The sequence below is a fragment of the Duganella sp. Dugasp56 genome, from assembly GCF_047304105.1.
GTDB lineage: Bacteria > Pseudomonadota > Gammaproteobacteria > Burkholderiales > Burkholderiaceae_D > Rugamonas > Rugamonas hordei.
The window spans coordinates 1-115,343 of sequence record NZ_JBGLYQ010000003.1; the positions used below are offsets into that span (position 1 = coordinate 1).

Genomic DNA, 115,343 nt, shown 5'->3' on the forward strand with positions numbered 1-115,343 from the left:
AATTAAAAAAAAAAAACAATCCCCAACCTAAACTACCATAAAAAAAAAAACCCCCCCGAAATCCCCCCAACCGGGGTAACCCATGCGGCCTTGGCATCCCCGCTTTCGCGGTAATGACGGGAGTATTTGATATTATGGCAATATCACCACCTTGCCCGTCACCTTCCTGGCCGCCATGTCGTTGAGCGCCTGCGCGGTCTGTTCCAGCGTGTAGCGTCCCGAAATGCGCGGCGTGATCTTGCCCTCCTGCAACCATCCCATCAGCTGCCGCATGCCCGCCAGGTTGGCCTTCGGCTCCCGTTTGACGAACTCGCCCCAGAACACGCCGACCAGCGAAGCACCCTTCAACAGCGTCAGATTGAGCGGCAGTTTCGGAATCTCGCCGTTGGCGAACCCGACCACCAGATACCGTCCGCGCCAGCCGATCGAGCGGAACGCCGGCTCCGAATATTCGCCGCCGACCGGGTCGTAAATCACGTCCGGACCCTTGCCGCCGGTCGCCGCGTTGATCGCCTCGCGCAAATCTTCCTTGCTGTAGTTGATCAGCACGTCCGCGCCATGCGCTTTGCACACTTCCAGCTTCTCGTCGGTCGAAGCGCAAGCAATAATGCGGGCTCCAAGGGCTTTGCCGATCTCCACCGCAGCCAGCCCCACACCCCCGGCCGCGCCAAGTACTAGCATGGTCTCGCCAGCTTTTAGCGCGGCCCGGTCCACCAGCGCATGGTGCGAGGTGCCGTAGGTGAGGGTGATGGCCGCCGCCGTCTCGAAATCCATGCCCGGCGGCATAGGTGCCAGGGCTTGCACAGGCGCTACTAATTGTTGCCCGAAACCACCGGTCGACGTGAACGCGATGACCTTGTCGCCGACCTTGAAAGTTGTCACATCGTCAGCAATCGAGCGGATCACGCCGGCCACTTCGTTGCCTGGAACGAAGGGCAGTTCCGGCTTGAACTGATACTTGCCCTGAACAATCAGCACGTCCGGAAAGTTAACGCCGGCCGCTTTGACATCGATCACAACCTGACCCGGACCGGCTTGCGGATCGGGCAATTCCTGGACGGTGAGGGTGTCGGGCAATCCCCAGGCCTGGCATACGACAGCTTTCATTGTGGTCTCCTTGGTTTGAAAATAGAACGATCGTTAGATTTTTATGATACCTGAAATCGCCACCGGTTTGCGCAAAGATCGGCCTGCCGTCCCTTTGCGTTCGCGCAAAGTGCCTGCTGAGCTGATTGTTAGAGTTGGTTAATCGCTGCACCTTTGGGGTGCAGCAACGGAGGATGTCATGACTATCCGTCACGGCTGTTTTTTCAGTTATGCACACGGCCAACACGCGTATATGAACAAGTTCAAAAACGATTTGGTCGATGCGCTTAAATGTTATCTGGAACCTCACTTCGACAACGAGAACGAACTCTTTGTTGATAGTGAGCAACTCGGTGGCGGGGACGACCTGGATCAGAAGATCGCGCGGGCCTTGTGTGAGAGCGCTTGCATGATTGTTATTTATACACCGAAATACGAGGCCCACGCTTACACCCGTCGTGAGTTTGCAGCAATGCAACTTATCGAAAACGAACGCAAGCTGTGGTACCAGCTGCCCAGCCACCTGATCATCCCCGTCATCATGACCCGCCACCCCGACGGTTTGCCGCCGCAGATTTCCGGGCCGGGCATGTACGTCGACTTTTCCCGCTACACGCTCGCCAGTGGCGACTTGAAGACCAACCCCGAGTTCATTCCGGATATAGAAAAAATAGTCCTTCGTATTGTTTCGCACTATCACTACGTAAAACGATGCACGCCGCCGGGGCATGACTGTGGTCGCTTTGTCATGCCGGATATCCCGCCGGAATGGCGTGCCATTCCTCCTCCACACTTCCCACGCTAAAAGGTATGTCATGGAACCCATTTCCTTGTCCCTGCCGCCGTTGACCGACCACGGCGAAGTTGTCACTTTCTATTCTTACAAGGGTGGGACAGGGCGTACGATGGCTCTGTCCAATATAGCGGTGCTGCTGGCGCGCCAGCAAAACGCCACCGCCCCGGTATTGATGATCGATTGGGACCTGGAAGCGCCCGGCCTGCACCATTATTTCGACCACCACGAGGAGCGGCCGGGGGTGCTGGAACTGTTTGAAGCGTGCCGGGAGCAACTGATGCGCCGCCGCGGCGCCGGGACGCTGGACAAGGAGACGCTGGCGCAGCAGGTGCTGGCCGACGTCGGTTGGGAGCAATACGTCAGCCGGGTGGATCAGGGCAGCCAGCTGTACCTGATGCGGGCCGGCCGCTTCGACGACAGCTACGGCGAGCGCCTCGCGGCCATGCGCTGGGACGAACTGTTCGACAGTTGCCCGGCGCTGTTTCGCTGCTTTGCCGACAATCTGGCCCGTCATTTCCGCTATGTGCTGGTCGATTCCCGCACCGGCCGCACGGACAGCGCCGGCATCTGCACAACCTTGCTGCCGCGCAAGCTGGTGGTGGTGTTCACGCCGAACAGGCAAAGCCTGGAGGGCGTGCAGGCGCTAGTCACCCGCGCGACCGCCTACCGGCGCAGCCATGAAGACGAACAGCGGCCATTATTAGTCTATCCTCTGCCATCGCGCATCGAAATGAGCGATAGCACGCAGCGCGCGCAATGGCGGCGCGGAGCCCCGTCGCAGCGCATCCTCGGCTACCAGCCCATCTTCGAGCGGCTGCTGGGCGAGTGCTACGGCATGCAGCAATTGTCGCTGGACAGCTATTTCGACGAAGTCCAGTTGCAGCAGACCCGCACCTTTGCCTACGGCGAGCAGCTGGCGGTGCGCCTGGATCAGGGCGGCGACCGGTTTTCGCTGACCCGCACCTTCGAAGCCTTCCTGGACTGGCTGGCCGACGGCTATTTCCCATGGCAATCGCGGCGCGAAATCCAGCTGCAGGCCACCATCGGCGAGGCGCGCCATGCGCTGGACGAGGGCGGAGCGCGCGCGCTGGCGCAGCCGCTGGCGCGCGATCTGAACCTGCTGGGCGAACTCTACCGCCGCGAAGGCAAGCTGCGGCAGGCGCTGGACTGTTTCGAGGAAAGCATGTCGTTGCGCCAGCGCGGTCTGGGCGAAGACCATGCCGACACGCTGGCCAGCAAGGCCAACCTGGCGGTGGCGCTGCGCATGCAGGGCCGGCTGGACGAAGCGCAATTCCTCGAAGAATGCGTGGTCGAGGCGCGCCAGCGTCTGCTGGGGCCGGAGCACCTGGATACGCTGGCGGCGCGCGCCAATCTGGCCGCCACGCTGGCGCAACAGGGACGCATCGCCGAGGCGCTGGCGATTCAGGATCTGGTGCTGGAATCCTATCTGCGCCTGCTCGGCCCCGAGCACCTGCTGACCCTGACCTGCCGGGCCGGCCGCGCCGACATGCTGTTCCAGCGCGGCGACACCGAACACGCGCGCATCGCGCAGGAACAGGTGCTGGCCGGCCGCAAGCGCCTGCTGGGCGCCGAACATAGCGATACGCTGCGCAGCAAGACGGCGCTGGCCTGCACCTTGCTCCGCATGCAGGAGCTGGACGCCGCCCGCAGCCTGTTCGATGCCGTGCTGCAGGCGCAGCTCCACCGCCACGGCCCCGACCATCCGGAAACGCGCAAGGCGCGCGAACAGCTGATCGACGTCCAGATCCAGCTGGGCGGCGAACCGGCGGACAAGCTGGGGGAGCCGCTGATGGTGCCGGAGGAGCTGCATCAGGACGCGGCCATGGACGACTACAGCGATGCGTTAGCCCGGCCGCTGCGCGCCCCCGGCGCGGTCTCGCCCGGCGATCTGTGGTCGCGCACCACCGATGAACTGCTGGCGCTGGAAGGCCATATGGCCGCCGCGCGGGCGGCGCCACGCTAGCGCAAATTTATCTGGCCCGGAGCGCCCCGGCGCGCGCAGTCCGGCCATTGCTTCAGGTAAAATCTCCGGTATGAGAATCCTGATCAGTAATGACGACGGCTACCTGGCGCCGGGCATCAACGCGCTGGCCGAGGCCCTGGCGGCCATCGCCGACATCGTGGTGGTGGCGCCGGACAGCAACCGCTCCGGCGCGTCCAACTCCCTGTCGCTGGACCGGCCGCTGTCGGTGCAGCAGGCCGCCAATGGTTTCTATTTTGTCAACGGCACGCCGACCGACTGCGTCCACGTGGCGCTGACCGGCATGCTGGACTACCGGCCCGACCTGGTCGTCTCCGGCATCAACAACGGTCCCAACATGGGCGACGATACGCTGTACTCCGGCACCGTCGCCGCCGCCACCGAGGGCTATCTGTTCGGCATACCGGCCATCGCGTTCTCGCAGGGCGCCCACGGCTGGGAACATATCGAGGACGCCGCCCGTCATGCGCGCGACATCGTCGAGCGCTACTATGCATTGCTGCCGGCGCCGTATCTGCTGAACGTCAACATTCCGAACCGGCCCTACGAGCGGCTGTCGACTCCGGTCGCCACGCGGCTGGGGCGCCGCCACCAGGCCGAACCGGTGATCCGTTCGCAAGACCCGCGCGGCAAGGAAATCTTCTGGATCGGGCCGCCGGGCGCGACCAAGGACGCGGGTGTAGGCACCGATTTTTATGCCTGCGCCCAGGGGCAGACCTCGATCACGCCGTTGCAGATCGACCTGACCCATAAAACCCAACTCGATGCATTGGCAAAGGCCCTGGCATGACCGACAAGAACCGTAGCTTTCCCCTCCCGCTATCCTCGGTAGTCGACAAGGGGGCCAAGAAGGCCACGGTGTTCGCGCCGGTGGCCACGCCGCAGACGGCGACCCAGAACGCGGCGCGCCACGTGGCGCCGCAGCACGGTTATTCGAACCCGCGCCCGGTGGCGGCGCCGTCCAAGTCGCACAGCTACGCGATGGAGCGGGCGCAGCCGCTGCCGGCGCCGGTGCCGCGCCAGAATCCGCTGGTGTCCGAGGCGGTGCGCCGCGCCATGGTCCAGCGCGTGGCCCGGCAGGGCGTCAAGGATGCCGTGGTGCTGGGCGCGATGGAAAGCGTGCCGCGCCATATGTTCATGGACGAGGGGCTCGCTTCCCAGGCCTATATCGACGCCTCGCTGCCGATCGGCCATCACCAGACCATCTCGCAGCCCTACATCGTGGCGCGCATGATCGAGGTGATGCGCAACGGCGGCCAACTGAAGAACGTGCTGGAGATCGGCACCGGCTGCGGCTACCAGGCGGCGGTGCTGGCCTGCGTGGCGCAGCAGGTGTATTCGATCGAGCGCATCAAGCCGCTGCACGAGCTGGCCAAGGCCAATCTGCGTCCGCTGCGCGTGCCGAACCTGCGTTTGCACTACGGAGATGGTATGCTTGGCCTGCCGCAAGCGGCGCCGTTCGACGGCATCATCCTGGCCGCGGCCGGGCTGGAAGTGCCGCAGGCGCTGCTGGAGCAGCTGACCATCGGCGGCCGGCTGGTAGCGCCGGTCGGCGCCCGCGCCCAGCATCTGGAACTGATTACCCGCATCGGCAAGGCGGAATGGACCAGCGTTACGCTGGAAGACTGCCATTTCGTGCCGCTGCGGCCGGGCACGGTTTGATTGTGCGGTCGCGTCCGAACCACTAGAACATTAAGATGAGAATGACTAATAAAAGTAACTTGCTCGTTTTGAGCTTTGCGCTCGCCTTGCTGAGCGCCTGTACCACCACCCCGAATCAAGCGCCGGTTGTCGACCGCACCCAGCCGCCGCCGGTCAAGCCGGCCACCCCGAGCGAGTCGGCGCAGGTCACCCGCGACGAGCGCGGCCTGTACACGGTCAAGAAGGGCGACACGCTGATCCGCATCGCGCTTGAATATGGCCAGAATTACCGCGACCTGGTGACCTGGAACAACCTGTCCAACCCGAACGACATCAAGGTCGACCAGGTGCTGCGCGTGCTGCCGCCGGAAAGCACGGCGGCCACCGGCAACGGCGTGCAGACCGGCGCCATCGTCATGCCGCCGCCGGACAAGACGCCGCCGCCTCCGCCGGTGATCAAGAAGACCGAGCCCAAGGGCGAGAAGAAGCCTTATTCCGACAGCGCGCTGGCCGAGCTGCAGCGTCCGGAAAACGGCAAGAGCGAAGGCAATGGCGCGGCCAAGCCGGCGTCCGTGCCTGCTCCCGCGCCTGCGCCGTCCCCGGCCGTGGTCGCCGCGCCGCCGGTGGTGGCGCCCGGCGCCGCAGCCGACGAGGAAAAACTGAGCTGGATGTGGCCGTCCGAGGGCAAGGTCGTCGCCACTTTCGACGAAGGCAAGAACAAGGGCGTCGATATCGCCGGCAAGGCGGGCCAGCAGGTCGTGGCTGCCGGGGCCGGAAAAGTGATGTATGCAGGCAGCGGCATCCGCGGTTATGGTAATCTCGTTATTGTGAAGCACAGTAATAGCTTGTTGTCGGCCTACGCGCACAATCGTACGATTGTGGTCAAGGAAGGCCAGAGCGTGACCAAGGGACAAATGATTGCGGAAATGGGCGATTCCGATGCCGACTCCGTCAAGCTGCACTTTGAAATCAGGCAGCAGGGCAAGCCGGTGGACCCGTCCAAATTCCTGCCTAACCGCTAGCTGAGCCATGACACATACGCCGCACGACCCGATGGATGACGACTCAGCCCCGGAAGATTTCCAGGATGAGGCGAGCGATGATGTCGCCATCGATAGTGCGGACGGCGAGACGGTCCCCGAAGCGGGCGCGGTCCTCGAAAGTGTCGACGAACTGAAAAAGGTGCTGGCGGCCGAGCTGTCGACCGACACCACCCAGCACTACCTGAACCAGATCGGCACCCGGCCGCTGTTGACGGCGCAGCAGGAGGTGCACTACGCCACGCTGGCCAAGGCCGGCGACTTCAGCGCCCGCCAGACCATGATCGAGCACAACCTGCGGCTCGTAGTCTCCATCGCCAAGCACTACATCAACCGCGGCGTGGTGCTGCTCGATATGATCGAAGAGGGCAACATCGGCCTGATGCGCGCGATCGACAAGTTCGAGCCGGAGCGCGGCTTCCGCTTCTCGACCTACGCCACCTGGTGGATACGCCAGTCGATCGAGCGCGCCATCATGAACCAGGCCCGCACGGTGCGCCTGCCGGTGCACATGGTGCGCGAGCTGAACCAGATCCTGCGCGGCAAATATCATCTCGAAGCCCAGCACCACAACGGCAAGGACGCCACCGCCGAGGACATCGCCGAGCTGGTCGGCCGCCCGGTGGAGGAGGTGCAGGACATCCTGGCGCTGTCCGAGCACGCGACCTCGCTGGACGCGCCGCTGGACAACGATCCGCAATCGTCGCTGATGGACATGCTGCCCGGCGACAGCGACGACAGCCCCGACGCCCGCGCCGAACACCACGAAATGACGGTGCTGGTGCGCGACTGGCTGACCAAGCTGCCGGACAAGCAGCGCATCGTCATCATGCGCCGCTTCGGCCTCGACAACGACGATCCGGCCACGCTGGAAACGCTGGCCGAGGAAATGGGCGTGACCCGCGAGCGGGTGCGCCAGATCCAGCAGGAAGCGCTGGTCAAGCTGAAACGGGCCATGGCCGCGCGCGGCGTGGTGCGCGATTCCCTGCTTTAAGCCCTTCTCATTCTGCTATCATTACGGCCCTGCGCGGCCCGGTGCACGAGCGCCTGCGCCAGCCATTCCCAATTCAACATTGAACGTTATGCAAGAAAATAAACTCTTCATCAAATCGCTCGACATGGACGCCCGCGGCGTCGGCCATATGGAAAATGAAGACGGCTCGCAAGGCAAGGTCGTGTTTGTCGAAGGCGCGTTGCCGGGCGAGACAGTCAGCTTCACCTCGTTCAAGAAGAAGAAAAACTGGGAAATGGCGCGCATGGATGCGCTGCACCACGAATCGCCGATGCGCGTGCAGCCGAAGTGCGTGCATTTCGAGATGTGCGGCGGCTGCTCGATGCAGCATCTGGAGCCGACCGCGCAGGTGGCGATCAAGCAGCGCGTGCTGGAAGATAACCTGCAGCACATCGGCAAGGTCCGTCCGCAGACGGTGATGCGCCCGATGTACGGCCCGACCTGGGGCTACCGCTACCGTGCGCGCCTGTCGGTGCGTCACGTGGCCAAGAAGGACGCGGTGCTGGTCGGTTTCAAGGAAAAGAAATCGATCTTCGTGGCCGACATCCAGAGCTGCCAGATCCTGCCGAAACACGTGTCGGACCTGCTGCTGCCGCTGCGCGCGCTGATTGGTTCGCTGACCCTGTTCAACCAGATTCCGCAGATCGAAGTGGCCATCGGCGAGGGCGTCACCGCGCTGGTGCTGCGCATCATGGCGCCGCTGGCCGGCGACGACGACGTCAAGCTGAAAGCCTTCGCCGACCAGCACAAGATCCAGTTCTGGCTGCAGACCAAGGGTCCGGAAACGGCGGCGCCTTACTATCCGCTGGACCAGGAGCTGCACTACCTGCTGCCGGAATTCGGCATCAAGATGCCGTTCAAGCCGGTCGACTTCACGCAGGTCAACCACTACATCAACCGCGTGCTGGTGGTGAAGGCGCTGCGCCTGCTGGAAGTGCAGCCGGAAGACCGCGTGGCCGACCTGTTCTGCGGCCTGGGCAACTTCACGCTGCCGCTGGCGACGCAGGCGCGCGAGGTGGTCGGCATCGAAGGCGCGACCTCGCTGACCGAGCGCGCGCTGGACAACGCCAGGGCCAACGGCCTGTCGGACAAGACCACCTTCTACACCCGCAACCTGTTCGAGGTGACGGCCGAGCACCTGATCGAGCTGGGCAAGTTCGACCGCATGCTGGTCGATCCGCCACGCGACGGCGCCATGGCGCTGAGCGAAGCGCTGGTGGAACTGAGCCAGACCCGTGCCGACCTGCTGCCGAAGCGCATCGTCTACGTGTCGTGCAGCCCGTCGACGCTGGCGCGCGACGCCGGCATCCTGGTCAACGCCGGCTATGTGCTGAACAAGGCCGGCGTGGTCAACATGTTCCCGCACACTTCGCACGTGGAATCGATGGCGGTATTTGATCTGGCCTGATGTTTTTTTTGTAATGTTATTGACTTTGCCGGAGGCGTACGCAACACTGGGCTGATTCCATAATCAGCGTCCGGAGTTGGCATGCGCCTCCTGTTTCGCCTCATCGGCATGGCTGCTTTTTGCAGCTTGCCACTGGCCGTCCTGGCCCAGACTTCCGTTATCTCGTTTTCTCCGTCCGGCGTCGTCAAAGGGGTGCGGCAGGCGACCGCGCGCTTCAGCGGCCAGATGGTCCCGCTGGGCGACATGCGCCTCGGCGATCCGTTCAAGGTGGATTGTCCCGAGCAGGGCAAGGGCCGCTGGATAGACGGCAAAAACTGGAGCTACGATTTCGAACGCGACCTGCCGGCCGGCGTGGCCTGCCGCTTCACGCTGAAGGACGATCTCAAGGACCTGGCGGGCAAGCCGCTGGAAGGCGAGCGCCGGTTCTCCTTCAACACCGGCGGCCCGGCCATCGTCAGCTCGCTGCCGCGCGAAGGCGCCGGCAATATCGACGAGCAACAGATCTTCATCCTCGGCCTCGACGCGCCGGCCACCGATGAAAGCGTGGCAGCCCACGCCTGGTGCCGCGCCGAAGGCATCAATGAAAAGATCGGCGTGCGCATACTCGGCGGCGCCGAGCGCCAGCGCATACTCGACCAGCGCAAGGAGTTCACCGACCGCTACCTGTCGCTGTACTTCAAGGCGCGCGGCGTGGTGTGGCGAGCCACGGCGACGGTGCGTGACAAGCGCATGGAAAAGCTGCCGCTGGTGGTTTTGCAGTGCAAGCGCAACCTGCCGGCGGAGGCCGAGGTGTCGCTGGTCTGGGGCGCCGGCATCGCCGCCGACAGCGGTATCGTCACCGACAAGGACCAGACCTGGACCTACAAGACGCGGCCGGAGTTCACCGCCCGCTTCAGTTGCGACAGATTGAAGCAGGACGGCGGCTGCATTCCCTTCCTGCCCGCGCGCGTGGACTTCTCGGCGCCGGTGCGCATGGCCGATGCGCTGGCCGTCAGGCTGACCGGCCCTGGCGGCAAGGTCTTCAAGGCCGCCGTCGACAAGGAAGAGCTCAAGGCGGAATACGTCAGCTGGGTCACCATCAACGGGCCGTTCCCGGAGAAAGCCAAACTGACGCTGTCCATGCCGGCCGGCCTCAAGGACGACGCCAACCGGCCCTTGCTGAATCAGGCGCGCTTCCCGATGTCGGTGCAGACGGACGTGCAGCCGCCGCTGGTCAAGTTCCCGGCCCGCTTCGGCATCATTGAAGCGAAGGGCGACCGTTTGCTGCCGGTCACGGTGCGCAATGTGGAGGCCAGCCTGGCCGGCCGCACGGCGCGCGTCGATGGCGCCGCGCTGCGCGTCAACGACGCCGCTGCCCTGCCGGAGCAGCAGGACAAGCAGATCTTCGACTGGCTGCAGCGCATGTCCGGCTACGGCTGGGGACCGGTGGAGTTGTCTGGCGACGCGCTGTACAAGCCGCTGCTGGGCGACAGCAAGAAGGCGCCATCCGGCGCCATTGAACGCTTCACCATGCCCAAGCCGGGCGGGCGGCAGGCGTTCGAAGTGGTCGGCATCCCGCTGCGCAAGCCGGGCTTCTACGTGGTCGAACTGGCCAGCCCCAAACTGGGCGCGGCGCTGAACGACAAGCAGTCCACCGCCTACGTCAGCACGGCGGCGCTGGTGACGAACATGGTGGCGCACTTCAAGCAGGGCGCGCAATCGTCGCTGGTGTGGGTCACGTCGCTGGACAAGGGCAAGCCTGTGCCGCAAGCGCAGGTATCGGTGCGCGACTGCCACGGCAAGCAGCTGTGGCAGGGCACCACCAACGCCATCGGCGTGGCCGACATCAAGCAGGAGCTGGCGGAGTCCCGTTGCGAACGAAGCAGCGGCTATTTCATCAGCGCGCGCAGCGGCGCCGACATGACCTTCACATTGTCCTATTGGACGCGCGGCATCGAAAGCTGGCGCTACAACCTGCCGACCGAAGACAGCAGCGCCGACAACGTCATCGCCGCCACGGTGTTCGACCGCACCTTGCTGCGCGCCGGCGAGACGGTGCACATGAAGCACTTCCTGCGCCGCCATGTGGAGCAGGGCATCGCGCTGGTCGGCGCCGCCGACGCGCCGCGCAAGGACCAGCGCAACTGGCGCGCCAAACAGTTGACAGCGGAAGAGCGCAAGGCGCAGCCGGGCAGCATCTTCGTCATGCATGAGGGCAGCGAGCAGAAATACGAACTGCCGATCAGCTGGAGCGCGAACGGCAGCGCGGAAAACCAGTGGATCATTCCGGCGGACGCCAAACAGGGCTGGTACACCGTCATGCTGGGAGGCCGCACTGCGGGCCGCTTCCGTGTCGAGCAGTTCCGCGTGCCGACCATGAAGGCCGTGCTGCAAGGGCCGAAGACGCCGGCCATCCAGACGCCGGCGCTGGACCTGGACGTGCAGCTCAGCTACCTGTCAGGTGGCGGGGCCGGCGGCGCGCCGGTGCAATTGCGCACGGTGGTGCAGGACAAGGCGGTCAGCTTCGAAGACTACGCGGACTTCAGCTTCAGCACCGGCGACGTCAAGGTCGGTGTCGAGCGCAGCAATGGCGCCTTCGATGAAGACGAAGGCGTATTCGAGGGAGGAGAAGCGGATGGCGGCGCGGCAAGCGGTCCGGCCGCCGTCAAGACCCGCAATCTCACGCTGGACAAGGCCGGCGGCGCGCGTGTCGCACTGGACCAGCTGCCGGCCGTGCAAACGCCGCATGATTTGACGGCCGAGATGTCCTATCAGGATGCCAACGGCGAAACGTTGTCCGTCTCCACCCGCATTCCGCTGTGGCCGTCGAGCTATGTGATCGGCATCCAGCCGGACGGCTGGGTGCTGAGCAAGGACGCGCTCAAGTTCCAGGTCGTGGTACTGGACCTGCAAGGCAAGCCGGTGGCCGACGCGCCGGTGTCGGTCGACTTCTTCCAGCGGCAGTCTTACTCGCACCGGCGCCGTCTGATCGGCGGCTTTTACGCCTACGAAAACAACAGCGAAGTCAAGGCGCTGGGTGCGGCCTGCGAAGGCAAGACAGACAACAAGGGCCTGCTGATCTGCCAGGTCAAGGCGCCGGCGTCGGGCAACCTGATCCTGCGCGCGAAAACGCAGGATGAACAGCAGCGTGTGACGATGACCAATCGCGAGACCTGGGTGGCCGACGGCGCCGACTGGTGGTTCAGCGCCACCGACAACGACCGTATCGACCTGCTGCCGGAGAAAAAACGCTACGAACCTGGCGAGACCGCCAGCTTCCAGGTGCGCATGCCGTTCCGCGAGGCGACCGCGCTGATCACCGTGGAGCGCGAAGGCATCATCGACACCTACGTGCGGCCGCTGTCGGGCAGCGCGCCGGTGTTCACGATTCCGGTCAAGGGCGGTTACGCGCCCAATGTGTATGTGTCGGCGCTGGTGGTGCGCGGCCGCGTGGCCAGCGTGAAGCCGACGGCGCTGGTCGATCTGGGCAAGCCTGCGTACAAGCTGGGTATCGCGGCGCTGCGCGTGGGCTGGTCGGCCAATGAATTGAAGGTGCAGGTCAAGGCGGACAAACCGGTCTACAACGTGCGCGACAAGGCCACCGTGGCGGTCAAGGTCACGCGCGCGGACGGCTCTGCGCCACCCGCCGGTGCCGAGGTGGCGCTGGCCGCGGTCGATGTCGGTCTGCTGGAGCTGATGCCGAACGACAGCTGGAACCTGCTCGAAGCGATGATGCAGCAGCGCAGCCTGCAGGTGCAGACGTCGACCGCGCAGATGCAGGTGGTCGGCAAGCGCCACTTCGGCCGCAAGGCGGTGCCGCACGGCGGTGGCGGGGGCAAGGGTGGAGGACGGGAGCTGTTCGATACTTTGCTGTTCTGGAAGGCGCGCGTGACGCTGGACGCCAACGGCGAGGCGACGGTGCAGGTGCCCATCAACGACTCGCTGACGGCGTTCCGCATCGTCGCTATCGCCAGTGCGGAGGCGGATTTGTTCGGCACCGGCCGCGCGGAGGTGCGCAGCTCGCAGGACCTGATGCTGCTCTCCGGCCTGCCGTCGTTGGTGCGCGAGGGCGACCGCTTCCGCGCCGGCTTCACGCTGCGGAATACGACCGCAGGCGCCGTCAAGGTGGCGCTGACCGCTACCGTCGGCGGCAAGACATTGGCTCCACAGCAGGTCGCGCTGGAGGCGGGGCAGGCGCAGGATATCGGCTGGGACTATCAGGTGCCGGTCGGTGCGGCCACGCTGGCGTGGGACGTCGGCGCGGCGATCGTCGGCGATGGCGCGGCGGCCGGGCCGGCGTCGCGCGACCGTTTGAAGGTCAAGCAGAAAGTGGTGGCCGCCGTGCCGGTGCGCATCACGCAGGCGACGCTGCTGCAGCTGGACCGCAAGCAGACCATGCAGGTCCGCCTGCCGGACGACGCGTTGCCGGGACGCGGCGGCGTGCAGGTGCAGTTCAGCCCCAAACTCGGCAGCGACCTGCCCGGTGTGCGCGACTACATGAGCGCCTATCCGTACCGCTGCTTCGAACAGGTCAGCTCGCACGCCATCGCGCTGCACGACCCGGCGTTGTGGCAGTCTGCGGTGGACAGCCTGCCGGCGCATCTGGACGCCGATGGCCTGGTCAAATACTTCGCCACCATGCAGCAGGGCGACGACACTCTGACGGCTTATGTGCTGTCCGCCTCACAGGAGGCCGGCTACAGCATACCGGCTGAACTGAAGGGGCGTATGGAATCCGGACTGCTGGCTTTCGTGCAGGGCAAGGTCACGCGCTACTCGGCACTGCCGACCGCGGACCTGGCCATCCGCAAGATCGCCGCGCTGGAGGCGCTGTCGCGCACCCACGGCATCCAGCCGGAAGAGCTGCAATCGTTCAGCGTCGAACCCAATCTGTGGCCAACGTCGGCCGTCATCGACTGGTACCTGATCCTTAAGCGCTCGCCGAAGCTGTTGATGCACGCGCAGCGTATGGCGCAGGCGGAGCAGATCCTGCGTTCGCGCCTGAATCTGCAAGGAACGACGCTGGGCTTTTCGACCGAGCGTACCGACGACTGGTGGTGGCTGATGGCATCCGCCGACAGCAACGCCAACAAGCTGCTGCTGGCGATGCTGGACAATCCGGCGTGGCAGGAAGACATGGGCCGGCTGGCGCGCGGCGCCTTGGGACGCCAGCGCAAGGGCCGCTGGGGCACCACGGTCGCCAATGTCTGGGGCACGCTGGCCATCGATAAATTCTCGCGCAAATTCGAAAACGAGAAGGTCACCGGCACCGGCAGCGCGACCTTGGCGAATGCCAGCAAGAGCGTCGCGTTCGGCGGCGACACCAACGGCGGCAGCGTCATGCTGCCCTGGCCGCGCGGCGGTGCCGGGCTGGAACTCGATCACGCCGGCACCGGCAAGCCGTGGGTGACGGTGCAGACGCAGGCCGCGCTGCCGCTGAAGGCGCCCATATCGAGCGGCTACAAGATCGTCAGGACCGTCACGCCGGTGGAGCAGAAGGTGGCGGGCGTATGGTCGCGTGGCGACGTCTATCGCGTGCGCCTGGACCTGGAAGCGCAGGCCGACATGACCTGGGTGGTGGTCGACGATCCGATCCCGGCCAGCGCCACGGTGCTGGGTTCCGGCCTGGGACGCGACTCGCAGCTGCTCAGCAGCGGAGAAAAGCGTAGCGGCTGGGCGTGGCCGGTGTTCGAAGAGCGCACGTTCGAGGGCTTCCATGCGTTCTACCAGTTCGTCCCGAAAGGGAAATGGAGCGTGGAATACACTGTGCGGTTGAACAACGCCGGACAGTTCAATTTGCCCGCCACGCGCGTCGAAGCGATGTATAGTCCGGAGATGTTCGGCGAATCCCCGAACGCACCGTTCAACGTCAAATGAAACCGATCCTGGCAACCCTGCTGGCGCTGGCCGGCGCCGTGCATGCAGCCGGCGCCGCCAACGCCGCCACAATCGTCGTGCCGACAGCCGAGCAGGTGCGCGCCGCCTGGCGCTCGTCGGAGGCGGAGCTGCTGGACCGTCACGGGGAGCCGATCCAGTCGCTGCGCATCGACATGAAGGTGCGCCGCCTGCCGTGGGTGGTGCTGGCCGACATCTCGCCCAGCCTGCCGGCCGCCGTGCTGCAGGCCGAGGACCAGCGCTTCTACCAGCATGACGGCGTGGACTGGAGCGCCGCCGGCAAGGCGGCCTGGGATAACTTGTTCCGCAGCCGTCCGCGCGGCGCCTCGACCATCACCATGCAGCTGGCCGCTCAGCTCGATCCGCGCTTGCAGCCGTCGGCCAAGGGCCGCAGCTGGGGACAGAAGTGGGACCAGATCCAGGCCGCGCGCCAGCTCGATGCGACATGGACCAAGCCGCAGATCATGGAAGCGTATCTGAACCTGGTGTCGTTCCGCGGCGAGCTGCAAGGCGTCGGCGCGGCGGCGCGCGGCTTGTTCGGCAAGGCGCCGTCCGGATTGAACCTGAGCGAATCGATGATCCTGGCCAGCCTGCTGCGCGGGCCGGGCGCCGCGCCCAAGGTGGTGTCGCAGCGGGCGTGCGCGCTGGCCAGGGAGTTGCGGGCGCCTTCCACCTGCAGCGATATCGAACTGCGGACCATCATCGCGATGGGGCGCCCGCTGCTGGCGGCCGAGACGCCGCCTGCGCCGCAAGTGGCGCAGCAGCTGCTGACCAGCGCCGGCAAGGCGGTGCGCAGCACGCTCGACGGCGATCTGCAGCGCTTTACGCAGACCGCCTTGCGCCAGCAGCTGATGTCGCTGCGGGCGCGCAATGTCAACGACGGCGCGGTGGTGGTGCTGGATAACGCCAGCGGCGAGGTCCTGGCCTATGTCGGCAACGCCGGCGGCGGCGAGGTAGACGGTGTGGCCGCGCTGCGCCAGGCCGGGTCGACGCTCAAGCCCTTCCTCTACGAGCTGGCGCTGGAGCGCAAGCTGATCACGGCGGCCTCGGTGATGGACGACACGGCGATCGATATTTCCACGCCGTCCGGCCTGTACATCCCGCAGAACTACGACAAGGACTTCAAGGGCCACGTCAGCGTGCGCACCAGCCTGGCCAGTTCGCTCAACGTGCCGGCGGTGCGCACGCTGGTAATGACGGGCATGGACCGCTTCTACGAGCGGCTGCATGACGTGGGCTTGAGCAGCCTGACGGAATCGGCCGACTACTACGGCTACTCGCTGGCCCTGGGTTCGGCGGAAGTGTCGCTGCTGGAGTTGAGCAACGCCTACCGGACCCTGGCCAACGGCGGCATGTACGGCCCGGTGAGCCTGGCGCCGCAGGCTGCCGCGGCGCCGCGCCGCGTGCTCGACGCCAGGGCCAGTTTCATCGTCGGCGACATCCTGTCCGACCGCGCCGCGCGCAGCCTGACGTTCGGCCTGAAAAACGAACTGGCCACGACGTTCTGGAGCGCCGTCAAGACCGGCACCAGCAAGGACATGCGCGACAACTGGTGCCTCGGCTATTCGGAGCGCTACACGGTTGGCGTCTGGGTCGGCAATTTCGACGGCCAGTCGATGTGGGACGTTTCCGGCGTCAGCGGCGCCGCGCCGGTGTGGCGCGACGTGATGGACTATCTGCACCGCCAGCAGCCCAGCCGCGCGCCGAAGGCGCCGGCGGGCGTGGTGCGCCAGCAGATCGTCTACCAGCCGATGCTGGAGGCCGCGCGCGGCGAGTGGTTCATCGCCGGCACCGAAAGCCCGCTCATCGCCGTGGTGCAGGACACGCAGCGCGCGCCGAAGATACTGTATCCAGGAGACGCCAGCATCATCGCCATCGATCCCGACATCCCGGACGCCATCCAGCGCGTCTTCTTCCAGGCGCAGGCGGGCAGGGGACTCCACTGGCGCCTGGATGGCGCCGATCTCGGCCAGGCCGGCGCCGACTACGCCTGGCGCCCGGTCGCGGGCCAGCACCAGCTGGCCCTGATCGACGCCAACGCCCAAGTCGTCGCCACCACCCGTTTCCACGTCCGCTAGATCCGGGGTCAGATCCGACAATTGGACACGAGCTCTGCCGTAGCGACCGCTACGGCAGAGCTCGTGTCCAAATGTCGGATCTGACCCCGGATTGAAATAAAAAAAGCCGGCGCTGGGCCGGCTTCGAGGGGGTAACTGTTTTCGCTTAGTCGCGGTTGCCGCCGAAGATGCCCAGCAGCGACAGCAGGTTGACGAAGATGTTGTACACGTCCAGGTAGATGTTCAGCGTGGCGCGGATGTAGTTGGTCTCGCCGCCGTTGATGATCTGCTGCACGTCATACAGGATGTAGGCCGAGAAGATCGCGATCGCCACCACCGAAATCACGATCGCCAGCGCCGGGATGCCCAGGAAGATGTTGGCGATCGACGCCAGCAGGATCACCACCACGCCCGCGAACAGCCAGTTGGCCATGCCGGAGAAGTCGCGCTTGGACACCGTGGCGATCGTCGCCAGCACCGCGAACACCGACGCCGTGCCGCCAAACGCGGTCATGATCAGGAATCCGCCGTTGGAATAACCGAGAATGCGCGACAGCATAGGCGTCAGCATCAGGCCCATGAAGAAGGTGAAGCCCAGCAGCAGGGCCACGCCCAGGCCGGAATCCTTGTTCTTTTCGATGCCCCAGATGAAGCCGAAGGCAATGCCCAGGAACAGCAGCGCCATCAGCCCGCCGCCCAGCGGCAGGTGCAGCGACACGCCCAGCACCGCGCCGAATACGGTCGGCACCATGGACAGGGCCAGCAGCCAGTAGGTATTGCGCAGCACGTTGTGCTGGACCGACCGGCGGCTTCCCGCCAGGTCGTAGGTGTTTTGCATGTTGTTCATATAGAACCTCCTTCATAGTGATTCGAATACCGCTTGCCAAAAGCATAGCACGGCGGGGTAAAAATGCGCAAAAATGCCCCGAAAATGCACTTAATACTGGCTTAAAACCGTCCCGGGCCATATTTTCGCCCGAAAAAGGGGCAAATATGGCCGCTCTTGCAAGCTTATCTACTCCCGTTTCTCGGTATATGGGGTGTTCTATGGTAAAATCAAAGGTTGATTGAGTTATCAATTTTGTTTTAAACCTTTCTTTTTATTGGAGTTTTTTAAATGGCAATCGAACGCACCCTGTCGATCATCAAACCAGACGCAGTTGCAAAAAACGTTATCGGCCAAATCTACAGCCGCTTCGAAGGCGCTGGCCTGAAGATCGTTGCTGCTCAAATGAAGCAGCTGTCGCGTGAAGAGGCTGAAGGTTTCTACGCTGCGCACAAAGAGCGCGGTTTCTTCAAGGACCTGGTGGACTTCATGGTCTCCGGCCCAGTCATGATCCAGGCTCTGGAAGGCGAAAACGCAGTTCTGAAAAACCGCGAACTGATGGGCGCCACCGATCCTAAGAAGGCAGAAAAAGGCACCATCCGTGCTGACTTCGCCGATTCGATCGACGCCAACGCTGTCCACGGTTCCGACGCTGTCGAAGCCGCCGCAGTTGAAATCGCTTACTTCTTCGGTAAGTAATTTTTAGTAAGATCCGTTTCCGCGCCGCGGTGCGGAAACGGAAAAATGATTAGTACTGTTTTGAATACCACTATGAACGCACCTCTGACCAACTTGCTGGACTTCGATCCCGCGCAACTTATCGCTTACTGCGCCGAGTTGGGAGAGAAGCCGTTCCGCGCCAAGCAACTGCAACGCTGGATCCACCAATTCGGTGCGTCGGACTTCGACAGCATGACCGATCTGGCCAAGTCGCTGCGCGACAAACTGAAAACCCGCGCCCACGTCACGGCGCCGGCCATCATCAGCGACCACACGTCCACCGACGGCACGCGCAAATGGCTGGTCGACGTCGGCAACGGCAACGCGGTGGAAACCGTGTTCATCCCGGAAGAGAACCGCGGCACGCTGTGCATCTCGACCCAGGCCGGCTGCGCCGTCAACTGCCGCTTCTGCTCGACCGGCAAGCAAGGCTTCTCGCGCAACCTGACCGTCGGCGAGATCATCGGCCAGCTATGGATGGCGGAGTTCGAACTGCGCCGCACCAAGGGCATCGAGCCGGGCCCGAAGGGCGAGCGCCAGATCACCAACGTGGTCATGATGGGCATGGGCGAGCCGCTGCTGAACTTCGAGCCGACCGCCACCGCCCTGAAGCTGATGCTCGACGATAACGCCTACGGCCTGTCGCGCCGCCGCGTCACCTTGTCGACTTCCGGCGTGGTGCCGATGATGGACAAGCTGTCGCAGGAAGTGCCGGTGGCGCTGGCCGTCTCGCTGCACGCGTCGAACGACAAGCTGCGCGACAGCCTGATCCCGCTGAACAAGAAGTATCCGCTCAAGGAGCTGATGGCCGCCTGCAAGCGCTACCTGGAATTTGCGCCGCGCGACTTCATCACCTTCGAGTACTGCATGCTCGACGGCGTCAACGATTCCGACGAGAACGCCCGCGAACTGCTGGCCCTGGTGCAGGACCGCGAGTTCGGCGTCAACTGCAAGTTCAACCTGATTCCGTTCAACCCGTTCCCGGAGTCGGGCTTGCTGCGCTCCAAGAATCCCCGCATCAAGGCCTTCGCCCAGATCCTGGTCGACGGCGGCCTGGTCACCACCATCCGCAAGACGCGCGGCGACGATATCGACGCCGCCTGCGGCCAGCTGGCCGGCGAAGTGCAGGACCGCACCAAGGTGGCCAAGCGGATGGAGAAAATGGCCGAGTACCAGCAGAAGTTCGGCGCCAATTTCGGCAAGATCGTGGAGATCCGTTCCTGATGACCCTCCTGGCGCAGCGTAGCCGGCTCACTCTCGCCACGATCCTGACGATCGCGGCCGGGACGCTGGCCGGCTGCGCCTCGTCGGGCCCGGAGCGCGGCAAGAGTGGCCAGGCCGAGCTGACCACGGTGTCGGACCAGACCAGCGCCCAGCGCAAGGTCGAGATCCGCATGCAGCTGGCGATCGGCTACTTCGAGCAGCGCCAGTATGCGTTCGCGCTGGACGAGGTCAAGCTGGCGCTGGCGGCCGATCCGAACTACGCCGACGCCTACGGCATGCGCGGCCTGATTTACCAGCAGATGGGCGAGAACGGGCTGGCCGAGGACAACTTCGTGCGCGCCCGCAAGCTGGTGCCGGGGAATCCCGACCTGGCCAACAATTACGGCTCGTTCCTGTGCCAGCTCGGCCGGGTGGCCGAGGCGCTGCCGCTGTTTGATGCGGCCCTGAGCAACCGCAGCTATCGTTCGCCGGCCAGCGCCGCGAACAACGCCGGTTCCTGCGCATTGAAGATCAAGGATTACGCCAGCGCGGAGCGTTATCTGCTGCAAGCCTTGCAGTTGACGCCCGACCTGCCGGCCACCAACGCCAATCTGGCGCGGGTCTATTTTGAAAAGCGCGATTATGTGCGCGCCAATTTCTTCGTGACCCGCCTGAACAAGGTGGCAAAGATGGAGAGCCTGACGGCCGACGTGCTGTGGCTCGCGATTAAGGTGCAGCATAAGCTTGGCGACACGAGCGCGGAAGCTGGTTGGGCGACGCAGTTGCGCCGCCACCACCCCGGCTCGGCCGAGTATGCTGCTTATCAACGTGGGGCGTTTGATGAGTGAAACAGGGATACCAATGAATTCAGAGTGGGCAGATTCGCCAAAAGACCAGGGCAGCAGCAGCCTGGCCACGCCCGGAGCACAACTGGCGGCCCAGCGCGAAGCGATGGGTTGGACGGTGGAACAGATTGCCGATCAACTGAAACTGGCGCCGCGCCAGGTCAAGGCACTGGAAGCGGGCGACTACGCCGCGCTGCCGAATATGGCCGTGGTGCGCGGCTTCGTGCGCGCCTACGCCAAGGTCGTCAAGATAGACGCCACCCCGCTGGTGGCGATGATCGAAGTGGTGTCGCCGACCAGCCATGAGGCCGCGCCGCCGCGCAAGGAAATCGCCGCGACGTTCTCCGAATCGCGCTTCCCGTCGATGACGCAGCGTTCGTCCGGTCCGGCCGGCTGGCTGATCGGTGTGGCCGTGGTGGTGGCCGTGGCCGCCGCCGGCGTGTATGCCTACCAGAGCGGCATGATCCCGGCGACGCTGTTCCAGCGCTCGGAAGCGCCGGCCAGCGCCACGACCGAGGCGGTCAAGCCTGCCGAGCCGGCGATCGCGCCGATCGAAACGACCACCGCCGCGCCGGGCGCGGCAACCGCGCCGCTGCAATCGCCTAGCGTGCCGCTGATTTCGGTGCCGCCGCCAGGCGGCAACGCGCCGGCCGATGCGGCGGCGGCGGGCGCCGCTGCAACGCCGGCCGCCACGACGCCTGCAACCGCGGCGCCGGTCGCGCAAGTGGCGCCACCGGCGGCAGCGCCGGCCGCCGCAGGCAGCCAGCTGGTGCTGGAAGTAACGGAAGATTCGTGGGTGGAGATCCGCCGCCCGGGCACGACGCCGCTGATTTCGCGGCTGGTGAAAGCCGGCAACACCGAGACCTTCGACATCAAGGATCCGGCGCTGCTGATCGTCGGCAAGCCTGGCGGCGTAAAAGCCACGCTGGGCGGCGCGCCGCTGGCGTTGCCACCGGTCGCCGGCGGTACGATTTCGCGCGTGAACATTAAATAAGTTAAGCACAAGCCGAGTAAAAGATCATGTCTTCACAAACAGCTATTCCTTCGGGACCGTCGAATCGCCGCGCCAGCCGCAGCGTGCTGGTTTCGCACGGCCAGCGCAAGATCTGGGTCGGCGGCGACGCGCCCGTGGTGGTGCAGTCGATGACCAATACCGACACCGCCAACGTGATCGAAACCGCGATCCAGATCAAGGAGCTGGCGCGCGCCGGTTCGGAGCTGGTGCGCCTGACGGTGGACCGTCCGGAAGCGGCTGAAGCGGTGCCCTACATCCGCGAGCAGCTGGACAAGATGGACATCGACGTGCCGCTGGTCGGCGATTTTCACTACAACGGCCATACGCTGCTCAACGATTATCCGGAGTGCGCGAAGGCGCTGTCGAAGTACCGCATCAACCCGGGCAACGTCGGCAAGGGCGCCAAGCGCGACACGCAGTTTGCGCAGATGATCGAAGTGGCCGCGCGCTACGACAAGCCGGTGCGCATCGGCGTCAACTGGGGCAGCCTGGACCAGGCGCTGCTGGCGCGCATCATGGACGAAAACGCCGGCCGCGCCGAGCCGTGGTCGGCGCAGGCGGTGATGTACGAGGCGCTGATCACCTCGGCCATCGAGAACGCCGTGCGCGCCGAGGAACTGGGCCTGGGCCGCGACAAGATCATTCTGTCGTGCAAGGTCTCGGGCGTGCAGGATTTGATCGCCGTGTACCGCGAACTGGCCAAGCGCTGCGACTATCCGCTGCACCTGGGCCTGACCGAGGCGGGCATGGGCAGCAAGGGCATCGTCGCCTCGACGGCCGCGCTGTCGGTGCTGCTGCAAGAGGGCATCGGCGACACCATCCGCATCTCGCTGACGCCGGAGCCGGGCGGCGACCGCACCAAGGAAGTCGTGGTCGGCCAGGAGATCCTGCAGACCATGGGCCTGCGCAAATTCACCCCGATGGTGATCGCGTGCCCTGGCTGCGGCCGCACCACCTCGACCACCTTCCAGGAACTGGCCGACAACATCCAGACCTATCTGCGCGACCAGATGCCGGAGTGGAAAAAGACCTATCCGGGCGTGGAGGCGATGAACGTGGCCGTGATGGGCTGCATCGTCAACGGCCCGGGCGAATCGAAGCACGCCAACATCGGCATCAGCCTGCCGGGCACCGGCGAATCGCCGGCCGCGCCGGTGTTCGTCGATGGCGCCAAGTTCGCCACCTTGCGCGGTGAGCGCATCGTTGAAGAGTTCCAGGAAATCGTACTGAATTACGTGAAGAAGAATTACAGCCAAGAATATGTCCAAAACTGAAAAAATCACCGCCGTCAAAGGCATGAACGACATCCTGCCGCAGGATGCGCACCTGTGGGAACTGTTCCAGAACACCGCGCAATCTGTGGTGCAGAGCTACGGCTTCCAGCACATCCGCACGCCCATCGTGGAAAACACCGCGCTGTTCGCGCGCGCCATCGGCGCCGTCACCGACATCGTGGAAAAGGAGATGTACTCGTTCACCGATTCGATGAACGGCGACCAGCTGACCTTGCGCCCTGAAGGCACGGCCGGCGTGGTGCGCGCGGTGATCGAGCATAATCTGGTCTACGAAGGCCCGAAGCGCCTGTGGTACACGGGCCCGATGTTCCGCCACGAGCGTCCGCAGCGCGGCCGCTATCGCCAGTTCTTCCAGTTCGGTTGCGAGGCCGTCGGCTTCAACGGCCCGGACGTGGACGCGGAAATGATCATGATGTGCCGCCGCCTGTGGGATGACCTGGGCCTGGAAAACATCCGCCTCGAACTGAACTCGATCGGCGACGCCGAAGAGCGCGCGCGCCACCGCGTCGACCTGATCGCCTACCTGGAAAAGCACGAGGAGCTGCTGGACGCCGAAGCCAAGCGCCGCCTGCACAGCAATCCGCTGCGCATCCTGGACACCAAGAACCCTGCCATGCAGGAGATGGTCAACAACGCGCCCAAGCTGCTGGACTACCTGGGCGAGGAATCGCTGGCCCACTTCAACGGCGTGCGCAAGATCCTCGACCACAACAACATCCCGTACACCATCAACACCCGCCTGGTGCGCGGCCTGGACTACTACAACCGCACCGTGTTCGAGTGGGTCACCGACCTGCTGGGGGCCCAGGGCACCGTGTGCGCCGGCGGCCGTTACGATCCGCTGATCCAGACCTTCGGCGGCAAGCCGACGCCGGCCGTCGGTTTCGCCATGGGCATCGAGCGTTTGATCGAATTGATGAAGGAAGCCGGCGAGCCTGAGCAGCCGGGCCAGTGCGACGTCTACCTGGTGCACCAGGGCGAGGCGGCGCAGCTGCAGGCCTTCGTGCTGGGCGAGCGCATCCGCGACGCCGGCCTGGACGTCATCATGCACGCCTCGACCGCCAACGGTCCCGGCAGTTTCAAGACGCAGATGAAGAAGGCCGACGGCAGCGGCGCCGCCTTCGCCGTCATCATCGGCGACGACGAGGTGGCCAACCACACCGCCAGCGTCAAGGCGATGCGCGCGGAAGAGGGCGACCAGCAGCAATCGACGGTGCCGTTCGACGACGTGGTCGACTTCCTGGTCGACCAGATCACCAGCGGCGACGATCACCACTACCACGTGCACGACGAGCACTGCAATCACTAAGCTAAGTCACCAAACTAAGCCGTACTTTTTTAAACCTATAACTAGCAGACGAACATGGCATACGATCTCGAAGAACAAGAACAAATTGCGTCCCTCAAAGCGTGGTGGGACAAGTACGGCAATCTGACCTCGTGGGTGCTGATCGCCGGCCTCGCGGCGTATTCCGGCTTCACCGGCTGGAACTACTACCAGCGCACCCAGGCCGCGCAAGCGTCCGCGCTGTACGACGAAGTGCAGAACGCGGCCGAGGCCAAGGACAACGTCAAGGTGCTGCGCGCCGCCGGCGACATGGAATCCAAATTCGGCAGCACCGCCTACGCCTCGATGAGCGCGCTGGTGGCGGCCAAGACCAGCTTCGACGCCAACGACATCAAGTCCGCCAAGGCGCAGCTGCAGTGGGCCGTCGAGCATGGCGGCGACGAGTTCAAGGCCGTCGCCAAGGTGCGCCTGGCCGGCCTGCTGCTGGACGAGAAAGCCTACGACGAAGCGCTGAAAGTGCTGTCGGGCGACGTGGCGCCGCAGTTTGCCGGCGCCGTGGCCGACCGCAAGGGCGACGTGCTGGTCGCTCAGAACAAGCTGGCCGAAGCCCGCACCGCCTACCAGGCCGCGCTGGAGGCCACCGACAAGAAGAACCCTGGCCGTCAGCTGATCCAGCTGAAACTTGAAGCCATCGGCGGCACCGTGCCGGCCGACAAGGACGCAGCGTAATTTTTCCGGCGCCGGCAATCACCGGCGCCTCCCCAGATCAAGGTTAAAAAATGCGTATTACCGAAAAAGTTATTGCTGCAAGCCTGTTTGCGATGTTGGCCGGTTGTTCCTTGTTCTCGTCCAAAGATACCAAGACCCAGCCGGCGGCGCTGGTCGAGCTGAAGGGCGGCATGACGCCCAAGACCGTCTGGAAGTATTCGATGGGTAAAGCCGGCGTGGCCGTCTTCACCCCGGCGCTGGCCGGCGACAGCATCTACGTGGCCGACGCCGACGGCGCCCTGGCGCGCCTGAACGCGGCCACCGGCAAGGAGCAATGGCGCGTCAAGACCGGCACCGACCTGACCGCGGGCGTGGGCAGCGACGGCGAGGTGGTCGTGGTCGGCGGCGCCAAGGGCGTGATCTTCGCCTACGACGCCAACGGCAAGCAGCTGTGGAAAGGCCAGGCGACCAGCGAAGTGCTGTCGTCGCCGGTGGTCGGCGGCGGCGTCGTCGTGGTGCGCAGCGTCGACAACCTGATCACCGCGTATGACGCCAAGACCGGCGCCAAGCGCTGGAACGTCACCCGCACCACGCCGGCCCTGACCCTGCGCAACGCGCCGGGCATGGTCATCAACGGCCCCAACGTGTACGTGGCCCAGCCGGGCGGCAAGCTGCTGGCGCTGGTGCTGGCGACCGGCCTGCCGCGCTTTGAAGTGGTGGTCGGCGAGCCGCGCGGCGCCACGGAGCTGGAGCGCGTGACCGACATCGCCGGCACCCCGGTGATCTTCGAGAAAGATGTCTGCGCCGTGTCGTACCAGGGCCGCGTGGCCTGCTTCGACGCCACCACCGGCGCGCCGCACTGGAGCAAGCCGACCTCGTCCGACGTCGGCGTGGCGGTGGACCAGCGTTTTGTATTCGTCTCCGACGACAAAGGCGAAGTTGCAGCCTACAGCCGTGAAAACGGCAGCAACGCCTGGAAGAACGACAAGCTGGCCTACCGCCGCCTGTCGACTCCGGTTTCCTACGGCCGCGTCGTGGCCGTCGGCGACTTCCAGGGATATGTCCACCTCCTGTCGCGGGAAGATGGCGCATTTATAGGTCGCGCCGCGACCGACGGCAGCCCGATCCAATCGGACCCCGTCATCGCCGGCACGAATTTGATTTTCCAAACCCAATCAGGGACAGTGACCGCTCTCGCGGTCGAGTAATAAAATGAAGCCGGTAATCGCACTAGTGGGTCGACCCAATGTAGGGAAATCGACCTTGTTCAATCGTCTGACCCGCTCGCGCGATGCGCTGGTGGCGGACTTGCCTGGGTTGACGCGAGATCGTCACTATGGCGAGGGCCGTGTCGGCGAACGTCCCTTCCTCGTCATCGACACGGGCGGCTTCGAGCCGGTCGCCAAGGAAGGCATCATGCACCAGATGGCGCTGCAGACCAAGCAGGCCGTGGCCGAGGCTGACATCGTCATCTTCCTGGTCGACGGCCGCCAGGGCCTGACTCCGCATGATAAAACCATTACCGACTTCCTGCGCAAAAGCGGCCGTCCGGTCATGCTGGTCGTCAACAAGTCGGAAGGCATGCGCTACACCGCCGTCGTCGCCGACTTCTACGAACTGGGACTGGGCGAGCCTTACTCGATCTCGTCGGCGCACGGCGACGGCGTCGCCGACCTAGTGGAGGAGGCGCTGGACCTGGCCTTCGCCCAGCGTCCGGAAGATCCGGAAGAGCTGGAAAAGACCGAACACGGCATCAAGATCGCGCTGGTCGGCCGTCCCAATGTCGGCAAGTCCACGCTGATCAACACCCTGGTGGGCGAAGAGCGCGTGATCGCCTTCGACATGCCGGGCACCACCCGCGACTCGATCGAGATTCCGTTCGAGCGCGAGGGCAAGCAATACACGCTGATCGACACGGCCGGCATCCGCCGCCGCGGCAAGGTGTTCGAGGCGATCGAGAAGTTCTCGGTGGTGAAAACCCTGCAGTCGATCTCGGAAGCCAACGTCGTCGTGCTGATGCTCGACGCGCAGCAAGACATCTCCGAGCAGGACGCCCACATCGCCGGCTTCGTGCTGGAGACGGGCCGCGCGCTGGTGATCGCCGTCAACAAGTGGGACGGCCTGCGCACCGACGAGCGCGACGAGATCAAGATCGACATCGACCGCAAGCTCGATTTCCTGTCCTTCGCCAAGATGCACTTCATCTCGGCGCTGAAGGCGCAGGGCATCGGTCCACTGATGAAGTCGCTTGACGCGGCCTACGCCGCCGCCATGTGCAACCTGTCGACGCCCAAGCTGACGCGCGCGCTGATCGAGGCGGTGGAGAAGCAGGAGCCACGGCGCAAGGGGTCGATCCGTCCGAAGCTGCGCTACGCGCACCAGGGCGGCATGAATCCGCCGGTGATCGTGATTCACGGCAATGCGTTGGACGCCGTCGGCGAACCGTACAAACGCTACCTGGAAAAGCATTTCCGCGACACGTTCCAGCTGGTCGGCACGCCGTTGCGCATCGAACTGCGCACCGGTAAGAATCCGTTCGCAAAAACTCAGTCGAAATAAGCGGTTTTTTTGCTGGTGCGCCCTGCAAAAAAAGCAAAAACAGGTTACAGTGGCTTAGAAGCACCATTCCCGGCGTGGCGAACGGTGTTTCAGCGAAAATCATTTGACTTTCGCTGGGCCACGTACTTGAAATCAAGCGTTTCGCCTCCAATTCCAACACAACAACATAAAATGGAGCTGTTATGAGCAACAAAGGGCAACTGTTACAAGACCCATTCCTCAATGCCTTGCGCAAAGAGCATGTTCCTGTCTCGATCTATCTGGTCAACGGCATCAAGCTGCAAGGCCATATCGAATCGTTCGATCAATACGTCGTATTGCTGCGTAACACAGTGACCCAGATGGTGTACAAGCACGCCATCTCCACCGTGGTACCGGCACGCGCCGTCAACCTCAACATTGAATCCGAAGCGGAATAAGCGCTTGCACCACCGCTTCTTTTTCTCAAATCGCCTGACCGTCGTATGCGCGCAGCTCTAGTCGGTATCGATTTCGGTCAGGGCGACTTTGCCGCCAGCGTCGAGGAACTGCAACTGCTGGCCCGTTCAGCAGGTGCGGAACCGATCACGACAATTACGGCCAAGCGCTCGTCCCCGGACGCGGCATATTTCGTCGGCAGCGGCAAGGCCGACGAGATCGGCCTTGCCGTGCTCGATCACAAAATCGAAATCGTCATCTTCAACCACGCGCTGTCGCCGGCCCAGCAGCGCAACCTGGAAAAGCGCCTGCAGATCCGGGTGCTGGACCGCACCAGCCTGATCCTCGACATTTTCGCCCAGCGCGCCGCCTCTCACGAGGGCAAGCTGCAGGTGGAACTGGCTCAGCTGCAGCATCTGGCCACGCGCCTGATACGCGGCTGGACCCACCTGGAACGGCAAAAGGGTGGTATCGGCCTGCGCGGCCCCGGCGAGACGCAGCTCGAGACCGACCGCCGATTGATCGGCGAGCGGGTCAAGGCCCTGCGCGCGCGCCTGGACAAGCTGCGCAAGCAGCACGAGACGCAGCGCCGTTCGCGCGGCCGCAGCCAGACCTTCTCGGTGTCGCTGGTCGGCTATACCAATGCCGGCAAGTCGACCTTGTTCAACGCCGTCACCAAGGCCGGCGTGTATGTCGCGGATCAATTGTTCGCCACCCTGGACACCACCTCGCGCCGTGTTTACATGGGGCAGGAAGTGGGCAACGTGGTGATCTCGGACACGGTCGGTTTCGTGCGCGAACTGCCGCACCAGCTGGTGGCGGCCTTCCGCGCCACGCTGGAGGAGACCATCCATGCCGATCTGCTGCTGCACGTGGTCGACGCCTCGTCGCCGGTGCGCATGGAGCAGATCGAGCAGGTCAACCTGGTGCTCAAGGAAATCGGCGCCGATCACATTCCGCAGATACTGGTGTGGAACAAGATCGATGCCGCTGAGCTGGAGCCGTCGGTCGAGCGGGATGAATATGATAAGATTTCCCGCGTTTTCCTCAGCGCGCGCACCGGTCAAGGACTGGACCTGTTGCGCGGCGCCATGATCGAATGGGCCAAGAACGCGCCGGGTGCCCGGCTCAACCAGGCTTATCATGTCGACGACGAAGTAGCAGAACCGGATAGCAGTCCCACCCTTACTCATGTCGGATCACACTAATGCGTGTCTCGTCACTTATGAAACGTCTCGGCTTGAAGCTGTCGCTGAACGATCCCCGCTGGGGCTCGGACAAGAAAGATAGCAAGCCGCAAGCCAATGAAGGCAAGAAGCCCGGCGAAGGCCCTCCCGACATGGAGCAGCTGTGGCGCGACTTCAACCAGCGCCTGAACAGCTTCTTCGGCCAGAAGAACCGTCCCGATAACAACGGCGGCGGCAATGGCGGCCGTTCCGACCTGTCCGGCATGCGCGCCACGGCCGGCGCGGTCGGCGCCGTCATCGCGCTGATCTGGCTCGCCAGCGGCTCCTTCATCGTGCAGGAAGGCCAGACCGGCGTGGTCTACACCTTCGGCAAAGTCAGCCACACCACCGGCTCCGGTTTCAACTGGCGCTGGCCGTACCCGTTCCAGAGCGACGAGACGGTCAAGGTGTCGCAGATGCGCATGGTCGAAATCGGCTATCGCGGCAACGTCAAGAACAAGCAGCTGCGCGAGGCGCTGATGCTGACCGACGATGAAAACATCATCGACATGCAGTTCGCCGTCCAGTTCAAGCTGAAGGATCCCGTGGCCTGGCTGATGAACAACCGCGACGAGGAGGAAACCGTACGCCAGGTGGCCGAGACCTCGATCCGCGAAATCGTCGGCAAGAACAAGATGGACTTCGTGCTGTACGAGGGCCGCGACAAGGTCGGCTTTGAAACCCAGCAGCTGATGCAGCAGATCCTCGACCGCTACGCGTCGGGCGTGCTGATCTCGGCCGTCACGCTGCAGAACGTGCAGCCGCCGGAGCAGGTGCAGGGCGCCTTCGACGACGCGGTCAAGGCAGGGCAGGACCGCGAGCGCCAGAAGAACGAAGGCCAGGCCTACGCCAACGACGTGATCCCCAAAGCCCACGGCTACGCCTCGCGCCTGATGCAGGAGGCCGAAGCCTACCGCTCGATGGTGACCGAGAACGCCACCGGCAACGCCTCGCGCTTCAAGCAGGTGCTGACCGAGTACCAGAAGGCCCCGGGCGTCACGCGCGACCGCATGTACCTGGAAACCATGCAGCAGATCTTCTCCAGCGCCAGCAAGGTCATGGTCGACGCCAAGACCGGCAGCAACCTGCTGTATCTGCCATTGGACAAGCTGATCGCGCAAGCGGCGGCCACCGATGCGCAGGCCGCGGCCGCCAAGGCTGCCGCGCAAGCGGCCGCATCGCCGCCGCCGGTGGCCACGCTGCCGTCGGATGTGATGCCGACGGTGGAAGTGAATCGCCAGCGTGATCCGCGTTCGCGCGAAGCCTTACGTGACCGGGAGAGCCGTTAATGAACCGCATAGCCAGTACCCTTATCGCGGCGTTCGTCGCGCTGCTCGTGTTGTCGTCGATGGTGTTCGTGGTCGACCAGCGCAAGTACGCGATCGTGTTCGCGCTGGGCCAGATCAAGGAAGTGATACGCGAGCCGGGCCTGCATTTCAAGCTGCCGCCGCCGTTCCAGAACGTGGTCTATCTCGACAACCGCATCCTCACCATTGAAACGCCGGACGCCGAGCGCTTCATCACGGCCGAGAAGATGAACATCCTGATCGACAGCTTCGTCAAGTGGCGCATCGGCCGCAACGAAGGCCAGGCCAAGCTGTACTACGTCACCTTCGGCGGCGACGAGAGCCGCGCGCGCGACCGCATGTCGGTCATCGTCAAGGCGGCGCTGAACGAGGAAATCACCAAGCACACGGTGAGCGAAGTGATTTCCGGCCAGCGCGGCCAGGTGATGGAGGCGATCCGCACCAAAGTCGTGCAGGAAGCGGCGCAGATCGGCGTCGAGATCATCGACGTGCGCCTCAAGCGCGTCGAATACGTCGAGCAGATCAACAACTCGGTGTACGACCGCATGAAGGCCGAGCGCCTGCGCGTGGCCAACGAGCTGCGTTCGACCGGCTCGGCCGAGTCGGAAAAGATCCGCGCCGACGCCGACCGCCAGCGCGCCGTGATCCTGGCCGAAGCCTACCGCGACGCCGAGCAGATACGCGGCGAGGGCGACGCCAAGGCCTCGGGCATCTACGCCGAAGCGTTCGGCAAGAACCCCGAGTTCTACAAGTTCTACCGCAGCCTGGAAGCCTACCGCGCCACCTTCAAGAATCACGGCGACGTGATGGTGATGGATTCGAGCTCGGACTTCTTCAAGTACTTCAAAGGCTCCGGCGCCGCCGGTTCGGCCGCACCGGCTCCCGCCAAGAAGTAAAGTCAGACCCGCGCCGGGGTGCCTTATGGCTCCCCGGCGTATCTTTTTCTCCTCCCGCAACGTATTTTCGCGTAAAATATCAGGTTCGGCTTTCTGCTTGATGGCTGCGGCGCGTGCGTCACATTGTTCATTTTTCAATTACCTTTGTCACCAGTTTCCCATGCCGAATTGGCTTTTGCCCGAAAATATCGCCGACGTCCTGCCGTCGGAAGCCCGCAAGATTGAAGAACTGCGTCGTCTGATGCTGGATAATTTCCGTCTGTACGGATATGAACTGGTCATGCCGCCGCTGCTCGAGTACCTGGAGTCGCTGCTGACCGGCGCCGGCGAGGACACCGATCTGCGCACCTTCAAGCTGGTCGACCAGATCTCCGGCCGCATGCTGGGCCTGCGCGCCGACATGACGATCCAGGTGGCGCGCATCGACGCCCACCTGTTGAACCGCGCCTCGGTCACCCGCCTGTGCTACGCCGGCAGCGTGCTGCATACCCGTCCGTCGGGCCTGCACGCCACCCGCGAGCCGCTGCAGATCGGCGCCGAGATCTACGGCCATGCCGGCCTCGAAGCGGACGCCGAGATCCAGGAGCTGGCGCTGGCTTCGCTGGCCCTGGCCGGCTTCACCGAAGTGCGGCTGGACCTGACCCATGTCGGCGTGCTGCGCGCCATCCTCGAAGGCGACGCCGCGGCGGCCAGGGATGAAGCCCAGCTGTACCTGCTGCTGCGCGCCAAGGATGTGCCCGGCCTGCAGGAGCTGACGAAAAATTACTCGGCGGTGGTGCGCGATGCCTTGCTGGCGCTGCCCAACCTGTACGGCAGCGTCGAAGTGCTCAAGCGCGCGCGCGACGTGCTGCCGGACCTGCCGGGCATCGCCAAGGCGCTGTCCGAGCTGGCGGCGCTGGCCGCGTCGGCCATCGACCGCGCGGAAGTGGCGATCGACCTGGCCGACCTGCGCGGCTATCAGTACGAAAGCGGCGCGATGTTCGCGCTGTATGTGCCGGGCCTGCCGAACGCGGTGGCGCGCGGCGGCCGTTACGATCACGTAGGCGAGGCTTTCGGCCGGGCGCGTCCCGCCACCGGCTTCTCGCTCGACCTGCGCGAACTGGCGCGCCTGCTGCCGACCGCGGAGCGCAAGCATTCGATCCGCGCGCCGTGGGGCAATGCGCCGGAATTGAAGGAAAAAATCGCCGAGCTGCGCAAGTCCGGCGAAGTCGTGATCCAAAGTTTGCCGGGTCACAGCAACGAGCTGGACGAGTTCGAGTGCGATCGCGCGCTGGTCCTCGACGATAATGGTAGCAACTGGATTCTTAAAAACTTAGGTTAGTGTGATGTCAAAGAAAAACGCAAAAAACGTCGTCGTCATCGGTACCCAATGGGGCGATGAGGGCAAGGGCAAGATCGTCGACTGGTTGACCGATCATGCACAAGGTGTGGTTCGCTTCCAGGGCGGCCACAATGCCGGCCATACGCTGGTCATCGGCGGCGTCAAGACCGCGCTGCAGCTGATCCCGTCGGGCATCATGCGTCCAGGCGTGGCCTGCTACATCGGCAACGGTGTGGTGGTGTCGGTGCCGGACGTGCTGCGCGAAATCGACAAGCTGGAAAAAGTCGGCGTCGAAGTCGCGTCGCGCCTGAAGGTGTCGGACGCCGCGCCGGTGATCCTGCCTTACCACTCGGCGCTGGACCTGGCCCGTGAAGCCGCCCGCGGCGAAGCCAAGATCGGCACCACCGGCAAGGGCATCGGCCCGGCCTACGAAGACAAGGTGGCGCGCCGCGCGATCCGTGTCGCCGACCTGCTCAACGAGAAGCGCTTCGCCGAGAAGCTGGCCGAGAACCTCGACTACCACAACTTCGTGCTGGAGCATTACCTGAAGGCGCCGCGCATCGAGTACCAGAAGACCCTGGACGACGCGCTGGCCTACGTGCCGCGCCTGCGCCCGATGGTCACCGACGTCTCGAGCGCGCTGTACGCCGCGCACAAGGCCGGCGCCAACCTGCTGTTCGAAGGCGCGCAGGGCTCGCTGCTGGACGTCGACCACGGCACCTATCCGTTCGTCACCTCGTCGAACTGCGTGGCCGGCAATGCCGCCGCCGGCGCCGGCGTCGGTCCGAACATGCTGCACTACATCATGGGCATCACCAAGGCCTACACCACCCGCGTCGGCTCCGGCCCGTTCCCTTCGGAACTGCCTACCGATGCCGGCGTGGGCCACCACCTGGCGCAGGTCGGCCACGAGTTCGGCACCGTGACGGGCCGCGCCCGCCGCTGCGGCTGGTTCGACGCCGCGCTGCTGCGCCGCTCGGTCCAGATCAACGGCGTGACCGGCATGTGCCTGACCAAGCTCGACGTGCTGGATGGCCTGGAAACGCTGAAGCTGTGCACCGGCTACACCATTGACGGCGTGGCCGTGGACATCTTCCCGTCCGGCGCCGAAGAGGCGGCCCGCTGCGTGCCGGTGTACGAGGAAATGCCGGGCTGGACCGAAAGCACCGTCGGCGCCAAGTCGCTGGCCGCGCTGCCGGCCACCGCCCGCGCCTACATCAAGCGCATCGAAGAGCTGGTCGGCGTGCCGATCGACATGGTATCGACCGGTCCGGATCGCGAAGAGACGATCGTGCTGCGCCACCCATTCGAGTAATAAGGAATTAAGCAATGACGACCCCACAATCGAACGAAAAACACCTCTGGGTCTCCTGGGACGAATACCATCGCCTGATCGAGCGCCTGGCGCTCAAGGTGCATGAATCGGGCTGGAAATTCGACCAGGTGCTGTGCCTGGCGCGCGGCGGCGTGCGTCCGGGCGACGTGTTCTCGCGCATCTTCGACGTGCCGCTGGCGATCCTGTCGACCAGCTCCTACCGCGCCGACAAGGGCACCGTGCAGGGCGACTTGGACATCGCCAAATACATGACGATGACCAAGGGCCCGCTGGCCGGCCGCATCCTGCTGGTCGACGATCTGGCCGACTCGGGCGTCACGCTGATGAAGGTGATCGATCACCTGAAGTCCAACTTCGACGGCGTGACGGAAGTGAAGACCGCGGTGATCTGGACCAAGGGCAGCTCGGCGTTCAAGCCGGATTACCAGATGGAAGAATTGCCGCACAACCCATGGATCCACCAGCCGTTCGAAGACTACGACGGCCTCCGTCCGCACCAGCTGGCGGCCTGGATCAAGAAGGGCGAGACCGGCGGCTGATGCGCTGTAAGTGGCTCCCTTACTGGGTTCCCGCAGTTTGTAGCAAAAAAACGACCTTCGGGTCGTTTTTTTATTGGAAATTACATTCAGGAAACTATAGTTGCATTAATTATCTGTGAAGTGTCGAAAAAGAAATATAATTTCCATATTGTATGTTATGATTGCTCCAAGTAAGGAAATGGCAGCAAAGCAGACATCCTGCGGCTTGCCTTTTAGGGCCGTAGTTGGTTAAAACATTTAATAAGGAAATATTAATGAAACTGAAAAACTTTGCTGCTGCGACTATTTGCGTTGCCGCCGGCGTCTTCGCGGCTCCTGCGATGGCAGGCACCGTCACTTATGACATCACCGCGTTCACCAGCACCCCAACCAATATCGCATCGCTGCTGGATATCAAGCAATTCGACAGCACGCTGGGCGCGCTGTCCAGCATCGAGATCGAGTACAGCTCGGTGGTGTACGGTCAACTGCTGGCCAGTAACGCCAACACCCGCCTCGACAAAACCGTCAACGGCACACTGGGCGCAACGATGACCCTGACCGGCCCTGGCAGCTTGCTTCTGGGTTCCACCAGCGGCACGGTGTTTTCCGGCACCGGCACCGCGCACAAGGCCACCCTGCTGACCTCGATCCTGGACGGTGAAAAGAACCTGTCGACCGACGTGCAACTGGACAGCGGCTCGTTCGAGCTGTTTACCGGCACCGGCAACGTGCAGGCGAATTTCTCGCTGATCGCCGACGGCACCAAGTCGGGCGGTACGGGCGTGCTCACCAAGTTCTCCACCACGGCTTCGGGTATCGGGCATGTCACCTATACCTACACCGTCGCGGCGCCGGTACCTGAACCGGAAACCTACGGCATGATGCTGCTGGGCTTGGGCGCAATTGCCTTTGTAGCCAAGCGTAAATCGCGCGCAGCCTGAGCCACGTCACCATCACGATTGCGGATAACCTATGAAAAACCTGACCACCACTATCTTCGCCACCGCGGCCCTGACCTTCGCGCTGGGCGCCAGCGCAGCCACCGTACAACTGCCGACGATCACCACCGCGACTGCGTATGACGTCGAATACAACGCCGGCGACCTGAGCTTCGGCAAGTTCAATCCAGCGCTGGGCAATCTGACCTCGGTACAGTTCGAACTGTTCAATACGGTCAACGGTTCGATCTATGTTTCCAACGATGCCTTGTCCGGCGCGCCAGCGACCTTCACGGTCACCACCGGCGGTCAACTGGACAGCGTAGTGGGCGGCGGTACGCTGAGTACCCCGGCGACCACCACCAAGGTGTTCACCCTGGCGGCAGGCACCGATTCGACGCTGACGCTGGATCCTTGGACCACCACCAATTCCGTGACCATCAACTCGGCTGGACAACTGGGTGCCTTCACCGGCCCAGGCACCTACCATGCGCTGCTCAGTGGTTGGTCGTCGGACAGCCTGTCGGGGACCGGCAATGCCAGCTACTTCACCAACATCACGATGGACGGCTACGCAAAGGTCACCTACACCTACACCACGCTGCCGGTACCGGAGCCGGAAACCTACGCCATGCTGCTGGCCGGCCTGGGTCTGGTGGGCGCCATCGCCCGCCGCCGCAAATCGGCATAAGCTGAATCCGGTGGTACACTGCAAACGGGAGCTTCGGCTCCCGTTTTTCTTTTGACCCGATACTTTCCATGACCCAGAACTTCTTCCAGACCTTCATCCTGCTGCTGCTGGTGACCGACCCCTTCGGCAACGTGCCGCTGTTCGCCAGCGTGCTCAATCCGGTGCCGGTGGCGCGCCGCTCCCGCATCGTCATCCGCGAGTGCGCGATCGCCTTCGTGTTGCTGCTGGTGTTCATGTTCTTCGGCCGCCACTTCCTGACTGCGCTGCAGCTGTCGGAAGTGTCGTTGCGCATCGGCGGCAGCGTGATCCTGCTGCTGATCTCGATCCGCATGATCTTCCCGCACCCGGACGGTGTACTGGGCCGCACCGAAGGCGGCGAGCCGTTCATCGTGCCGCTGGCGATTCCGGCGCTGGCCGGTCCGTCGGCGCTGGCCACGGTGCTGCTGTTCTCCCGCGAGAGCACCGGCGAGGTGCTGGTGCACGTGGCCGCGCTTGCGGCGGTCGGCGTGGTGTGGCTGGCGGTGTTCCTCAGCGCCGAGAAGCTGCAGAAGGTGCTCGGCCCGCAGGTGATGACCGCCTTCGAACGCCTGATGGGCCTGATCCTGACCGCGATGTCGGTCGAGATGCTGCTTGGCGGCATACGCGAGTTCGTCAAGACCCTTTAAGGTTTTGCCGCAGCGGCGGCGGCAGGGCGGGCGCGTAAGTCGGCCGCCACCATGTCGAGCAGGCGGTAGGCGCGGGCGCGGTCGTTCTCGCCTTCGGCCGGCAGCACCGGCAAGTCCGGCTTGACGCCGGCCACTTCGTTGCCGTCGTCGGCCCGCAGCCGCACGCAGTTCGGCACGCGGTAGCGCAGGCGGGAGCGGGGCAGTTCCACCGGCGGCACGTCCGCCATGAAGCCGCAGCCGTCGCCCGCCGTCGCCCGGCCCACAGTGCGGGCGCCGACCGCATCGTGCATCAGCGCGGCGAACATCTCGGCCGACGATGCCGTGCCGCTGTCGGTCAGCACATATGCCGGCCCGTTCCAGGCGCCGCGCAAGCCATCGACGCCGGCGGCCCAGTAGATGCTGGAGGCGATAGTCTGGTTGCCGAACGACTTGGGCGGCAGGTAGGCCGCCTGGCCGCTGGCGTAGCCGGCGTCGATCAACCGGCTGCAGCCCTGCGGCTGCCAGGGCCGCTGCTCGGTCCACACCCACGACAGGTCGCAGTGCCGCGCGGCGATGCCGGCCTTGCGCGCTTCAAACGCGGCGATCGATTGTTCCAGCATGGCCCGCGCTTCCGGCGTGGCGTCCTTTTCCTTTTGCGCCGCGCGCAACTGCGCCAGTTGCTCGTCAAAATACTGCGCGGCCAGCGGCGCGGCGCTCATCATCAGCCGGGCGGAATGGACGTCGTTCGCGGTGAACAGGCGGGCGGCCCAGTCGCCGGTGTCGTTGCCGCCCGAGTTGCCGCCGACGTCGACAATCACGGCCGCCACCTTTTGCTCGCGGAAGTGGCGCAGCTGCGCCGCCAGCGTTTGCATCCAGGCCGCGCTGGCGGCGCTGCGCACCGGCGCCACGTCGGCCTCGCTCATGGCGCCATCCGCCTGACGTTCGCCCCAGGCTTCCATGCAGGAGTTGGGCGACGAATCCTGCTCGCGGAAGCGCGCGATGCGCACGATGCCGAGGCGCGTGCCGTCCGGCGCCGTGACGACGCCGGCGCGGAAGGCGCGCGCCAGGCCGTCGGCTTCCAGCACGGTGCCGGGCAGGCTCTCAAACGGCAGCGAGAAGGCCACGCTGCGGAACGGCGCGTAGCCGAGCGCCGCGCAGGCCTGCATCGCGCCCAGCTTCGAGTAATCGACCGCCGGCAGCGTCAGCGGCCGGGCGATCTTCGGCTGCAACGCGCCGCCGGCGGGGGAGAAGTGGCCGTCATGAAAACCACCGACGAAAGCGGTCAGCGCCGCCTTGGCCATGTCGTCGTCCTCGGCGGTTTCCAGCAGGCGGCGGGTGCGCTTGTCGATCGCCGGCAGATTCAGTCCGCCCTGCGGCGATGCGAACCAGGCCAGGTTGGCGTAGCGCTGCTCCAGTGCCGTTTTCAAAAACGCATAGTCGTCCAGCCAGGACTGGCGGTCGAAGGCGCTGGCGGCGCCCGTTGCAAGCAGCAGGGCGGCGGCGATCAGTGGTTTCATCTGGACAGAAAGGTACTGTTGAGAAAAAGACTTTACAACACAACAGTAAGGCGCGTAGACTTTATTTTTATCGCATGTAACCGGTTACATTTCGCTTGAATCGTCACCGGTTTTATTTTCGATAGCAATGTAACCGGTTACATTTTTCTGAAAGCAACAAATGGCGATCACGATCAAGGATGTGGCACAGGAAGCGGGGGTCTCGGTGGCCTCGGTGTCGCGCGCGCTCAACGGCCATGCCAGCATCACCGACGACACCCGCAAGCATATCCTGGCGGTGGTCAAGCGCATGCGCTACATGCCGCACGTCGGCGCGCGCAGCCTGACCACCAGCTTCACCAACACCATCGGCGTGCTGCTGCCCGACCTGTACGGCGAATTCTTCTCGGAGATGATACGCGGCATAGACGGCGCCGCGCGCCGCCGCGGCTTGCACCTGATGGTCTCCAGCCTGCACGGCGACGCCGACGAGGCGGCGCTGGCGATCCGGGCCATGCGTGGCCGCGTCGACGGCCTGCTGGTGATGTCGCCGCACGTCGATGCGGCCTTCCTGTCCGATAACCTGCCGGAAGACCTGCCGATCGTGCTGATGAACACCGTCGCCGGCGGCACCCAGTATCCGTCGATCTCGGTCGACAACTACAGCGCCGCCTACGCCATGGTGGCCCACCTGGCGGCGCGCGGCTACCGCGAGATCGCCTTCCTGGCCGGCCCGTCCGGCAACTTCGAGGCGCAGGAGCGTTTGCGCGGCTACCGCGCCGCGCTGGCCGAGCTGGCGCCGGGCTCCACGGCGCAGGTGTACGAGGGCGACTTCTCCGAGCAGTCCGGCCAGGCCGTAGGCCAGGCACTGCTGGCGATGGAGGCGGCGCGCCGTCCGCACGCGCTGTTCGCCGCCAACGACATGATGGCCATCGGCGCGCTGCTGGCGCTCAAGCAGGGCGGCCTGCAGCTGCCTCAGGACATGGCGCTGGCCGGCTTCGATGATATTCCGATCGCGCGCTACGTCAGCCCGGCGCTGACCACCGTGCGCGTGCCGATCGCCGACCTGGGCGTGCAGGCGCTGGAAAATCTGGTGGCCCGTATCGGCCAGCCGGGCATCCTGCCGTCGGCCACCGTGCAGACACTGGGCGCCGAACTGGTGGCGCGCGCTTCGACGGGAGAATCCACACCCTTATAACTTGCAGTTCCGCTTTTGCTTCATGCCCTAGATGTACACAACAAAAATCAGGAGACAAACATGAAAACACCACCACGGCAATTGCCGGCATTACGCTTGTCCGTCATGGCAGCCTCGCTGGCCGCCGCCTTGCTGACGGCGCCATACGCCGGCGCGCAGCTGAGCAGCGCCACCATCCAGGGCCAGGTCACGGCCAGCAACGCGGCACCGTCGGCCGGTACGCCGGTCAGCGCCACCAACCAGTTGAACGGTTATGTCTATCGCACCACCACCCGCGCGGACGGCAGCTATGTGCTGAGCGGCGTGGCCCCCGGCACCTACCAGATCAACGTTGGCGAGCAGAAGGCGGAGCTGGTCACCGTCAGCGTCGGCCAGACCAGCCAGGTCAACCTGGCGCTGCAAGGCGGCGTGCAGCAGGTGGTCATCACCGGTTCGGCGACGCGGCGCGACGTCGCCGGCTCCGAGGTCGGCACCTCGGTCTCGCGCGAGCAGATCGAGAAGCTGCCGCAGGTGACGCGCAACTTCCTGTCCTTCGCCGACCTGGCGCCCGGCGTGCGCTTCAACGTCGACGGCAGCGGCAACGTCAAGGTGCAGAGCGGCGCGCAGAACCAGGACAACGTCAACGTCTTCATCGACGGCGTCAGCCAGAAGAACAACATCCTGCGCGGCGGCGTGTCGGGCATCGATTCCAGCCGCGGCAATCCGTTCCCGCAATCGGCGGTGGCCGAGTACAAGGTGATCGCGCAGAACTACAAGGCGGAATTCGACCAGGTGTCGAGCGCCGCGATCACGGCCGTCACCAAGTCCGGCGGCAACCAGCTGCATGGCGACGTGTTCTGGGATCACACCGGCACCAACCTGACCGCGCTCGATCCGTTCCAGAAGGAAGCGCAGCGCCAGGGCATCGGCCGGCCGGCGTCGTCGCAGGACCAGTACGGCGTGACGCTGGGCGGTCCGATCAAGCAGGACGTGGCGCACTTCTTCTTCGCGTATGAAGGCAAGAAGATCGACAGCCCGCGCCAGGTGCTGGCACAGCGTACCGACCTGCTGCCCAACGCCGGCATCGTGCCGTCGCTGCTGGCACAGCAGGGTTCGTCGGTGTCGTCGTTCAAGGAAAACCTGTTCCTGCTGAAGGTGGACGCGCAGGTCGACCGCGACCAGCGCATCGAGGCGACCGCGCGCATCCGCCGCGAGACGGACCTGATCCCGGAGGACGCGAAGCTGAGCGTGGCGGAGAATGTCCTCAACCGCAGCAACGACGAGGACCGCTTCGACTTCAAACATGAATGGAGCAACGACCGCTGGCTCAACGAGGCGCGGCTGGGCTACGAAAAATACAGCTGGAATCCGCACTCGAACGCCAACAAGCCGTACATCCGCTACCAGGTCTCGCCGAGCAACACCGACAACAACGTGGTCGACGTGCTGATCACCGGCGGTTCGCCGAACAACCAGTTCCGCGAACAAGGCGGCACGCTGCTGCAGGACGACCTGACCTACACCGGCAAGGCCGGCCACACGATGAAGGGTGGCGTCAAGGTCAAGCACATCAGCTACGACTTGTCGGGCACCGCGCGCGCGGTCGACCAGATCTACGAGCGCATCGACACCGTGACCGGCCTGCCGAGCATCATCCGCACCGATCCGGCGATTCCCGCCAGCGGCGTCAACTTTGCCAACAACCAGTATGGCGTCTACTTCCAGGACGACTGGCAGGCCAGCGACAAGCTGCTGCTGAACCTCGGCCTGCGCTACGACTACGAAGACAATATGCTGAATGACAGCTATGTCACGCCGGCCGACCGCGTCGCCATCTTCGACAAGCAGGATCCGCGCGACGGTGCGCCGGCGGGGCAGACCTATGCGCAGTCGCTGGCCAAGGGCGGCATCAACATCAAGGACTACATCAGCACCGGCAGCAACCGCAAGCCGTTCAAGAACGCGTGGGCGCCGCGGCTGGGGCTGTCCTACGACATCAAGGGAGATCTCTCCTCGGTACTGTTCGCGGGCTGGGGCCGTGCCTACGACCGCACCATCGCCAACCACGCGCTGGACGAATCGCAGAAGAACGCGCAGCCCGGCGGCGAGATCTGGATGATCAAGAGCGACCACAAGATGGCGTACACCGACCAGTTCAGCTTCGGCCTGCGCCAGGCGCTGGGCATCTGGAACGGCGAGGCGGGCTACACCAATTCGCGCAGCCATAATCAGTTCAACTGGTTCGGCGGCAACCGCGATCCCAAGGGTGGCTGGGGCAACGCCAGCCCGATCGATCCGCTGTGGGGTTCCGTTCCCGGCTTCAGCACGCTGATCCTGGGCGACTTCATCACCGAAACGAAGACCGATTCGGCCTACCTGAAGATGGACAAGCCATACTCCAAGGCTTCCACATGGAGCCTGGGCGCGACCTATACCTACAGCCGCGGCGAGACCACCAACAAGGAATGGACCAACGATATCTTCAACTGGACCTACGGCCGCTTCGCCGGCGCCTGGAATCCGTCGACCGACGTCGAGCGCCATCGCCTGGTGGTGGCCGGCGTGAGCGATGGCTGGCTGCCATGGGGCTTGATGTTGTCCGGGAAGCTGACCCTGGGTTCCGGCCTGCCGTACCGTATCACCGACTGCTCGAAAGGCTTCGACCATTGCGTGTCCGCCAAGGGCAACGGCGACGCCTTCCATCAGATCGATGTCGGCTTGTCGAAGGAAGTCGGTTTCCGCTTCGGCAAGGTATCGCTGCGGGCGGACGTGCTCAATCTGTTCAACAGCATCAACTATGGCGGCTACGACGGCTGGGGTGGTGGCCCGGGCAATCCGCAGAACCGCCTCGGCGGCGACAACAAGAACCTGGGTACGCCGAATTCGGTCGGCGGCCCGATGCGCACTGTGAAGTTCAGTGCCCGCTATGCGTTCTGAGGTAACGATCTTGACGATGCCACGTACCTCGCGCGCCGTTGCCAGCCTTGCCTTCGCGGTAGCGGCGCTGTGCAGCGGCGCCGCCGTCGCTCGCGACACGGCGCTGCCGCCGCTGTTCGACCAGCTCGAACAGCGGACCTTCAACTTCTTCTGGGAGACCGCCAATCCCGCAAACGGGTTGGTGCCGGACCGCTATCCCACGCCATCGTTTTCCAGCGTGGCGGCGGTCGGCTTCGGCCTGACCGCCTACCCGGTCGGCGTGGAACGCGGCTACATCACGCGCCAGCAGGCGCGCGACCGCGTGCTGACGACGCTGCGCTTCTTCCGCAACGCGCCGCAAGGCGGCGCGAAGGGAACGGGCACCAGCGGCCACAAGGGCTTCTTCTATCACTTCCTCGACATGAAGACGGGGCTGCGCTACAACGACAAGGTTGAGTTGTCGACCGTGGACACGGCGCTGTTCCTGGCGGGCGCCTTGTTCTGCCAGTCCTACTTCGACGGCGACGACGCCTCTGAAAAGGAAATCCGCAAGCTGGCCGCGGAAATCTACGAGCGCGTCGACTGGACCTGGGCGCAGGCGCGCAAGCCGTCCATCGCGCTGGGATGGCATCCCGAGTCCGGCTTCATCGGCTACGACTGGAAGGGCTACAACGAGGCGATGCTGATCTACGTGCTGGCGCTTGGCTCACCGTCGCACCCGGTACAGCCGGACGCCTGGAAGGCATGGACCAGCAACTACGCCAAGAGCCTGGAAGGCAAGGGCGACAAGGAACACCTGGGCTTCCCGTCGATGTTCATCCACCAGTACAGCCATGTGTGGATAGACTTCCGCAATATCCGCGACGCCTACATGCGCGAGCGCGGCTACGACTATTTTGAAAACAGCCGCCGCGCCACCTATGCGCAGCAGTCGTACGCCATTGCCAATCCGCTGGCCTGCAAGGGCTATGGCGCCAATGTCTGGGGCATCACCGCCAGCGACGGCCCGGTCGACAAGGTGCTGGACTACGGCGGCTCGAAACTGCCGTTCCGTACCTACGCCGCGCGCGGCATCGGCGGCCTGACGACCTACGACGACTGCACGCTGGCGCCGACCGCGGTCGCCGCGTCGCTGCCGTTCGCGCCGGAGATCGTCATTCCCGCCGTGCTGGAGATGAAGCAGCGCTACGGCGATTTCATCTACGGCCAGTACGGCTTCCTCGATGCATTCAACCCCAGCTTCACCTACGACATGCGGGTGTCGCAGGGGCGCGTGGTGGCGGGCAAGGGCTGGGTCGACAGCGACTATCTCGGCATCGACCAGGGACCGATCATCGCCATGACGGAAAACTATCGCAGCGATTTGATCTGGCGCGTCATGCGCGGCAATCCGGCGATCCGGCGCGGCCTTGAGCGCGCAGGCTTCACCGGCGGCTGGCTGGCCAAATGACGCGACGCGCCTTCTCCGCCTTGGCTCTGCTGGTGCTGGCCGGCGCCACGCTGCTGTCTTCCTGCGCGCCGCGCCAGGAGCAGGGCGTGGTGCTGAAGTTCTGGGCCATGGGGCGCGAGGGCGAGGTGGTCACCGCGCTGATGCCGGAATTCGAACGCACGCATCCCGGCGTGCGCGTCGAGGTGCAGCAACTGCCGTGGACCGCCGCCCACGAAAAGCTGCTGACGGCTTTCGCCGGCGACGTCATGCCGGATATTTTCCAGCTCGGGAATACCTGGGTGCCGGAGTTCAAGGCGATCGGCGCGCTGCAGTCGCTGGATGCGCCCGTCGCGGCCTCGCAACTGGTAACGCCGTCCGATTACTTCCCCGGCATCTGGGACACCAATATGGTGGACGGCAAGCTGTGGGGCGTGCCGTGGTATGTCGATACGCGGGTGATGTTCTACCGCCGCGACATGCTGGCACGCGCCGGCTACGCCAAGCCGCCACAGACGTGGGCCGAGTGGATGAAGGCGATGAGCGCGATCAAGCGCATCGTCGGTCCGGACAACTACGCCATCCTGCTGCCCAGCGACGAATTCGAGCCGCTGCTGGCGTTGGCCCTGCAGCAGGACGAACCGTTGTTGCGCGACGGCGGTCGTTACGGCAATTTCCGCAGCGCCGGATTCCAGCGCAGCCTGCAGCTTTATGCCGACATGTATGCGCAGAAGCTGGCGCCTTTGAACCGCATCACCAATGTGTATCATGAATTCGGCATGGGCTATGTGTCCTTCTACATCTCCGGTCCGTGGAATATGGGCGAGTTCAAACGCCGCCTGCCTGCGGAGCAGCAGGACAGCTGGATGACCGCCATCCTGCCCGGACCTTCCGGCCCCGCCGCGTCGATTGCCGGCGGTTCCAGCCTGGTGCTGGCGGCGGCGTCGAAGCACCAGCGCGAAGCCTGGCAGCTGATCGAATACCTGTCGCGTACCGAAACCATGGCGCGCTTCCACGAATTGACCGGCGATCTGCCGCCGCGCCGTAGCAACTGGACCTTGCCCCGCCTGGCGAACGACGCTTATGCCAATGCCTTCGGCCAGCAGCTCGAACGCGTCAAGCCCGCGCCCAAGGTGCCGGAGTGGGAGCAGATCGCCACCGAAATGCGGCTGGTCGCCGAACGTGTGACGCATAACGAACTGACGGTCGCGCAAGCCGCCGCCGAACTGGACGCCAAGGCCGATCACATCCTCGAAAAGCGCCGCTGGATGCTGGCGCGGAAGGAGGGGCGATGAATTCCCAACGCGCCGCATGGTGCTTCGCCGGGCCGGCGCTGCTGGTCATCAGCGTGTTCTTCTTCCTGCCGGTGCTGGCCGCACTGGCCATGAGCCTGACCGACTTCGATATCTACGCGCTGGCCAACCTGGATAACCTGCGCTTCGTGGGGCTGCGCAATTACGTCCAGCTGCTGCAAACGCCGCTGTTTTGGCAGGCACTGGGCAACACGTTGTATTTCGTCGTGGCCGGCGTACCGCTGTCGATTGCGGCTTCGCTGGGTGCGGCGCTGCTGCTGCATTCGCGGCTGACGCGCTTCAAGGGCTTGTTCCGCACGGCGTTCTTCGCGCCGGTAGTGACCTCGCTGGTGGCGGTGGCGGTGATCTGGCGCTACCTGCTGCACACGCGCTACGGCATGATCAACTACGGGCTGGGTGAACTGGGTATCTCGCCGGTGGACTGGCTCAACGATCCGCACTGGGCGATGCCGGCGATTATCCTGTTCGCGCTATGGAAGAACTTCGGCTACAACATGATCATTTTCCTCGCCGGGCTGCAAAGCATACCGGACGACCTGTACGAAGCTGCCGGCCTCGATGGCGCCGGCGTATGGTCGCAGTTCCGCTATATCACCTGGCCGATGCTGGGGCCTACGCTGCTGATGGTCAGCATCCTGAGCATGTCCGGCTACTTCCAGCTGTTCGCGGAGCCGTATGTGATGACGCAGGGCGGGCCGGTGCAAAGCACGGTCAGCGTGTTGTACTTCATGTATGAGCAGGGCTTCAAGTGGTGGAACCTGGGCGCCGCGTCGGCGGTGGCCTTCGTGCTGTTCGCGATCATGTTCTGCGTCACGCTGCTGCAGCTGCGCTTTGCCAGGGGAGGCGAGGTATGAGCCTCTTGCACAACAAGCCGCGCGCGTTGCTGCTCAATGGGCTGATGCTGGGCGCCGGCATACTGACCTTGTTTCCGCTGCTGTGGATGCTGTCGGTGTCGCTGATGGCGCCGGGCGAATCAAGTTCGTTCCCGCTGCCGCTGGTGCCGCGTTCGGCCACGCTGCACAATTACCGCGAGTTGTTCAGCCATGCCGGCATCGGCCAGTACTTGCTCAACAGTGTGCTGCTGTCGTGCGCGGCCACGCTGCTGTCGCTGCTGTTCAATGTCAGCGCCGGCTATGCGTTCGCCAAGCTGCGCTTCCAGGGCCGCGACCGCATCTTCAAGGTGATGCTGGGCGCGCTGGTGATTCCAAGCCAGGTGGCGATGCTGCCGCTGTTCCTGCTTTTGAAGTACATGGGACTGGTGAACAGCTACGGCGCCGTGCTGGTGCCGGCGATGGCGGGTATCTTCGGCATCTTCCTGGTGCGCCAGTACGCGCTGACGATACCGGACGCCTTGCTGGAGGCGGCGCGCATGGACGGCGCCAGCGAGTTCCAGATTTTCCGCATCATCGTGCTGCCGCTGTTGACGCCTATCCTCGTCACGTTGGGTATCTTCACCTTTCTCGGTACCTGGAACGATTTCATGTGGCCGCTGATCGTGTTGACCGACAAGGACTTGTACACGCTGCCGGTGGCGCTTGCATCGCTGTCGCGAGAGCATGTGCAGGACAACGAGTTGATGATGGCTGGATCGGTGTTGACCATCCTGCCGGTGCTGCTGTTGTTCCTCGGTCTGCAGCGCTACTACATCCAGGGCTTGCTGGTGGGGAGCGTCAAGGGATGAAGGCGATACGCATATTGCTTGCATTGCTTGCCGTCGTCGCACTGGCTGCGGGCGCACGGGAAAACGTCCGCACGCTGGACGATTTTTCCAACGTCGACCTGTGGCAGGCGCAAGCCTCCGACGGCGTGCAGTCGCACGCCAGCGCTGCCGACGGTGGATTGCGCCTGGGTTTCGACTTTGCCGGCAAGGGAGGCTACGCCTTCGTGCGCCGCAGCCTGCCGCTGGACCTGCCGGACAATTACGAGATCTCGTTCTACGTGCGTGCCGATGCGCCGGCCAATCACTTCGAGTTCAAGTTGACCGATGCCAGCGGCGACAACGTCTGGTGGTTCCAGCAGCAGAACTATGTCTTTCCCAAGCAGTGGCAGCTAGTGCGCATCAAGAAGCGTCAGATACTGTTCGCCTGGGGACCAGCCAAGGACCACAACCTGAGACACGCCGACAAGATCGAGTTCGTCGTCAGCGCCGGCAGCGGCGGTGGCAGCGGCGCGATCTACGTCCGCGACCTGGCGATACGCGCGTTGCCGCCGGCGCCGGCTGTCTGGCCTGCGGCCAAGGCAAGCGCCTCCAGCGCTGTGCCATCGCATGGCGCCGGTTTGGCCCTGGACGGCGACGCGTCTACCGCGTGGATCAGCAAGCCCGCTGCCGGCAAGCCTCAACAACTGGTGATCGATCTCGGTGTCGAGCGCGAGTTCGGCGGACTGATACTACATTGGCAAGGCCATCGCCATGCGCAAGCCTACGATGTCGAGTTGTCCGCAGATGGCCGGCAATGGCAGATAGTCCGCCGCGTTAGCATGGGCAACGGCGGCGACGATCCGCTGCGGTTGCCCGAATCGGAAGCGCGCTATATTCGTCTGATGTTGCGAGATGGTCCCGGCGCCGCTGCCGGCTACGCCTTGGCCGAGGTGGAATTGAAAGACCTGGCTTTCGGCGCCACGCCGAACCAGTTCATCGCGGCGGTGGCGCAGACGGCGCCGCGCGGCTTGTACCCGCGAGGCTTCTCCGGCCAGCAGACATATTGGACGCTGGTCGGCGTCGATGGCGGCGGCGACCACAGTGCCTTGATCTCCGAGGACGGCGCGCTGGAGGCGAAGCAGGGCGGCTTTTCGCTGGAGCCTTTTGTGCAGGATGGCGGCAAGCTGCTTGGTTGGGCCGATGTTCAAGTCAGCCAAAGCCTACGCGATGGCTACCTGCCGGTACCGACGGTGCTGTGGCGCCATCCATCGTGGACATTGAACGTGACGGCTGCGGCGGCGGGCACACCGGCATCGTCGCAACTGCTGGCGCGCTATGAGTTGACGAACCTCACCGCAGCAAGCAAGAAGCTGAAGCTGGTGCTGGCTGTGCGGCCCTTCCAGGTCAATGCGCCGCGCCAGTTCCTCAACACACCCGGCGGCTTCAGCGCGATCAATGACCTGCGGTGGGACGGCGGGGCGCTTATCGTCAACAACGACGCCAAGGTTTATCCGTTGCAGCCACCGGCAAGCGTAGCGATCGCCGCGTTCGACGCGGGCCTGCTGCCACAGCCGGCGCACCGCGTCGCTCATCCGCCGGCGATACACGACGATGCCGGCATGGCCTCCGCCGCGATGACCTACGAGATCACCTTGCCACCGCACGGCAGCGTGGTGTTGGGTGCCGTCCTGCCGATGGCGGGTACCGCCTTGTCGAGCGTTCCACGCACAGCCGCATGGATCACCGGAGAACAGGACAAGGTCGCCGCCGAATGGCGCGAGAAACTGAATCAAGTCACGCTGAACGTACCGCCGCAGGGGCGGCACATGGCCGACACGCTGCGATCTTCCTTGGCTCATATCCTGATGACGCGCGAAGGCGCGGCGCTGCAGCCGGGAACGCGCTCCTACCGCCGCTCATGGATACGCGATGGCGCCATGATGTCGGAAGCTTTGCTGCGCCTGGGCCAGCCGTCCATCGCCGCCGATTACCTGCACTGGTATGCGCCGTACCAGTTCGATAGCGGTAAAGTTCCATGCTGCGTCGACCGGCGTGGCGCCGATCCGGTACCGGAGAACGATAGCCACGGAGAGTTGATTTTCCTGGCCGCCGAACTCTATCGCTACACGCAGGACAAGGACGCGCTGGCCGCCGTCTGGCCGCGCATCGACGCCGCTGCCCGTTACATGGAGACGCTGCGCCAGTCCGAGCGTCGCATCGCGAACCCGGTGTTGTTCGGCCTGATGCCCGCATCGATCAGCCATGAAGGCTATTCCGAGAAGCCGATGCACTCCTACTGGGACGATTTCTGGGCTCTGCGCGGCTACAAGGATGCGGCCGACGTGGCCGCCGTGCTGGGCGACACCGCCGCCGCCCAGCGTCTCGCAACCCAGCGCGACGAGTTCCGTCACGACCTGTATGCCTCGCTGGAGGCCAGCACCAGGGCGCACGGAATCAACTACCTGCCAGGCGCGGCGGAGCTGGGCGACTTCGACCCGACCTCGTCGACCATCGCGCTGACGCCCGGCGGCGAACAGCAGCACATCCCGCCGGTGCTGCTGCAATCGACCTACGAAAAATACTGGGACTTCTTCCGCGCCCGCCGCGACGGCAGCAAGGCCTGGGACGACTACACGCCCTATGAGCTGCGCAACGTCAGCGCCTTCATCCGGCTTGGTTGGCGCGAGCGTGCGGGGGAGGTGCTGGACTATTTTTACGGCGACCAGCGTCCGCGCGCCTGGAACCAATGGGCTGAAGTGGTCGGCCGCGATGCCCGCCAGCCGCGCTTCCTCGGCGACATGCCGCATGGCTGGATCTCGTCGGACTACATCCGCGCGGCACTCGACTCGTTCGCCTATGAACGCGAAGCCGATCACGCTCTGCTGCTGGGTGAGGGCGTGCCGACGGCCTGGTTGCCGGGCGCCGGCATCGGCCTGCATGGCCTGCGGACGCCATATGGCCCGCTCAGCTATTCGTTGGCGGTGCAGGGCACGAAGCTGACGCTGCGCGTCGACGCCATGCCGCGCATGCCGCCCGGCGGCGTTATTTACACATGGCCGTGGTCCGGCGTGCCGGGCGTCGCGCGTCTCAACGGCCAAGCAGTGAACTGGCAGGGCCGCCATATCACGATTACCAGTCTTCCAGCGGTCTTGCAGATCGATGGCGCACCGTTTTAACTTCCGCATTCAAAGGGATTTTTACATGAGCAAAGCAATTCAATTTCCGGCCAACTTCCTGTGGGGGAGCGCTACTTCCGCCTACCAGATCGAAGGTTCGCCGCTGGCCGATGGTGCGGGCCCCAGCATCTGGCAGCGCTTCTGCGCGGTGCCCGGCAATGTGCGCGACGGCGACCATGGCGATATCGCTTGCGACCACTACAACCGCTACAAGGAAGACGTGGCGCTGATGGTCAAGCTGGGATTGAAGGCTTACCGCTTCAGCGTATCGTGGAGCCGCATCCTGCCGCAGGGGCGGGGCGCCATCAATCAGGCAGGCCTGGACTTCTACAGCCGCTTGATCGACGAGCTGCTGGACAATGGCATCGAGCCGATGGTGACGCTGTATCACTGGGACTTGCCGGCGGCGCTGGACGATCGTGGCGGCTGGCTCAATCCCGATATCGCCGACTGGTTCACCGACTATGCGCGCATCCTGTTCCGCGCCTTCGACGGCCGCGTCAAATCGTGGGCCACGCTCAACGAGCCGTGGGTGGTGACCGATGGCGGCTATCTGCACGGCACCTTGGCGCCCGGTCATCGCAGCTTGCACGAAGCGGCGCTGGCCAGCCACAACCTGATGCGCGCGCACGGCAGCGCCGTCAAGGCCTACCGCGAAGAGGGAAAACACGAGATCGGTATCGTCGTCAATATCGAGCCGAAGTATCCGGCCAGCCAGTCGCAGGCCGACCTTGACGCCACGCGCCGCGCCGACGCCTATATGAACCGCCAGTATCTCGATCCGATTTTCCTCGGCAGCTATCCGCAGGAGCTCAAGGAGGTCTTCGGCGACGCCTGGCCGGATTGGCCGGCAGAGGATTTCGAGCTGATAGGACAGAAGCTGGACTTCGTCGGCATCAACTACTACACCCGCAGCGTGGTGCGCAACGAACCGGCGAACTGGCCGCTGCAGGTTGCACCGGTGCGCCAGTCGCAAGCCACCTATACGGAGACGGGCTGGGAAGTGTTCCCGCAGGGGCTGACCGATACGCTGGTCAACTTCAAGCAGCGCTACGGCGATACGCCGCTGTACGTGATGGAAAACGGTTCGGCCTTCTACGATCCGCCGAACGCCGAGAACGGCCGCGTGCACGATCCGCTGCGCATCGACTGCCTGCGCAAGAACATGGGGGCGCTGCACGCCGCGATGGAACTGGGCGTGGACATGCGCGGCTACATGGTGTGGTCGCTGCTGGATAACCTGGAATGGTCGCTGGGCTTCTCCAAGCGTTTCGGCATCATTCACGTCAATTTTGAAACCCAGCAGCGCACCTTGAAAGACAGCGCGCTGCTGTATGCGGATATCGTCGCCAGCAATGGCGCCTGTCTGAATCAACCGGTATAAGCCCATGACCAACACTCCCGCAAACAATCTGGCGCGTCATGCGCAACTGCTGTCGAACGGCAGTTTCACCACTCTCATCACCGGCGCCGGGACGGGCTTCAGCCGCGTCGGCGACTGCATGCTGTCGCGCTGGAACGGCGACCGTATCGAGGATGGCGAGGGCTATTTCTTCTACCTGCGCGACGCCGATAGCGGCCAACATTGGTCGCTGGGCGCACAACCCGGCGGCGGAGATGTGCTGCGCTCCGCAGGCGGCGATGCCGGCAGTTGCTGGATAAGCGCGACCGTCCATGACATCGAGGCACGCATGGACGTGGCCGTCGATCCGCAGCGTGATGTAGAACTGCGGAGTATTTTGCTCAGCAATCTGTCCGGTCATACGCGCCGCATCGAATTGACCAGCTATCTGGAGGTGGTGCTGAATCGCCAGGCTGACGAGGCATCGCATCCGGCGTTTTCCAAGTTGTTTGTACAGACCGAATACGAGGCCGCCAGCGGCGCCTTGCTGGCGCGCCGTCGTCCCCGCGGCGAGGGCGAGGGCGGCCTGTGGATGGTGCATGCCGCATCCGGCGGCAGCGCATCGGGCTACGAAACCGACCGCACGCGCTTTGTCGGCCGGGGTCGCGATCTGCGCGCGCCGCAGGGCATGGAGGGGGAATTGTCCGGCACCGCAGGCAACGTGCTGGACCCCGCGTTCAGCCTGCGCCGCAGTGTAACGCTGGCGCCGGGCGCGCAGGTGCGCCTTTCCTTCGTCCTGGGAGCTGCAGCTGGCCGCGACCAGGCCCTGGCGCTCGCGTCGGCGCTGGCGCAGGATGGCCAGCCATTGTCCGCGGCGGCGCGTGCCGCGGGGCTGGCTGCGCAACAGCACGCTGGCCTTGATGCGACACAGGCGGAATATTGCCAGCGCCTTGCCGGCGCCATGCTGTATGGGCAGTCGGCGGTTCGTGTTTCGGCTTCCACCGCCGCCATCGCCAGCGCGGTGATTGAAGCCGGCGCTTCGCAATCCAGCAGTGCTCCGGCCTCGCCCGCGTTACCTTCCGGCCCGCTGGTGCTGCTGTGGAGCCTTGGCGCCGCCGACGCCAGCGTCGAACTGATGCTCCGCGCCCGCCGTTATTGGGCCGCGCTCGGCCTGCCGTTGCAAGTGCTGCTGCTCGATGCCGACGGCGTATGGCCGTCGCAAGAGGGCGTCCATATCGTCAAGCCGGACGATATTGCGCCGGCCGATCTGGCTCGCATCGAATTGAATGCCTTGCTGATTGTGCGTGGCGGCCTGCCATCGTTGGATGACGTGGACGGTGCTGGCGCCAAGCTGCCGCATGTGGAGGCCGCGATCCAACCCGACGGGCCCTCGACTTTGCCGGGGCGTCCGGTGCTGCGCTTCTTTAACGGCAATGGCGGCTTTTCCGGCGCCGGCGACGAATACGTGATTCGCATGGACTGGGATGGCCAGAGTGGCTTGCGCCGGCCGCCGCTGGCCTGGACCAACGCCATCTCCAACGAAGGCTTCGGCTTCCTGGTCAGCGAGAGCGGGGCCGGCTACACGTGGAGCCGCAACAGCCGAGTGCATCGCCTGACACCCTGGTACAACGACCCGATCCGCGATCCGCACGGCGAAGCGCTCTACCTTCGCGACGAGGACAGCGGAAAATACTGGTCGCCGCTGCCGGGCCCCGCACCAGCGGCCGCCGGCTATGAAGCCGCACACGGCTTCGGCTATACGCGCTTCAATCACGTCAGCCACGGGCTTGAGCAGGAAACGGTAATGTTCGTGCCGCGCCACGATCCGGTAAAGATCGTGCGGGTGCGGGTGACCAACCATGGCGACACCGCGCGCCGCCTGTCGCTGTTTTCCTACCAGCGCCTGGTGCTGGGCGGTACGCCGGCCGACAGCAGCCGTTTCGTCATTACCGAGCATGATGTATCCGGTGTCCTGCTGGCGCAGAATCCGCTGGCAGGCCAGTTTGCCGACGGCGTGACCTTTGCCGCAGCGCTGGCCGGCGACGGCGCCATGGTGCATCACAGTGCCGACCGCGCCGCATTTATCGGCCGCCACGGCAGTCCGGCCGCTCCTGCCGCGCTGGCGGCGCCTCGCCTTGACGGCGTCACCGGCGCCGGTCTCGATCCGTGCGCGGCGTTCCAGGCGGTTCACGAGCTCGCGCCGGGCGCCACGCTGGAATGCGTCTTCCTGCTTGGCGAAACCGTGGAGCGCCAGGCTGCGTTGGATCTGGTGCAGCGCTATCGCGCTCCCGGCGCCGTGCAGCAGTCGTTCGACGAGATCACAGCCTTCTGGCGCCACACGGTCAGCACGGTGCAGGTGACCACGCCGGTGCCGGCGGTGGACCTGATGCAGAACGGCTGGCTGGCGTATCAAAACCTGAGCTGCCGCATCTGGGGCCGTTCGGCGTTCTACCAGTCCGGCGGCGCGCTGGGCTATCGCGACCAGCTGCAGGATTCCAGCGCCATGATCTATGCCCGGCCGGACCTGACGCGCCAGCAGATCCGCATCCATGCCGCACACCAGTTTGTCGAAGGCGATGTGCTGCACTGGTGGCATACGGCGCCGATGGAGCAGGGCCTGCGCACGCGCTTCTCCGATGACCTGCTATGGCTGCCATATGTGGCGGCGTTCTACATCAAGACCACCGGCGACTGGAGCGTGCTCGATGAGGTCGAGCCGTTCCTGACCGCGCCGCTGCTGGAGGACGGCGAGGACGAGGTTTACCTGAAGCCCGAGTTGTCCGGCACCAGCGGCGACGTCTATGAACACTGCTGCCGCGCGTTGGACCGATCGCTGACGCAGGGGGCGCACGGCTTGCCGCTGATGGGCACCGGCGACTGGAACGACGGCATGAACCGCGTCGGCCGCGAAGGCCGCGGGGAGAGCGTGTGGATGGGCTTCTTCCTGTCCCGCATCATCAAGGACTTCCTGCCTATCTGCGAAAGACGCGGCGATACCACGCGGGTGTTGTGCTACAGCGCCTATCATGACCATCTGGACCAGGCGCTCAACGCCGATGGCTGGGATGGCGAATGGTACCGCCGCGCGTTCTACGACAACGGCGCCGTGATCGGCTCCAAGGACAGCGACGAATGCCAGATCGACGCGCTGGCGCAAGCCTGGGCCATCATCTCGGAAGCGGCGCCGCCGCAACGCGCGGCGCAGGCACTGGACGCGCTGGAGCAGCGGCTGGTGTCGGAACAGGATAAATTGATACGCCTGCTGACGCCTGCCTTCGTCAACACGCCCAACGACCCCGGCTACATCAAAGGCTACGTGGCGGGTGTGCGTGAGAACGGCGGCCAGTACACGCACGCGGCCTGCTGGGTGGTGCGCGCGATGGCGGAGGCGGGCCGCCGCGACCGCGCCGCCCACCTGCTGGAAATGCTGAGCCCTGTCAGCCACGCGCTCGATCCGGCGGCGGTGGCGGTCTATCAGGTCGAGCCGTACGTGATCGCCGCCGATATCTATGGCGAAGCGCCGCACGTCGGCCGCGGTGGCTGGACCTGGTACACCGGCTCGTCGGGCTGGATGTATCGCGTGGGACTGGAGTCGGTGCTGGGATTCGGCATCGAGAACGGCGACACCATCGTGCTGGCGCCACGTATTCCCGACGACTGGCCGGAATTCAGCATCCGCTATCGCTTGCCCGATGGCGGCGGTAGTTACGAGATCGTGGTGCGCAATCCGCAAGGCAGCGCAGGCGCCGTTCATGACGCCTCGCTGGACGGCGTAGCGCTGGCGGTTGAAAACGGCGTGGCGCGGATACCGGTGCGGCGCGACGGCGGCGAGCATCGCGTCGAGCTGGTGCTGGGCTAACAGGGGGAATGGCATGGCTGGACTGGAAATACAAGGCATCCGCAAGGGGTTTGGCCAGCATCAGATTTTGCGCGGCATCGACCTGAGCATCGCAGACGGCGAGTTCGTGGTGTTTGTCGGACCGTCGGGATGCGGCAAGTCGACGCTGCTGCGCACCATCTGCGGACTGGAAAACAGCGACGAAGGCGCGGTGCTGATCGGCGGCCGCGACATGACCGAGGTGGCGCCGGCCGCGCGCGGCATCGCGATGGTGTTCCAGAGTTACGCGCTGTATCCGCACATGACGGTGTACGACAACATGGCGTTCGCGCTGAAGCTGGCCGGTCTGCCGCCGGATGAGATACGCGCCAAGGTCACGCAAGCCGCGGCGGTCCTGCGGATCGAACCGCTGTTGCTGCGCAAGCCCAAGGAACTGTCCGGCGGCCAGCGGCAGCGGGTGGCGATAGGCCGCGCGATCGTGCGGCAGCCGCAGGTGTTCTTGTTCGACGAGCCCTTGTCCAACCTGGATGCGGCCTTGCGCGTGCAGATGCGCATCGAGCTTAAAAACCTGCACCGCACTTTGCGCAGCACGATGATCTACGTGACTCACGACCAGGTGGAGGCGATGACGCTGGCCGATCGCATCGTGGTCCTGCGCGGTGGACTGGTGGAGCAGGTGGGGGCGCCGCTGGAGTTGTATCAGCGTCCGGCCAACCTGTTCGTCGCGGGCTTCCTCGGTTCGCCGGCGATGAACTTCATCACCGGCACGGTGGAGCGGCTGGCGCCGCAGGGGATGGCGGTCCGGCTTGCCGGCGGTGCGCTGGTGCAGGTGGCTGAGCGGGACGGCCTGGCTGTCGGCAGCCGCGTCACGCTGGGCGTGCGCGCCGAGCACATGGAGCTGGAAAAATCCGCCGACGGCATCCCCGTGACAGTGCTGGCAGCCGAACTGCTGGGCGATACCAGCTATGTCTACCTGACGCCGGACGGCGGCACGACGCAGTTCATCGCCCGCATCGATCCGGAGGTGCGCTGGCAGAACGGCCAGACGGCGGCGGTGTGCGTCGAGCCGTCGCGCTGGCACGTGTTCGACGAACAGGGCCTGGCACTGACGTAACAGGGCGGCGGCAGCGGAAATCGCTTGACCGCCGTTTTTTGCAGGTCTATAGTTAGATGACTGTCTAATTAGATGTTTGCCTTAATATGAACGCATCCAACAACGCCTTCAAGGCCATTGCCGATCCGGCGCGGCGCGAGATCCTGCGCCTGCTGCGGCCCGGCGAGATGACCGCCGGCGACCTGGCTGCACATTTCGACATGAGCAAGCCGACCATGTCGCATCACTTCGCCGTACTGGCCGATGCCGACCTGATTACGCGCCGCCGCGAAGGGCAGACCATCTGGTATGGCTTGAACACGACGGTGCTGCAGGACGTGCTGTCCTGGGTGATGGACCTGACCGATGCCAAAGGGAGCAAAAAATGAAACGTTATCTGTTGCTGTGTCTTGTGCTGGTGGCCGCCGCTTGCGCTGCCACGATGTACGCCTGGCCGATGCTGCCGGAACGGGTTCCGGTGCATTGGGATATCGACGGTGTTGTGAATGGCTATGGGCCACGTGCAGCCTTGTGGCTGCTGGGCCCCGGCCTGATATCGCTGATGGCCTTGTGCGGAGCGCTGCTGCCGCGTATCTCGCCGCGCCGCTTCGACATGAGCGGTTTCGAGCCGACTTACTATTACCTGTGCGGCGTGGTGGTGTGCATGCTGGCCTACGTGTATGCGCTGGTGCTTGCCGCCGTGCTGCATGGCGCGGTGCCGATGCAGAAGGCTGTGCCGGCCGGCGTGTTCATCCTGCTGATCCTGATCGGCAACCCGATGGGCAAGGTGCGCCGCAACTTCTTCATGGGCATCCGCACGCCGTGGACGCTGGCCAGCGAGCGCGTATGGTACGCCACGCACCGGCTGGCGGCGAAGCTGATGGTGGCCAGCGGCCTTCTTGGCTTGTTCGCGCTGGGGCTGGGCGTTCCGCACTGGGCCTTGCTGGCGTTGATGCTGGCGTGGGCACTGCTGTCCGCCGGTTACTCGCTGCTGCTGTATAAACGATTGACTCACTGACACTGGAGATTACGTATGCGTTTGGGATTCTTGTTATCGTTGTTGATGCTGGCGTTGCCTGTAGGCGCCGCTGAACGGCAGGTCTCGCTGCAGGTGGACGGCGGCACGCTGTATGGAACCGAATGGCTGCCGGACGGTAGCGGCAAGGTGCCGGTGGTGCTGCTGCATTCAGGCTCCGGTCCCACGGACCGCGACGGCAACAGCAGTATGCTGTCCGGACCCAACGACTCCTTGCGTATGGTGGCGGAGGCGCTGGCCAAGCACGGCATCGCCTCCGTGCGCTACGACAAGCGCGGAATCGCATCGAGTGCGTGGAAGGGCTGGAAGGAAGAGGATGTGCGCCTCGACGACTATATCGGCGACGCCGTGGCGTGGTTGCGTCAGCTGCGCGCCGATCCGCGCTTCTCCCGTGTGGTGATGGCAGGGCATAGCGAGGGTGCGCTGATCGCGTCCGTGGCCTGCCGCCAGGCGCCCACCGACGCCTGCGTGCTGATCTCCGGCGCCGGGCGCCCGGTGGATGAAGTGCTGCGCGAGCAGCTCAAGCCCAAGCTGCCACCGCCGCTGTTCGACCAGAGCGAGCGCGTGCTGGCCGCGCTCAAGGACGGCAAGACGGTCGATGACGTGCCGCCGCCGTTGATGTTCCTGTACCGTCCATCGGTACAGCCGTATCTGGTGTCGCTGCTCAAGTACGATCCGGCAGCGGCTGTGGCGGCGCTGAAGATGCCGGTGCTGATCCTGCAGGGGACGACGGATATCCAGGTCCAGGTGTCGGACGCCAAGGCGCTGGCCGCCGCCGCGCCGCGCGCTAAGCTGGTCATCGTCGACGGCATGAACCACGTGCTGAAAATGGTCGGCGACGACCCGGCCGCGCAAATGAAATCCTACAGCCGGCCCGACCTGCCTGTGGCGCCGCAGCTGATCGACGCGTTGAGCGGCTTCGTCAACGCGCCGAAATAAACGCCTAGGCGATATTGTCCGAGCCCGGTGCGCCGAACAGCTGCTGCTTCAACTGATGCAGCTGGTCGCGCACCTGCGCGGCCTTTTCGAACTCCAGGTTCTTGGCGTGATCGAGCATGGTTTTTTCCAGGCGCTTGATCTCCTTGCTGATCTGCTTCTCGCTCATGGATTCGTACTTGGCCGTCTCCTGCGCCACCTGCAGCACTTCCCGCGCATCCTGCGGGCTGTAGACGCCGTCGATCATGTCCTTGATGATCTTCTGCACGCCGCGCGGCACGATGCCGTTGGCCGCGTTGAAGGCGATCTGCTTGGCGCGGCGGCGTTCCGTCTCGCCGATGGCGCGCTCCATCGAATCGGTCATGCGGTCGGCGTACAGCAGCGCCACGCCGTTCAGGTTACGCGCGGCGCGGCCGATGGTCTGGATCAGCGAGCGTTCCGAACGCAGGAAGCCTTCCTTGTCCGCGTCGAGGATCGCCACCAGCGACACCTCCGGCAAGTCCAGGCCTTCGCGCAGCAAGTTGATCCCCACCAGCACGTCGAAGGTGCCGATGCGCAGGTCGCGCAGCAGCTCCACGCGCTCGACGGTTTCGATATCGCTGTGCAGGTAGCGCACCTTGATGCCATGGTCGCTCAGGTATTCGGTCAGCTGCTCGGACATGCGCTTGGTCAGCGTGGTCACCAGCACGCGCTCGTTCTTGGCCACGCGCAGCGTGATCTCGGACATCAGATCGTCCACCTGCGAGCTGGCCGGACGCACGATGATCAGCGGGTCGACCAGGCCGGTCGGCCGCACTACCTGCTCGACCACCTGGTCGGCGTGCGTGCGTTCGTATTCGGCCGGCGTGGCGGAGACGAACACCGTCTGCCGCATCTTCTGCTCGAACTCCTCGAACTTCAGCGGACGGTTGTCCAGCGCCGACGGCAGGCGGAAGCCGTAGTCCACCAGGTTGGTCTTGCGCGAGCGGTCGCCGTTGTACATGGCGCTCAGCTGGCCGATCAGCACGTGCGACTCGTCGAGGAACATCAGCGCGTCCTTCGGCAGGTAGTCGACCAGCGTCGGCGGCGGTTCGCCGGCCTGGGCGCCGCTCAGGTGGCGCGAGTAGTTCTCGATGCCCTTGGTGAAGCCGATCTCGGTCATCATCTCCAGGTCGAAGCGGGTGCGCTGCTCCAGGCGCTGCTCTTCGATCAGCTTGTTCTCCTTGCGGAAGAACTCCAGCCGCTCGCGCAGTTCCAGCTTGATGGTCTCGATCGCCCGCAGCACGGTCGAACGCGGCGTGACGTAGTGCGAACCCGGATACACGGTGAAGCGCGGGATCTTCTGCTTGACGCGGCCGGTCAGCGGATCGAACAGCTGGATCGATTCCAGTTCGTCGTCGAACAGGTCCAGGCGCACGGCCAGCTCCGCATTCTCGGCCGGGAAGATGTCGAGCGTGTCGCCGCGCACGCGGAAGGTGCCGCGGCCGAAGTCCACTTCGTTGCGGGTGTACTGCATCTGGATCAGGCGGGCGATGATGTCGCGCTGCGAGACGCGGTCCTTGGCGCGCAAGGTCAGGATCATCTGGTGGTATTCGGTCGGGTTACCGATACCGTAGATCGCCGACACGGTGGCGACGATGATGACGTCGCGCCGCTCCATCAGCGACTTGGTGCACGACAGGCGCATCTGCTCGATATGCTCATTGATGGACGAATCCTTTTCAATGAACAGGTCGCGCTGCGGCACGTAGGCTTCCGGCTGGTAGTAATCGTAGTAGGAGACGAAGTATTCGACCGCGTTCTCGGGGAAGAATTCGCGGAATTCCGAATACAGCTGGGCCGCCAGCGTCTTGTTGGGCGCGAAGACGATGGCGGGACGACCCTTGCGGGCGATCACGTTGGCCATCGTGTAGGTCTTGCCCGAACCGGTCACGCCGAGCAGGGTCTGGAAGAACAGGCCGTCGTCGATGCCCTCGCACAGCTGGTCGATCGCGGTGGGCTGGTCGCCGGCCGGCGGGAAGGGCTGGTGCAGCTTGAACGGCGAATCCGGGAAGGTGACCACGGTTGCCACGGTGTTATCGAGTACGGGTAATTCAGCCATCTTGTCAGACCTTTGTTAAAATAATGGCCTGCCAGCGGCCTGAAGCACTTTTTATAGGGGCGCTGTCTACATTCATCCGCTGCGAACCGCTTCCAATCGAATCCAATCTTATCATGACGAATCCTAGCTTGTTCAGCGCCATCGACATGGCACCACGCGACCCTATCCTGGGTATTACCGAAGCATTTAACGCCGACCAGAACCCGGCCAAAATCAACCTGGGCGTGGGCGTCTATTATGACGACAACGGCAAAGTGCCGCTGCTATCGTGCGTGCAGAAAGCGGAAGAGATCCTGATCGCCACGCCGGCACCGCGCACCTACCTGCCGATCGAAGGCCTGGCTGCCTACGACAAGGCGGTGCAAGAGCTGGTATTTGGTGCCGACAGCGCCGTAATTCAAGAGAAGCGCGCAGTCACCGTGCAAGCCATCGGCGGCACCGGCGCACTGAAGATCGGCGCCGACTTCCTGAAGCGCTTCGCGCCGGATTCGCAGGTCTACATCAGCGACCCTAGCTGGGAAAACCACCGCGCGCTGTTCGAAAGCGCCGGTTTCACCGTCAACAACTACGCCTACTACGACGCAGCCACCCACGGCGTGAACTTCGCCGGCATGCTGGCCGACCTGAAGGCCATGCCGCGCGGCGCCATCGTGCTGCTGCACGCCTGCTGCCACAACCCGACCGGCGCCGACCTGACCTCGGCCCAGTGGGATGAAGTCATCGCCGCCGTTACCTCGGGCGGCCTGGTGCCGTTCCTGGACATGGCTTACCAGGGCTTCGGCGCCGGCATCGCCGAAGACGGCGCCGTGGTGCGCCGCTTCGCTGCCGCCGGCGGTCCGCTGCTGGTGTCGAATTCGTTCTCGAAGTCGTTCTCGCTGTACGGCGAGCGCGTGGGCGCGCTGAGCGTGGTCGCCGCGAGCGGCGAAGAGGCGAGCCGTCTGATGTCGCAATTGAAACGTGTCGTGCGCACCAACTACTCGAACCCGCCGGTCCACGGCGGCAAGGTGGTGGCCACCGTGCTGACCACGCCGGAACTGCGCCAGCTGTGGGAAGACGAACTGGCCGGCATGCGCGTGCGCATCAAGGAAATGCGCGAAGCCTTCGTGGCCAAGCTCAAAGCCAAGGCGCCGGCCCACGATTTCGCCTTCGTGCGCGACCAGGTCGGCATGTTCTCGTACTCGGGCCTGACCAAGGCGCAGGTCGAGAAACTGCGCGAGCAGTCGATCTACGCGGTGGACACCGGCCGCATCTGCGTGGCAGCGTTGAATTCGCGCAATATCGATATCGTGATTGACGCTATCGCGAAAGTGCTCTAAAATCTTGCTTCTTCGGGTTGAGCGGCTAAGCTTAACCTGAGCGGCAACAGGAAATACCGGGAAAGTTGCTCTGTCAGAAACCTTGATGGAGTGGATGAAACAGTATAAAATGTTGCCTCTATTCCCTGATAGCTCAGTCGGTAGAGCGACGGACTGTTAATCCGCAGGTCCCTGGTTCGAGTCCAGGTCGGGGAGCCAGAATACAGAAAAGCCTTGTGAGAAATCACAAGGCTTTTTTTCATTGGCGGGGTCAGTGGCCATAGCTGGCCACGCGCGCCAGTTTCCATCCCTCCGTGCTGCGCTTCCAGATGTGCAGGAACTTGAAGGTACCGCAATCGTTCTTGCCGTTTTCAACATGGCAGAAGGTGTGTTCGCCGGTCTGGATGGCCCCGTAATTCTTCACCGGATAGACCTGCATGCTGCCGGGCACCAGTTCACGGTGCAGCGACATGTTCTGGGCAAACAGATTGCGCATGGCTTGCAGGTTTTGTTCATAGTTGCTCAGGCCGCCCGTGTCGTGGAAGAACTCCAGATCCTGGGAAAACACGGTCTTCACCGTTTCAAAATCCTGGCGGTTGAATGCATCGAACAGGGTCTTGTCCATGGCCGCGATCTCCTGATACAGCGGCTTTTGCTCTTGCGCATGCAGCGGTGTAATAAGGCTGGTGAGCAAGACGACGGAGAGCAGTAGTTTTTTCATCGGTGTCCTTGGTTGGGATGGCCGTGGACCAGATTCTCCCAGCGACGCTCCCGTTGCGCCAGTCGGCTGCGATGACTGGTCGGTTGGGATGGATGAGTTGTTCAAGCCGCCGATGAATGGCGCCGCCTGCGGCGGTCTGCGCCGTATCAATGTCGATGGCAGTGACGGTCTTATGCTCGATCGGTAATCCCATAAAGGAGACCCGACATGAGACATCAGCCCTTTGTTGCCACCCTGACCGCCCAGCCTGTGTACGCGCTGGGCGATCCCATCGTCATCACCTGTGAAATCGAGAACACCAGCGCCGAGGCCTATCAACTGCTGACCTGGGCCACGCCGCTGGAAGCCACCCTCAGCGGCGACTGCTTCGTCGTCGAGCGCGAGGGCCAGCGCATCCCCTACGACGGCCGCTTCGTCAAGCGCGGCGATCCGCCGGCGAGCGCTTACACGCTGATCGGCCCGGGAGAGCGCCAGAGTTTCAGCGTCGATATTTCCGAGGTGTATGCGATCGACCAGGCCGGGCAATACAACGTGGCCCTGAATGCCGTGTTTTTAGACGCCTTCATGGTCACCGGCAACGTCAAGGCCGGCGCGCGCAAGCGTCAGGCGCATGAGGCGCACATGGCGCCGCCGGCCGACGTGCAGTTCGAGGTGGTGGCGGGCGCGGAGCCGAAATCGACCTCCGGCCAACTGGCGCGCAAGGCCGAGTCGCGGCTGGCGAAGAACAACGCCAAGGCGCCCAATTTCAACGGCGGCACGGCGACCCAGCAGGCCGACACCATCATCGCCCACGGCAACGCGCAGTATTTCGCCGCCTTGTCGGCTGCCCAGCTTGCCGCCGGGCCGGCCAGCACCAACGCCTTGTACCAGACCTGGTATGGCGCTTTCAACCAGGGCCGCTACGACAAGGTCACCAAGGACTACAACGACATCTCCGGCACCCTGGCCAACGAACAGGTGACCTACGATTTCACCGGCCAGGGCCACGGCAGCGACACCTGCCAGCCGGGCTACTTCGCCTTTACCTACAAGGGCTCGCGCACGGTCTGGCTGTGCAGCAGCTACCTGAGCGCGGCGCAGATCGGCACCGATTGCAAATTCGGCACGCTGGTGCACGAGTGGAGCCACGCGGTCAGCAATACCGACGACATCCAATACGGCGAAACGGCCTGCCTGGCGCTGGCCACCAGCGATCCCGGCAAGGCGGTCAACAACGCCGACAGCCATGAATATTTCGCCGAACACCTGGCGCAGTCGGACTTCGGCAAGAGCTTCACCTTCATCACCGACCGCAGCACCTTCGGCAAGGACGAGATCGACACGATGCCGTCGCCGGCCGTGATCGACAAGGCGTTCTACGTGCTGGCCGACGGCTTCTGGCCGGACAAGCTGGGCATCACGCCCGGCACGCTGGGCAATTCGCCGACGGTGAAGCCGACCATCACCTTCAATCCGGCGGTGCCGGGCATGTCGGTCACGGTGACGTCGCTGGAGGCGGAGGACGCCAGTCTGCCGATCGCGCCGCAGCGCTTCACCTGGGTCTGCCGGATCACCTTCGCCAACAGCAGCGGCTTCCCCGCCAACGCCGGCGAGACGCTGACCGTCAACATGACGGCGACGCTGGGCGGCCTGAGCGCCAACGCGCAGATCCTGCTGATACGCGACCCCAATCCGTGGGAGGTGGACGGCCCGACGTCCTGGCTCAGCACCGACTTGCGCGTGTTCAAGATCCGTGACGGCGATGCACGCTTCGGCGCCACCGTCAGCGGCAACGCCAATGCCTATATCAAGCAGGTGCTGGCCAACCTGAACGCCGGCACGGCGGGCGAGACCTTCGACAACCTGTCCACCGACGAAACGCTGGAGCTGTCGCAGAAGGTCAACGGCACGGCGATGTTCAACTTCGCCATCGCCCGCGTGCATTATCGCGGCTCGACCAACATCAGCAACGTGCGCACCTTCTTCCGGCTGTTCCCGGCCAGCACCACGTCGACCGAGTTCGACGCCGGCACCACGTATCGCCGCGCCACCAGCGGCACCGACGCGATCCCCTTGCTGGGCTTGAGCGGCGGCGGCGACTTGCTGACCATTCCGTGCTTTGCCGAGGAGCGCGTCAATTCTGCCAACACCGCGTTGACGGCGCAGCAGGATCCGGCCAATGTGCGTACCCTGAACGGCACCGGCGGCGAGGTGTTTGCCTACTTCGGCTGCTGGCTCGATATCAACCAGACGCAGGCGCAGTTCCCGACCCATCCGTCGCCCGCCAACGGACCGTGGGGCTCGGGCCGCAAGTCTGTCCAGCAACTGGTGCGCAACGCCCACCAATGCCTGGTGGCGGAAATCGCCTTCGATCCCGATCCGATTCCCGCAGGCATATCGCCGGCGGCGTCGGACAAGCTGGCGCAGCGCAACCTGTCGATCATCGAATCGCCGAATCCGGGCTACGCTTCGTCGCGCCGGATACTGGGCACCTTCGAGCTGCGTCCCGCCAAGGGCGCCGAGCAGCTGCCGGACCGCCAGCCCGACGAGCTGCTGATCGAATGGGGCAACCTGCCGAAGGACAGCATCGCCAGCATCTACATACCGGAGGTGGCCGCCAGCCAGATCGTCGCGCTGGCCGGCACGCGCTACGTCAACCACGGCCTCACCCTGCTGGACGAGCAGACGATACGGCTGACGGTCGGCGGCATCTCGTATGTGCCGCTGCCGCCGGGCGCCTCGTTCGGCCTGACCGGGCTGCTGTCGGTGCAACTGCCGGACACCATCCACAAGGGCGAGCTGTACACGGTGATCGTGCGCCAGGTCAGCGACACCTTTGCCTTGCCGCCGGTGGTGATCGGCATCCGCGGAGAAGGGCGGCGCGAAGGGTCTAGGGAAAATGCGGTGGACGTGATCCGCTGGCGGCGGGTGGTTGGCAGCTACCAGCTGACGATACCGGTGCGCACCAAGGAGGTGATCGTCGGCGCCGAGTCGCGGCTGTTGTCGGTGCTGCGCTGGATCCTGGAGGCGGTGCCGGCCGGCGACCGCTGGCATCCGGTGTTCAGCCGCTACGTGTCGCTGATCGGCGACCGTGTCGGCGGGCTGGGCGGCAACCCGGACGACATCAAGCCGTCGCCGGACGGTGCGGGCGGCGAGGGCGGCGGCCATCACGGGCAGCCTCCGGGCCATGGACATGCGCACGCGCACCGCTACGAAGGCAAGGTCAGCGGGCTGATTTACGATTGCTTCGGTGATTTCGCCGGCTTCCTGCTCGACACTTGCGGCAAGGAGCGGGAATTCTGCACGCGCGAGCACCAGATCGAGGCGCTGGCGCGGACCGCCTGGCGCGAGCGGATAGCGATCACGGTGGTGGCGCACGCATCCCATCCGCACCGGCCGGTGACCATCATCCTGCAGCGGGCGCCGCAGCCGTTCCAGGCTTGAGGTTTTTGTTAAATTGACATTATTTTGCGGGCGGGAAAATAGTTTCGGTGTGGGGCTGGGCAAATTGGCGGGCAGGGGATATAATTCGGGCCTCTTTTCCCTGATAGCTCAGTTGGTAGAGCGACGGACTGTTAATCCGCAGGTCCCTGGTTCGAGTCCAGGTCGGGGAGCCAGAATTCAGCAAGATCAAAAAGCCCAGCCTTTACCGGTTGGGCTTTTTGCGTTTCAGACTTCCGTTTATTTGTGTGTTTCGCAAAGCTAAAAATGTTACTCTGACCATATGTATGTCAGGCCGCAAGACGAACAAGGACACCAGATCATGAGCTTGTCATTTCATATCGATTTCAACGGTCAGTGTGAGGAGGCTTTTAGATTCTACGCTGAGAATCTGGGCGGGCGAATCGGAACGATGCTACGGGTTAAGGACTCTCCAGTCCCGGCGGTGTCAGCGTCGCACGGAGAAAAAATTGTCCATGCAAATATCTGTATAGACGGCGTTGAGCTGGCAGGTGCCGATGTAGACTCGAGCAGATATGAGAAGCCCCAAGGCTTTTATGTACTGATTGGCGTTGACTCCGAGGAGAAGGTGAAGCTGTTCTTCAATGCGCTGCAAACGGAAGGGCAGGTTGTCCTCGCACCTCAGAGAACATTCTGGTCGCCATGCTATGCGATTGTGATTGACCGCTTCGGAGTTCCGTGGAAGATCAACTGCGGCGCCTGACAATTCCTTTAGTCCAAGCCTGTGGCAGATTGCCTTGGTGAAGGCATGGCTGGCGATTTTTTGCATTTTGGCACGCAAATCTCACACAAATGCGCGATTCCGGTGGACGAGAATCTTGCACCTCGGTATTCTGAATCTGATGGTCGGCAAGTCATGTTGGCTGTCGTCTATAGAAAAATAACCAGAGGTAGGTAGATCATGATCGAGGAAAACAAGGACGTTGTGTACGGTACCGAAGACTTGTTGATGAGTCTGTGTAATTCGGTGACCCGGGTGTTGAACGTCGCGACCCAAAGCAAGGTCAATTACTCGGGGATGGTGCAGCGGATTACCAAGATCGGCCTGAAGCCGGACATCGGCTGCTTCGTGCTGTTCGACGGCGGCTTCACCGGCCTGGTGGTGCTGAACTTTGCCGCCGACACGGCCATGGAAATTTACGAACGCTACATGTTGCACATGGGCATGCCGAAGTCCGAGCTGGCCGGCTCGCACACGTCGGACGAGGTGTCCAACATCATGGGCGAGCTGATGAACCAGATCGTCGGCGACTTCACCGGCAAGATCCGGCGCGAACTGCAGACCAACATCACGCAGAACCAGCCGAAGATGCTGGTGCTTAACAAGCAGGTGATGTTGAGCGTGGACACGCCGCTGGACCGTCCGGAAATGCGCCGCGTGACCTTCTACACCGAGAAGAGCAACATCTTCTATCTGGAACTGGCGATCGACCGCACCGAATTCATCCGCCTGCACGACTTCGACTCGAGCGAGGTGGCCGATCCGGATGCGCTGATGGACCAGGAGCGCGACAATCATGCCTCGGCGCAATCGCAGCCGCACTTCTCCGGGGGCGACGACGACTCCGACGAACTGCTCAAATCGCTGGGCATGTAGGCCGGCGGTGTGGAAAATTTGATACAACTGAACAAAAGCTAACGTTGTTTTTTGTCACCACAACCGGCCTGCGGGCCGGTCCCGCCGCCTTCTAATATTCAGTCGCGCCGCCCGGCGCGCCGAATTTCTATCAGTTAATTGCACTTTGCTTATATTGCTCTTGCAATATCCGGTATCAATGAATGAAAATACCGCCTCTTCGCAAGACGGTGGCATTCTAGACATTCCGCTTGCGTTGCCACGGTCGCGCCAGACGACCGGGCAATATCAAAAAGAGAGAACAGGAGACACTGTTTATAACTCTTGGATTTACCTCAACTCGGGAAATTGAATGATCAAACTGTCGAAGATGCACAAGCGCCTGCTGGCGCTGAGCGCCGTCATGCCTATCGGTTCCGCCATGGCGCAAACCGCCGCCGCCGAGCCGCAGCTGGAAACCGTCACCGTGACCGCCCAGCGCCGCACCGAAAACATCAAGGACGTGCCGGTATCGGTCTCCTTGCTCAAGGATGAAAAGCTGGACGTGCTGCTGTCCGGCGGCCAGGACATCCGCCTGCTGGCCGGCAAAGTGCCGTCGCTGAACGTTGAATCGTCGAACGGCCGTACCTTCCCGCGCTTCTACATCCGCGGCTACGGCAACACCGACTTCAGCACCTTCGCCTCGCAGCCGGTCTCGCTGGTGTATGACGACGTGGTGCAGGAAAACGGCATCCTGAAAGGTTTCCCGATCTTCGACGTGGCCGGCGTGGAAGTGCTGCGCGGCCCGCAGGGTACGCTGTTCGGCCGCAACACCCCGGCCGGCGTGGTCAAGTTCGAATCCGAAAAGCCTAACTTCAAGAAGGTCGACGGTTATTACAACGTGTCGTGGGCCACCCACAACACCGTCAACGCCGAAGCCGCCGTCAACGTGCCGCTGTCGAGCGAGTGGGCGATGCGCGTTTCGACGCTGCGCCAGCACCGCGACAACTTCGTCGACAACACCTACACCAAGCAGAACGATGTACTGGAAGGCTACAACGAACACGCCGAGCGCGTGCAGTTCCTGTACAAGCCAAGCACCACGTTTGACGCCCTGTTCAATGTGCACTCGCGCATGACCACCGGCAGCGCGCGCCTGTTCCGCGCCAACATCATCAAGAAGGGCACCAACGACTTCGCCGACGGTTACGACTTCACCAAGATCAACACCAACGGCCTGAACATGCAGAGCCTGGACACCAACGGTGCCAACGCCCGCCTGACCTGGGACCTGGGTTCGGTCAAGCTGTTCTCGATCACCGGCTACGAAGGCGTGGACAATTACTACAGCCGCGGCGACATCGACGGCGGCACGCCGACCGGCCCGGGCTTCATTCCATTCCAGGTACAGACCGGTGGCGGGCTGACCGGCCTGCACCAGTACAGCCAGGAATTCCGCGTCGAATCGAAGAACGCGGGTCCGCTGAACTGGCAGACCGGCGTCTACTACTTCAAGGAAAGCGCCGACGGCTACAGCAACAACTTCGACAGCAACACCCAGGCGCAGACCTCGCACCTGGCCAGCCACCAGAACAACACCGCCTCGGCCGTGTTCGGCTCGCTGACCTATGACCTGTCGGAAAAAGTCGTGCTGCGCGGCGGCCTGCGCTACACCGACGACAAGAAGGATTTCCGCACCGTTGAAGCGGTCAACGTGACGCAGATCGGTCCCAAGTCGGTGGAAGAGAGCAAGAGCAAGACCAACTGGGACATGAGCGCGACCTACAAGGTCAACAAGGACGTCAACGCCTACGCCCGCGTGGCGACCGGCTTCCGCGCGCCGAGTATCGCCGCCGCGTCGGCATCGGTGCCGATCACCGTGGCCGACGCCGAGACCATCACCTCGTACGAAGCCGGCATCAAGGCCGATTTGTTCAACCGCCGCGCCCGCGCGTCGGTCAGCATCTACGACTACGACGTGAAGAACCAGCAGCTGACCGTGGTCGGCGGCAATTCCAACGTTACCAAGCTGATCAACGCCGCCAAGACCGCCGGCCGTGGCCTGGAAGCGGACTTCGAAGCCTTCGTGACGCCGGACTTCAAGGTCACCGCGGGCGGTTCGTACAACTTCACCGAGATCAAGGACCCGTCGCTGTCCGTGGCCAAGTGCGGTTCGTGCACCGTGACCGATCCGATCAATGCGGCTGGTCGCGTGGTCATCGACGGCAACCCGCTGCCGCAGGCGCCGAAGTACATCCTGAACGCCACCGCGCGCTACAACTGGGCGCTGGCCGACGGCAACCTGTTCGTGCTGACCGACTGGTCGTATCGCAGCAAGATCAATTTCTTCCTGTACGAAGCCAAGGAATTCACCGGCAAGTCCATGGTGGAAGGCGGCCTGCGTGTGGGTTACAACTGGTCCGGCGGCAAGTATGAAGTGGCGGCCTTCGCTCGCAACATCACCAACACCGAGCGTATCATCGGCGCCATCGACTTCAACAACCTGACCGGCTTCGTCAACGAGCCGCGCCAGTTCGGTGTGCAGTTCAAGGGCGGCTTCTGATTTTTGCCCGCTAGCCTAGACAGCTAGAAATTGGCCGTATATAATGCGGCCTCTTTTCCCTGATAGCTCAGTCGGTAGAGCGACGGACTGTTAATCCGCAGGTCCCTGGTTCGAGTCCAGGTCGGGGAGCCAGAATACGAAAGGGCCCGTGAGCAATCACGGGCCCTTTTCCGTTTGCGGACGGCTATATTCTTTCACTAATTCTCCAAAACTTGTACCAGTGTATAAAGCCGCGGCCGGCTTTTTCCTACACTAGCGCGTTACGCCATTCCGGCGATCCGCGCAGCTGTGCATGTGAAAGAGGGTAAGTAGATGAAAGACCAAGGAGTGGGGACATGAAGGGCCTGTCATTGGGGGCCTTCGTCTTATCGGGCATGGGTGCTACGGCCGCCTGCGCCGCCGATACGGTCCTGGAATTGCATATCGTCCACCGCCCGCCTTACCTGGTGGTGGGGCCGAATCTGCAGGTCAGCGGCTCGTCGGTCGAGCCCACCGTGAGGGCGTTTGAAAAAGCCCATATCCCGGTCAAATGGCGGGAGATCCCGGCCTTGCGCCAGCTCGCGCTGCTGCGTAAAAACAGCGGCAAGTTTTGTTCGGTCGGCTGGTACAAGACGCCTGAACGCGAAAAATTCGCCAAGTATTCCAATCCGGTGTCGCAGGACGGGCCGTGGGTGGCCGTGGTCTCTTCCCGCTTCCCGCGGATCGCCGCGACCGTCGACGGCATCCTGTCCGATGCAAAACTGACGGTGCTGATGAAGGATGGCTTTGTCTACGGCACCTATCTGGACAAGAAATTCAGCACCATGAAGGCGGCGCGCATGGCCAGTGCGGGCGATATGCCGCAACTGTTCAACATGATCGCGGCCGGCCGCGCCGACGTTCTTTTCGCGCCGAAGGAAGAAGCGGAATACTATCTGGCGCTGGGCATCTTCCGCACCGAGCAGCTGCGCGTCGTCACCTTCAAGGAAATGCCGCAGGGCTATTACCGCCACCTGATGTGCTCCCAGCAAGTGGAGGACAGCGAGATCGCCAGGTTCAACGCGGCGCTGGCGCGCCACCCCTGATCGCGCGGCGCTAGAACAGGTCGATGCTGCCTGACGCGACTTCTTCCAGCACGCCGCGGTCGATCAGGTCATCGTAGTGGAAGATGCGGTTGCGGCCGGCGCTCTTGGCTTCGTACAGCGCCCGGTCGGCCTGGTTGATGACGGTTTGCGGCAGCACGCTGGGGTTGGCGACGCAATAGCCGCCGCTGACCGTGACCCGGCCGACCTGGGGGAAATTGAATTCCTCCACGCAGCGGCGCACGCGTTCGAACACCTGCGCGGCGGCGTGGCTGTCGTCGGCGGCGATGACGACGACAAATTCCTCGCCGCCGTAGCGGTACAGCAGGTCATGGCGGCGGAACGCCCTTTCCAGCAGGCGCGCCACCAGCAGCAGGATCTCGTCGCCGATGATATGGCCATGGCCGTCGTTGATGCGCTTGAAGTGGTCGATGTCGAGCACGCCCAGCCAATAGGTTTGCAGCTCGGCCACCCGCCGGTCCGGCGTGCGCGCGTCGGCGGCGCCATGCCAGCGCCCGGACATGCGGTCCCACAGTCGCCCCAGGTTGAGCTCCAGCGCGTAACGGTTGAGCAGGCCGGTCAGGCGGTCGCGCTTGCTGGTGTCGAGCAGGGCGTAGTAGTTGCAAAACACTTCCAGCACGCCGTCGACGAGGGCGTCTTCGTGGGGCGTGACATCGTGTTCGCGCTCAAACAGAAAGTACCCGCGCAGCGTGTCGCCGTTGTACAGGGGATAGCCGACGATATAGCCGTCGCGGTGCTGGCGGCTGCAGTGGCGTCCCAGCATGCGCATGCCGTCGAACAGTTCGCGCACATGATCCGGCAGGACGATACCGGTATGAATCTCCTCGATCCGCTCGATGGTGCGCTGGAGTTCGCCGTGTTGCGCATCCACGGCGTGGGCGTGGTGCAGCGCGCGCACCACTTCACGGTGGCGGTCTACACGGTACAGCGTGGTGGAGCGCGCCCCGAGCACAGGACCCAGCATGCGTAACAGACTTTGCTCCAGCAAGGGCATTTCCCGCAGCGCCGTCATGGCGCCCAGTTTCTTGAGCAGGCTGGTGGTGGGCGCGTTCGGTGGTTTATTGCTCATTGGTCGATTCGGTAGGGGGCATCGCGGCGTTTCCGGCCGGGAGGCAACGGTGCAGTGTAGGCAAGGCCGGCCTTAGTCGCTATGCACTAGAGCATATTCGCAAAAAGAAAAATCATTGCGCAACAAAATGTTTGCGCTAACATTTTTAGCGATTACAATGTGATTTATAAACATAAGTTAATAAAATGCAACAATATTTTTTTAAACAACGAGAGAAGTTTCGGCGGGAAATTGTGCGGCGTTATGGCGTCAGCGACGACGAATACACCGAGATGACGCTTGCCATCGCGCCTATTGCCCACCCGTTCACGGCCGCCAAGGGCGAGTATCTGCAGCGGCAGGGCGGCGTGGCGCAATCGATCTACTGGATTACCGAAGGCGTGACGCGCAATGGCTTCATCGTGGTGTCCGGCGCCGACGTCACCATACGCTTCGCCACGGAGGGCTGGAACGCCAACGCGCACGAGGATTTGCTGTCGATCTCGGACGGCGTGCCCGCGATGCAGTTCATCATGGCGGAAACGGCGGTGCGCGGCTTCCGTTGGGACTGGGCCGACATCTGCCGGCTGCGTGACGAAAGCCAGTTTTTCAGCAACTATTATCTGAAGGTGCTCGAGCATATGATCAAGCTCAGCGCCCGCCGCACTTACGCCTTCGCGGCCAGTACGGCGCTGGAACGGCTGGAGGCCTTCCGCTCCGACTATCCGGGCCTGGAGTGCCGGATCTCGCAACGCATCCTGGCGTCCTACCTGGGGGTGACGCAACCCTATCTGTCCCGCATCCTGGCGGCCCATCCGGCGGGCGGAGAAGGAAGTTAAAAAAGACATGTCTTTTATGCTATATTTTGCCGTTTCTATAACGACGGGATGCGGCGATGCTGGAGAGATTCTTGATGGGGGCGGGACTGGCGTTGAGCATGGCTACGGGCGCGTGTGCCGAGGCGCCGTTGCCGGCGCAGGTGCGCGTGACGCATACGGCGCCCGATACCTGGCGCGTGGAGTACCAGTTCTCGCAGCCGGTGACGGCGCTGTCGTTCCGGCCGGTCGGCGACTATCGTAAAACTTCCTGGAAAGTGCTGACGCCGGGCGTGACGCTGACCACCGGCGCGGACGAGGATGCGCTGGCCGCGTCCGACGGCAAGCCGCTGCGGCAGGTCAGCCTGGAGATCGCCACTTTCGATGCGTTGGTGGAGAAGCAGTACGTGGCCATGGACCGTTTTTCCGACGGTGGCCGCGCTGTGTACCTGGGCTTCCTGCAGGGCGATGCCCGGCAGGGGACGGTGCAGCGCGATGTTGCCGCCAACTTCACGCTGGAGGGGCTCGGCAATGAATATGTGCTGACGCCGGCCTCGCCGGCGGATCCATCGCGCGGCGCGACGCCGTATGCCTATTTCGGCCCGCAAGCGCCGGTAGCGGCCGGCGACGCCAACATCATTCTCGATCCGAAACTGCCGGCCTGGGCGGTCGAGGCCATGCTCGACGCGACCGCTAAAATCTCCAGCTATTACACCGGCGCCTATCGGCAGAAATTGAAACAGCCCTTATTGCTGCTGGTCGCCGCCGGCGACACCGAAGCGCCGGGGCTGTCGATCAAGGGCGGCGCGATCGGTGGGCAGATCGCCTACCGCTTCGGCGGCGCCGGCTTGCAGACGGACCATCCCAAGAAGCGGCAATTGATCGCCCGGCTGGTGGCGCACGAAATGGCCCATCTGTGGCAGAACAATGTCAGCCGGGGCGGCCTCAGCGAGCAGTCTCCGCCCTGGGTGCATGAGGGCGGCGCCGATGCGATGGCGCTCGACGGTCTGTTGCGCAGCGGCGTCTGGAGCGCGGAACAGGGCCAGGCTTATGTCGAGGCGACGCTGAAGGAGTGCGAACAGCTGGAGCACAGCCTGGCCACCTATCGCGGCATCTACGCCTGCGGCTTCGAGCGCTACCACAAGCTGAACGTCGGCATCGTGCCGCTGTGGCGGGCGATGATCGCGGCGGCCGAGGAGCGCGGCGAGTTTTATTCCGAAGCGATGATCAGCTCGTATGCGGCGCAGGGAGGCAAGGCCGCGCCTTGATGTGCGTCAAACGCGTAACCGGGCCGCTTCTTATCATGGTAGTCCTAACGTTTAAGGAGACCGCCATGGCCAACAATCTAATGCGTATGGACCCGTTCCGCGATATCGCGCGCTTCGATCCCTTCCGCGATATCGATGAAATGTTTCGCGATTTTTCTCCGTCCCTGTGGCGCAATTCCGAGGTGATGCCGCGCCTGCGGATGGATGTCAGCGAGACCGAAAAAGAGTATCTCGTCAAGGCCGAAATTCCCGGCGTGCAGAAAGATGACATCAAGGTCGCCATCAACGGCAACCAGGTGTCGCTGTCGGCGGAAGTCAAGGATGAGCAGCCGGCAACAACCGGCAAGAGCGGCGCCTTGCGTACCGAGCGTTACTACGGACACATACAACGCAGCTTCACGCTGCCGCAGGACGTCGACGACGACCAGGCGCAGGCGCGCTATGAAAACGGCGTGCTGCATCTGACGCTGCCGAAGAAGGTCGGCACCGGCGCCAAGCAGTTGTCGATACAGTAGTTCGACGCGGCGGCGCGCGCAAGGCGGGCGCGTCAGCGCGATCTGGTCAGTTCATGGATAATTGGGGATACCTTCTTATCTTGAACAAAGGATATCCATGTCTGACCTGTCCGCTGAGCTATCCGCGTTTCCCATCACCCAGAAATGGCCGGCCTCGCATCCGGAACGCGTGCAGCTGTATTCGCTGCCGACGCCGAATGGCGTCAAGGTGTCCATCATGCTGGAAGAGACCGGCCTGGCCTACGAGCCGCACCTGGTCAGCTTCGACCGCAACGACCAGATGTCGCCGGAGTTTCTGTCGCTGAACCCGAATAACAAGATTCCCGCCATCATCGATCCGAACGGCCCGGGCGGCAAGCCGCTGGCGCTGTTTGAATCGGGCGCCATCCTGATGTATCTGGCCGAGAAGACCGGCAAGTTCCTGCCAGCGGATGCGGCCCTGCGTTACGAAACCATGCAGTGGGTGATGTTCCAGATGGGCGGCATCGGGCCGATGTTCGGCCAGGTGGGATTCTTCCATAAATTCGCCGGCAAGGAGTATGAGGACAAGCGTCCGCTCGAGCGCTATGTGGCTGAGTCGAAGCGCCTGCTGGGCGTGCTGGAGCAACGCCTGCAAGGCCGCGAATGGATCATGGGCGAGCAGTACACGATCGCCGACATCGCCACCTTCCCGTGGGTGCGCAATCTGGTCGGTTTCTATGGTGCCGGCGAGCTGGTCGGCTTCGATCAATTCCCTCATGTCCAGCGTGTGCTGGCGGCGTTTGTTGCCCGTCCCGCTGTCGCAACTGGACTGGACGTGCCCAAGCGCGGCTGACGCCGTTCAGTGAGACGGCGCGCGGCAGGCCGGGTCCGCATCCCAGCGGCCCGAGCAGATGCGCGATCGGCACAGCATGCCTTCGATCAGGCCCAGCTGCTTGCAGCGGGCCAGCAACTGGGCCGTGCTGTCCCCTTCCTGACGTTCGACCACGTCGCGGCTGCGTTCGGGCGCCACCACGCTTGGCTTGCCCGCGTGGGCGACCAGCGCCGCCAGCAGGGCGACGTCGGTGTCGCCGGCGGCGGCCGGCGTTGGCGTGGTGCGGGCCTGCACCTTGACAGGAGCTGCACGTGGCGAAGCGGTGCTTGCCAAGGTGGCGGGGGCGGCTGGGCGTGTTTTCTGCACCGCCGGTTCGGCTGAACGTTCAGCGGACACGCCGGCTGCCGGATCGTTGATAATTGACGCCGCCTGATTGCTGCTGCGCTCGGCCGGCGGCGCTTCATGATGCTCTACCGCCGCTGGCATGGCCGGCACGCTCGAACCGACACGTCCAGGCTTGAAGGAGTCCGGCGTGATGGTCTTCTTGTGCATCATCCACGCCATGCCGGCCATCGTCAGCAGCAGTACGCACAAACCGATGGTCCAGCCGTCAATGGTCCAGCCGGCGGTGCGCGCCGGCTTGGCCGCCGGACTGCGGCCGTGTTCCAGGTGCGCCAGGATGCGTTTGCCGCCGTCCGCCGGACCGCGTACCGTACTCATCAAGTCGGGTTTTTGTTTCGACGTATCCACAGTATTCCCTCCGAGTTTGATCTGGTCTTTCACGCCGCGCGGTAAAGCGCCTACGATGGTGCGTTCCAGTCCCAGCCAGTGTCCGGTCTGCGGGGCGATCTTGCTTTGACGGAGCGCACCATGTTTCTCTTTTCAGTGCTGATGTTTTTCCTGTTTGCTTGTGTTGCCGCCTGGCTGGCACTGTTCCCGGCCGGCAGGGAGGTGGTGGTGCTGTCGATGGCGGCGGCAGTCCGCCGCATCGAGCAGCAAATGCGCGGCGGCTGTCTTGCCGGAGGCCGGCAGGCCGCGACGGCCGGGCGCGGCGCCGGCGCCGGACTGATGCAGGTGCTGCGCTTCCTGCAGCGGCGGTACCTGTTGATCTTGTCAGCCGCTGTGCTGCTGACGGTGCCGACGATGCTGGCGCTGGTGCTCAGCGGCCGCGGCATGCTGGGCGGCTACGACAGCGACAGCCGCGCCATCAACGACCAGGTCACCGAGCTGCTGAAAGGCGAACAGCTGGCGCTGCCGGCACCGCTGCCGCCGCCGGCGTTCACCACGGCCGAGGTCACGCTGGCGCGGCCGATGCTGGACGGCGCCAACCGCAACTGGCAGTTGCTCGACCCCGAGTTTGCCCAACGCCTGCTGCTGGTGTTCAAGATCATGAAGGAGGCGCACGGCTACGACATGGCCATCCTGGAGGGCTACCGCAGTCCCGAGCGGCAGAACGCGCTGGCCGCGGCCGGCCCCGGCGTGACCAACGCCAAGGCTTTCCAGAGCTATCACCAGTTCGGCCTGGCGGCGGATTGCGCTTTCCTGCGCAACGGCAAGCTGGTGATCTCGGAAAAGGCTCCGTGGACGATGCGCGGCTATCGCCTGTACGGCGAGGCGGCCGAGGCGGCGGGCCTGCGCTGGGGCGGACGCTGGACCATGATGGACTTCGGCCACACGGAGTTGCGCGTGGCGGGCATGGCCAGGAAATAGAGCGGCGCGGCAATTATTGTTTTCTATCAAAAAATTCTTCCATGGTTGGTGGCAACATTGGCCGGTCCGCTTGCTGCTCAGGCGCTTCATTCCCGCCGGCCACGTCCTCATGATGCGAAGAATCTGGTACTTCCTCACCGATACCCGCCACCTGACCATCATCGGCCTGATAGCCATGGCGGCCTTCTTTTACCTGGGCGCGCAAGTGCTCGAGCTGGCGCTGATCTGGGCGCTGGCGGCCACCGCGCTGATGCTGCTGCTGGCCGCGTCGATCTGGCTGTGGCGGCGGTTGCGGGCGCGGCGCGAATCGGACAAGCTGGGCGAGGCCATCGGCACCCAGTCCGGCGCCGAGGTCAAGGCCATCCGCGACAGCATGATGAAGGCGATCGAGACTATCAAGGGCTCGAAGATGGGCATCGTGTCCGGAAAACGCGCCTTGTACGAGCTGCCTTGGTACATGATCATCGGGAATCCGGCCGCCGGAAAAAGCACGGCCATCGCCAACTCCGGCCTGCAGTTCCCCTTCGCCGACGGCAAGATCGTGCAGGGCGTGGGCGGCACCCGCAATTGCGACTGGTTCTTCACCACCGACGGCATCCTGCTCGACACCGCCGGCCGTTATTCGGTGCTCGACGAGCATCGTGCCGAGTGGTTCGGCTTCCTCGACCTGTTGAAGAAGTACCGCCGCCGCGCGCCGATCAACGGCATCCTGATCGCGGTCAGCATCGCCGAGCTGCGCGGCGACGATCCCGAGGTGGGCATCAAGCTGGCGCGCAGCCTGCGCAAGCGCGTGCAGGACTTGATCGAGCGGCTGGAAGTGTTCGCGCCGGTGTACGTGGTGTTCACCAAGGCCGACCTGATCGCCGGCTTCAGCGAGTTCTTCGCCCGTGCCGAGCGGGCCGAACGCGAGCGCGTGTGGGGCGCGACCATGCCCTATAAACGCAAGGCCAGCAGCCAGCAGATGCTCGCTTTTTTTGACCACAGCTTCGACGAATTGTGCGACGGCCTCAAGCAACTGAGCCTGGCCAACATGGGCCAGCAGCGGCGCGACCGCATGGAACCCGGCGTGTTCACCTTCCCGCTGGAGTTCGCGACGATACGCACGCCGCTGCGCGCCTTCCTGGCCACGCTGTTCGAGGAAAACCCATTCCAGTTCAAGCCGGTGTTTCGCGGCTATTACTTCACCAGCGCGCTGCAGGAGGGGATGCCGGTCAGCGAACAATCGCAGCGCCTGGCCAGGCGTTTTGCGCTGACGGTATCCGATGCGCCCACGATTACCGGCGCAGGGCAGTCCGGCTTCTTCCTGCTGAACTTATTCCGCAAGGTGATCTTCGCGGACAAGGACCTGGTGTCGCAGTACGCCAGCAAGAACAAGGTCAAGCTGACGTATGCGGCGTTTTTCGCGGCGGTGTTGGCGCTGGGCGGGGCGCTGGGCGGATGGAGCTGGTCTTACCTGGGCAACCGTCAACTGGTCAGCAATGTGCAGGCGGACCTGGACAAGGTCGTCAAGCTGCAGGAAAAGCGGCTCGATCTGCAGTCGCGCTTCGAGGCGCTGGAGGTCATCCAGGACAGGATAGCGCAGCTGGAGAAGTATCGCGCAGACCGGCCATGGTCGCTGCGTATGGGGCTGTATCAGGGCGAACTGCTGGAGCGCAAGCTGCGAGAGGAATATTTCTCGGGCGTGCGCGAAGTGATGCTCAAGCCGGTGGTCTCCAATCTGGAGACTCTGCTGTCGGAGATGAACGCGCATGCCGACCAGTTGCAGATGGCGGGCGGCGCGCCGGCACCATCCACGCCCGGCCGCCAGTTCCAGGAAGCCTCCGCCATCAATGTGGAAGACGCCTACAACGCGCTGAAAAGCTATCTGACGCTGGCCGACAGCGCGCATGCCGAGCCGGGGCACTTGAACGACCAGCTCACGCGTTACTGGCGCGGCTGGCTTGAGAACAACCGCGGCGCCATGCCGCGCGAGCAGATGATCCACAGCGCCGAGCGGCTGATGACTTTCTACCTGGCCCAGATCTCCGATCCATCGTGGCCGCGCATCGAGCAGAAGCTGGCGCTGGTCGACCAGGCGCGCGAGAACCTGCGCCGCGTGGTGCGCGGCATGCCGGCGCGGGAACGCGTCTACGCCGACATCCGCGCCCGCGCCAACACCCGCTTCCCGGCGATGACGGTGGCGCGCATGGTGGGGGAGCAGGACCAGACGCTGGTGACCGGCAGCTACGCCATTCCCGGCGCCTACACCCGCGAGGCGTGGGAGAAGTTCGTGCAGGGCGCCTTCCGCGAAGCGGCCACGCACGAACTGCAAAGCGCCGATTGGGTGCTGAAAACCGCCGCCCGCGACGACCTCACGCTGGAAGGCAGCCCCGAACAAATCGAGAAGGGCCTGACGGACTTGTACAAGGCGGACTACGCGCGCGAGTGGCAGAAGTTCGTACAAGGCGTCACCATCGCCAACCTGAATGGTTTCGATGCAGCCGTCATCGCGATGAACCGGCTCGGCGATCCGCAATCGTCGCCGCTCATCAAGCTGCTGAACACGATCCACCAGCAAACCTCGTGGGACAACCCGTCGGTCATGAGCACCGAGCTGAAAGAGGCGCAGTCGGGCTTCGTCAGCTGGATCAAGAACAGCGTGCTGCGGCGCGGGCCGTCGCAAATCAACGTCAACGTCCAGCTGGACCAGGCCCGCGCCGAGAAACCGATGGGACCCATCGGCCGTGAATTTTCCGGCGTCGGCAAACTGGTGGCGCTCAAGGACAAGGACGCATCGCTGATGCGCTCTTATATGGACGCGCTGTCCAAGCTGCGCAGCCGGCTCAATCAGCTGAAGAACCAGGGCGATCCCGGCCCCGGCGCGCGCCAGTTCATGCAGCAGACGCTTGAGGGCAGTGGCTCCGAGCTGGCCGATGCGCTGCGCTACGTCGACGAACAAATGCTGACCGGGATGAGCGACTCGCAAAAGCTGTCGATTCGTCCCATCCTGGTGCGGCCGCTGATGCAGACCTTTGCGGTGCTGGTCGGCCCGGCCGAGGCGGAGCTCAACAAGACCTGGCTGGCGCAGGTGTACGAACCGTTCCAGCAATCGCTGGCGAACAAATATCCGTTCTCGCCGAACGCCCGCATCGAGGCCGGCAGCGCCGAAATCGCCCAGTTCTTCGGTCCCGATGGCCTGATCGCCAAATTCGCCACCACCGCCATGGGCCCGCTGGTGCTGCGACGCGGCGACGTGCTGGCGGCGCGCACCTGGGCCGACATGGGCATCACGCTGTCGCCGCAAACGGTGGCCCGCTTCCCCGGCTGGATCGCGCCCATCGGCGCGGGCGGTGTGGCTGCCGCGTCGGCCGCCGCGCCAACCATCTTTCAGATCCAGCCCATGCCGGCGCCGGGCACGCTGGAATATACCGTCGATATCGATGGCCAGCAGCTTCGCTATCGCAACACGCCCGCGCAATGGGCCAACATGGTTCACCCAAGTCCGCAAGGTGTGCCAGGCGCCCGCATCACCGCCGTGGCGTTCGACGGCCGCAGCGTCGAAGTGTTCAACGAAGCCGGCCAGTTCGGACTGCGGCGCATGATCGACGCCGCCGCCAAGCAAAAGCGCGACGGTGGCGTGTTCGAGCTGCGCTGGACCGCCGGCGCCATCACGGTGACGATGGGCCTGAAAATCGTCAGCAGCCCGGAGAGCGCGGGTGCCGCGCCGCAGGAGCAGGGGTTCCGTGGCATGAAGCTGCCGGAGACCATCGTCGGCGCGCCGTCCGCCGTATCGGCCGGAGCCGCTCCGTGAAGCGGGGGGCGCAGACCGCGCGCATCGGCTACTTCGGCAAGCTGCCGGCACGCGGCGACTTTATCAAGGCGGCCGATAACCTGGCGCTGGCCAACTTGTTGGACGGCTGGCTGGCCGAAGTCATGAACCTGCTCAGCATCGATCCACGCTGGAAGCTGAACTACGACGCCTTGCAGCCGCTGGACTTCGCCTTCGTCGGCACGCACAGCAGGCGCGCCATCGCAGGCCATCTGCGGACCAGCGGCGACCTGTCGCAGCGGCGCTATCCCTTCCTCGGCATGAGCGCCATCGAGATCGACGAGCCGAGCAAGTTTGTCGCCCGCAGCCCGCTGGTGCTGGCGCCGTTGTGGCACGCCGTGGCTCCGCTGATCGGCGGCGTGATGGACGCGGATGATCCCGATCCCGCTTTGCAGGCGCTGGCCGCGACCACCGTCTATATAGATCCCGGCGAGGCGATGCACGAACAATTGTTCACCGACTTCCTCGATCGCCACAACATCGCGGGGTTGGAGGCGATGCTGGCGCGCAGCTCTGTGCGCCGAACCATATTGGCGATCGGCCTGCTGCTGCAGCCGGTGCGCCGCAGCGGGGCTGAGCGATTGGACAAAAGCCTGGTACTGCCGTTGCCGGCATCGGAGCGTCAGCGCAACCTGGTGGCCGCCTTCTGGCTGGACCTGATCACGCCATTTTTGCATCAGGCGGACTTTGAACTGAGCCTGTTCTTTGCCGAACTGCGTGAGCAGCCGGTGCTGGTGATCGGTTTCAGCGGAGCCGCGCCGGAAACCCTGCAGGCCATCATTGATCCACGCTGCGCCCTCGAACAGCAGATCACCTTTGAATACGCGGGCTGGGTCGATGAACTGATCGCCGGCGACGCCAATGTGCAGAAGCTGTCGGCGTACCTGGAGCAAGGGCAGTTGTCGCTGCGCTCGGCCCACGCGCTGTTCCACGAAACCTTTTCCTGATGAGGAGTCCTGCAATGCGCCAGCGGACCATCTGGCCGGCGGTGATGCCGGTATTGCTGTCAACCTCGCTCTACTGCGCCGCGCAGACGCCGTTACCCGTGTCGCCCAAGCCGGGGCAGATACTGGTCAGCGGCGCCGTGCCGGATGAAGCCAGCAAGGCCGCCATGCTGCAGCGCATGCGTGAGTTGTATGGCGCCGATCGGGTGGTCGACCAGGTCGCGATTTCACCGGTGTCACTGCCGCCCAACTGGAACGGCTATGTGCAGAAGCTGATCCAGCCGAACCTGAAGCTGATCAGCAAGGGCGAACTCAAGATCGACGGCACCAATGTGACCGTGCGCGGCGAGGTGGCCAACGAGGCGCAGCGGCAGCAGATCGCCAGCGATATCGCCACCAGCCTCAATCCCGGCTACACCGTCAACAACGGCTTGCGTGTCAGCGCGGCCGAGCAGAACCTGCTGGATGAGACGCTCGCCAGGCGCATCATTGAATTCGAAAGCGGCAAGGCGGCGCTGACGGCCTCCGGCAAAGGCATCCTGGACGAAATGGCCGCCGCGCTGCAAAAGGTCAAGGGCAAGAAGGTGGAAGTGATCGGCCATACCGACAACGTCGGTCTGCGCGAGAGCAACCTGACGCTGAGCCTCGCGCGCGCCGAAGCGGTGCGGACTTACCTCGCCGGCAAGGCGATACCGTCGGAGATGGTGACGGTGTCCGGCCAGGGACCGGACCGGCCGGTTGCGGAGAACAGCAACGCGGAAGGCCGCGCGCGCAACCGTCGCATCGAGTTCCGCGTCGCGCAATAAAAATCTACGGCAGCGTGATCGTCACATAGGCCGGACGCGGGGCCAGCTTCACCAGATCGTTGTAGCCGGCCAGCGTATTCTGTGTCGAATGCGATAGCGACGACGCCAGTCCGATGTAGGCACCCAGGGCGATCACCGCGAACACCGCGCACATGGCCCACAGCGGCGTATTGCTGCGCAGTTTGTGGACGATCTGGTCCGGCCGTTCGGCCTGAGGGGCGAAGCCCTTGCTCTTGCCCTGGATATGGGCGATCTCATCGCCGACGCGCGCCGTCAGGTAGGCCAGCTTGTCGCCGGCGTCCAGCGCATACTTGCCGCGAAAGCCGATCAGCAGGCACATATGGAACACCTGCAGCGCCGCCAGCCGCGCGCCACCGCTGCTGCGCAATGCCTCCAGCCGGTCGAAGAAGTGCTCGCCCGCCAGCTGGTCGCCGAAGATCACAAGCTGCAGCGGACGCCGTTCCCAAGCGAAGCGCATCGGAAACTGCGACGACAGGATGATCTCGTCGAGCGCGGCGCAGAATGCGTACTTGGCCGCATCGATGTCTTCGCCTTGCGCGCGCAGCTTGCGCGCCTCGCTGTCGAATTCCGCCAGGTAGGCGGTGACGGTGTCGAGGAAGGGTGCCTCACCGGGCGGCACGCTGCCGTTCTTCAGCATGAACAGCAGGTAGAAGCCTTCCTGCAGCAGGTCCACCAGCGTCTGCACGTGGCCATAGCCAGGCTGCTGCTGGCGGCGTTGTCCACCCATCAGCGTCGGGATGGCGCGGCGTTCGACCGGCGACGTCATGCCGTCACCGCGATGAGGTTGAGCCGCAGGTCGAGTATTCCGGCCGGCACGTAGATGGAGATCGATTGCGCCTTCAGCATTTGTTCGTACAGCATGCCTTTGCCCTCCAAAGCGAAGTAATAGGTATCCGGCTGGACCGGGATGGCCGCCGGCACTTGCGGAGCGTGGGTAAGCTTCACGCCGGGCATGGCGGAGAGTACGCATTTCTCCACGTCGTCCGGGGCGCCGACCTTGACGCGCAGCGGGACGATCTCCACCAGTTCCAATGCCGGCAGCGCGGCGCTGGCCGCAAGATAAAGCGTAGTGCGTTGGTCGATCTTGCCGGAATCGAGCTTGCCCAGGTGGTAGCTGGGCTTCTCCTCCGACAGCGCGATCGAAAAATACCGGGTCGAGATGACGGTGTCCAGCAGATCGCGGATGATGCGGTCCAGGCCGGAGAAGCATTGCGCCAGGTCCTCATGCCGGTAGCTGGGCAGATGGATCAATGAGTACTGCTTGGAGTAGGTCATCATGGCGCCGGCCAGCGCGAGCAGCGCTTCGAACAAGCGCTCCGGATGCAGCTCGGGATTGCGCACATAGTGCATCAGCGCCGCGGCCGACGTGCTGACGGTGTGTAGCAGCCAGAAGGACGAGACATCGCCGGAGCGGAACTCGATCACGTTGCGGCTGGGTTCACGCATGTGTCCCTGCAGCGACTGCACCTTGGCCTGCAGCGCATCCATCAGGCGGTCCAGCAGCGCCTTCAGCACCGGTGCGCTGGCAATCGACAGTCCGGGAGGGATGAAGTGCGGATCCGGCTCGAAGCCGCCCGTCACCAAGCGCCGCAGCTGTATCACGGGAATGCAGTCGAAGGCGCCCAGCGGCTCCTGATCCGACATCAGTCGCACGATCTTCTTCAGGTAGTTGACGTCCGTACTGACGGCCTGCGTGTACAGGTCCGCCGTTTCGCGCGAGGTCTGGCGGAAGCGCGCGGCGCCTTGTTGTTCGGCCGTCGTGGCGTTGCCGCCGCCGGGGGACAGCGAGGGCAGGGCAGCGTAGAACGTCAGCTCCTGCAGATTCGGCGGCAAGGTGCCGAGGTCGATGGCGGTCGGCAGTGGATCGCTGGACGGCGCATCGATGATTTCTCCGTCATGGAATATCGCGGAGAGTGATTGCAGGCGCAGGCGGTTGGTCTTCAGCGCGTCCAGATCCCATTCGATGGCGCTCACGCCCCACAGGTACGGATGCAGCGCATGCGCCATCTGCTGCAGGCGCGCTTCGTGATACTGGTCCTGCTGCTGGAAGTGCTGCGGCCGCAGGAACAATCCTTCTCCCCAAAGAACCTTGGACGGAATACTCATGCTGTCTCCCTCTTTCTGGCAGCTGCGCCGCCGACGCTCCATTAGAGCGAAAGCGCCATTGGCGGAATTTGCGGCTGCGCAAGCAATGTAGAAGCGAAGCATCGTTTGAGTAAGCGCAATGGTGGGGATATGGCGTTCATGAATAATGGGTCCCTTCCTGTCCGCATAAGCAAAGGAGAAGTGATGATCACTCCACGAACCTGGTTGCCTTGCATCGCCAGCGTGTTACTGCTGTCGGCCTGCGCGACAGATGGTGATACCGTCCGTATCGCCAAACCTCAGGCGTCGACGCTGGAGAGCGCGCTGGCGGAAGCCGGCACCGCGTTGGCCTCCGGACAAAGCGACAAGGCGCAAGTCATCCTGAAAGGCGCCGCCGCAAACTACCCCGCCGACAAGACTCCCTGGCTGCATATGGCCCAGATCAAGTTTGACCGCGCCAGCTACGGCGAGGCGATCATGAATGCGCTGGAAGCACTGCAACGCGACCCCAGCGACAAACTCGGTAACAGCATCGTCGCCGTCAGCGGGCTACGTCTGTCGACCAAGGCGCTGGCGGACCTGAGCCAGCAAAATAATCTGAACGGTTCCTTGCGCTCCGAGGCGCAGGATCTCGCCAAACTGCTGCGCACCAGCCTGGGCGAGGACGTGCTGGTGCCGAGCCCGAACACCGCCGCCCGCAAACCGGCGCCGGTTGCCGCCGCCGGCAGGAAAACGGCGCCGGCAAAAAGCAGCAATCAGACCAACAGCAATGATCCTTTCGGTGGATTGAAATAACCTGCCGTCCCGCAGTTTCTCTTTCGATGGAGTTTGTATGGCTAATGGTGACAGTGTCCAAAAGCGCCTGACCAAGGTACGTCCGCCGCGCGTCCAGATGACTTACGACGTGGAGATCGGCGATGCGATGGAAAACAAGGAGCTGCCTTTCGTGGTCGGTGTGGTCGGTGATTTCGGCGGCAATTCGGATTCAGAGAAAAAGCGCCTGAAGGACCGCAAGTTCGTCAGCATCGACAGCGACAATTTCGATGAGGTGCTGGGCGGGGTGGAGCCGGTGGCGCGCTTTGAAGTGCCGAATCAGCTCAGCGACGACAACACCAGCTTCAATGTGGAGCTGCGCTTCAAGTCGATGTCGGACTTCCGTCCGGAATCGGTGGTGCGGCAGGTCGAGCCGCTCGGCAAGCTGCTGAAGACGCGCAGCAAGCTGGCTGACCTGCGCAACAAGCTGGCTGGCAACGACAAGCTGGAAGACATCCTCAGCGATGTACTGAATAACACCGACAAGCTGGCCAGCTTGAAATCCACCAAGGGAGGCTGACAATGTCCGCACATGCAAATCAAGTGCAGGCGACAGCTGCCGCCGAAACGGTCTCGGACGGCGCCAGCCTGCTGGACCAGATCGTCGAGCAAAGCAAGGTCGCCAAGTCCGATGTGGAGCACGAGCGCGCCAAGGACATCATTTCGGAGCTGGTCAGCCAGGTGCTGGAAGGGACGGTGGTGATGTCGAACAATCTGTCCGCCACGCTCGACGCGCGCGTGGCGGAACTGGATCGCCTGATTTCCCGTCAGTTAAGCGCCATCATGCACGCTCCGGCCTTCCAGAAGCTGGAGCAGAGCTGGACCGGCTTGCATTACCTGGTCAAGAATTCCGCCACCGGCCAGGGTCTGAAAATCCGCATGCTGAACGCCACCAAGCGCGAACTGGTGAAGGACTTCCAGTCCGCGCTGGAATTCGACCAGAGCTCGATGTTCAAGAAGGTCTACGAAGAGGAATTCGGCACCTTCGGCGGCGCGCCGTACGCCGCGCTGCTGGGCGACTTTGAAATCTCGCGCCAACCGGAGGACATGTACTTCATCGAGCAGATGTCGCACGTGGCTGCGGCCTCGCATGCGCCATTCATCGCCTCCGCGTCGCCGGAACTGTTTGGACTGGAGAGCTACGGCGACCTGGGCAAGCCGCGCGACCTGTCGAAAGTGTTCGACACCGTCGAATATGCCAAGTGGAAGGCGTTCCGCGAATCCGAGGATTCGCGCTACGTCGGCCTGGCGTTGCCGCGCTTCCTGGGCCGCCTTCCGTTCAATCCGGTCGACGGTACCACGGTCGAAGGATTCAACTTCGTCGAGGAAGTAGACGGCACCGACCACCAGAAGTACTTGTGGTGCAACGCCGCCTACGCTTTCGGCGCCAAGCTGACCAAGGCCTTCGACGATTTCGGCTGGTGCGCGGCGATACGCGGCGTCGAGGGCGGCGGGCTGGTGGACGATCTGCCCACCCACACCTTCAAGACCGACGAAGGCGAAGTCGCGCTCAAATGCCCGACCGAAGTGGCGATCACGGACCGTCGCGAGAAGGAGTTGAGCGATCTTGGTTTCATCTCGCTGGTCCACTGCAAGAACACCGCCTACGCGGCCTTCTTCGGTGCCCAGTCCGCGCAAAAGGCCAGGAAATACAACTCGGAAGCCGCCAACGCCAACGCGGTGCTGTCTTCGCAACTGCAGTACATCTTCGCCGTCTCGCGCATCGCGCACTACATGAAGGCCATGATGCGCGACAAGATCGGCAGCTTCGCGGCCGCCTCCGGCGTCGAGGATTTCCTCAACCGCTGGCTGATGAAGTACGTGCTGCTGGACGATAACGCCAGCCAGGAACAAAAGGCCCAGTTCCCCCTGCGGGAGGCCTCGGTGCAGGTGCACGAGGTGGCGGGGCGGCCGGGCGTGTATCGCGCGGTGTCGTTCCTGCGGCCGCACTTCCAGCTCGACGAACTATCCGTTTCCCTCCGTCTGGTCGCGGAGCTGCCGCAGTCGACCAACTACTGATTTTCACTTAACCTGAGACAGGAGCATGCAATGGCAATCGACGTCTATCTGTACATTGATGGCATCAAGGGCGAATCCAACGACGACCGGCACAAGGACTGGATCGAGTGCAAATCGGTCAGCTTCGGCGTGGAGCAGCCGAAATCGGCCACCGCTTCGACTGGCGGCGGCCACACGGCGGAGCGCTGCGAGCATCGCGACATCGTGCTCTCCAAGCTGGCCGACCTGGCGTCGCCCATCCTGCTGCAAACCTGCTCGGCCGGGCGCACCATCCCCAAGGCCAAGTTCGAGTTCATGCGCGCGGACGCGCAGGGTGAACGCGTCAAATACTTCGAGATCGAGATCGAAAACGTCCTGATCGGCGCGGTCTCTCCGGCGGTGGAGGAGGGCGACATCCTGACCGAGGACGTCGCGCTGAAATTCTCCAGGGTCAAATGGAAGTACACCCAGCAGAAAATAAGCGGCGGCGCGGGCGGCAACACGTCCGGCGGCTGGGACTTGTCCAGCAATCGCGTCGTCTGACGATCCCCCCAGCGCCCGCTGCGGATTGTGCGGCGATTCGCCGCGGCGCGCTTTTCTGGCCAGGCCGCTCCGGCCTGGCCATTTTTTGAGAGTACGCGATGAAAGGTTTTACTCCCGGCCTGTTCGACCGTTTGCTGGATTCGCGCGACGGCGCCAGCCTCTTGCTGGAGCAATGGAAGGACGCGCTGGCACGCGATCTCGAGGACTTGCTTAACACGCGCTGCGCGCTGTCCGAAGAGCTGCTGCGCGCTTATCCCGAATGCGCCCGCTCCATCATCAACTACGGGCTGGTCGATTTCGCCGGCATGTGCCTGAGCAGCAGCGAGGACAGGGCGCGCGTCTGCGCCTGCCTGAAGACCGCCATCGAGCGCCACGAGCCGCGCCTGCGCAACGTGCAGGCCCGCCTGGAGCGCGAAACAGGCTCGATCAACCGCATCAGCTTTGCCATCAGCGCGACGCTGACAGGCTTGCCGATGCGCGAAGCGGTCAGCTTCGACGCCGTGCTGCAGCCATCGTCGCTGCACTATTCAATCAACCGCAGCAACCGGGGAGTGTAGGCATGAACCTCAACCTCAAGACCTTGATCGGGAAATTGAACGACACCACCCGGCTGGCCGCAACCCGCGCCGCCAGCATCTGCGTGGCGCTGGGACAGTACGAGGTGGAGGTGGAACATCTGTTCCTGGCCCTGCTGGAGCAGGAGCGCTGCGACGTGGTGCTGATCGCGCGCCAGTCCGGTGTCGCCGTCGATGCGCTGGAGGCGGACCTGCATCATGAGATCAGCCAGTTCAAGACCGGCGGCACCCGCACGCCGGTGTTCTCGCGCCACTTGCCGCTGCTGCTGGAGCATGCATGGCTGATCGCCTCGCTGGCGACGCCGCAGCCGGACCGCATCCGCAGCGCGCACCTGCTGGTTGCGCTGCTGACGGAACCGGACCTGGCGCAATTGGCGCTGCGCGCTTCGTCGCTGTTTGCGCGGATTCCCATCGATGAGGTCAAGCACAAGCTGGAGAAATATACCCATGGCTCGCAGGAAGAAACGGCCGCAACCGACGCAACCCCCGCCGCCACGCTTGCCGGCATGGCGCCGCAGAGCGGTCCACGCACACCGGCGCTCGACCAGTACACAACCAGCCTGACGACGCTGGCCCGCAGCGGCAAGCTCGATCCGGTGATCGGCCGCGAGACGGAAATCCGCCAGGCCATCGACATCCTGATGCGCCGCCGCCAGAACAATCCTATCCTGACCGGCGAGGCCGGCGTCGGCAAGACCGCTGTGGTGGAGGGCCTGGCGCTGCGCATCGCCGCCGGCGACGTGCCGGATGTGCTGCGTGGCGTCGAGCTCCGCACGCTGGACATGGGGCTGCTGCAGGCCGGCGCCAGCGTCAAGGGCGAGTTCGAGAACCGCCTGAAGAACGTTATCGACGAGGTCAAGCAAAGCCCGCACGCCATCATCCTGTTCATCGACGAGGCGCACACGATGATAGGCGCGGGCGGCCAGGCCGGCCAGAACGACGCCGCCAACCTGCTCAAGCCTGCGCTGGCGCGCGGCGAACTGCGCACCATCGCGGCGACGACGTGGAGCGAATACAAGAAGTACTTCGAAAAGGATGCCGCGCTGGCGCGACGCTTCCAGGTGGTCAAGGTCGATGAACCGAGCGAAGAAATCGCCAGCGCCATGCTGCGGGCGATGACGCCGCTGATGGAACGTCACTTCGGCATCCGCATCCGCGACGAAGCGGTGACCGAGGCGGTGCGGCTGTCACATCGTTATATCAGTGGCCGGCAATTGCCGGACAAGGCCGTCAGCGTGCTGGATACGGCCTGCGCCCGCGTCGCGTTGGCACAAAGCGGCGCGCCGGCCCTGCTGGAGAACGTCGCCAAGGCGATGGAGCGCCTGTGCGTGGAAACCATCGCCTTGGAACGGGAAGAGGGTGGGCGCCAGCACGCGCAACGGCTGCGGAAGCTGAAGGAAATGCATGCGGAGCTTGAAACCGAACACGCACAGCTCAGCGAACGCTGGCAACGCGAGCAGGCACTGGTGGCGGCGATCGCCCGCCAGCGCACCGCCGGCGACGGTGAGGCGGAAGTCCGCGCGCTGCGCGAGGAACTGGCGGCGCTGCAGGGCGAGACGCCGCTGGTGCCGGTGGAGGTGGATGCCGCGGCCGTCGCCGCCATCGTCTCCGGCTGGACCGGCATCCCGCTCGGGAAAATGGTCAAGGACGAAATCCGCACCGTGCTCAAACTGCAGGACGCGCTGCAGGCGCGCATCCTCGGCCAGCCGTACGCGATTGCTAGCGTGGCCCAGCGCGTGCGCACCGCGCGCGCCAATCTCGACGACCCGAACAAGCCGAAGGGCGTATTCCTGTTCGTTGGCCCGTCCGGCGTCGGCAAGACCGAGACGGCGCTGGCGCTGGCCGACCTGCTCTACGGCGGCGAGCGCAAACTGCTGACCATCAACATGAGCGAATACCAGGAAGCGCACAGCGTCTCCGGCCTGAAAGGTTCGCCGCCCGGCTACGTCGGCTACGGCGAGGGCGGCGTGCTGACCGAGGCGGTGCGCCGCAATCCCTACAGCGTGGTGTTGCTGGACGAAGTGGAGAAGGCCCACCCGGATGTGCTGGAGCTGTTCTTCCAGGTGTTCGACAAGGGTGTGCTGGACGATGCCGAAGGCCGCGAGATCGACTTCCGCAACACCATCATCATCGCCACCTCGAACGCCGGCTCGGCCGCCATCATGCAGGCCTGCCTGAACAAGGAGACGCCGCCTGCCGCCGACGAGCTGGAGGCGCTGCTTCGCCCGCAACTGGTCAGGCACTTCAAGTCGGCCTTCCTCGGGCGGCTGAAGGTCGTGCCGTACTACCCGATACCGGATGCGGTGCTGGCGCAGATCATCGCGCTCAAACTGGACCGCATCGGCCGGCGCATCCAGGACCAGCATCATGCGGAGTTCAGCTACGACCAGGCGCTGGTCGACGCGGTGCTGGCGCGCTGCACGGAAGTCGATTCCGGCGCCCGCAATGTCGATCACATCCTCAACGGCAGCCTGCTGCCGGAGATCGCCGAAGCGGTGCTGCAAAGGATGTCGGAGGGCGAGGCGATCGCCGGGATCAAGGTGGGCGCCAGCAAACAAGGACAGTTCAGGTACACCATCAGATAACACGGAGGTCGCCGATGTTAAGTATCGATCAACTGCTGTTGCCAATCAGCGACACCCAACCCTGCGGCGAAGACACCTGCTTCAGCGTGGAAGTGGACCGCATCGCGCAGGCGCGCATGCACGACGATCCCACGCTGGACCAGGGCGAATGGATCGCTGCGTTGAAGGAGGCCGATTGGGACTTCGTCGCCGCGCACTGTGCGCAGATGATCGCCGCGAAGAGCAAGGACCTGCGGCTGGCCGTCTGGCTGGCCGAGGCCAACGCCAAAACACGGGGATTGCGCGGACTGGGCGATGGCTACGCGGTGCTGGCCGGCCTGTGCGACCGGTTCTGGGATGGCATGTACCCCGCAGGCGATGACGGCGACTACGACCAGCGTATCGGCAATCTGTTCTGGCTGTTGAGCCGCACGCCGGCGCTGGTCAGGGACGCGGCGTCACCCGCGCCGGCGGATGCGGAGTACTGCCTGGCCATGCTGATGGCGCTGGAGCGCGTCGTTGACCTGCGCCTGGGCGCCGACGGTCCCGGCTTCAGCGCGGCCAGGGACGCCCTGCAATCGGCACTACGCGCCGTTGCGCCGGTCGGCAGCGCGGCTGCGCTGCCCACAACGGATGCCGCAACCGGCGCCGCCGCCGTCAACGCAGGCGGCTTATTGCAGAGTCGCCAGCAGGCGCTGGCCCAATTGCGGCTGGTGGCCGATTTCTTCCGTAGCACGGAGCCGCATAGCCCGGTGGCCTACCTGGCCGACAAGGCCGCCAGTTGGGGTGAGATGCCATTGCATGTGTGGCTGCGCACGGTCATCAAGGATCCCGCCGCGATTGCCGGCATTGAAGAGCTGCTGGATGCTCCCGCCTCCGGCAATTGAATGCTGCACTGCAGCGAGTAATCTTTCCTTTAGTACTATAGCTTCCGATTAAATAGTGCTAGCATGAATCAGAAGTCCGTGTTCGTCCGCTAGGGGAAAGCCATGAACAATCTGAAAATAGGAACGCGCCTGGCGTTTGGTTTTTCGCTCATTTTGCTGTTGCTGACGGCGATGACCATCATCGGCATCCTGCGCCTCAGCAGTGCCAGCGCGCTGACCGACCGCATGATCAACGAGAAGGTCCGCGAAGAACGCCTGATCGCCGAATGGGGCAAGATCATCGAAGTCAACGCCGCCCGCACCACCGGCGCCTGGATGGTGGCCGATCCCGCCGATCAGAAAAAACTCGAGGACATGATGGCCGCATCGTCCGGCCGCGCGACGCAAATCCAGGACCAGATCGGCGCCGGCATCGACGACGAGGAACTCAAGCCGCTGTTCAAGCAGGTGCTGGAGACGCGCAAAGCCTACACCGATATCCGCAAGGCCGTCTTCGCCGCCAAGAACGCCGGCGATATGGAGCAGGGCAAGAAGCTGTACGAGACCGACATGAACCAGGCGCGTACCCGCTATCTGGACGCGCTGAAGAAATTCTCCGATGAGCAGGCGGCGCTGCTCGATGCGGCAGCCCTGGAAATCCAGCATCAGTACACCAGCGGCCGCACGCTGCTGGTGATGCTGGGGCTGGCCGCGATTGTGCTGGGAATGGTGGCCGCATGGTGGATCACGCGCACCATCACGCAGCCGATCAACGAAGCGGTGAAGGTCGCGGAATCCGTCTCCTCGGGCGATTTGACCAGCGATATCCAGGTCAACAGCAGCGATGAAACCGGGCAGTTGATGAGCGCCCTCAAGAACATGAACTCCAACCTGGTCAATATTGTCGCCCAGGTGCGCAACGGCACCGACCTGATGGCGACGGCGTCATGCGAGATCGCCGCCGGCAACCAGGACCTGTCTTCGCGCACCGAGGAGCAGGCCAGTTCGCTGGAGGAGACCGCGTCGTCGATGGAGCAGTTGACGTCGACCGTGCGCTTCAACGCGGAGAATGCGCGCGAAGCCAACCAGCTGGCCGCCACGGCGTCGGAGATCGCCAGCCGCGGCGGCTCGGTGGTCGGAGAGGTGGTGACCACCATGGGATCGATCAACGATTCGTCGCGCAAGATCGTCGATATCATCTCCGTCATCGACGGCATCGCCTTCCAGACCAACATTCTCGCGCTGAACGCCGCGGTGGAAGCGGCGCGCGCCGGCGAGCAGGGACGCGGCTTCGCGGTGGTGGCTTCGGAAGTACGCGTGTTGGCGCAACGCTCGGCGGCGGCGGCCAAGGACATCAAGGCCCTGATCGACGACTCGGTGCAGAAGGTGGCGCTGGGTTCGGACCTGGTCGACAAGGCCGGCCGCACCATGGGCGAAATCGTGCAGAGCATCAGCCGCGTCACGCAGATCATGAGCCAGATCAGCCACGCCAGCGAAGAGCAGAGCATCGGCATCGCCCAGGTGAACGACGCGATCACGCAAATGGACCAGGTAACGCAGCAGAACGCGGCATTGGTGGAGCAGGCGGCGGCAGCGGCCGAATCGATGCAGGAGCAGTCGGCAAGACTGGCCGAAGCGGTCAGCGTATTCAAGCTCGATGCCGCGCAGTCTGCGCCGGCGCCCCGTCGCCTGGCAAAGGCGCCGTCGCGCGTAGCCCTGCCACGGCCTACCGCATCGACGGTACAATGATGGTCTATGACTCCAGCACTTTCCACCCGCGCGCATTGCGCAAGCTGCCTGCGGCCGCAGCGTACCTGCATTTGCCGCTGGGTGGCGCCGCTGCGGAACCAGGTGGAAGTGCTGATCCTGCAGCATCCGCTGGAAGTCGATAACGCCAAGGGCAGCGCGCGGCTGCTGCATCTGAGCCTTGCCAACAGCCGGCTGGAAGTCGGCGAAGAATTCGCGCCGGAGCGCATGCAGGTCATGCTGTCGCCGGAGCGGCGTAGCGTGCTGCTGTATCCCGATACTGTGGAGGACAAGGCCTTGGGCCTGGCTGCGGCGCAGCCGTTCGATCCGGCGTGGCTGGCGGCGCCGGCCACGCTGCGGCTGGTGGTGCTGGACGGGACATGGCGCAAAAGCCGCAAGATGCTGTATCTGAATCCGGCGCTGCAAAGCCTGCCGCGGCTGCCGCTGCGCGACACGCCGCCGTCGCATTACCTGATCCGCAAGGCGCATCTGCCGGATCAGTTGTCGACGCTGGAGGCCACTGCGTACGCGCTGGCACAGCTGGAAAACGACGCCCACAAATACAATCCGCTGATCGATGCTTTCGATGGCTTCGTCGCGCAGCAGGCGAGCTACACGCGGCAGCGAGCTTTAAACGGTCAGCTTTAAGCGATCAGCTTTAAGCCCGGCGGCAGCGCATCGCCCAGCATGCGTTTCTCATCCGCTTGATCCAGCTGAACCACTTCACGCACCATCGCGCGCCAGTTGGCCGGGGCGCCGGCGGCTGCAAGGCGGCGCAGGATTTCCTCCCGCAGCGTTGCATCGATGTCGCGCGAGCGGTCGCCGGTCATGCGCGCCAGGTGGGCGGCGGCATAGCCTGCCGGCTCCACTTTTTTCCAGTCCAGCGCAAGGATGGCGGCCAGCCATTGTTCGACGACTTCCTTAGCCACCACGTCGTGCGCGCTGCCGTGGAAAGGCTGGCGCGCACCGACCCGGCTCAGACCCCACAGGAAGCGCGCCTGCGCCGCCTTGTCGGCCGATTCCAGCCGGCCCAGCATCCACGCGCCGATTTCGGCCTTGTAGTTGCCGGGGATGCGTTCCAGCGAGGCGCCGAGGCGCAGCATGTCTTCGTCGCTGCCGTTGACCAGTGTGTGCGGACGGCGTCCGCGTTCCTGCGCGTCGGCCTGCACGTTGAAGGCGAAATCGTCCAGCACGCGCAGCTGTGCTTCGACACTCAATCCACCCGCCACGCGGCGCCACAGGGTCCACCACTCGGCGCAGACCTGGCTGTCCTTGTGATGCTGGACGCCGGTTTCATACAGTGCCCACAGCTGCTCGATACGCCACTCGTCCAGCGTGTAGCCGAAGCCTGGACGCAGGCAGTAGCCGCTCAGGTTGAGCCACGCGCGTTCATGTTCGGACGAGCGGCGGCGTCCCTTGGCGCGCTGCATCAGCGCGTCGAACAGGCGGCGCAGCAGCGGCGTAGGCCAGCTTTCGCGGCTGCCGAGCAGGTGTTCGAGCTGCGTGCGCAACTGCTTCACTTCCTTGACCTCGACCTGCTGCGCGCGGCTGCCGAAGATGCGGTCTATCTTGTCGATAGCGGCGTCGAAGCCGGCGGGCATCGGCGCCTCTTGCGGTGGAGCCGTGTCGGCATCGTCGTCGGCGTGGGCCGCATCGCCGCGCAGCTGGAATTCCAGCCGCCAGCGCTGCGCGCCTTCGATGGCGACGCAATGCACCTCCAGCGTACCCACCTCGCTCAACGTGGCGGCCAGCTGCACCGGCACTTCCTTGCGGGCGTCGGCGGCGGCGCTGTCGCGCAGCACGGTGGCGATGGGCGGCAGCTGGATGTAGTCGTCCGCCTCCAGTTCGACCAATTCTCCTGCTTGCGGTGTGGCGGCTTCGGAAATCGACGAGGCCAGGTGGAAGCGCACCGGCCGGCCGAGGCGGAGCGCGAAAGTGCGCTCGGCCAGCAGGATTTCGCGATTCTCGACGCTGCCGCGCGGCAGGATGCAGATGGCGCGGCGCGGCTGGTCGGGGCGATGTGCGTCATCCAGCAGCAGGAAGTAGCTGCGCGGCGAGCCGCCGCCGATCAACGGCGCTTGTCCAGCCTGGCCGAGCGCGTAGGCCACTCCGCCTCGTGCGACGGCGACGTCGGGATTGTCGTTGTGCAGAACGCGCAGAGGCTGGCCGCGCCAGTTCGCCAGCGTGGCCTCGAGGCGGCGGGCCAGCGCGTCGGCGCGGAACACGCCGCCGTTCAACAGCAAGGTATCGGGAACGGGGACGGTGCTGTCATCCGCCGGCAGGCCAAGGGCTGCGCGCGCGGCGGCGGCATGCTGGCGCAGGAAGCCGGCCAGATGGCGCGTGACCGCGGCGTCGCTGGCGTAAGGTAGGCCGAATTCGACGATCGCCGCGCGGCCGCGACGTGCGGGTTCATGTGTTTCGTTCAGCGGGAAGAAGCCGTCGACGACCAGCGACGCCACTTCGTCGCGGGTCAGGTCGGCGGAGCGCGAACCGCCGATCAGGCGCGAGCCGGAGCCGAGCAGGGTGACGGTGGTGCGTTCGGGGGCATCGGCCGCCAGCAGCAATTCCTTCGCCGCCCGACAGCGTTCCGCCAGTTGCGACAGGCGGCTGGCGGACAGGCGTGCCGGTGCTGCGGCATCGCCGGTCGCGCCCGACGACGACGCCATGCGCGCCTCGACCAGATGGGCCAAGGCCAAGTCCATGTTGTCGCCACCCAGTATCAGGTGGTTGCCTACGCCGATGCGGCTGATCTGCGGCAGGCCATCGACCGTCTCCACTTTGATCAGACTGAAGTCGGTGGTGCCGCCGCCGACGTCGCACACCAGCACCAGGCGCGTGTCGGCGAGGTCTGTGGCAAGCGTGGCACGTTGGCGGAACAGCCAGTCGTAGAAGGCCGCCTGGGGTTCTTCCAGCAAGCGCAGGTCCGGCAGCCCGGCCATGCGCGCCGCCTCCAGCGTCAGCGCCCGTGCGCCTTCGTCGAACGACGCGGGTATCGTCAGCACCAGCTGCTGGCGCTCCAGCGGGTGTGCCGGAAAGCGCGTATTCCACGCGGCCCGCAAATGGGCCAGATACGAAGCACTGGCCGCCACCGGCGACACCCGGGCCACATCCGCCTCCGCCCCCCACGGCAATATCGGCGCCGTGCGGTCCACGTGAGGATGCGACAGCCAGCTCTTGGCGCTGGAAACCAATCGCCCCGGCACCTGCGCGCCCAGCGTGCGAGCCAGCCTTCCGACCACCACCTGCGACAGCCCGGCCACATCGGCGACGGACCACGGCAACTGCAAATCGCCATCGGCCAGCTCGCCGGAAGCCGGGTGGTAGCGCACGGAGGGCAGCAACGCACCGGCGCCGACTTCGCCAGGCGCCACCAGCTGCTCGATATCGAACAAGCGTATCTGCGCGCTGCCCGGCTCGGAATAAGCCAGCACCGTGTTGGTGGTGCCCAGGTCGATGCTGACGACGTATTGACTCATGCTTAGCTGGCTGCACCCGCGCGCACGTCGAACTCCACCTTCCAGCGTTCGCCGCCATCGGACACCGCTTGCAGTTCCAGCGTGCCCGACTCGGTCGCCATCGCATGCAGGCGCACCTGCACCACGTCGCCGGCCTGGCGGCCTTCCGGCGACAGCGTCGCCTGGATCTCGTTCAACTCGATCAGCTCATCGGCGCCCCAGAAGTCCAGCAGATCGCCGATGCGGTCCTGGCGGCGTACCGACGAACCGAAGAAGCGGAACTGCACCGGCTCGCCGACCACCAGGCCGAATTCCTGGTTCGGCAATTCGATCTCGCTGCCTTCCTCCATGCCGAACGGCGCCACGCACAACGCCTGGATCGGCGGTTCCATGCCCGGGATGGCCGGCATCGACGACTCGATCGCCACATAGTAGGCGCGTGCCGTGCCGCCGCGTATGCGCACGCCGCTGCCACGGCGCACGTAGCTGTAGTAAGCCGCGCCGCGCGCCACCGCCAGATCGAGGTCGGCGCCGGCCAGCATGCGCGCAGGTTCCGCGCCTTCCAGGTACAGCCATTCGTTGATGCTGTCCATGATGCGCTGTGCCAGCAGGTCCGACTTGAACACGCCGCCGTTGAACAGCACCGCCGTAGGATGGAGGAAGGTCGCCTCGGCGGACTGCTTGCCGGCGTAGCCTTCCAGTTCGCTGGTGGCGCCGGTCTGGCGCGCCAGGAAGGCTGCCAGGTGGCGTGTGATGCCGGCGTCCTGCGCGTACGGCAGGCCAAGCTGCGTCAGGCCCGCGCGTGTGCGCACGGCCGGACGCGCCGACGCTTCCACTTTCGGGAAGAAGCCGTCGAGGATGAAGGTCGTCACTTCGTCGCGCGTCAGTTCGGTGCGGATGGAACCGCCGATCAGTTTCGAGCCGCGGCTCGGCACCACGATAGGCCAGGTCTCGACTGTGGCATCGGCCAGCAGTTTTTCCTTGGCGCTGCGGCAGCCGTAGGTTAGTGCACGCATCTGCCAGGCGTCGAGCTGGGTGCCGTTGGCGGCCAGCTTGCGCGCCACCAGGTGCGCCAGCGCCAGGTCCATATTGTCGCCGCCGAGCAGGATATGGTCGCCGACGGCGATGCGGTGCGGTTCCAGCACGCCGTCGCGTTCCAGCACGGCGATCAGCGAAAAGTCGCTGGTGCCGCCGCCCACGTCCACCACGAGGATGATGTCGCCCGGCTTGACGTCCTTGCGCCAGCGGCCTTCGCTGCCCTGGATCCAGCTGTACAAGGCCGCCTGCGGCTCTTCCAGCAAAGTCAGGTTGGTGTAGCCGGCGGCGCGCGCCGCAACGGCCGTCAGCTCGCGCGCGCCAGGATCGAACGACGCGGGAATCGTGACCGTGACCGCCTGCTCGCCGAACGGCGCGTCAGGGTAGGCCTGCTCCCACGCCTGGCGCAGATGCGACAGATAGCGGGTCGAGGCTTCCAGCGGCGATACGCGTGCGACTTCTTCCGGCGCGTCATTCGGCAGCAGCGCACTGCGGCGGTCCACGCCAGGGTGGCTAAGCCAGCTCTTGGCGCTGGAGACCAGGCGGATCGGCGTGGTGGCGCCACGGCTGCGCGCCATCTCGCCGGCCATGCCGGTCAGTTCTTCAGCGGACTGCTGCCACGGCAGGCTCAAATCGCCCGGCGCCAGTTCGTCCGCGTGCGGCAGGTACAGGAAGGACGGCAGCAGCGGCAGTTCTTCGACGGTGCCCGGCGCGGTCAGCTGCGGAATGGCCAGCACGCCGTGGCGGGTCTTCTCGCCGTCGCTCGCTTGCAGGTCCACATAGGACAGCGCGCTGTGCGTGGTGCCCAGGTCGATGCCGATGGCGAAACGCGGGTCGCTCATAATTCCACCTCCGCCGGCGCGAGGATGGCGGCGTCGTGCGCTTCGGCCAGTTTCGGCAGGCGCACGTTGGCCGCGCGCCAGCCGCGATGGCTCAGCGCACCGCGGAACGGCGCGCTGCCGACCACGTTGCCGGTCAGGCGCACGGCGCTGGCGTCGAAGCCGTCTTCCAGCACGATGCGGCTGCCTTCGGCTTCGCTGCGCACCGGTTCGATGGTGAAGTGCTCGCGCAGCACTTTGCTGCAGCCTTCATGCACCACGCGCGCGGCGGCGCCGATGTCGGCGTCGGAATAGGCGCTCAGGTTTTCCTGGGTGAAGTCGATCAGGCGGGCTTCGCGCTGGAACAGGCTGAGCAGCTGCAGAGCGGCGTCCGGCGTGGCGACGCGCAGCGGTACAGGAACAGGTGCGGGCGCAGCGGCTGGCGCAGGCGCTGGCGTTGGCGCAGCCGCTGCTTGCGGCACATCATCGATGCGCGTCAGGCGCGCAGCGTATTCGGCGTCGGACAGGGCACGAAAGAATGCGCCGATCGCGATCGAAATCCGGCTGAAAAAAGACGGCAATGGTTGAGTCGAGTTATTCATGTTTTTGCTCGTATTGGGATGAGTGGGCTGGGGGCGCGCGCAGGCGCAGGGAAGATCCATCCCCCGGAAGCCCTGCATGATACCAGCTTGCCCCCGCAGCCCCCAAGGCGCCCGGCTCGCACTATTGATATTTCGCTTGATATGGCGGTTTCGAACGCATAGAATACTGGATATATATACAGTATTTTGAGTTATGCCGGCCTTGCCATGAATAAGCACGATGAAAACAATCAGGAGCAGGTGATGTTGCCGCCGCCTTCGCTGAAGGCGCAGAAGGGGCGTGGCGCGGTGTCGAACCTGCAGGGCCGCTTCGAAGTCAACGCGCGCGAAGCCTACGACGACGGCTGGGAACGCGAGGAAGAGGAGGCCAAACCGTGGAAAACCCTGGTCACCGACGAATACTGCAAATCCATCCTCAGCCGCAACGCCTCGCCGGACTTGCCGTTCGGCGTCTCACTCAATCCCTATCGCGGCTGCGAGCATGGCTGCATCTATTGCTTTGCGCGGCCCACGCACAGCTATCTCGGCCTGTCGCCCGGCATGGATTTCGAGACCAAGATTTTCGCCAAGGTCAACGCGCCGGTAGTGCTGCGGCGCGAGCTGGCCAAGCCCGGTTACGAACCGCAATCGATCGCGCTCGGCGTCAACACGGACGCCTACCAGCCTTGCGAGCGCGAGCGCAAACTCACACGCGGCGTGCTGGAGGTGCTGCAGGAATGCCAGCATCCGGTGGGCCTGATTACCAAGTCTTCGCTGATCGAGCGCGACATCGATATCCTGGCCGCGATGGCGGCACGGCAGCAGGCCGGCGTCGCCATCACGCTGACCACGCTTGATCCGGCGATCTCGCGCACGCTGGAGCCGCGCGCCGCCGCACCGGCGCGCCGATTGCGCACGATACGCACGCTGACCGAGGCCGGCATTCCGGTCGCCGTCAGCATCGCGCCCATCATTCCGTTCGTGACCGAGCCGGACATCGAGCGGATACTGGAGGCGGTCAAGGAAGCGGGCGCGGTCAGCGCGCACTACACGGTGCTGCGCTTGCCGTGGGAAGTGGCGCCGCTGTTCCATCAGTGGCTGCAGGCGCACTTCCCTGAGCGGGCACAGCGGGTGATGAACCGCGTGCGTGAAATGCGGGGCGGCAAGGACTACGACAGCACCTTCGGCGCGCGCATGAAGGGCGAGGGCGTGTGGGCGGAGTTGATACGACAGCGTTTCAAGATCGCCACCGAACGCCTGGGCCTGACCGGCCGGGGCAGCCGTTTCCACAATATGGACGCGTCGCAGTTCACGCGGCCGCTGGTGGTACCGCCACTGGGCGCGCGCGCCAAGGCAGCCGATGCGGGGCAGCTGGATTTATTCTGAAGGAGCTTGCCGCAGTTCCGCCAGATGCCGCTCGATCTCAAACACGTGCTGGTCATGTTGCCCCAGTTCGCGCAGCGCCGCAGCCAGGTGGTTGAGATAGTCGCTGTTCGGCCCGCTCGGTCCGGCGGAGCGGGCGATGTGTCGCGCGATCTCCTGCTCGGAGGCCGCGCCCAGGAAGGCGGTGTTGTCCGGCGTGGCGATGTAGACCAGGCCGGTCACGCTATCGCCGACTTCGAACATGATCGGGATCGCCAGGCGTAGGTAGCCGTTCTTTTCGCGATGGTCGAGATGGGCGAACACTTCGGGCGTGATCAGGTACGCCATGCCGTGGCAGATGGCGCCGGCCTCTTCGATGATGGTGACCACGCGGCCCGGCGCTTCAGGCGTGCCGCGATGGTCGTGCGAGCCTTGCCAGAAACGCCGCGTCCAGTTGGCGATGCTGGCCGGGCGGCGTTGCAGGTAAGGGAAGTCGGCCTTGTAAATCAAGGAGCCGTAGCCGAACAGCCAGACGCTGTGGTGGCCGTCGAACTGATCCATCATTTGATTGATGGCGATGGTGTCTGCTGTCATGATGAGTGCTGCCGTTGCCCGATACAGCCAACATTATAATCACGCGGCCGCTTTAAGCTCCCGCGCGACCTGCAAATCCGCCTCCTGGCGCACAAATTCCAGCTGCGTCAAGCCCAGCGACTTGAACATGGCCCGCAGCTGCGCCTCATGGTTGCCCACTAATTCGGCCAGCGCCGGATCGGTTGCGGCGCTGCAACCGGCCACCACCAGCACCACCCGTATCCGCGCGGCGCGTTGGCGCCCCTGATCCGTTTGCAGATGGATCAGCCGATCCAGCCATGCCTTCAGCGTCGACGGAATCGTATAGTTGAACATCGGCGCTGCGATCACCGCCGCGTCCGCCTGCAGGAATTCCTCTAACAGCAGGGCGGCCAACGTGCTCTCCGCGCGCAGGTCGGCATTCATCGGAATGGCGCTGTTCCACTGGTTGCGTATCACTTGCAGCAGCGGGCCGCTGATATGCGACAGCGGCGAGGCGGCCACGTCCCGATAACTGATGGCCGGATTGGCATCGCCGCCGGCAAGCTGCGCCATGACTGCGGCGGTGTATTGGCGGGACGGGCTGTTGTCGCCCAGCGGGCAGGAGTCGATGTGCAGGATGTTCATAAATGAAGCATACACATGCGGCAATCATTGCGGAAGAGGCTAAAACGTATTTTATCTTTGAGCGAGGTCCAGACCCTGCATCGCATGTATCTAATTGCCAATGTTGCAGAGCATGGCTGATCAGCCCTGCGGCACGTTCCATTCATGCGCCGCCACGTGTTCCTGCAGGAAGGCGACAAAGCTCTCGGCCGCCGGCGACAGCGCCCGCGCGTTGCGCGTGTAGACAAAGAAGCGCCGCGTCAGCGCCGGCGATTCCAGCGGCCGCATCCGTAAGCCGTATAGCTGCACCATCTTCTCGGCGTACGGCAGGCACACGGTGATGCCCAGCCGCGCATGCACCATGGCCAGCGCGGTGGTCATGAAGGTCACCTCGTTAAACGGACTGAGCGACAGCTCGCGGAACGACGCGTGCATGTCGCGCAGCAGGCGCTCGGTGAACTGGCCCTGCAGCGAGATGAACGGAAACTCGTCGACGTCGGCCCAGGTGATGCTGGCGCGCTGCTCCAGCGCATGCCCCGGTGGAAACACCACCACGAACGGCATCTCGAACAGCGGCTGCGACTCGATTTCCGCCGTGGCGTCGCGCTCGGGGCCGATGCCGAAATCGACTTCGCCGCTGAACACCCGCGCCGGCACCTGCTCGACCGGGCTGTCGGCCAGCCGCACCTGCACGTCCGGATAGCGGGCGCGGTAGGCGGCGATCACCTCCGGCAGCAGGGTGCAGGACAGCATCTGCGGCGCCGCCACGCGCACCGAACCCTGCTTCAGCGCCTTGCGGCTGGCGATGTCGGCCATGGCGCGGTCCAGGTCCTGCAGCATCTTTTCAAACAGCGGATACAGTTCGCGTCCCAGCTCCGACAGCTGCGCCTTGCGCGTGGTACGCTCGACAACACGCACCCCCAGCATCTGCTCCAGCTCCTTGATCTGGCCGCTCAGCGCCGACTGGGTCACGCTGAGATGGTCGGCCGCCAGCGTAAAACTGCCGGTCTTGGCCAGCGCCACCAGGGCGCGCATTTGCCGCAAGCTAGGATTCATGGGGAAATCTGATAAATCGAAAGAAAAATACTGTTTGTATGATATCTGAAACTGTCATCTAATGCAGGAATCGAGTTGGAGACAAACATGAAAATCAAGCAAATTCACCATGTGGCCTACCGCTGCAAGGATGCCAAGGAAACCGTCGAGTGGTACGTCAAGCACCTGAACATGGACTTCGTGCTGGCCATCGCCGAAGACGAAGTGCCGTCGACCAAGGCGCCGGACCCGTACATGCACGTGTTCCTGGACGCCGGCCACGGCAACGTGCTGGCCTTCTTCGAGCTGCCGACGCAGGCGCCGATGGACCGCGACCACAACACGCCGGCCTGGGTGCAGCACCTGGCGATGGAAGTCGACACCATGGACGAGCTGCTGGCCGCGAAAGAGCGCCTGGTCGCCGCCGGCATCAACGTGATCGGCCCGATCAACCACACCATCTTCAAGTCGATCTACTTCTTCGACCCGAACGGCCATCGCCTCGAACTGGCGGTCAACACCGGCACGCCGGAGATGATGCAGAAGCTGGACGCCGTCAAGTGGGAGATGCTGGAGGAGTGGTCGCAGACCCGCAAGGCGCCCAAGCACGCGGCCTGGATGCACGCACCGGCGGCGGAGGTGAAGGCATGAAGCTCGCAACCCTGAAAGACGGCAGCCGCGACGGCCGCCTGGTGGTGGTCAGCCGCGACCTGTCGCGCTACCAGCATGTGCCGAAGATTTCGGCCACGCTGCAGCACGCGCTGGACAACTGGGAGCTGGTGTCGCCGCGCCTGGAGCAGGTCTACGCCGGCCTCAATTCCGGCGAGGCGATCGACACCCATCCGTTCGACCAGCAGTACTGCCATTCGCCGCTGCCGCGCGCGTATCAGTGGGCCGACGGCTCGGCCTACATCAACCACGTGGAGCTGGTGCGCAAGGCGCGCAATGCCGACGTGCCGGCCTCGTTCTACACCGATCCGCTGATGTACCAGGGCGGCTCGGACAGCTTCATCGGCCCGCGCGATCCGATCTACGCGCTGTCGGAGGAGTGGGGCATCGACCTCGAGGCGGAAGTGGCCGTCGTCACCGGCGACGTGCGCATGGGTGCCAGCGCCGACGACTGCGCCAAGGCGATTCGCCTGGTTATGCTGGTCAACGACGTCTCGCTGCGCAACCTGATTCCGAACGAGCTGGCCAAGGGCTTCGGCTTCTTCCAGTCCAAGGCCGCCAGCGCGTTCTCCCCGGTCGCCGTCACGCCCGACGAACTGGGCGCGCACTGGGCCGACACCAAGCTGCACCTGCCGCTGCTGGTGGACTTGAACCAGCGGCCATTCGGCAAGCCGAACGCCGGCGAAGACATGACCTTCAACTTCGCGCAACTGGTGGCGCATGCCGCCGCCACGCGCGAGCTGGCGGCCGGCACCATCATCGGCTCCGGCACCGTGTCGAACAAGCAGGGCAGCCTGCACGGATCGAGCATCGCCAACGGTGGCGTGGGCTACTGCTGCCTGGCCGAGGTGCGCATGTACGAAACCATCGAAAGCGGCAAGCCGCAAACCGGCTTCCTCAAATTCGGCGACAGCGTGCGCATCGAGATGAAGGACGAGCAGGGCGCCAGCATCTTCGGCGCCATCGAGCAGACCGTCGCCCACTACAAAGAGCGCGGATGATGAAGCTCTACACCTATTTCCGCAGCTCCGCCGCGTACCGCGTGCGCATCGCGCTGAACCTGAAGGGCCTGGATTACGAGGCGCTGCCGGTGCACCTGCTGCGCAACGGCGGCGAGCAGCTGACCGACGCCTACCGCGCCATCAACCCGTCGGCGCTGCTGCCGACGCTGGACGACGACGGCGCCGTCATCGGCCAGTCGCTGGCGATCATCGAGTACCTGGAAGAGACGCGCCCGCAAGTACCGCTGCTGCCGGTTGATCCGGCCGACCGCGCCCGCGTGCGCGCGCTGGCGCTGACGGTGGCCGCCGACACGCACCCGCTGGGCAACCTGCGGGTGCTGAAGTATCTGAAGCACGACCTCAACCTGTCGGAAGAGGTCAAGCTGGAGTGGCAGCGGCACTGGCTGCGCATCGGCATGGCGACGCTGGAGACGATGTTGTCCGGCGATGCGCGCACCGGTCTTTACTGCCACGGCGATACGCCGACGCTGGCCGACTGCTGCCTGGTGCCGCAGGTGTTCGGCGCGCAGCGCTTCGGCGTCGACCTGGCGCCGTATCCGACGGTGACGCGCATCCACGACGCCTGCGCCGGGCTGCCCGCCTTCCAGCAGGCCCACCCGTCGCAGCAGCCGGACACCGAGTAGTCCGGGGCGCGGATCAGAACCGGCTGGTCAGCGTCACGCTCGCGTTGCGCGAGGCACCCGGCTGGATCTGCACGTTGTTGATCGCCGATTCAAAGAAGCGCGCATTGCCCACGTTGTTGACCTTGAACCGCAGGTCGTATCCCTTGCCGCGATAGCCGATCGCCGCATCCACGCGGCCGTAGCCGGGCAGCCGCACGGCGTTGTCGGACAGCGCGAACTGGTCGCTGTTGAGCAGCACGCCCAATCCCGCGCTCCAAGCCTTGCCGATCTCCTGGTCCAACCACAGCGATGCGCGATGGCGGGGCGTCATCTCCGCGCGGTTCCCGCTCGGGATGTCGTTCGACGCGACGATGCGCGCGTCGTTGTAGGTATAGGCCGCGCTCACGCGCCCGCCTTGCCGTAGCGCCCCTTGCAGCTCCAGCTCCACGCCCTGGTTGCGCTGCTTGCCGACCTGTAGCTGGCGCAGGCCGGCCGGATCGGCCGGATCCAGCGTCAACTGGTTGCGCTGTTCGATGCGGAACAGCGCTGCGGTCGTGAAGAAGCGGCCTCCCAGCCACTCCTGCTTGTAGCCCATCTCCTGCAAATCCGTCTGCAGCGGCCGAACCTGCGACAGCGGCGTGCTGCCGGTGTAGAGCAGGTCGCCGCCGCCCGGCTGCGATGAACGGCTCAGGTTCAGGTACCACGACTGGCCATCCAGTGGCTGATACACCAGGCCCGCGCGCGGCGACGTCACGTTGTCGGTGCGTTCGCTATACCCCTTGGTCAGCCGGTTGGTTTGCTGCTGTTGGAAGCGGTCGAAGCGCACGCCGGCCAAAGCCTTCCACTGCGGCGCGATGCTGATCTGGTCCTGCAGGTACAGTGCCTGCGTCTTCGCCGTGAACGCGTTGCTCAGCGCAACCGGCAGGGCGCTCAGATTGGGTGCCGGCAGCACGTGCTGCGGCGCGTAGAGATTCACCGGATAGGCGATGCCGGTCTGCGCGGTGACGACGTCGCGCTGCTGGTCCGACAGCTCGAGCCCTGTCAGCAGCGTATGCCCGGCCAGCGTGTAGGTCAGCTCCGTTTGATTGGTCAGGTTGCGCTGCGTCTGCGGGAAGTAGGTGATCTGGCGCGATACGGTGCCATCGGCATTGACGCGGCGATTGCGGGTGTTGACTCCTTCAAGTTCGGTGCGGCTGTATTGCAGCGTGTTTTCCAGCTTCAGATGGTCGTTGAGGCGATGTTCGAGCCTGGCCTTCGCCATATCGCTGTCGGTGCTGGTGTAGTCGTAGGTCTCGCCATAGAAGGTTGACGGCGCCACCGCCACCGGCCGGCCCGCCAGCGACGGCACGCCGCGATCGGGCGTGCGGTCCTCGCGCTGGACCTCGGCCTGCAACAGCAGCGACGTGGCCGGCGACAGCGCCACCTTCAGCGAAGGCGCCAGCAGCTTGCGCGTATGCTCGACCACGTCGCGGTAGCTGTCGCCTGCATCGTAGACTGCGATCAGGCGGCCGTTGACGCCGTCGCCCAGGGCGCCGCCGGCGTCAACGCTGACGCGCCGCTCCCTGTTCGATCCCAGCGTGGCCGACACTTCGGTATCCTGTTTGGCGCGCGGCTGCTTGCTGACGCGGTTGATCAAGCCGCCGGCCGAGCCGCGTCCATACAGCGCGGCGGCCGCGCCCTTGATGACTTCGATCTGCTCTACCGTCGCCAGGTCGCGCGAATACAGCGTGTCGTCGCGCACGCCATCGAGGCTGGTGTCGCGCAGCGAGTAGAAGCCACGGATATAGAATTCGTCGCGGCGGCCTTCGCCCTGGCCGGCCACCACGCTGCTGACGTAGTCCAGCGCATCCTTGCTGGTGAGGGCTGCGCGATCGCGCAGGTTTTCCTGCGTGACGACGCTGACCGATTGCGGCACATCGAGCAGGCTACCCTGGGTCTTGGTGCCGGCGGCGCCCGCGGCCAAGCCGTCGGCGGTGCCGCTCACGGTGATCTGCTGCATGGTCTGCATGGTTTGTGTATCTTGCGCGTGCGCGGCGAAGACGAGGCCTGCCAGCAGCAGGGGAATTGGTTTAAGAGCTGTTTTCATTGAGTTGGATGGTAGTTAAAAAGATGCCGCCGCACCGTTGACGACGCCGAGCGGGTGATACAGGGGCAGATAGCTGGCCTGGCGGTCCGCCTGGCGCAGGAAGCGCGTCAGCAGGTTGCCTTTGGCCGGCAGAGGTTCGCCCGCCAGCAAGCCCTGGATGCGGCGGTTGGCGGACGGACGGGGGAATTGCGCGAGGTAGTCCTGCAGCGTGTTGCGCAACACGCCCCACAGGCCCAGGTACAGGCTGTGGTTGCCGTTGGCGATGCTGGCGATCACCTCGCACAGGTTGTTGACGAACAGGCAGTAGCCGATGCGTATCCAGGCCCGTTCGTCGCTGCAGCACAGCGCCGCCAGCGTCTCCGGTTCCAGCCGCATGGCGCGCGCCAGCGGCTGCGCCTGCGGCGCGAGCCGCGCCAGCTCCAGGTCGCGGACGATGAAATGGCTGGGCGCACCGTCGCCATCCAGTCCGACGACGGTATTCTGCATGTGCGGCTCGAACGCTACGCCGTGCTCGAACAGCAGATACAGTATCGGATGCACCGCCACCTCGGCATAGCGCGCGAACCAATGGTGCGCTGCGCGTTCCAGCGTATAGCCGCGATGCAGCGCATAGCGCTCGATCAGCGCGAACACGCGCTTGCGGCCATGCTCGCCGTTGCCGAACAGCGCGGCGCACATCACCGGCTGCACGTCCTGGCGCAGCAGGCCGGCCACGCCTTCGCGCAGCAGCACGCCGAATCCGTTCGCCAGCTGAGGATCGGCGCCGGGCAGGTCGACGGTGACGTAGGCCTGTTCCTCCAGCACGCGAAAACCGGGGAAGCGGCTCTGCATGTCGGCTTGCATGCCGCGGTACAGGCGGGTCCCGGTCAGCGCGCTTTGCAGTTCGTGGCGGGCGTTGTTGCGGATGCAGTTGGTGATGCGCATGTTCAGCGACAGCTTGATGAACGACGCCGCATCCTCGGCCAGCAGCGTGCGCACCGAAGCGGTGGGATGGAAGGGACGGCCGTGTGCGCCGAGGTCGCGCACTTCGCCGCTGCGCAAGGCTTCGGCGATGCGCGGCTGGCGACGCATCCAGCCGGCCTGCCACGGATGCAGCGGTACGATTGCGTTGCCGGCGTCGGGCTGCAGGCCGTGCGCGGCCAGTCCCTGCAGCGCGTCGCCGTGGACGCTGTCGCTGAGCAGCCACTGCTGCGGAATCTGGAAGTAATGCAGGCGCATGCTGGCCTTGTGCTCGGGCGAATAGTCCCGCTGTTCGGCGGGCGACCAGTCGGAGCGGCTTTTGGGCGCCGGGTGGAATGGATGGCCGGTCAGCAGGCCTTGTTCGCTTTCGATGTAGATTTGCAGTGGCGTGGTTGTCGCCGCCACGGGCGGCAGCGAAGGTGCCGGCTGGCGGTCCATCACGTCCTGCATGGTGGCGATGCTGTCGCCGATCTGCTGCAGCAGTTCGTTGTTGAACGGTGTGTCGGCGCGGCGCGACAGGTCTTCGATGATGAGGCGGGCGATTTCCTGCCAGCTGGCGTCGCGCCAGGCGTCCTGGCCCCGGCGCAGGCAGACCCCGGTGGTGTAATCGAAATTGGCGGTGGCCGATACGTGCAGCACGCCCACGCATAAATGGCTGCCGACGCGCGGCAGGGCGATTTCCAGCACCTGTCCACGATAGTCGTCCGGCATGGCCGGATGCGCGCTGCGGCTGGCCGGCAGCACTGCCAGCGTGTGCTCCTGCATCGCCACTTCACGCGCATAGCAGTTGATCAGCAGGCGGCTGTGCTGGCGTTCGGCGAAGCGCTCGTTGTCGGACCGGGCGGGCTGCAGGTGTCTGGATAACAGTGGAGAGTTCATATCAGCTTCCATTTCAGTGTGATAAACAGAGTGGCGACCAGGGCGGCGCCCAGCCACAATGGGGCTGCGTAGCCCAGCGATGGCGCCAGCAGGCTGGCCAGCAGGCCGGCGCCGACGGCGCCCCATTTGTTGGCGCCTTCCAGGCTGCCGAAGTGGCGGCCGGCCTGGGCGGCGGTGGAGGTGGCGGCGGCCAGGGTGTTGATGGCGAGGTAGGCGCCGGTCATGCCTATGCCCATCAGCGCGCGGCCCGCCAGCAGCGCGGGAAGCGTGCCGGCCGACGCCTGCAGCAGCATGCCGGCGCTGGTCAGCGCGGCGTACCAGCCGAGGGCGACGCGGGCGTTGGCGAATCCGAGCTGACGTCCCAGCGGCCAGGCCAGAAGCAGGAACAAAGCGTGCGGCAGGCCGAATAGCAGGCCGGCGGTGGCGGCGCCGATCTGCAAGCGCTGCGCGAGGTCGCTGACGAAATACGGGTAGGACAGCACGGTGCCGATGGCGAACAGCGCCTGCAGGCGATAAAGGCCGGCGGCACTGAGGCCGCAGCGGCCGGCGGCATCGGCGGTCGGTGAAGCTATAGCGGCAGCGGCGGACGGCTGGACCACGGCGCGCCTCGGCGCACGGACGCCGGCATCCGGCAGCAGGTACAGCACCACGCAGGCAGCGCCGGGGAACAGCGCCAGGTACAGGAACAGCTGCAGCAGGTCGGCCCGTCCGCTCATCATGCCGATCAGCGCCGGGCCGATGAACAAGGCGGTTCGCGCCGAGGCCTGCATCACGCCGAGCAGCGCCGCCAGCCGCGCCGGCGCCAATTGTTCCGCCAGATAGGCGTTGGATGCCGAGAAGGTCCCGCCCAGCAGCCCTTGCAGCGTCAGGCCGAACGCGAATTCCAGCGGCGTGCGCGCCAGGCCGGTGACGATGAAGCTGATGCACAAGCCACCGTGCGCCCGCATCAGCGACGCGCGGCGGCCGATGCGGTCGGCCAGCCGTCCCCACGCCGGATTGGCGACGGCGGCGGCCAGCGTCGGCAGCGTGAAGTACCACCCGGCCAGCGCGGCCGAAGATCCCTGCGCCGCAAAGCTGGACTGCAGGATCTGCGCATAAAACGGCGGCATGCACAGCGCCGCGAATGCCGCGCCGAAGTGGCCCGCCACGGTGATCGTCACGGCGCGCGTCAGCCCGGCCGGGCGCGCCGCAATCTGCGCGATGCTCATGCCTGGCTGCCGGTGGCTAGCGCCGCCGCCAATGGATTGCCAACCGTGCGCAGGCGCGGCGTGCTCCATTCCAGCAGGCGGCGCGCCGCCAGGCATTCGATGCGCAGCTGCTGGCCCAGCAGGTCGAACTCGCGGTGGCGCGCGGCGCTTGCCGGAAAGCGCGACTGATAGGCCAGCACGGTGCGTGCAGCCTGGCTCCAGAACAGGTTCTCGGCATAGCCGTGATGACGCTGCAGCCGCCATGCCAGCTCGCCCAGGTTAATGAAGAACAGCACCTCCAGCAGATAGTCGCGCGCCTCCGTCGGCGAGTCGAACATGAATCCGTTGCTGGCGTTGAGCGCGTTGCGGTATGCCGGCGCGGCGCGCAGGCCCGCCAGTTCGGCTTCGCCGGTGGCGCCCTTCAGGTAGTGCAGGCCGCCCGGCAGATCGCGGATGGCGATGCGGCGCGGCAGGCCGTCGCGCAGGATCAGCAGCGTGTTTTGCGCGTGGCACTCGAGCAACACGCCGTGCGCCATCATCAGATGCAGCAACGGCGGCACGCTGGCCTCCAGCAGCGCTTCCACCCAGCGATCGACGCCGTGCCGCGCCAGCCAGGGAGCGATGGTCAGCTGTCCGCCCGCCAGCGTGGTCAGCGCCGTCATCGGGAACACCTGTTCGCCCTCGGCCAGCACCGATTCCGGCGCGCTGCGCCAGATCGCGCCGAGCATGCCGTAGGCGCCTTCGCGCCGGTGCTCCTTTGCGACGGTGATGCCGGCCGGTTCGGCCAGTATCGCCAGGCGCTGGCCGTCGGCGAGGAAGGTGTCGTTGCGGCATATTCCGTCCAGCCAGCGCGAAATCAGCGGCGCGTTGTGCACGTGGTGGTCGGACAGGATGCGGTCGGCCGAGCTGTTGGCGATGGCCAACGGCAGCTTCAGGTTGCAGCGGCCGTCGGCGCCGAGACGGCTCAGCGAGCGTATCGATTGCTGCGCCAGCCATTCGGCGCGGCCGGCACCCAGGTGCAGCAAGGTGCTGTCGGCGAGCCAGTCGGCAAAGTGCAGCGCGATGCCGTGCTCCCACTGCCACGGGTGCGCCGGCAGCAGGCGGTAGTGCGACGGTGTGCAACCCAGTACTTCGATCTGGCCCAGCAGGCGGCGGTATTCCTCCGTTCCCAGCTGCGAGCGCACGAAGGCGTCGTAATCCAGCTCCGGCAGCAGATGCACCTCGCTGGCGTCGCGGGCGATGGCCAGCCAGGTCAGGGTGACAGTCGCGGCAAACTCCGGGCCATAGCGCCGGTGATCGTCGATGCTGAAGCCGATGCGTGAACGGAAGCAGGGGTGGTAGGGGTGTCCGTCGCCCAGCTGCGCCTCCTGCAAGGCATACGGCGATTGCAGCGTGGCGTCGGGTGTCGCCGTCGCCGACCATGCCTGCTTGAGCGCCGTGTGCTGCAGCTCCGTCACGAACCGGCGCAGCGCCGCGGCATCGGGCTGCAGATGGCGCACCAGCGCCGGCACCACGGTGGCGATGCCGGGCTGTCCCGGGCCGGCGCCGCGCAGCTCTCCGTCCAGGCGCAGGCGGCCGAAGGCGCTGTCGCCGGCGATGTCGATGTGATAGGTCAGCGCCTGTCCCTGTTCACCCATCCCGTCAAGCCGCAGCCGGCGCTGCGCCGGTTCGGCAGCGCCGCTCAGGCAGCCCTCGTTCCAGAAGGCTTCGATGAATTGGCGCAGGGTGCGGGCATGGGCGGCGGCGTAGTGGGGCAGGAATGGGAGCGTGTGGGGCATGGCGGTGTTTTAAAAAATAAAATCTTGTCGTAAATGCTATGACGACACATTAGCTTTTTAAAAATTGAATGTCAATACAAATGATAATAATTCGTATTTACATTTTAGTGCGGACGGTTGCCGTGGCGCGCCGGATATCAGGCGCACACCACCCGGTCGCGGCCCGCATGCTTGGCCTGGTACAGCGCCTTGTCCGCCCGCGACAGCAACGACGAGGGGCTGTCCAGCGCGCCGCCGGGATCGGACGCAGCGACGCCGATGCTGATGGTGAGCGCGATCTGCTCGCCATTGTCGCCGTGGATGCGCAGCGCGGCGACGCACGCGCGCAGGCGTTCGGCGGCGTGGCCGGCGACATCCAGGTCGGTCTCGGGCATCAGCAGCACGAATTCCTCGCCACCGAAGCGCGAGGCCATGTCGATGCTGCGCATGCCGCCGGCCAGCGCCTTCGACACCGCCACGATCGCGCGGTCGCCCGCCTCGTGGCCGTAGACGTCGTTGACGTTCTTGAAGTGGTCGATATCGACCATCAGCAGCGACAGCGGATGCAGGAAACGGCGGCTGCGTTCCAGCTCCTTGGCGATCTGCTCCGTCATGCGGCGGCGGTTGCCGATGCCGGTCAGCGGATCGGTGGTGGCCAGTTGTTCCAGCTTGGTGTTGGCCACCATCAGCTCCAGCGTGCGCTGCAGCACGCGCGCCTCCAGCTGGTTGCGTTCATCGTGCAGCGCCCGCAGCGACTGGCGCCGTCCGCGTAGCGCGACGATCAACGCTGAAATCAGTATTCCCTCCACCACGATCAGCGTGACGCCGCCCAGGATCTGCCACAGATACTGCTGCAACATGCTCTGCGGCCGGTTCAGCCACAGCGCGTCCGAAGGCACGTTCTGCAAATGGAAGCGCTGCACGGCGGCGTAGTCGAACAGGTAGCCGGTGATGCCGGCGATGTCCGGCGTTTGCTGTATCAGCAGCTTGCCGATCGCATGGCCTATCCGTTCGGCGCTGATCACATAGCCGCCGACCACGCCCGGAATGACGATCGCCTCCCAGTTGGTGAAGATCGGCACCTGGGTGGCCGCCACCAGCTTGCGCACGGTCTCCACCGGCCGGCGCCGTTCGCCCGTGCTGTCATGGTAGAAGGCCAGCAGGAAGATGGCGCTGCCCGGCTGCAGCTGTGCGGCTTTGCGGTCGATCTGTTCGTAGCTGAGCTTATCCCAGTACTCGAAGCTCAAGCGGTTGTTGTAGCCGGCGGCCGCCTTGCGCACGGCGTTCACCGACTCCTGGATATTGTCCGTGCTGTCGCCGATGATCACCACGTGCCGCACGTCGGGCGCCATGCGCGCAATGGTGCCGATGGCGCGGCTGAAATCCGCCTGCACGTCGTAGGCGATGCCGTCGTCCGGCTTCCAGTTGGGCCGGCCGTGGTTCAGGTAGTGGCGCGGCACGCCGCGGAACAGGTCCGGGTGTTCGCTGAGGAAGCGCGCCGCCACGTAGTTTTCGGTGATGATGTCGTCGAAGCGGATGTTGGCGTACTTGGTGCGCAGATACTGCTCCATGCCGGCCTGCGACTGCTGGTCGCCGACGCGGACGGCGTCGAAGCGTTCTTCAAAAATGCCCAGCGCGGAGGTCAGGTTTTGCTGCGCCAGCTCGGCGCTCAAGCCCTTGTGGATCAGGCTTTGCCAGGCCGACGCCGAATCGGCGCCCAGCGAATACAGCACCAGCACCTTGCGTTCCTTGGTCGCTGCCGCCAGCGCCCACGCCGGCAGCATCGCCAGCGCGCCGCACAGCAGCATCCAGCGCCAATACTGGCGCAGCGTCTGGTATGGCACGGCAGGCGGAGGATCCCTGGGCGGCATGGCGGCGGTTGGACTGCAAAAGCGATTGCGGCGAAATTTACACCAAGGCAAGTCTAGCACGCTTCTCCCCGCTATTTGTTGCCCGGCGGGTACGGCGCTTCAGGCCGCGCGCAGGGCGTCGACGATTTGCATGCGCGCCGCGCGCAGCGCCGGCAGGAAGCCGCCGACCACGCCCATCGCCAGCGAAAACATGAGCGTCTTGACCACGATCCCCGGCGTCAGCCGAAAGCCGAACGCCAGTTCGGAGAAGGACTGGAAATTGGTGGTGGAGAAGGACAGGAACTGCATCAGCGACGCGCAGGCCAGCCCCAGCGCGCCGCCCACCACCGCCAGCAGCATGGACTCGGCCAGGAAGGCGGCCAGGATGCTGCGGCGCTGGAAGCCCAGCGCGCGCAGGGTGCCGATCTCGCCGACGCGGTTGGCGACCGAGGCGTACATGGTGATGGTGGCGCCTATCATCGCGCCGATGGAAAAGATCACCGACAGGATCAGCCCCAGCACGCTGATGAAGGTCGACAGCGCCTTCGACTGGTCGGAGTAGAAGGTCTGCTCGCGCTTCGCGTCCAGCGTCAGGCGCGGATCGGCTTCGATGTCCTTCTTGAAGCCGTCGAACAACGCGGTGTCGGCCAGCCGAAGTATCACAGACGAGTAGGCGACTCGGCGGAAGGCCGGCATCAGCTGGTCGGCATCGCCCCAGATCTCCGAATCGAAGCCGCTGTTGCCGGCGTCGAACAGGCCGACCACGGTCCATTCGCGCTGGCCGAAGCGCAGCGTTTCGCCGATGCCGGCGCCTTCGAAGCGGCGCGCGATGCTGGCGCCGGCGATGATCTCGGAGGCGCCGGGGCGGAACATGCGGCCGGCCGTCAGTTTGACCTGCGGCCGCAGCGTCATGCCGCGCGGCGAGATGCCGCGGATGATGACATTGGACGGCTTGGCCGAACCGCGCTTGTTGAGCGAAATGAGCACCACGGTTTCCTTCGACAGCATCGGCTGGCCGTCGGCGCCGAGCGCGATGGCGGGATGGCTGGAGGCGACGCTGGCCTGGGGCCGGTCGACGCCGCTCTGCACCTCGGTCTCGGCGGAGCGGCGCACCAGCACCACGTTGTCGTATTCGCCGGTGGTGACCATGG

General features: G+C 64.5%; 89 protein-coding genes and 3 tRNA genes (1 of these 92 running past the window's edge). 71 read left to right on the forward strand and 21 right to left on the reverse strand.

Going from position 1 to position 115,343, the window contains the following annotated elements; genetic code table 11:
* Positions 1 to 132: 132 nt before the first annotated feature.
* On the reverse strand, positions 133 to 1,107 hold the full coding sequence (locus ACCD07_RS02145; protein WP_413446374.1) for an NADPH:quinone oxidoreductase family protein: 975 nt from the start codon (positions 1,105 to 1,107) through the stop codon (positions 133 to 135).
* 178 nt (positions 1,108 to 1,285) lie between these two features.
* Between ACCD07_RS02145 and ACCD07_RS02150 the strand changes: the two genes are divergently transcribed.
* The 9 genes from ACCD07_RS02150 (at position 1,286) to pbpC (ending at position 16,937) form a co-directional block, all read left to right on the forward strand.
* The gene (locus ACCD07_RS02150) at positions 1,286 to 1,891 is read left to right on the forward strand and encodes a toll/interleukin-1 receptor domain-containing protein (RefSeq protein ID WP_176651967.1); all 606 of its coding nucleotides are present in this window, start codon (positions 1,286 to 1,288) and stop codon (positions 1,889 to 1,891) included.
* Between the two features lie 10 nt (positions 1,892 to 1,901).
* Positions 1,902 to 3,866 (forward strand): KGGVGR-motif variant AAA ATPase, encoded by a 1,965-nt coding sequence (locus tag ACCD07_RS02155; RefSeq protein ID WP_176651966.1) that lies wholly within the window; start codon positions 1,902 to 1,904, stop codon positions 3,864 to 3,866.
* 70 nt (positions 3,867 to 3,936) lie between these two features.
* Positions 3,937 to 4,674: a 5'/3'-nucleotidase SurE gene (surE, locus tag ACCD07_RS02160; RefSeq protein ID WP_176651965.1), complete on the forward strand. Its 738-nt coding sequence runs from the start codon at positions 3,937 to 3,939 to the stop codon at positions 4,672 to 4,674.
* Positions 4,671 to 5,546, forward strand: a complete 876-nt coding sequence (locus ACCD07_RS02165; RefSeq protein ID WP_413446375.1) for a protein-L-isoaspartate(D-aspartate) O-methyltransferase — start codon at positions 4,671 to 4,673, stop codon at positions 5,544 to 5,546. The genes surE and ACCD07_RS02165 overlap by 4 nt, the downstream gene beginning before the upstream one ends.
* Before the next feature lie 41 nt (positions 5,547 to 5,587).
* Positions 5,588 to 6,547: a peptidoglycan DD-metalloendopeptidase family protein gene (locus tag ACCD07_RS02170; RefSeq protein WP_413446376.1), complete on the forward strand. Its 960-nt coding sequence runs from the start codon at positions 5,588 to 5,590 to the stop codon at positions 6,545 to 6,547.
* Positions 6,548 to 6,554: 7 nt separating this feature from the next.
* Entirely contained in the window at positions 6,555 to 7,559 is a 1,005-nt protein-coding gene (gene rpoS, locus ACCD07_RS02175; RefSeq protein ID WP_176651962.1) for an RNA polymerase sigma factor RpoS, read from the forward strand.
* A gap of 88 nt (positions 7,560 to 7,647) precedes the next feature.
* Complete coding sequence (gene rlmD, locus ACCD07_RS02180) at positions 7,648 to 8,985, forward strand: 23S rRNA (uracil(1939)-C(5))-methyltransferase RlmD (RefSeq protein WP_413446377.1); 1,338 nt, start codon at positions 7,648 to 7,650, stop codon at positions 8,983 to 8,985.
* Positions 8,986 to 9,066: 81 nt separating this feature from the next.
* Positions 9,067 to 14,841, forward strand: coding sequence for an alpha-2-macroglobulin family protein (locus ACCD07_RS02185; protein WP_413446378.1), 5,775 nt, complete (start codon positions 9,067 to 9,069; stop codon positions 14,839 to 14,841).
* The gene (pbpC, locus tag ACCD07_RS02190) at positions 14,838 to 16,937 is read left to right on the forward strand and encodes a penicillin-binding protein 1C (RefSeq protein ID WP_413446379.1); all 2,100 of its coding nucleotides are present in this window, start codon (positions 14,838 to 14,840) and stop codon (positions 16,935 to 16,937) included. The genes ACCD07_RS02185 and pbpC overlap by 4 nt, the downstream gene beginning before the upstream one ends.
* 145 nt (positions 16,938 to 17,082) lie before the next feature.
* Here pbpC and ACCD07_RS02195 read toward each other — a convergent pair whose 3' ends face one another.
* A complete protein-coding gene (locus ACCD07_RS02195; RefSeq protein ID WP_176651958.1) occupies positions 17,083 to 17,763 on the reverse strand; it encodes a Bax inhibitor-1/YccA family protein in 681 nt (226 codons plus the stop codon).
* Between the two features lie 270 nt (positions 17,764 to 18,033).
* Between ACCD07_RS02195 and ndk the strand changes: the two genes are divergently transcribed.
* The 19 genes from ndk (at position 18,034) to ACCD07_RS02290 (ending at position 36,693) form a co-directional block, all read left to right on the forward strand.
* A complete protein-coding gene (gene ndk / locus ACCD07_RS02200; protein WP_090314593.1) occupies positions 18,034 to 18,441 on the forward strand; it encodes a nucleoside-diphosphate kinase in 408 nt (135 codons plus the stop codon).
* A gap of 72 nt (positions 18,442 to 18,513) precedes the next feature.
* The gene (gene rlmN, locus ACCD07_RS02205; protein WP_353402799.1) at positions 18,514 to 19,686 is read left to right on the forward strand and encodes a 23S rRNA (adenine(2503)-C(2))-methyltransferase RlmN; all 1,173 of its coding nucleotides are present in this window, start codon (positions 18,514 to 18,516) and stop codon (positions 19,684 to 19,686) included.
* Positions 19,686 to 20,513: a type IV pilus biogenesis/stability protein PilW gene (pilW, locus tag ACCD07_RS02210; RefSeq protein ID WP_176651956.1), complete on the forward strand. Its 828-nt coding sequence runs from the start codon at positions 19,686 to 19,688 to the stop codon at positions 20,511 to 20,513. The genes rlmN and pilW overlap by 1 nt, the downstream gene beginning before the upstream one ends.
* 13 nt (positions 20,514 to 20,526) lie before the next feature.
* A complete protein-coding gene (locus ACCD07_RS02215) occupies positions 20,527 to 21,504 on the forward strand; it encodes a helix-turn-helix domain-containing protein (protein WP_353402801.1) in 978 nt (325 codons plus the stop codon).
* A gap of 26 nt (positions 21,505 to 21,530) precedes the next feature.
* A complete protein-coding gene (gene ispG / locus ACCD07_RS02220; protein ID WP_176651954.1) occupies positions 21,531 to 22,799 on the forward strand; it encodes a flavodoxin-dependent (E)-4-hydroxy-3-methylbut-2-enyl-diphosphate synthase in 1,269 nt (422 codons plus the stop codon).
* Positions 22,786 to 24,129: a histidine--tRNA ligase gene (hisS, locus tag ACCD07_RS02225; protein WP_176651953.1), complete on the forward strand. Its 1,344-nt coding sequence runs from the start codon at positions 22,786 to 22,788 to the stop codon at positions 24,127 to 24,129. The genes ispG and hisS overlap by 14 nt, the downstream gene beginning before the upstream one ends.
* Positions 24,130 to 24,183: 54 nt before the next feature.
* Positions 24,184 to 24,837, forward strand: coding sequence for a YfgM family protein (locus ACCD07_RS02230; RefSeq protein WP_413446380.1), 654 nt, complete (start codon positions 24,184 to 24,186; stop codon positions 24,835 to 24,837).
* A 50-nt stretch (positions 24,838 to 24,887) separates the two neighbouring features.
* Positions 24,888 to 26,024 (forward strand): outer membrane protein assembly factor BamB, encoded by a 1,137-nt coding sequence (gene bamB / locus ACCD07_RS02235; RefSeq protein WP_413446381.1) that lies wholly within the window; start codon positions 24,888 to 24,890, stop codon positions 26,022 to 26,024.
* 4 nt (positions 26,025 to 26,028) lie between these two features.
* The gene (gene der, locus ACCD07_RS02240; RefSeq protein WP_176651950.1) at positions 26,029 to 27,375 is read left to right on the forward strand and encodes a ribosome biogenesis GTPase Der; all 1,347 of its coding nucleotides are present in this window, start codon (positions 26,029 to 26,031) and stop codon (positions 27,373 to 27,375) included.
* 182 nt (positions 27,376 to 27,557) lie between these two features.
* Positions 27,558 to 27,794: an RNA chaperone Hfq gene (gene hfq, locus ACCD07_RS02245; RefSeq protein ID WP_008450615.1), complete on the forward strand. Its 237-nt coding sequence runs from the start codon at positions 27,558 to 27,560 to the stop codon at positions 27,792 to 27,794.
* A gap of 45 nt (positions 27,795 to 27,839) precedes the next feature.
* Positions 27,840 to 29,000 (forward strand): GTPase HflX, encoded by a 1,161-nt coding sequence (gene hflX / locus ACCD07_RS02250; protein ID WP_353402810.1) that lies wholly within the window; start codon positions 27,840 to 27,842, stop codon positions 28,998 to 29,000.
* A gap of 17 nt (positions 29,001 to 29,017) precedes the next feature.
* Entirely contained in the window at positions 29,018 to 30,307 is a 1,290-nt protein-coding gene (gene hflK, locus ACCD07_RS02255; RefSeq protein ID WP_413446382.1) for an FtsH protease activity modulator HflK, read from the forward strand.
* Entirely contained in the window at positions 30,307 to 31,221 is a 915-nt protein-coding gene (gene hflC, locus ACCD07_RS02260; protein ID WP_176651947.1) for a protease modulator HflC, read from the forward strand. The genes hflK and hflC overlap by 1 nt, the downstream gene beginning before the upstream one ends.
* Positions 31,222 to 31,381: 160 nt before the next feature.
* Entirely contained in the window at positions 31,382 to 32,542 is a 1,161-nt protein-coding gene (locus ACCD07_RS02265; protein ID WP_176651946.1) for an ATP phosphoribosyltransferase regulatory subunit, read from the forward strand.
* 4 nt (positions 32,543 to 32,546) lie between these two features.
* Positions 32,547 to 33,857: an adenylosuccinate synthase gene (locus ACCD07_RS02270; RefSeq protein WP_176651945.1), complete on the forward strand. Its 1,311-nt coding sequence runs from the start codon at positions 32,547 to 32,549 to the stop codon at positions 33,855 to 33,857.
* Positions 33,858 to 33,871: 14 nt separating this feature from the next.
* Positions 33,872 to 34,417 carry a phosphoribosyltransferase gene (locus ACCD07_RS02275; RefSeq protein WP_353402816.1) on the forward strand — a complete coding sequence of 182 codons (546 nt, stop codon included), beginning with the start codon at positions 33,872 to 33,874 and terminating at the stop codon, positions 34,415 to 34,417.
* A gap of 254 nt (positions 34,418 to 34,671) precedes the next feature.
* Positions 34,672 to 35,340: a choice-of-anchor E domain-containing protein gene (locus ACCD07_RS02280; RefSeq protein WP_413446383.1), complete on the forward strand. Its 669-nt coding sequence runs from the start codon at positions 34,672 to 34,674 to the stop codon at positions 35,338 to 35,340.
* Positions 35,341 to 35,371: 31 nt separating this feature from the next.
* Positions 35,372 to 36,028 (forward strand): choice-of-anchor E domain-containing protein, encoded by a 657-nt coding sequence (locus tag ACCD07_RS02285; protein WP_353402820.1) that lies wholly within the window; start codon positions 35,372 to 35,374, stop codon positions 36,026 to 36,028.
* A gap of 68 nt (positions 36,029 to 36,096) precedes the next feature.
* Entirely contained in the window at positions 36,097 to 36,693 is a 597-nt protein-coding gene (locus ACCD07_RS02290) for a MarC family protein (protein ID WP_070268658.1), read from the forward strand.
* Here the strand turns inward: ACCD07_RS02290 and ACCD07_RS02295 are convergent.
* On the reverse strand, positions 36,690 to 38,189 hold the full coding sequence (locus tag ACCD07_RS02295; protein WP_413446384.1) for a S41 family peptidase: 1,500 nt from the start codon (positions 38,187 to 38,189) through the stop codon (positions 36,690 to 36,692). The two genes, ACCD07_RS02290 and ACCD07_RS02295, sit on opposite strands and share 4 nt — an antisense overlap.
* Positions 38,190 to 38,349: 160 nt before the next feature.
* Between ACCD07_RS02295 and ACCD07_RS02300 the strand changes: the two genes are divergently transcribed.
* The 13 genes from ACCD07_RS02300 to ACCD07_RS02360 all read left to right on the forward strand — a co-directional run bounded on the left by ACCD07_RS02300 (position 38,350) and on the right by ACCD07_RS02360 (position 58,063).
* Complete coding sequence (locus ACCD07_RS02300) at positions 38,350 to 39,366, forward strand: LacI family DNA-binding transcriptional regulator (RefSeq protein WP_413446385.1); 1,017 nt, start codon at positions 38,350 to 38,352, stop codon at positions 39,364 to 39,366.
* A 60-nt stretch (positions 39,367 to 39,426) separates the two neighbouring features.
* A complete protein-coding gene (locus tag ACCD07_RS02305) occupies positions 39,427 to 42,282 on the forward strand; it encodes a TonB-dependent receptor domain-containing protein (protein ID WP_413446386.1) in 2,856 nt (951 codons plus the stop codon).
* A 16-nt stretch (positions 42,283 to 42,298) separates the two neighbouring features.
* Entirely contained in the window at positions 42,299 to 43,711 is a 1,413-nt protein-coding gene (locus ACCD07_RS02310; protein ID WP_413446475.1) for a glucoamylase family protein, read from the forward strand.
* Complete coding sequence (locus ACCD07_RS02315) at positions 43,708 to 44,982, forward strand: sugar ABC transporter substrate-binding protein (protein ID WP_413446387.1); 1,275 nt, start codon at positions 43,708 to 43,710, stop codon at positions 44,980 to 44,982. Before ACCD07_RS02310 ends, ACCD07_RS02315 begins: the two co-directional genes overlap by 4 nt.
* Entirely contained in the window at positions 44,979 to 45,854 is an 876-nt protein-coding gene (locus ACCD07_RS02320) for a carbohydrate ABC transporter permease (protein WP_176651936.1), read from the forward strand. Before ACCD07_RS02315 ends, ACCD07_RS02320 begins: the two co-directional genes overlap by 4 nt.
* Positions 45,851 to 46,681 (forward strand): carbohydrate ABC transporter permease, encoded by an 831-nt coding sequence (locus ACCD07_RS02325; RefSeq protein ID WP_353402827.1) that lies wholly within the window; start codon positions 45,851 to 45,853, stop codon positions 46,679 to 46,681. Before ACCD07_RS02320 ends, ACCD07_RS02325 begins: the two co-directional genes overlap by 4 nt.
* On the forward strand, positions 46,678 to 49,815 hold the full coding sequence (locus ACCD07_RS02330; RefSeq protein WP_413446388.1) for a discoidin domain-containing protein: 3,138 nt from the start codon (positions 46,678 to 46,680) through the stop codon (positions 49,813 to 49,815). The genes ACCD07_RS02325 and ACCD07_RS02330 overlap by 4 nt, the downstream gene beginning before the upstream one ends.
* 25 nt (positions 49,816 to 49,840) lie before the next feature.
* The gene (locus ACCD07_RS02335; RefSeq protein ID WP_413446389.1) at positions 49,841 to 51,199 is read left to right on the forward strand and encodes a GH1 family beta-glucosidase; all 1,359 of its coding nucleotides are present in this window, start codon (positions 49,841 to 49,843) and stop codon (positions 51,197 to 51,199) included.
* 4 nt (positions 51,200 to 51,203) lie between these two features.
* Positions 51,204 to 55,016, forward strand: coding sequence for a GH36-type glycosyl hydrolase domain-containing protein (locus ACCD07_RS02340; RefSeq protein ID WP_413446390.1), 3,813 nt, complete (start codon positions 51,204 to 51,206; stop codon positions 55,014 to 55,016).
* Positions 55,017 to 55,029: 13 nt separating this feature from the next.
* Positions 55,030 to 56,109, forward strand: coding sequence for an ABC transporter ATP-binding protein (locus tag ACCD07_RS02345; protein WP_413446391.1), 1,080 nt, complete (start codon positions 55,030 to 55,032; stop codon positions 56,107 to 56,109).
* Positions 56,110 to 56,195: 86 nt separating this feature from the next.
* Entirely contained in the window at positions 56,196 to 56,477 is a 282-nt protein-coding gene (locus ACCD07_RS02350) for an autorepressor SdpR family transcription factor (protein WP_176651931.1), read from the forward strand.
* Positions 56,474 to 57,106 (forward strand): SdpI family protein, encoded by a 633-nt coding sequence (locus ACCD07_RS02355; protein ID WP_413446392.1) that lies wholly within the window; start codon positions 56,474 to 56,476, stop codon positions 57,104 to 57,106. The genes ACCD07_RS02350 and ACCD07_RS02355 overlap by 4 nt, the downstream gene beginning before the upstream one ends.
* Before the next feature lie 15 nt (positions 57,107 to 57,121).
* A complete protein-coding gene (locus ACCD07_RS02360) occupies positions 57,122 to 58,063 on the forward strand; it encodes an alpha/beta hydrolase (RefSeq protein ID WP_413446393.1) in 942 nt (313 codons plus the stop codon).
* A 4-nt stretch (positions 58,064 to 58,067) separates the two neighbouring features.
* Here ACCD07_RS02360 and uvrB read toward each other — a convergent pair whose 3' ends face one another.
* Positions 58,068 to 60,140 carry an excinuclease ABC subunit UvrB gene (uvrB, locus tag ACCD07_RS02365; RefSeq protein ID WP_218087779.1) on the reverse strand — a complete coding sequence of 691 codons (2,073 nt, stop codon included), beginning with the start codon at positions 60,138 to 60,140 and terminating at the stop codon, positions 58,068 to 58,070.
* A 113-nt stretch (positions 60,141 to 60,253) separates the two neighbouring features.
* Here uvrB and ACCD07_RS02370 point away from each other — a divergent pair, with 113 nt between their 5' ends.
* On the forward strand, positions 60,254 to 61,456 hold the full coding sequence (locus ACCD07_RS02370; protein ID WP_176651928.1) for an aromatic amino acid transaminase: 1,203 nt from the start codon (positions 60,254 to 60,256) through the stop codon (positions 61,454 to 61,456).
* Positions 61,457 to 61,578: 122 nt separating this feature from the next.
* Positions 61,579 to 61,654, forward strand: a tRNA-Asn gene (locus tag ACCD07_RS02375).
* Positions 61,655 to 61,706: 52 nt separating this feature from the next.
* On the opposite strand, the gene ACCD07_RS02380 is transcribed toward ACCD07_RS02375, so the two are convergent.
* A complete protein-coding gene (locus ACCD07_RS02380; RefSeq protein WP_413446394.1) occupies positions 61,707 to 62,156 on the reverse strand; it encodes a nuclear transport factor 2 family protein in 450 nt (149 codons plus the stop codon).
* A 207-nt stretch (positions 62,157 to 62,363) separates the two neighbouring features.
* Between ACCD07_RS02380 and ACCD07_RS02385 the strand changes: the two genes are divergently transcribed.
* The 7 genes from ACCD07_RS02385 (at position 62,364) to ACCD07_RS02415 (ending at position 70,779) form a co-directional block, all read left to right on the forward strand.
* Positions 62,364 to 65,579 (forward strand): M35 family metallopeptidase, encoded by a 3,216-nt coding sequence (locus tag ACCD07_RS02385; protein WP_413446395.1) that lies wholly within the window; start codon positions 62,364 to 62,366, stop codon positions 65,577 to 65,579.
* A 97-nt stretch (positions 65,580 to 65,676) separates the two neighbouring features.
* Positions 65,677 to 65,752 (forward strand) — tRNA-Asn (locus tag ACCD07_RS02390).
* A gap of 146 nt (positions 65,753 to 65,898) precedes the next feature.
* A complete protein-coding gene (locus tag ACCD07_RS02395; RefSeq protein ID WP_413446396.1) occupies positions 65,899 to 66,300 on the forward strand; it encodes a VOC family protein in 402 nt (133 codons plus the stop codon).
* Between the two features lie 198 nt (positions 66,301 to 66,498).
* Complete coding sequence (locus tag ACCD07_RS02400) at positions 66,499 to 67,194, forward strand: DUF3334 family protein (RefSeq protein WP_176651922.1); 696 nt, start codon at positions 66,499 to 66,501, stop codon at positions 67,192 to 67,194.
* Positions 67,195 to 67,525: 331 nt separating this feature from the next.
* Positions 67,526 to 69,715 carry a TonB-dependent receptor gene (locus ACCD07_RS02405; RefSeq protein WP_413446397.1) on the forward strand — a complete coding sequence of 730 codons (2,190 nt, stop codon included), beginning with the start codon at positions 67,526 to 67,528 and terminating at the stop codon, positions 69,713 to 69,715.
* A gap of 56 nt (positions 69,716 to 69,771) precedes the next feature.
* Positions 69,772 to 69,847: transfer RNA gene (locus ACCD07_RS02410), tRNA-Asn, on the forward strand.
* A gap of 203 nt (positions 69,848 to 70,050) precedes the next feature.
* Complete coding sequence (locus ACCD07_RS02415; protein ID WP_353402838.1) at positions 70,051 to 70,779, forward strand: substrate-binding periplasmic protein; 729 nt, start codon at positions 70,051 to 70,053, stop codon at positions 70,777 to 70,779.
* A 10-nt stretch (positions 70,780 to 70,789) separates the two neighbouring features.
* On the opposite strand, the gene ACCD07_RS02420 is transcribed toward ACCD07_RS02415, so the two are convergent.
* Complete coding sequence (locus ACCD07_RS02420; RefSeq protein WP_353402839.1) at positions 70,790 to 71,866, reverse strand: GGDEF domain-containing protein; 1,077 nt, start codon at positions 71,864 to 71,866, stop codon at positions 70,790 to 70,792.
* Between the two features lie 233 nt (positions 71,867 to 72,099).
* Between ACCD07_RS02420 and ACCD07_RS02425 the strand changes: the two genes are divergently transcribed.
* The 4 genes from ACCD07_RS02425 to ACCD07_RS02440 all read left to right on the forward strand — a co-directional run bounded on the left by ACCD07_RS02425 (position 72,100) and on the right by ACCD07_RS02440 (position 75,257).
* Positions 72,100 to 72,684 (forward strand): Crp/Fnr family transcriptional regulator, encoded by a 585-nt coding sequence (locus ACCD07_RS02425; protein ID WP_176651918.1) that lies wholly within the window; start codon positions 72,100 to 72,102, stop codon positions 72,682 to 72,684.
* 56 nt (positions 72,685 to 72,740) lie between these two features.
* Complete coding sequence (locus ACCD07_RS02430; RefSeq protein WP_413446398.1) at positions 72,741 to 73,928, forward strand: hypothetical protein; 1,188 nt, start codon at positions 72,741 to 72,743, stop codon at positions 73,926 to 73,928.
* 65 nt (positions 73,929 to 73,993) lie between these two features.
* Entirely contained in the window at positions 73,994 to 74,443 is a 450-nt protein-coding gene (locus ACCD07_RS02435; protein ID WP_176651916.1) for an Hsp20/alpha crystallin family protein, read from the forward strand.
* A 97-nt stretch (positions 74,444 to 74,540) separates the two neighbouring features.
* Positions 74,541 to 75,257, forward strand: a complete 717-nt coding sequence (locus tag ACCD07_RS02440; RefSeq protein WP_176651915.1) for a glutathione S-transferase N-terminal domain-containing protein — start codon at positions 74,541 to 74,543, stop codon at positions 75,255 to 75,257.
* Positions 75,258 to 75,263: 6 nt separating this feature from the next.
* On the opposite strand, the gene ACCD07_RS02445 is transcribed toward ACCD07_RS02440, so the two are convergent.
* Positions 75,264 to 75,956, reverse strand: a complete 693-nt coding sequence (locus tag ACCD07_RS02445; RefSeq protein ID WP_413446399.1) for a hypothetical protein — start codon at positions 75,954 to 75,956, stop codon at positions 75,264 to 75,266.
* A gap of 150 nt (positions 75,957 to 76,106) precedes the next feature.
* Between ACCD07_RS02445 and ACCD07_RS02450 the strand changes: the two genes are divergently transcribed.
* The 4 genes from ACCD07_RS02450 to ACCD07_RS02465 all read left to right on the forward strand — a co-directional run bounded on the left by ACCD07_RS02450 (position 76,107) and on the right by ACCD07_RS02465 (position 82,504).
* The gene (locus ACCD07_RS02450) at positions 76,107 to 76,946 is read left to right on the forward strand and encodes a M15 family metallopeptidase (RefSeq protein ID WP_413446400.1); all 840 of its coding nucleotides are present in this window, start codon (positions 76,107 to 76,109) and stop codon (positions 76,944 to 76,946) included.
* 112 nt (positions 76,947 to 77,058) lie between these two features.
* On the forward strand, positions 77,059 to 80,736 hold the full coding sequence (gene tssM / locus ACCD07_RS02455) for a type VI secretion system membrane subunit TssM (protein ID WP_413446476.1): 3,678 nt from the start codon (positions 77,059 to 77,061) through the stop codon (positions 80,734 to 80,736).
* A complete protein-coding gene (gene tagF, locus ACCD07_RS02460; RefSeq protein ID WP_413446401.1) occupies positions 80,733 to 81,701 on the forward strand; it encodes a type VI secretion system-associated protein TagF in 969 nt (322 codons plus the stop codon). The genes tssM and tagF overlap by 4 nt, the downstream gene beginning before the upstream one ends.
* Before the next feature lie 14 nt (positions 81,702 to 81,715).
* Positions 81,716 to 82,504, forward strand: a complete 789-nt coding sequence (locus ACCD07_RS02465) for an OmpA family protein (protein ID WP_413446402.1) — start codon at positions 81,716 to 81,718, stop codon at positions 82,502 to 82,504.
* Between the two features lie 4 nt (positions 82,505 to 82,508).
* On the opposite strand, the gene icmH is transcribed toward ACCD07_RS02465, so the two are convergent.
* Together icmH and tssK are read right to left on the reverse strand one after the other, a co-directional pair.
* The gene (gene icmH / locus ACCD07_RS02470) at positions 82,509 to 83,291 is read right to left on the reverse strand and encodes a type IVB secretion system protein IcmH/DotU (RefSeq protein ID WP_176651910.1); all 783 of its coding nucleotides are present in this window, start codon (positions 83,289 to 83,291) and stop codon (positions 82,509 to 82,511) included.
* Positions 83,288 to 84,631, reverse strand: a complete 1,344-nt coding sequence (gene tssK, locus ACCD07_RS02475) for a type VI secretion system baseplate subunit TssK (protein WP_413446403.1) — start codon at positions 84,629 to 84,631, stop codon at positions 83,288 to 83,290. The genes icmH and tssK overlap by 4 nt, the downstream gene beginning before the upstream one ends.
* Positions 84,632 to 84,814: 183 nt before the next feature.
* On the opposite strand from tssK, the gene ACCD07_RS02480 reads away from it, so the two are divergent.
* The 9 genes from ACCD07_RS02480 to ACCD07_RS02520 all read left to right on the forward strand — a co-directional run bounded on the left by ACCD07_RS02480 (position 84,815) and on the right by ACCD07_RS02520 (position 94,363).
* Positions 84,815 to 85,405: a hypothetical protein gene (locus tag ACCD07_RS02480; RefSeq protein WP_413446404.1), complete on the forward strand. Its 591-nt coding sequence runs from the start codon at positions 84,815 to 84,817 to the stop codon at positions 85,403 to 85,405.
* 37 nt (positions 85,406 to 85,442) lie between these two features.
* Positions 85,443 to 85,943, forward strand: a complete 501-nt coding sequence (gene tssB, locus ACCD07_RS02485) for a type VI secretion system contractile sheath small subunit (RefSeq protein ID WP_413446405.1) — start codon at positions 85,443 to 85,445, stop codon at positions 85,941 to 85,943.
* Positions 85,944 to 85,945: 2 nt separating this feature from the next.
* Positions 85,946 to 87,442 carry a type VI secretion system contractile sheath large subunit gene (gene tssC / locus ACCD07_RS02490; protein ID WP_413446406.1) on the forward strand — a complete coding sequence of 499 codons (1,497 nt, stop codon included), beginning with the start codon at positions 85,946 to 85,948 and terminating at the stop codon, positions 87,440 to 87,442.
* Between the two features lie 30 nt (positions 87,443 to 87,472).
* Positions 87,473 to 87,964, forward strand: a complete 492-nt coding sequence (locus ACCD07_RS02495; protein WP_176651905.1) for an Hcp family type VI secretion system effector — start codon at positions 87,473 to 87,475, stop codon at positions 87,962 to 87,964.
* Between the two features lie 98 nt (positions 87,965 to 88,062).
* On the forward strand, positions 88,063 to 88,521 hold the full coding sequence (gene tssE, locus ACCD07_RS02500) for a type VI secretion system baseplate subunit TssE (protein ID WP_413446407.1): 459 nt from the start codon (positions 88,063 to 88,065) through the stop codon (positions 88,519 to 88,521).
* A 2-nt stretch (positions 88,522 to 88,523) separates the two neighbouring features.
* The gene (gene tssH / locus ACCD07_RS02505) at positions 88,524 to 91,124 is read left to right on the forward strand and encodes a type VI secretion system ATPase TssH (protein WP_413446408.1); all 2,601 of its coding nucleotides are present in this window, start codon (positions 88,524 to 88,526) and stop codon (positions 91,122 to 91,124) included.
* A gap of 14 nt (positions 91,125 to 91,138) precedes the next feature.
* A complete protein-coding gene (gene tssA, locus ACCD07_RS02510; RefSeq protein ID WP_413446409.1) occupies positions 91,139 to 91,990 on the forward strand; it encodes a type VI secretion system protein TssA in 852 nt (283 codons plus the stop codon).
* A gap of 102 nt (positions 91,991 to 92,092) precedes the next feature.
* Complete coding sequence (locus ACCD07_RS02515; protein WP_176651901.1) at positions 92,093 to 93,718, forward strand: methyl-accepting chemotaxis protein; 1,626 nt, start codon at positions 92,093 to 92,095, stop codon at positions 93,716 to 93,718.
* A 6-nt stretch (positions 93,719 to 93,724) separates the two neighbouring features.
* Positions 93,725 to 94,363, forward strand: a complete 639-nt coding sequence (locus ACCD07_RS02520) for a tRNA-uridine aminocarboxypropyltransferase (RefSeq protein WP_413446410.1) — start codon at positions 93,725 to 93,727, stop codon at positions 94,361 to 94,363.
* Here ACCD07_RS02520 and ACCD07_RS02525 read toward each other — a convergent pair.
* The 3 genes from ACCD07_RS02525 to ACCD07_RS02535 are packed head-to-tail and all read right to left on the reverse strand — an operon-like array spanning position 94,360 to position 99,625.
* Entirely contained in the window at positions 94,360 to 97,191 is a 2,832-nt protein-coding gene (locus ACCD07_RS02525) for an Hsp70 family protein (RefSeq protein WP_413446411.1), read from the reverse strand. The two genes, ACCD07_RS02520 and ACCD07_RS02525, sit on opposite strands and share 4 nt — an antisense overlap.
* A gap of 2 nt (positions 97,192 to 97,193) precedes the next feature.
* Positions 97,194 to 99,047 (reverse strand): Hsp70 family protein, encoded by a 1,854-nt coding sequence (locus ACCD07_RS02530; RefSeq protein ID WP_413446412.1) that lies wholly within the window; start codon positions 99,045 to 99,047, stop codon positions 97,194 to 97,196.
* Positions 99,044 to 99,625: a DUF2760 domain-containing protein gene (locus ACCD07_RS02535; RefSeq protein WP_413446413.1), complete on the reverse strand. Its 582-nt coding sequence runs from the start codon at positions 99,623 to 99,625 to the stop codon at positions 99,044 to 99,046. The genes ACCD07_RS02530 and ACCD07_RS02535 overlap by 4 nt, the downstream gene beginning before the upstream one ends.
* A gap of 207 nt (positions 99,626 to 99,832) precedes the next feature.
* Here ACCD07_RS02535 and ACCD07_RS02540 point away from each other — a divergent pair, with 207 nt between their 5' ends.
* Entirely contained in the window at positions 99,833 to 100,990 is a 1,158-nt protein-coding gene (locus ACCD07_RS02540) for a PA0069 family radical SAM protein (RefSeq protein ID WP_413446414.1), read from the forward strand.
* Here the strand turns inward: ACCD07_RS02540 and ACCD07_RS02545 are convergent.
* From ACCD07_RS02545 to ACCD07_RS02555, 3 genes are all read right to left on the reverse strand, one after another.
* Positions 100,982 to 101,560: a gamma-glutamylcyclotransferase gene (locus ACCD07_RS02545; protein ID WP_176651895.1), complete on the reverse strand. Its 579-nt coding sequence runs from the start codon at positions 101,558 to 101,560 to the stop codon at positions 100,982 to 100,984. The two genes, ACCD07_RS02540 and ACCD07_RS02545, sit on opposite strands and share 9 nt — an antisense overlap.
* A gap of 39 nt (positions 101,561 to 101,599) precedes the next feature.
* Positions 101,600 to 102,166, reverse strand: a complete 567-nt coding sequence (locus tag ACCD07_RS02550) for an NAD(P)H-dependent oxidoreductase (RefSeq protein WP_176651894.1) — start codon at positions 102,164 to 102,166, stop codon at positions 101,600 to 101,602.
* Positions 102,167 to 102,286: 120 nt separating this feature from the next.
* Positions 102,287 to 103,201 (reverse strand): LysR family transcriptional regulator, encoded by a 915-nt coding sequence (locus tag ACCD07_RS02555; RefSeq protein ID WP_176651893.1) that lies wholly within the window; start codon positions 103,199 to 103,201, stop codon positions 102,287 to 102,289.
* Positions 103,202 to 103,288: 87 nt separating this feature from the next.
* Here ACCD07_RS02555 and ACCD07_RS02560 point away from each other — a divergent pair, with 87 nt between their 5' ends.
* From ACCD07_RS02560 to maiA, 3 genes are read left to right on the forward strand one after another with little or no spacing between them, the layout of a single operon-like run.
* Complete coding sequence (locus ACCD07_RS02560) at positions 103,289 to 103,831, forward strand: VOC family protein (protein WP_413446415.1); 543 nt, start codon at positions 103,289 to 103,291, stop codon at positions 103,829 to 103,831.
* A complete protein-coding gene (locus ACCD07_RS02565) occupies positions 103,828 to 104,850 on the forward strand; it encodes a fumarylacetoacetate hydrolase family protein (protein WP_413446416.1) in 1,023 nt (340 codons plus the stop codon). The genes ACCD07_RS02560 and ACCD07_RS02565 overlap by 4 nt, the downstream gene beginning before the upstream one ends.
* Entirely contained in the window at positions 104,850 to 105,494 is a 645-nt protein-coding gene (gene maiA, locus ACCD07_RS02570; RefSeq protein ID WP_413446477.1) for a maleylacetoacetate isomerase, read from the forward strand. Before ACCD07_RS02565 ends, maiA begins: the two co-directional genes overlap by 1 nt.
* A 13-nt stretch (positions 105,495 to 105,507) precedes the next feature.
* On the opposite strand, the gene ACCD07_RS02575 is transcribed toward maiA, so the two are convergent.
* The 6 genes from ACCD07_RS02575 to ACCD07_RS02600 all read right to left on the reverse strand — a co-directional run.
* Positions 105,508 to 107,559 (reverse strand): TonB-dependent receptor, encoded by a 2,052-nt coding sequence (locus ACCD07_RS02575; RefSeq protein WP_413446417.1) that lies wholly within the window; start codon positions 107,557 to 107,559, stop codon positions 105,508 to 105,510.
* 15 nt (positions 107,560 to 107,574) lie between these two features.
* The gene (locus tag ACCD07_RS02580; protein ID WP_413446418.1) at positions 107,575 to 109,398 is read right to left on the reverse strand and encodes an IucA/IucC family protein; all 1,824 of its coding nucleotides are present in this window, start codon (positions 109,396 to 109,398) and stop codon (positions 107,575 to 107,577) included.
* Positions 109,395 to 110,606 (reverse strand): MFS transporter, encoded by a 1,212-nt coding sequence (locus tag ACCD07_RS02585; RefSeq protein ID WP_413446419.1) that lies wholly within the window; start codon positions 110,604 to 110,606, stop codon positions 109,395 to 109,397. The genes ACCD07_RS02580 and ACCD07_RS02585 overlap by 4 nt, the downstream gene beginning before the upstream one ends.
* On the reverse strand, positions 110,603 to 112,363 hold the full coding sequence (locus ACCD07_RS02590) for an IucA/IucC family protein (protein WP_413446420.1): 1,761 nt from the start codon (positions 112,361 to 112,363) through the stop codon (positions 110,603 to 110,605). The genes ACCD07_RS02585 and ACCD07_RS02590 overlap by 4 nt, the downstream gene beginning before the upstream one ends.
* Before the next feature lie 137 nt (positions 112,364 to 112,500).
* On the reverse strand, positions 112,501 to 114,186 hold the full coding sequence (locus tag ACCD07_RS02595) for a diguanylate cyclase (protein ID WP_413446421.1): 1,686 nt from the start codon (positions 114,184 to 114,186) through the stop codon (positions 112,501 to 112,503).
* A gap of 126 nt (positions 114,187 to 114,312) precedes the next feature.
* Positions 114,313 to 115,343, reverse strand: partial view of an ABC transporter permease gene (locus ACCD07_RS02600; RefSeq protein ID WP_353402869.1) — the 3' portion only. 136 nt of this gene lie beyond the right edge of the window; 1,031 of the gene's 1,167 nt are visible here — the last part of the coding sequence; its start codon lies off the right edge, out of view — the gene reads right to left on this strand; the stop codon is at positions 114,313 to 114,315.

Excerpts from the sequence above, each read along its gene's own strand:
- ACCD07_RS02145 (WP_413446374.1), bottom strand. The coding sequence starts at position 1,107 with ATGAAAGCTGTCGTATGCCAGGCCTGGGGATTGCCCGACACCCTCACC.
- ACCD07_RS02150 (WP_176651967.1), top strand. The coding sequence starts at position 1,286 with ATGACTATCCGTCACGGCTGTTTTTTCAGTTATGCACACGGCCAACAC.
- ACCD07_RS02155 (WP_176651966.1), top strand. The coding sequence starts at position 1,902 with ATGGAACCCATTTCCTTGTCCCTGCCGCCGTTGACCGACCACGGCGAA.
- surE (WP_176651965.1), top strand. The coding sequence starts at position 3,937 with ATGAGAATCCTGATCAGTAATGACGACGGCTACCTGGCGCCGGGCATC.
- ACCD07_RS02165 (WP_413446375.1), top strand. The coding sequence starts at position 4,671 with ATGACCGACAAGAACCGTAGCTTTCCCCTCCCGCTATCCTCGGTAGTC.
- ACCD07_RS02170 (WP_413446376.1), top strand. The coding sequence starts at position 5,588 with ATGACTAATAAAAGTAACTTGCTCGTTTTGAGCTTTGCGCTCGCCTTG.
- rpoS (WP_176651962.1), top strand. The coding sequence starts at position 6,555 with ATGACACATACGCCGCACGACCCGATGGATGACGACTCAGCCCCGGAA.
- rlmD (WP_413446377.1), top strand. The coding sequence starts at position 7,648 with ATGCAAGAAAATAAACTCTTCATCAAATCGCTCGACATGGACGCCCGC.
- ACCD07_RS02185 (WP_413446378.1), top strand. The coding sequence starts at position 9,067 with ATGCGCCTCCTGTTTCGCCTCATCGGCATGGCTGCTTTTTGCAGCTTG.
- pbpC (WP_413446379.1), top strand. The coding sequence starts at position 14,838 with ATGAAACCGATCCTGGCAACCCTGCTGGCGCTGGCCGGCGCCGTGCAT.
- ACCD07_RS02195 (WP_176651958.1), bottom strand. The coding sequence starts at position 17,763 with ATGAACAACATGCAAAACACCTACGACCTGGCGGGAAGCCGCCGGTCG.
- ndk (WP_090314593.1), top strand. The coding sequence starts at position 18,034 with ATGGCAATCGAACGCACCCTGTCGATCATCAAACCAGACGCAGTTGCA.
- rlmN (WP_353402799.1), top strand. The coding sequence starts at position 18,514 with ATGAACGCACCTCTGACCAACTTGCTGGACTTCGATCCCGCGCAACTT.
- pilW (WP_176651956.1), top strand. The coding sequence starts at position 19,686 with ATGACCCTCCTGGCGCAGCGTAGCCGGCTCACTCTCGCCACGATCCTG.
- ACCD07_RS02215 (WP_353402801.1), top strand. The coding sequence starts at position 20,527 with ATGAATTCAGAGTGGGCAGATTCGCCAAAAGACCAGGGCAGCAGCAGC.
- ispG (WP_176651954.1), top strand. The coding sequence starts at position 21,531 with ATGTCTTCACAAACAGCTATTCCTTCGGGACCGTCGAATCGCCGCGCC.
- hisS (WP_176651953.1), top strand. The coding sequence starts at position 22,786 with ATGTCCAAAACTGAAAAAATCACCGCCGTCAAAGGCATGAACGACATC.
- ACCD07_RS02230 (WP_413446380.1), top strand. The coding sequence starts at position 24,184 with ATGGCATACGATCTCGAAGAACAAGAACAAATTGCGTCCCTCAAAGCG.
- bamB (WP_413446381.1), top strand. The coding sequence starts at position 24,888 with ATGCGTATTACCGAAAAAGTTATTGCTGCAAGCCTGTTTGCGATGTTG.
- der (WP_176651950.1), top strand. The coding sequence starts at position 26,029 with ATGAAGCCGGTAATCGCACTAGTGGGTCGACCCAATGTAGGGAAATCG.
- hfq (WP_008450615.1), top strand. The coding sequence starts at position 27,558 with ATGAGCAACAAAGGGCAACTGTTACAAGACCCATTCCTCAATGCCTTG.
- hflX (WP_353402810.1), top strand. The coding sequence starts at position 27,840 with ATGCGCGCAGCTCTAGTCGGTATCGATTTCGGTCAGGGCGACTTTGCC.
- hflK (WP_413446382.1), top strand. The coding sequence starts at position 29,018 with ATGAAACGTCTCGGCTTGAAGCTGTCGCTGAACGATCCCCGCTGGGGC.
- hflC (WP_176651947.1), top strand. The coding sequence starts at position 30,307 with ATGAACCGCATAGCCAGTACCCTTATCGCGGCGTTCGTCGCGCTGCTC.
- ACCD07_RS02265 (WP_176651946.1), top strand. The coding sequence starts at position 31,382 with ATGCCGAATTGGCTTTTGCCCGAAAATATCGCCGACGTCCTGCCGTCG.
- ACCD07_RS02270 (WP_176651945.1), top strand. The coding sequence starts at position 32,547 with ATGTCAAAGAAAAACGCAAAAAACGTCGTCGTCATCGGTACCCAATGG.
- ACCD07_RS02275 (WP_353402816.1), top strand. The coding sequence starts at position 33,872 with ATGACGACCCCACAATCGAACGAAAAACACCTCTGGGTCTCCTGGGAC.
- ACCD07_RS02280 (WP_413446383.1), top strand. The coding sequence starts at position 34,672 with ATGAAACTGAAAAACTTTGCTGCTGCGACTATTTGCGTTGCCGCCGGC.
- ACCD07_RS02285 (WP_353402820.1), top strand. The coding sequence starts at position 35,372 with ATGAAAAACCTGACCACCACTATCTTCGCCACCGCGGCCCTGACCTTC.
- ACCD07_RS02290 (WP_070268658.1), top strand. The coding sequence starts at position 36,097 with ATGACCCAGAACTTCTTCCAGACCTTCATCCTGCTGCTGCTGGTGACC.
- ACCD07_RS02295 (WP_413446384.1), bottom strand. The coding sequence starts at position 38,189 with ATGAAACCACTGATCGCCGCCGCCCTGCTGCTTGCAACGGGCGCCGCC.
- ACCD07_RS02300 (WP_413446385.1), top strand. The coding sequence starts at position 38,350 with ATGGCGATCACGATCAAGGATGTGGCACAGGAAGCGGGGGTCTCGGTG.
- ACCD07_RS02305 (WP_413446386.1), top strand. The coding sequence starts at position 39,427 with ATGAAAACACCACCACGGCAATTGCCGGCATTACGCTTGTCCGTCATG.
- ACCD07_RS02310 (WP_413446475.1), top strand. The coding sequence starts at position 42,299 with ATGCCACGTACCTCGCGCGCCGTTGCCAGCCTTGCCTTCGCGGTAGCG.
- ACCD07_RS02315 (WP_413446387.1), top strand. The coding sequence starts at position 43,708 with ATGACGCGACGCGCCTTCTCCGCCTTGGCTCTGCTGGTGCTGGCCGGC.
- ACCD07_RS02320 (WP_176651936.1), top strand. The coding sequence starts at position 44,979 with ATGAATTCCCAACGCGCCGCATGGTGCTTCGCCGGGCCGGCGCTGCTG.
- ACCD07_RS02325 (WP_353402827.1), top strand. The coding sequence starts at position 45,851 with ATGAGCCTCTTGCACAACAAGCCGCGCGCGTTGCTGCTCAATGGGCTG.
- ACCD07_RS02330 (WP_413446388.1), top strand. The coding sequence starts at position 46,678 with ATGAAGGCGATACGCATATTGCTTGCATTGCTTGCCGTCGTCGCACTG.
- ACCD07_RS02335 (WP_413446389.1), top strand. The coding sequence starts at position 49,841 with ATGAGCAAAGCAATTCAATTTCCGGCCAACTTCCTGTGGGGGAGCGCT.
- ACCD07_RS02340 (WP_413446390.1), top strand. The coding sequence starts at position 51,204 with ATGACCAACACTCCCGCAAACAATCTGGCGCGTCATGCGCAACTGCTG.
- ACCD07_RS02345 (WP_413446391.1), top strand. The coding sequence starts at position 55,030 with ATGGCTGGACTGGAAATACAAGGCATCCGCAAGGGGTTTGGCCAGCAT.
- ACCD07_RS02350 (WP_176651931.1), top strand. The coding sequence starts at position 56,196 with ATGAACGCATCCAACAACGCCTTCAAGGCCATTGCCGATCCGGCGCGG.
- ACCD07_RS02355 (WP_413446392.1), top strand. The coding sequence starts at position 56,474 with ATGAAACGTTATCTGTTGCTGTGTCTTGTGCTGGTGGCCGCCGCTTGC.
- ACCD07_RS02360 (WP_413446393.1), top strand. The coding sequence starts at position 57,122 with ATGCGTTTGGGATTCTTGTTATCGTTGTTGATGCTGGCGTTGCCTGTA.
- uvrB (WP_218087779.1), bottom strand. The coding sequence starts at position 60,140 with ATGGCTGAATTACCCGTACTCGATAACACCGTGGCAACCGTGGTCACC.
- ACCD07_RS02370 (WP_176651928.1), top strand. The coding sequence starts at position 60,254 with ATGACGAATCCTAGCTTGTTCAGCGCCATCGACATGGCACCACGCGAC.
- ACCD07_RS02380 (WP_413446394.1), bottom strand. The coding sequence starts at position 62,156 with ATGAAAAAACTACTGCTCTCCGTCGTCTTGCTCACCAGCCTTATTACA.
- ACCD07_RS02385 (WP_413446395.1), top strand. The coding sequence starts at position 62,364 with ATGAGACATCAGCCCTTTGTTGCCACCCTGACCGCCCAGCCTGTGTAC.
- ACCD07_RS02395 (WP_413446396.1), top strand. The coding sequence starts at position 65,899 with ATGAGCTTGTCATTTCATATCGATTTCAACGGTCAGTGTGAGGAGGCT.
- ACCD07_RS02400 (WP_176651922.1), top strand. The coding sequence starts at position 66,499 with ATGATCGAGGAAAACAAGGACGTTGTGTACGGTACCGAAGACTTGTTG.
- ACCD07_RS02405 (WP_413446397.1), top strand. The coding sequence starts at position 67,526 with ATGATCAAACTGTCGAAGATGCACAAGCGCCTGCTGGCGCTGAGCGCC.
- ACCD07_RS02415 (WP_353402838.1), top strand. The coding sequence starts at position 70,051 with ATGAAGGGCCTGTCATTGGGGGCCTTCGTCTTATCGGGCATGGGTGCT.
- ACCD07_RS02420 (WP_353402839.1), bottom strand. The coding sequence starts at position 71,866 with ATGAGCAATAAACCACCGAACGCGCCCACCACCAGCCTGCTCAAGAAA.
- ACCD07_RS02430 (WP_413446398.1), top strand. The coding sequence starts at position 72,741 with ATGCTGGAGAGATTCTTGATGGGGGCGGGACTGGCGTTGAGCATGGCT.
- ACCD07_RS02435 (WP_176651916.1), top strand. The coding sequence starts at position 73,994 with ATGGCCAACAATCTAATGCGTATGGACCCGTTCCGCGATATCGCGCGC.
- ACCD07_RS02440 (WP_176651915.1), top strand. The coding sequence starts at position 74,541 with ATGTCTGACCTGTCCGCTGAGCTATCCGCGTTTCCCATCACCCAGAAA.
- ACCD07_RS02445 (WP_413446399.1), bottom strand. The coding sequence starts at position 75,956 with ATGAGTACGGTACGCGGTCCGGCGGACGGCGGCAAACGCATCCTGGCG.
- ACCD07_RS02450 (WP_413446400.1), top strand. The coding sequence starts at position 76,107 with ATGTTTCTCTTTTCAGTGCTGATGTTTTTCCTGTTTGCTTGTGTTGCC.
- tssM (WP_413446476.1), top strand. The coding sequence starts at position 77,059 with ATGCGAAGAATCTGGTACTTCCTCACCGATACCCGCCACCTGACCATC.
- ACCD07_RS02465 (WP_413446402.1), top strand. The coding sequence starts at position 81,716 with ATGCGCCAGCGGACCATCTGGCCGGCGGTGATGCCGGTATTGCTGTCA.
- icmH (WP_176651910.1), bottom strand. The coding sequence starts at position 83,291 with ATGACGTCGCCGGTCGAACGCCGCGCCATCCCGACGCTGATGGGTGGA.
- tssK (WP_413446403.1), bottom strand. The coding sequence starts at position 84,631 with ATGAGTATTCCGTCCAAGGTTCTTTGGGGAGAAGGATTGTTCCTGCGG.
- ACCD07_RS02480 (WP_413446404.1), top strand. The coding sequence starts at position 84,815 with ATGATCACTCCACGAACCTGGTTGCCTTGCATCGCCAGCGTGTTACTG.
- tssB (WP_413446405.1), top strand. The coding sequence starts at position 85,443 with ATGGCTAATGGTGACAGTGTCCAAAAGCGCCTGACCAAGGTACGTCCG.
- tssC (WP_413446406.1), top strand. The coding sequence starts at position 85,946 with ATGTCCGCACATGCAAATCAAGTGCAGGCGACAGCTGCCGCCGAAACG.
- ACCD07_RS02495 (WP_176651905.1), top strand. The coding sequence starts at position 87,473 with ATGGCAATCGACGTCTATCTGTACATTGATGGCATCAAGGGCGAATCC.
- tssE (WP_413446407.1), top strand. The coding sequence starts at position 88,063 with ATGAAAGGTTTTACTCCCGGCCTGTTCGACCGTTTGCTGGATTCGCGC.
- tssH (WP_413446408.1), top strand. The coding sequence starts at position 88,524 with ATGAACCTCAACCTCAAGACCTTGATCGGGAAATTGAACGACACCACC.
- tssA (WP_413446409.1), top strand. The coding sequence starts at position 91,139 with ATGTTAAGTATCGATCAACTGCTGTTGCCAATCAGCGACACCCAACCC.
- ACCD07_RS02515 (WP_176651901.1), top strand. The coding sequence starts at position 92,093 with ATGAACAATCTGAAAATAGGAACGCGCCTGGCGTTTGGTTTTTCGCTC.
- ACCD07_RS02520 (WP_413446410.1), top strand. The coding sequence starts at position 93,725 with ATGACTCCAGCACTTTCCACCCGCGCGCATTGCGCAAGCTGCCTGCGG.
- ACCD07_RS02525 (WP_413446411.1), bottom strand. The coding sequence starts at position 97,191 with ATGAGTCAATACGTCGTCAGCATCGACCTGGGCACCACCAACACGGTG.
- ACCD07_RS02530 (WP_413446412.1), bottom strand. The coding sequence starts at position 99,047 with ATGAGCGACCCGCGTTTCGCCATCGGCATCGACCTGGGCACCACGCAC.
- ACCD07_RS02535 (WP_413446413.1), bottom strand. The coding sequence starts at position 99,625 with ATGAATAACTCGACTCAACCATTGCCGTCTTTTTTCAGCCGGATTTCG.
- ACCD07_RS02540 (WP_413446414.1), top strand. The coding sequence starts at position 99,833 with ATGAATAAGCACGATGAAAACAATCAGGAGCAGGTGATGTTGCCGCCG.
- ACCD07_RS02545 (WP_176651895.1), bottom strand. The coding sequence starts at position 101,560 with ATGACAGCAGACACCATCGCCATCAATCAAATGATGGATCAGTTCGAC.
- ACCD07_RS02550 (WP_176651894.1), bottom strand. The coding sequence starts at position 102,166 with ATGAACATCCTGCACATCGACTCCTGCCCGCTGGGCGACAACAGCCCG.
- ACCD07_RS02555 (WP_176651893.1), bottom strand. The coding sequence starts at position 103,201 with ATGAATCCTAGCTTGCGGCAAATGCGCGCCCTGGTGGCGCTGGCCAAG.
- ACCD07_RS02560 (WP_413446415.1), top strand. The coding sequence starts at position 103,289 with ATGAAAATCAAGCAAATTCACCATGTGGCCTACCGCTGCAAGGATGCC.
- ACCD07_RS02565 (WP_413446416.1), top strand. The coding sequence starts at position 103,828 with ATGAAGCTCGCAACCCTGAAAGACGGCAGCCGCGACGGCCGCCTGGTG.
- maiA (WP_413446477.1), top strand. The coding sequence starts at position 104,850 with ATGAAGCTCTACACCTATTTCCGCAGCTCCGCCGCGTACCGCGTGCGC.
- ACCD07_RS02575 (WP_413446417.1), bottom strand. The coding sequence starts at position 107,559 with ATGAAAACAGCTCTTAAACCAATTCCCCTGCTGCTGGCAGGCCTCGTC.
- ACCD07_RS02580 (WP_413446418.1), bottom strand. The coding sequence starts at position 109,398 with ATGAACTCTCCACTGTTATCCAGACACCTGCAGCCCGCCCGGTCCGAC.
- ACCD07_RS02585 (WP_413446419.1), bottom strand. The coding sequence starts at position 110,606 with ATGAGCATCGCGCAGATTGCGGCGCGCCCGGCCGGGCTGACGCGCGCC.
- ACCD07_RS02590 (WP_413446420.1), bottom strand. The coding sequence starts at position 112,363 with ATGCCCCACACGCTCCCATTCCTGCCCCACTACGCCGCCGCCCATGCC.